Below are 115343 nucleotides of genomic sequence, written 5' to 3' on the forward strand. Positions count from 1 at the left end.
GGTTTTCTACAGATATTCAAATAGGAAAAAGAATTAAAAGTTATGAAGAAAAACTAACGGATAAAAAAATAATTAAAACAAAAAAGGAATTAGACTTTGCTCAAATTGCTTTTGAAAAATATAATGCAGTTGAGTAAAAAAAACATCTAACTCTCGCTTCAACCTGACATTGCGGACAAGCCGCAAATGCAGGTTAAGCGAATGTTATGCGGACTGGAAAGGAAAAACTATGAAACAATATAAAATTCGAGTACCATTATATTTAGAGCAGAAAAGCAATTTTAATAAACATGATTTTAGCTCTTCTGAAGATGTTGAATTTGATTATATAAATAAAGAATTCTCAATAATAGGGGATAAAGGAACGTATAACATTGAGATAAATGAAATATTTGCTAATAATAGAGACGAATGTTCTAAAATTGCGGAAGAATTATTAGTGAAAATTATAAAATTATCTTCATTGATAATTCAAAGTCAATTTCCGAATCAACATTATACACACCTAAAATTGAATTATAATATTACTCAGATTTCTTTTTTGGAAGAAAATGAAAGAGAAACATGCATCTTAACTAACAATGATGCTATTCATATAAAAGACAAGATAGAAATTCATGATACATTAACTATGCATGCTACATATAAGATAGATTTTACTCTCTATGATACCCTAGAAAAATATTTTGCCGATAAAGAATTTAAATTTGTTTTAGATGCTTATTATAGATCGCTAAGTGCTACAGATGGCGTTACAAAATATTTTAATGCGTTTTCTGCAATAGAGTTTATTGAAGCATCCTTTTTTAAAAAAATATCTATAAACAAATTAATTCCAGAAAACATCATAAATAAAATGATCAAATCTATAGAAAATGAAATAGAAACAGATGTTTTTAATAGAATAAAGGAAAGAATTAAAAATTGTCTATTGAATAGTACCAAAGAAACAAGAGCTGAGAAATTGTGTGCTATCCTAAATGAAGTATTCGAAATTTATGAAATAAAAAGTGGAGTGGTGAATAATAATATAGATATATCTTTCATAAAAAAAATAATAGATTTACGTAATTCACTGTTTCATGGAAAGAAAATAGATGAAAATTTACAAGATGAAATAAAATGTAAATCCTTAGAATTAATTTTATTATTGCAGAATATTTTAATAAACTGGAAAACTTAAAGCACCGCCTAACACCGTTTTCAAAGCCGACAACGCAGACAAGCTGCGTTGCGGTTTAAAACAATGTTAGATTGACCTGCCTTATGGCAGGCGGGTAACGGAACCAATCAAAATATTCTTTCGATTTAAAAATAAAAATAATTGCAATTAAAAGGAAATTGCAAGAAGGAAGGTTGAAAGATGAAACAAAAGAAAGCAATCAGATTACTAATCGGAATAACGATAGTAAGTGCTGCTCTTTTATTTTTTGGTTGTACGACATTAGACTTGAATAGTGTATTTTTAGGAAAAGAAGATACATCTATTAGTTGGGAAATGGTAGAACTGGAAAAAGCACCTTCTATGAATAAACTCGAAAAATTGAGTAACACATCGAAGGAAGCAAGTGCAATATACAGATATGCAGATAGAGCCCATGCAGAAGATAATAAGTGGTATAAGTTTATAGCAGCAGAAAAACCTGGTGCAGAATACTATGCATATAAAGCTGCAAATGGTAATATGTCCAAGTGGGAAGTTTATAAGAAAAAATAATAAATAATAAAGGCTTTTAAAAGAAGTTCCTGATTTTAAAAGCCAATTTGAAAATTGAAAAGTTAATTATAATAGAGATAAAAGTATGGATAAATATTTACCGTTATTTTATTATTTAAGATCTATAAAAATAATAATATTTCATTATTATTTTCAGAAATAGAAAAGATTATAAATGCAGAATTACCAATATCTGCTTATAAATATATAGAATGGTGGTCGAATGGAGAAAATAGTGGAAATTCCCAAGCTTTTTCATGGAGAGATTGTGGATGGCAAGTTGATTTTAATAATAAAAAAATATATTTTGAAAAAAAATGATAGATTTTTGTGGAAATTTGAAAAAGTATATTTTTCTAAATAAAGAAATATAGAATCTAACACCCGCTTCAACCTGACATTGCGGGCGGCCGCAAATGCAGGTTAAGCGGATGTTATGTGGGCCCGTACTGGGGCGCGAGGAGTTTAAAATGAATAAAATCGGTAAGTCATTAAAAAACTTAAATTGGAAATTATTTATTTCCCTTTTAATTATGGGATTGTGTCCTACAATTTATACAACATTAAGAGTGTTCTTTTTAGGGGCATTACCTGGAGATTGGGCATTTTCAATCGCCGGGCAGCTTTCGTGGGTAAATCTTATTTACGAAATATTAAATGAAGCAATAGTTCTTCCATTATATTTCTTTATGGGAAAATTTGTTGCAGAGAAATCTGAATATACAAACAGGATAAAAACTGGATTGATTATTTCATTTTGTGTTTATGCTGTTTGTTCTGTTTTAATTTGTTGTTTTACAAATCCTCTTTTGGCGATAATGGCTACAAGTAAAGATATTATTACAGAATCTGCTGTGTATATAAGAATAGAAAGTATTGCAAATATATTCTCTCTTCTGGCAACTTTTCTGCTCGTATGTTTGGTAACATTAGGAAAATCAAAATATGTATATATTCTCACAGGTACAAAACTTGTATTAAGTGTTATTCTTGATACATTCTTTGTTTCTACATTAAATATATCTGCAAATTTCGGTGTAAACGGAATCGGTTATAGTAATATTGTGGTAAATCTTATTCTGTTTATAGTTTCAGTTATTTTGCTCAGTAAAGAAGGTTACTTTATTTTCAGTAAGGAAAAACTTTCTTTTGAATGGGCTAAGGATTTTGTAAAAATTGGCGGTATCTCAGGAATAGAATCTTTTGTCAGAAATATTGCTTATATGCTTATGATAAGCCGTATGGTTAATATGGTAAATGAACAGGGTACTTACTGGGTTGCAAATAGTTTTATCTGGGGATGGTTGCTATTGCCGATTAATCAACTTGGAGAATTGATAAAGCAGGAAGTTAGTACAGATGAAAAGGCGATAAAAAATAATACGCTCGGATATTTTGCAGTTACAGCGATAGTTTGTCTTGTTTGGTTTATAACAATCCCCGGATGGAAAGGATTTATGGCAAATGTGCTGCAATTTTCTGATGTTGATAAATTGTATAGCCTTGTTATGGTGCTTCTTGGCTTTTATGTATTGTATGCATTGCAAAATGTATTTGATTGCGAGTTTTACGGACTTGGAAAAACAAATTATATGCTTTTTGAATCGATAGTTACCAATTCAATTTATTATGGTATAGCATTTGCTTTGTATCTTGCAGGTAAATGGACTCCGACATTGATAAGTATTGCATTGTTATTCGGTGTTGGAAATGCTTTTGACAGTATTGTTTCAGGTGGTGCTTTTACATATCTTTTGAAGAAAAAAAAGATAAACATTCTGGATGTTGAATAATGAAATTAGTATCAATATATGAACACATGGAAAAAGGTGCTTCAAAAGTACCTGTCGGTCAAAATTGTAAAATCATTTTTCGTCACTCAATCAGAGGAAAAATAGAGTCTGGAGTTGGACGAGAAGTAGCTCTTACTGACGAAGGAATTGAACTCTGTAAAAGTTTTGGAAGAAATTTACAATATGACATCGGATATGTTGCCTCAAGTACTTGTTTACGAAATATTCAAACTTGTGAAAATATCCTTTTAGGGAAAGCCCAAAATAGGAATATTGTAAAAGCTCCTAATGAAATGGAATATCCACAAACAAAAGATATATTTCTAAGCGATAAAGTTTTCAAAGAGCTAAAATTTAATAATCAAGAAATCATTTTTAAATTAAAAAAGGAAGGTTTGGAAGGTTTTAATTCAATACAGGAATCCGCAAAAATAATGCTTGATTATATGTTTTCCAATGGCAATTTAGAGAATACTGTTGATTTGTATTGTACGCATGATTTTCAAATGGCTATTCTTTATGCATATTTATTTGACTTTGCTTCGACAAGGAGAAGTATTGAAAATAATAAATGGCCAATGATGCTAGAAGGTATGATTCTTTGGGGAGAAAAAAATCATTTCTGGTGTAGTTGGAGAAATGAAATTAGGGAGTTTGTAAACACATAACACCGTTTTCAAAGCCGACAAACGGGGCAAGCCCGTTTGCGGTTCAAAAAAATGTTATGTTTACAATATAACATTTTCAATTATGTGAATTGTGACAATGTTTATAATTTTTATTAAGAGATCTAATAATGACTAATGGAAAAATAGCAGAAAAAGAAAAAAAAATGATTCAAAATTCAATTAATCACATTTTTTATAAAAGTAAATCTTTTTACATAAATAATGAAACTTTTGATGACTTTGTTTTTAATCTATCAGATAAAGAATTAGAATATGAAGGACAATTTTTACAAAGAATTAAGTGTTATATACTAAAAGAATATAGAAAGAATGATATTTGGATTTCACAATCTGCATTAGATCATATAATTTTTTATGAAATAAAAAGATCAACTCCACAAAATTTAATAAACAATATTATAAATTCAGTTTCAAAAAACAATCTTAATAAACGATCAGTTGTTTTATTTCCAATACATAGTTTTGGTATAGAAAACATGAATTATATTTATTTTACAGATAAAAGACCTTTGTTTTATACCAATGATAATTTTGCAATAATCCCTCAAACTAATAGTCTTTCAAAAACAAAAGAAATTATTAGGCAATTTTTAGATAATAATAAAATGAAATCTATTAAGTTTGATGAATCTATGATTGATCATTATTTTAAATATATAAACATGAAGTGGTTAGAACGAAATCCTTTATTAATCATCATCGAAAATTTTTCACAATATGATAGATTTGATAATTTATGGCAAATTATCGAAAAAATAGAATTTATTACAATAAAATTGTATTTTTATCATATAATAACTAATAAAAAAAATAAAAATTATACTTGGTCTACAAGTAAAGTAAATCATTGGGCGACACTAGATATAAATCATTTTTTAACATTGACTAGATGTATAAATAATCATAAAAAACTTGAAGTCAATTTGGTTCCAATATATTCCAAAGATGAATTAGTTTTTGATATTTCTTTTTTGAATATTGATATTACACTAGATTTTCATCATAAGAAAAAAAATATTTTAGATCAATCTTTTGAGTTCATTGATTTAATTCAAAAAGGGTATTTAGAGTATAAGTTATTTAATAATAATTTAGGTCAGAGATATCAAAGATTAACTGTTTCATTAAGGCATTTAAAAAAATCAATAAAATCAATTTCAATAATAGATAAAATAATAAATTTAAATACTGCTTTTGAAATTATTTATTTAGATAATTATGAATTTAATAAGAAAACTAAAATGCTTGAAATATATTGGAAATGTATTAAACAATTTAAATTATTTAAAAAAGAATATTCCGATAAAATTATGTCAGAATTAATTGATGAACGAAATAGTATAATTCATTCAGGAATAATATTAAATAGTAATATTGATTTATATGATCATTATAAAATATATGTTTATAGTATAGTGGCAATATCTAATAAAATTAAAGAAAATTCGAATATAGGTATAGGAAGTATTATTGATAAATTTTAGTAGAAACCTAATGCTCGCTTCAACCTGACATTGCGGACAAGCCGCAAATGCAGGTTAAGCGGAATGTTAGGTGTATAAGGGTAAAAATAGGATAAAATATTGGAAGAGAATGAATTAATACAAAAAGTAAAAGAATATACATATTATCTTACAGATGAATATTTGGAAGAGGTATGCAAGAACTTGTTACAAATTAAAGATATAAATCTTTTCTTCGAAAAATGTTATGAAAATGATGCTATTCATGAATGGAAAAGTCCTTGTTCATTTATTTATGATTCAGTAACTCATTCACATAAATATCGAGAATTAATATTAGAAAAATATGAAAATGATTGTATTTATAAATTTTGTGAAAAAATGCTATTTGATTATTCATATACTAGACGAAGAGAAGCATTGATTATAATCTGTGATATTTTAAATATTCATAGAATAAAATGTAAAAAACTACTGGAAGAGTATTTTTTTTTGTAATAGAAAATGATCCGCTACTTTTATATGATTATATAATGGAATTTACGTGGTTATATGCTTATGAAATTAGAATTAGGAAAAATCTCTATTCAAAAATCTTAAATCTGAATAATGAATTTGCTAATCTTACATTATTAGAATATTTAGATAGTCTAGTCGTACCTTTTTTTAGTCGAGATGGATTACTAAAATACAAAATTTTATCAAAATTAACAAGAGATAAAAGTAGATGTGTAAATTCATTTGCTGAAAAAATAAAAAAGAATATGCTTATTAAAAATTATAATAAACACGTTGAAACAAAAACATATATTCTAGGAAATGCAAAGTTAGAATTTATTAATATAATGTTTATGAATAAAACTGAAACTTATAATAAAGATGATTTTATAAATTTTTATTTGAATTATGTAAAGGAAAACACCTAACACCCGCTTCAACCTGACATTGCGGAGTAGCCGCAAATGCAGGTTAAGCGGCAGTTAGATGGACACCGCTTTCGCGGTGCAAATATTTTGTTATAAATAAGAGGTATGGTATGGAAATAAGAAATGAATCTAAGATTGAAATTATAAAACTTTTTATGATTGTATTTACAATTATTATATCATTAATTATTTTATCAAAGACATTTTTGGAAAGAAATAAAGAGAGTGAAGTAATCCAGGTAACAGGTTTGAGAACAAAAGATTTTGAATCTGATTTGATTGTATGGTCTGGTTCATTTTCACAGATTGATATTGATTTAAAAAATGCGTATGAGCGATTGCACCTTGATCAAAATAAAATAATAGACTTTCTAAAAAAGCGAAATGTGTCAAAGAATGAATATTTATTTTCAGCAGTAGTAATTGATAAGGAATATGAAACAATATATGACATGGATAAAAACCAAAAACGTCTTTTTAAGGGGTATCGCTTAATGCAAGATATAAAGATTGAATCAAACGAAGTAGAGAAAATAGAAACTATTTCACGAGAAATTACAGAGTTAATCAATATGGGGGTTGAATTCTATTCATCTAAACCACAATATTATTATACGAAACTGACTGAATTAAAAAAAGAATTAATTGAACATGCAACTGAAAATGCAAAAACTAGAGCAGAAACAATAGCGAGTAAATCAGGATTTAAACTAGGACGATTGAAGAATGCAAATATGGGTGTATTTCAAATAATAGCTAGAAATTCAAATGAAGATTATTCTTGGGCAGGAACTTTTAATACTACATCAAAACAAAAGACCGCAACAATAACAATGAAGTTACAATTTGGAATACAATAGGAATGAGCATCCAACACCCGCTTCAACCTGACATTGCGGACAAGCCGCAAACGCAGGTTAAGCGAATGTTAGAACGACGCCTATCGGCGCGAAAGGAGAAAAAATGAAAAAATATATTTTAACAATGGTACTAATCACATTCTTTTCAGTTACTTCATTTGGACAAAAAATTGAAGATTTTGAAAAAGATTTTATCAACACAACCAAAATGGAATTTACTGAAACTGACTTAAATAAAATGTTTCAGACATATTCAAATTTCCTAACACCACACAGTGACATGACGCAGCTCATGGCAAATCTACAAAATGAGCAAATAGTTGAATATCCACTGTCGAAATTTAAAGAAACTGCCGGTTACAAAAATAATATTAAAATTTTATTTAATTCAAAAAATGAAAATCAACGATTATTGTCTTATTTGGTAATTGCAGGAGCTGGCGACATAAAATTTGAAAAAGAGCTTTTAAAAAGAATCAAAACCGAAAACTCTATGGGCAATATTATTTGGGCCGGTATGGCTTTGATGCATTTAAAAACCAATCACACAACAGCTCTATTTGATTTTTTGGTAGAATACGAAAATTTTGGAGATAGTCATATGATTCCTTTATATTTTCAACTAAATAAGAATTCTCTACAAAAAACTGCTTATGATAGAATTAATAGTGAAAATATAAAAGCCAAAGTCCTAGCTGCTCAAATATTTTCGGTTACAGGTAAAAATAAAAAAACTGAAAAATTACTACTAGATGCTGTTAAAAACTGGGATTATAGTATAAAGGGTTACGCTATTTATTCAATAAAAGAACTTAGAATTGGCAACCTCAAAAGCACTTTTATTCCATTATTAAATAATACACAAACTCGAAGAATTGCAATTCAAGCCTTAGCTAATAGTCCGACAAAAGAAGATGTTGATTATCTAAAAGAGTTAATGAAAAATGAAAATCCTATTTCCGAGGATTTATTAGACGGTTTTTATAAATCAAAAAATATAGAAAATATAAAATTTTGGTTGCATTTAGTTTCTACAAAAGAGATTCCTGAAAATTATTTTTTTACTGTATCGGAACAGCCTTTATTATTTTCAGCTGAAGTTTTAAAAGATGTTCAAGAAGCATTAAGAACGACAAAACACATCGAAATTCAAAAATATCTAATTAGCGTATTGGGCGGTAGAAATGACAAAGAGTCAAAGGATATAATTTTTACCTATTTAGATAATAAAGATTCTTCAGTTAGGTATTGGACTGTAGATGCTTTGAAAGGAAGTCAATCTAGTGAAGTTTTAAATAAACTAATAGAAATGTTGGAAAGCCCAGAAAAAAGAGTTGTTTCAATTACCGACATATTGATAGAAAATAAACTAAACACGCTTCAAACTCTTTATGAAAAAATATATCAGACTGAAAAGAGTTTAGATTGGCAAAGAAGCTCGATTGAATATCTATCGAATTTTCCAAAACAAAATCATAAAACGATATTTCTGAAAATTTTAGAAAATACCAGTTCTGACTTTTCATTAAAGAGAAATGCTGCTATGGGACTGGCAAATTTAAAAGATGAAACATCAGTAGACACAATAATTAAAGTTTGCGAAAACGAACGATTAAATAGTGATTATAATGCGCGAATTTATTTAGTTGCTCTATCAAAAATAAAAGGTGAAAAGGCAAAAAAATATATTGAAACATATAAAAATAGCAAGGAGAATGTGATTCGAGAATTAGCGAATGAATTACTTGCAAATTGGAACAGCTAACACGCCCTAGCAGTGTAAATAAACAATAGCGGGCTAAGTGATAAAATTAAAAATGTTCTAACACCCGTATTAGGGCACAAGGAGACAAAAAAATGAAAAAACAATTTATAATACTAATCTCTTTGATTCTTATTTTTGAAGAAATAGTATTTGCACAGAATTCCGAGAATATGCAGGTAAATGAGACAATAACTATGGCGGATTTTTGCTCCCTTAATCTCAATGAGGAAATGAGCGTAAAAATTCAAGATGAACTTTCGCCGGAAACAATTCACAATCTGATGACAGCTTGTAACGGGGATGAAAAAGGTAAGATTGGTCATATTGATTTGGATTTGAGTAATTGTACATTTAAAAATAAAGAGTGTAATATTTTCATTACAAATCTAAAAAATGTCAGGTCTCTGATACTCCCGAAAACTACAAAAATCATCACATGCTGTCTTGCTTCAGATATGGAGACTGTAATTCTTCCCGGCGGGCTTAAACGAATAGAAAAACAAGCATTTTTCAGAACTAAGCTGAAATATATAGAAATTCCTGAATCGGTTCAGTATGTAGGTGCACTTGCATTTGGCGATATAGAAAATTTACTATACATAAAAACATTTAATAATCCGTATAAGACAAAGTGGTCTTCAATTTGGAATGAATGGAATGATGCGAAAATACTTGAAGGTGAGGCATATTTTCTTCCGAACGAAAATAATTCCAAAGAAAAATACGGTACGATTCTGTTTTCAAAATCCGATTATCATAGAGCGTTTGACACAGTTGATATGGAAATTTGTCTCGACAAAGAACCGAAGAAAAGCCAAAAAGCCGTCTTGCATTTTTATGATACTCACAACAAAAACGAACGTGCCGGTAACATAGAAATTGAAGTGAAGAAAGGTAAGAAAACAATTACGATACAGAAATATCCTGCCGCGAATTTCTTCATTTCTAAAACCGACAATTACTACACTGTTATAAATGAGTGCAGTGATTATTGGATAAAGCTCCGCTGCGAACTTGAATTCTCCGACGGTACAACTATTCCTCTGGAAGGTTTTTGTTATATTTATGAGGAACCGATTCCTGACAGCATATCATAAAAACAATCGCCTAACACGGTTTTCAAAGCCGGCAGACAGTCGAGCTGCCTGCGATTTAAAACAATCTTAGGTTGACGCTTCGCACAAGGAAGAATTATCTTGAAAAGTTTATCTTTTACCTTACCTTGTTTCTGAAACAAAATACATTTCTATAGAAAAATGCAATGACAAATAAGAAATTACTATTATTATTAATTACTACTATTTATATCATCTTTAATTTGAGTGCTGAGACAATAACCGAAGAATTTGTTAATAAAGCAAGCGGTAAAACTATTATATATAAAGGTGAGGATTATAGAGGAGAGGGAACGTTTTTCTTAAAAAATGAGGCAAAATTAATCACTATAGTAACTACTGAAATCAGATACGGTCCTATGGTTAATTGGTTTGGAAATGATATTGCTGAAATATTTATTCCGCACGGGAACCCATTTAATAGTTCGTTTCTTTTTAATACAAGAACTTTAAAGCTTAGTGATATGCTTAATAACTTAATTGCCGTATTCCCAGAACAAGATATTGTAGTCTATACGGATTTTGAAAACTTCTATTTTGCTAGGGTAAATTCACAAGAAATTTTACAAAAAATACATATAAATGGAATAGAAGGTTCATATATGGCTCTTCGACATTATTTTAATATTTTAATTCAAAATGATGTAATAAAAATTGGTGTAAAGTACGAGCCTTATACATACAAAAACCTAGAGACATATAAATATTATGATTTTAAGAAAGAATTTTAATCCTACCCCCCCCCCCCCCGCTTCAACCTGACATTTGCTTTGGCGCCGCGATACGCGTCCGCAAAGCTACAAATGCAGGTTAAGCGGAAGTTCGGCTTATATTTTAAATGAAAAAACATGAAATATGCTGGTGCCGAATCAATTAATAAGTTGGAGGAATAAGTATATGGTTTTGAGCCTATATTAAAAATTGGTAAATTGCTCCCCTTTTTATTTGTATGAAAATTGAAATGTGAGAGTCTCCTTGCAAAAATCAAATTAAATGCATATACAATAAAATATGCTCAAATAATCAATCAATTATTATAAAAATATCGATTTAAATCATAAAAACCGGAATAATGTATCAACAACATCTAATAGAATAAGTGTTTATGCAAGTATAAAACATTACTATAAATATTGACTTTAAGAAGTTCTAAATATGTCAGATGGAAATTTAAATAAAAATTTACTTGGCCTTAAACTGTTATCAAGTAAAAAGAATGCCAAGTGAATTCTTAGCTAAAACATAAAAAATCATATACATGTAGTTAAAATCCGACAAACGGTCAAACATGTTCGCCGTTAATTGTATAGTTAGTTTAATTGCCCGTATGGCAACTAAAAAATATTCAAAATGATATAAAATAAAAAGAAGTTTTGAATGGATTTTTATGTTGAAACAAAAGGTAAAATTAACTTAATGTTTCTCTTGTCTATAATGAAAAAATATATTTTAAGGAGTTATGAATGAAAAGAAAATTTACAATTGTATTACTGTTGCTGCTATTATTAGTAGTGCAAGTATTTAGTGAAAGCGGAATGAAGGTAAAAATTGATAATTATGAAATTACCGTTCCATTAGGTTGGCTGGCACAGAGAACGGATTCTTCTACCGTATTTATATTGTATTCCCCGGTTGAGGAAAATGATGATTTTCAAGAAAGCGGAAATCTAACGGTTGAAAAATTAGCGACAAATTATTCGATAAAAAGGTATTTAGAAGCGGGTCGCGAATATATAAAAACGGTATACGGTGATTTTACATTGATAGAAGAGGGGAAAAATTATCATATAATATCGGGGAATATAAACGGTATGCTTGTGCAGCAAATACAGTTTGTAGAAATGAAAGGTAATGAAGTATATGTTTTAACATTTACTTCCAATCCCGATAATTTCAAACGGTATCTTGAAATATTTAGGAGCATATATAAGAGTTTTAAGTATTAAACTTAACACGGTTTTTAAAGCGGATTGCTGGTATTCGCTCGCAACCGTTTAAAACAATGAGCTGTACTTCATCATTTAATCCAAAAATATTCAACTTATGATAAAATTGAACAATCTAATTGGAATTCAACAGAAAACAGAGTAAACATAAAACAATATAATCTTAATTATCATTCTCCTTTAACATCTAATGCAGTCGTAGCCGGAAATATGATGGTTCCGTCCTATTACTAAAATCAAAATCTCAGTAATCAATAATGGCTGCTTGCAATTAATCGGAAACAGTCTTGCTAAAACAAGTTATACATACTAAAAAAGACAAGTGGTTATCTAAATATAAAATAAATGTATAAATAGTATTAATGAATTTACGAATTATCATGCATATCAAAAACCATTTCACAAATGGTATAATTATCTGACAATAGGGCTATACCCTGTTGTCATATTAAGCGTATATTATGTGTACAACATGGAGCATCGGAAAAATGAGAAAAATGTTACTTTGTATTTCTATATTAGGATTAATAGGATATTTATTATTTGAGTCTATATTAAAAAATAAAGTTATAGGAAATTTTAAAATTCCACTTTACTTATTTATTCTTGGATTAATATTTGCACCTTACATTATTGGTTATTTTTTAGATAAAAAAAATGGCCAAACCGATAAACATGAGCCTAAATCATTTGATGATTTTCGATTTCTTATAGGATTATTTGCATACATAATAGTCTTAATTATCTTTATCATAATTTTTATTACAAAAAAATAATACTATAACTAAAAAATTAAAAGTTTTAAAAAATAATATGAGTTTATATATGGTTGAAATTATTGATGAAATTAAAATAAGTAGTATAAAAGAAAATTATAAGTTTTGGATTTTATATATTTTATTTGATTAAAAGAATAAGTAGTATTTTTCGGCAAGTCAAGCTTGCTGAAAAATAAATTGAAATAATGGGGATAATAAAAATGTTATTGAATTTTTTTTGTTTTTTGTATTATTGTTTATTTTACCGATTATATATCTAATTATTTATTTTTCAATTAAAAAAGAAATAAATAAACGGAGAATCCGTAAAGAAGAGACCCTTTTAAATTTAAAAACTCCAAAAACAAAAATAAAGACTCTTGACACTGAGAATAAAAAAATTACTTATGATTTAAAATTATTAATAATCGGATTTTTATTTTTATGTTGTATATTGTCTTTTTTTTGTTGGAAAAAAAATTGAAAATAAAATAATTTCTACCGTTCTAACAACAGCATTGGCGAATCATAATGAATATTATGGTGAAAAATATAAAATTTTAAATATTTCTATAGAAAAAACAAACTATTTAGTTGTAAATATTATTATAACTGATTTAGAGAAAAAATATGTAGAAAAACATGCTTTTAATTCTTTTGGAGTTTGGCAAGGCTGTGATATAATATATGAGATAAAATAGGAAAATACATAATGTGCACTTCGGGATTGGATATCGGAGAAAACCATCCGTCGTTTAATTGCGTAGCTATGTGTAGCCTATTCGACAATAAATGGGAGATTATGGAAATATTTGAAAATTTAGTATATACAATTTTACAATCTAAAAAAATAGATGAAATGATTAGAAATAAAAAGACTGTTTTTGTTGAAAAGAAAATTTGGAGAACGGCTTTTAATTTTCTTAATGAAGCAAAACGGCAGAACCGGGAAATGTATCTGATTATCGCTCCTGCGGAAAATACTTTTTATTTATATGCATAAATACATTATTTATTATCCGGGTAAAATAATCGACGGAATTTATGATAATAGTTTATTGGTAAAACTCGTCCTCGTATTATTCAATTATATACCGAAAGTTGTTCGCGAGTTGTCATATCAAAATGGAAAATAAATACCTGCGATTAAAAACATTGAAAGGTACAGTTTTGTAAGCGGTTTATTCAATGAGATGTATGATGAACATCCCGTCCCGAAAGCAAAGAAAAGAGTGATATAAAAAAATATTTAAACTTAATTTTATTTATGAGGCTGTTCTATGTTTAAAAACACAAGAGATGTATTAAATCAAATTTATCAACCGCTGAACGAAAAAAGAATCGAACTGAGAACTAAATTAGCAGAAGCATTTAACGGGCTAAAAATTACCGATGGATTTTATAACGGTCATTACCACCGAAATAGCGCCGGACAGTATCAAGCAGACTCATATCCCATTCCGGTAATAAGCATAATGGGATTATGCGATATTGAAATAGACTTTGACGGTATCACTGTCACAACAAAACTTTCGAAAAACCAAATCGAATCATTTAATTGGAATAATCTGCAAGATGTTTGCTTTGAAGTATATGGCGCAGAAGATTATCTAACTGACTACGGAAACAATCGGACAATCGATGATATAAAAGGTAAGGTTCTCTCAAGTATAGAAAAAGAGTTTTTTATTTCTTTTTCCTTATCTGTCGATTCAACTACCGAAAAAGTGATAAACTTGCTGAATACATTGCAGCAAAAATATTTTTACTATTAATAATATTCATATTTTCTTTTTAGATAATCCATAATAAAATACAAAAGAAGTAATAACCACAAAGGAGTTGTTTTGTGAAAGTAATATATGAAACTAATGGAAAAGGTTTCCTCGGTTGGATAGAAAATCTCCCCGGAGCCTATGTTCGAGGCAAGACAATAGAAGAGGCGCGAAGTAAATACGAAAAAGAGATTTACGAATATGGACAATGGCTGGATATGGAAGTTACTGATATCGGTAGAATTGATGAAGTCATTGTACATAGTAATTTGATGATTGAAGACGCTGATAGCAATATTATTTTTGAAACAGAGATGGAAGAATATAAAAATGAAAAAGACTTCTATTATGAATGTGAATTAGCCCTCTTGTCTGCAAAAAAAGTTGATATTATATATCGGAAATGTAAAAACAAAAATGTAATAGATAATAGTAAAGTTAGAAAGACATTTTATGGAAATGTATATTCTACAATATTCGAGCAGTATAAACATATATGCGATGTACAACAGTATTACTTAGGACAAGTCGGTTTAGAAACGGATATAGACCTTGATATAATCAAAGGAAGAAAAAATACTATTGACGAACTGATAAAAAAGTATAAGGAAGAAGGAAATAGAGTATTTAAGAATAAAGAAGAAGATTGGTCTATTCGAAAAGTAATGCGTCGCCTAATCTGGCATGATAGAATACATGCAAAAGCAATAAAAAGAATGGAAATTAATATCAGTAATAAATAAGTATAACCCTCCGCTTCAACGACTGACAAAAGCTGTCAGCCGGTTTGCGGTTTAAAACAATATTAGCCGAACACCGCTTAAGCGGTGCTATATTTTTATTTTGGAGGAATGTATGAATTGGGGAATAATCTATGGAGTTATCGGAAGCATCGTAGGAATTGGCGGAGGTATTATCGGAACATATTTAGGTATTAAAAAGACCGCCGCTAATGAAAAAAACTTTGCAATCAAATGCGCTGTCTTTTTATGGATTGGCATACTTGTATTTATCGGTTTATTGTTTGTACTTCCAAAACCATATAATTTTTTGCTATGGATTCCATACATAATCCTTTTACCTTTTATAACGGTTTTTATTAATAAAATCGGAAAAAGAGGAGCCGCATGAAAAGAACTTTACGAATAATCGGAACTTCCCATGAAGAAAACGGTTTAACAACCGTAGAAAATTTGTATAATGAAATAACAAAAATAGCCCCCGATGTTATATTTGAAGAAATTCCCGTTGATATGTTCATCGGTATTTATGAGCGGCACCTCTATCCCGATTCATTTGAAGTGCAAGCGGTAAGAAAATATATAGCGGACAGACAATGCGTAAACCATTTTCCGATTGATACTGAAAAACTGCCGCAGCTTTCAGCTTCACTTTCGTGCGGTGCTATTGATACTGCCGTTGATGAGTATATAAAACGGCAAACCAACCGCTGCTTTGCAAAAATCATAACCGAAAAACTGGAAAAACTGGATACATTGGGCTGCAAAAAAATGAATTCGGCATTTCATCGATTTTTAGAAAATCTTAAGCAGCAGGCGGTAAAACGATATCTTTTAAAACATAATAAAGAATTACATTGCCGGTATGAAATTTCATATCACTTTCATTTTGAAATACGGGAATATTTTATGTTGGAAAAAATTATATATTATCTTGAGCGATATAATAACCCGTTATTGATAATCGGTTATTCACACATACCGACGCTTACCCGAAAAATTAAAAAGGTATATAAACAAATACGGGTAAAGATAGGATAAAAAATAGGTTAGCTAAAATATAATTATTTTTTTTAGCAAACTGGCGTATTAAGCATATCGGCCGCCTTCATCGGAAAGTCTTGAATTTCATGGAAATTCCTTATCGTTTGGAAGGCACGGAAAATATAAAATTGACGGTAAAAGCAAAAAACTTCGGAATATAAGGGAAATCAGGTTTTATAAGATAAACGGAATAAAAACAGGTATATACCTTATAAAAGGCCGAGTTTTATGCGTTGCCGCCGAATTTATGCAATTATACCGAATTATAAGGATTTTTCTATTGACAACACTATATATAGTGTGATATACTCTATAAACACACTATATAAGGAAGTATAAAAGCTCAAAGCATTTTAAAAGGTGGGAGAAAAATGGAAGAGATAAAAATCAGTCAAAACGTTTTCCCTGAATGGAAATCCTTTTTGGGGACAACGGAAAAAACGGAACCGGAGATTTTAAGGTCTGTAGCTAAGCGCTCAGGCGTCATTGAGGCCTATAACCGAAAAAAAATAGAACAGGCTATAAATAAGGCAATTACAGCCGTAGAAGGTGCAGCCGATGATAAAAAGGCCGAACAGCTTACAGACAAAGTTGAAGAAAAACTGAAAGCCGTTATGCAAAGCCGTTATTCTCATTCAATACCGGCAATTGAAGAAATTCAGGATATTGTAGAAATTGTTCTGATAGAACAACAGGAAGCAAAACTTGCAAAAGCTTATATTCTTTACAGAGCCAAACGGGAAGCAGCGCGTGATGCCGAAAGACTTATGCTTAATATAAACAGCACAATGGACGGCTATCTAAGCCAATCCGATTGGCGTGTAAAAGAAAACGCCAACGTTAATTTTTCGTTAGGCGGACTTATCTTACACAATTCAGGTTCGATTACGGCTAATTATTGGCTTAAAAATATTTATACGCCTGCAATAGCGGAAGCCCACATTACGGCGGCCTTTCATATTCATGATTTATCTATGTTTTCAGGCTACTGTGCAGGCTGGTCTTTACGCCAGCTTATTCAGGAAGGTTTAGGCGGAGTTCCGGATAAAATTACTTCAAAACCGCCCAAACATTTATCGACACTTATTCAGCAAATTGTAAATTTTTTAGGTATTATGCAAAATGAATGGGCGGGCGCGCAAGCGTTCAGCTCCTTCGATACATATCTTGCGCCCTTTGTCAAAGCCGACAATATGGACGAAAAAAGCGTTAAACAATGCCTTCAAAGTTTCGTATACGGAGTAAATACTCCTAGCCGCTGGGGAAGTCAAGCGCCATTTACCAACATTACATTGGATTGGATTTGCCCTGCCGACTTATCCGATAAAAGAGCTGTCGTAGGCGGAAAACCCGTCGAATTTACTTACGGCGATTGTCAAAAAGAAATGGATATGATAAATAAACTCTTTATCGAGCTTATGCTTGAAGGAGATGCGGCAGGACGAGGTTTTCAGTATCCTATTCCGACATATAATATAACCTCCGATTTCGATTGGACAAGTGAAAACGCAAAACTTCTTTTTGAAATGACTGCCCGCTACGGTACTCCGTATTTTCAGAATTTTATAAATTCGGATTTAAACCCGGGCGACGTCCGCTCTATGTGCTGCCGTCTTCAGTTGGATAAACGCGAACTTAGAAAACGCGGAGGAGGTCTTTTCGGTTCTGACGAATTTACCGGTTCCATAGGAGTTGTTACAATAAATATGCCTCAAATAGCCTACCTTTCCAAAACCGAAAAGGATTACTTTGACAGGCTTGATTATCTTATGGAAATTGCAAAGCAAAGTTTGGAAATTAAACGTAAAGTAGTGGAAAAACTTCTTGAAGGAGGGCTTTTTCCATATACAAAAAGATATCTGCGCCATTTAAATAACCATTTTTCGACGATAGGTATTTGCGGAATGAATGAATCCTGTCTTAATTTTTTAGGTGAAGATATTACAGGTGAAAAGGGAAAGGAATTTGCCGAAAAGGTATTAACCTATATGAGAAATAAACTGGCCGATTTTCAAGAAGAAACGGGCAGCCTTTTTAACCTTGAAGCAACCCCGGCTGAAAGCACTTCATACCGTCTTGCACGGCATGATAAACAGCAGTTCCCGGATATAATCACTTCGGGAGAAGAAGAACCTTATTACACCAACTCAAGTCAACTTCCCGTTATGTATACCGCCGATGTTTTCGACGCCCTCGACCATCAGGAAAGTTTACAACGTAAATATACGGGCGGAACGGTTTTTCATATTTTCTTAGGCGAAGCGATTAAGGATTGGCAAGCCTGCCGCGACTTGGTAAAAACCGTAGCTGAAAACTACCGCATTCCTTATTTTTCAATTTCACCTACCTTTTCAATTTGTCCCATACACGGTTACCTTGAAGGGGAGCATTTTGAGTGCCCTCATTGCAAACGGGAAAAAGAAGCGGAACTTGAAAAAAGGCTGGACAAAACTTGAAAAAGAAAAAGAAGAGGTGTTAAAAAAACGCGCATAAAGAAATACGAAGGCCCGAGTTCCGGTAAACTTTATCGGTACTCGGGCTTTTTAAAATTCGGTTATCGGCAATTACCTGAAACAGTCGGAAAAATAAATTTTACAGGCATAACAAGTATTTTTATTTAACCTATATGTAAATTACCCTATAATTACCCGCAGGCGGTTTAAACCGATTTTTCTTAACGTTAAGCTCCGCTTAACGGTTGAGCTCCGCTTTAACCGTATTTACTACCAAGCCGCACGCCTCTTCTTTTTCGATTAAAACGGAATCTTTACTTTTCCGCAGTTTAAATTCTATTTTAGGAAGATTTTTTTCACCTACTACAAGGCGAATAGGAATACCTATCAAATCCATATCCTTAAACTTAACACCGGTTCTTTCTTTTCTATCATCTAGAAGAACTTCGATTCCGTTTTGTTTAAGCTCTTCGTAAAGTTCATCTGCGATTTTTTGCATTACACCTTCATATTTTACGGGAATAATTACGGCTTGAAAAGGAGCCGTACTCATAGGCCAGATAATTCCGTCTTCGTCATGGTGCTCTTCAATTATAGAAGCTAAAAGTCTATCAAGACCGATTCCGTAACAGCCCATGCACGGTCTTTGCTGCTTTCCGTTTTCGTCCAAGTAAGTCATATTCATAGACTCGGTATATTTATAACCCAGCTTAAAAATATGCCCAAGCTCATTTCCTTTTTTCGTATAAAGAGGATTGCCGCAGCAAGAACATTTATCTCCGGCTTTTACGACTCTCAAGTCGAAGGTATAAAGCGGAGTAAAATCGCGGTTAGGCTCGACATGAATGAGATGCTTATCTTTTTTTAAGCCGCCCGTTACCGCATCGTGCATAAGCATAACGCTTTCATCGGCAATTATAGGCACATTTTTTAAACCTACAGGACCTGCAAAACCTACAACGGTACCGGTAATTTTTTCCACCTCCGCATCGCTTGCAAGAATTGCGTTGGAGGCTTTTAGCGAAGATTTTAATTTTGCTTCGTTTACTTCCAAGTCGCCGCGTATACAGATTGCGGCAAAACCGATACCTTCTTTTTTCTCTTCGTTTAAAATCTCACTGTTTTCAACCGCATAAATAAGAGTTTTTATAAAAGAAGAAGGCGATGTTTTTAAAAACTCCGTAAGCTCTTCTATGGTTTTTACATCGGGAGTATCGATTTCTTTTACGGTTTCCGAAGAAGGAGCAAAAGAGCTTTCTTCAAGTTTACAAGAAGCCTTTTCTTCATTTGCGGCATAACCGCATTTTGAGCAAAGTAAAAGAGTGTCATCTCCGATGGAGGATTCCACCATAAACTCTTGCGAACCGCTTCCTCCCATCGCTCCTGAATCCGCTTTTACGGCTATTACCGAAAGCCCGCAGCGTTTAAAAATTTTAACGTAGGCTTGTTCAAATTTTAAGTATGCTTCATCTAAACTTTCTTCGCTTGTATGAAAAGAATAAGCGTCTTTCATCGTAAATTCACGGGCACGCATCAGTCCGTAACGCGGGCGTATTTCATCTCGGTATTTTGTATTTATCTGATATGCCAAAACGGGATATTGTTTATATGAAGAAAGTTCGTGTTTTAAAATTTCCGTAAAGGCTTCTTCAGCCGTAGGGCTCACTACAAGGTCTTGGTTTAATCTGTTTTTTAAACGTAAAAGTTCAGGGCCCATAGAATGCCATCTGCCCGATTCTTGCCAAAATTCTCCCGGAATCAGTACGCTGGGTTTAAATTCCAAACAGCCGATTGCATTCATTTCTTCGCGTATAATGTTTTCAACCTTTCTAAAAGATTTTAAACCTAAGGGAAGGTAAGCAAAAAGTCCGTTTGCCAAATTACGTATCATTCCTGCACGTAATAAAAGTTTATGGCTTTCCACGACAGCCTCTGCGGGAACTTCCCGCAAAGTGGGCATATACATTTGCGACATTTTCATAATTGTTATAAACTCCTTGCAACGGGGAGGGTACCTTTACGGTATCCATTATATGTTTTATATATTTTTTAAGTATAACACAAAAATCTTTTTTTGAAAATAATCTACGGCTAAAAAAATTATTATAAATCCGTTTTTTATAAAAACACAATCGAAAAACGTAAAAACTTTTTGCAAGGAAGTTAAACTCCTCACAAAAAGTTTTATAGGTAAATATCATTAAATAATATTTTATACGACTTATTCTTACCCTTTAAATAAGTGACAGGCAACAAAATGATTATCGCCTACATCTTTAATTTCAGGGGCGGTTTTACCGCATTCAGGCATGGCATAAGCGCACCTGTTGACGAATTTACAGCCTGCGGGCGTATTTATGGGAGAAGGAACCTCTCCTTCAAGTTTTATACGTTTTTTTCCGGCGTTCAATTTAGGGTCAGGTACCGGAATGGCAGACATTAAAGCCTTTGTATACGGGTGCATAGGAGAATCATAAATGCTGTTACTGTCGGCAAGTTCAACAATGGAACCCAGATACATAACCGCAATTCTGTCTGAAATATGCTTTACCATAGAAAGGTCATGGGAAATAAACATAAACGTTAAGCCCATTTCTTCTTTTAAATCATATAATAAATTTACGATTTGAGCCTGTATGGAAACGTCCAAAGCCGAAATAGGCTCATCGCATACTACAAATGAAGGTTCTACGGCAAGGGAGCGGGCAATTCCTACACGCTGCCTTTGACCGCCTGACATTTCATGCGGATAACGCAAAGCATGTTCTTTATTAAGCCCTACCCTGTCGAGAAGAGAATTAATACGTTCAAGTTTTTCGGCTTTTGAAAGCTTAAAATGAACGTCCATACCTTCCGCAATAATATCTCCTACGGTCATTCTCGGGTCCAAAGATGCATACGGATCCTGAAAGATGTATTGAGCGTTCTTTTTAAAATTAACCTTCGCTCTGCCTTTTAAGGAATGAATATTTGTTGAACCGTACATAACGGAACCGGATGTAGCCTTATACATTCCCAAAACCGTTCTGCCGCAAGTGGTTTTACCGCAGCCGGACTCTCCTACTATACCCAGAGTTTCACCCTTATAAATATCAAAACTTACATGGTCGACGGCTTTTAACAGCTTGTTTCTTCCGACTTTAAAAAACCGGCTTAAATCCCTTACTTGAATTAAAATTTCTTTATCGTTATTCATTTTTACCGCCTTTTCTTAAAGACTCCCAATTATGTTCTCCCGAAGCCTCGTGTTCCAGCCAGCACCATGAACGATGAGTTTCGCTATGGTGCGTAATTTCTGGATGCTGCATTTTGCATATTTTCATAGCATGGTCACAACGCGAAACAAACGGACAGCCCGGTAAAGGTAAAAGTAAATCGGGAGGAGTGCCGCCCAGCGAGTACAGCTTGCTTCCTTTATCGTGTACTTTCGGTATCGAATTTAAAAGAGCCCATGTATAAGGGTGTCTTGAATTATAAAAAATTTCTTCAGTCGTACCTTCTTCAACTATTTCTCCCGCATACATTACTTGGATTCTATTTGCAAAATTTGCAACAACGCCGAGGTCATGGGTTACTAAAATAATCGAAGTATTAAATTTTTGTTTGAGCTCCGAAAGTAAATCCAAAATTTGAGCTTGAATAGTTACGTCCAAAGCGGTTGTAGGTTCATCGGCCAGCAAGAGTTTGGGATTGCACGAAAGGGCTATGGCAATCATAACTCTTTGTCGCATACCGCCTGAAAGTTCATGCGGAAAGGCTTTAAACCTCTCTTGCGGATTCGGTATTTGCACGAGCTGTAAAAGTCTTATAGCTTCTTCTTTAGCTTCCTTTTTATTAAGATGCCGATGCAAGATTAAGGCCTCGGTAATTTGTTTACCTATTCTCATAGTAGGATTTAAACTGGTCATAGGGTCTTGAAATATCATACTGATATCGCTGCCCCTAAGAGCGGTTAATTCCTTCTTTTTCAGATTTATAACATCTTTTCCGTCAAAAACAATTTTTGAACCTTCTTTTATAACGGAAGAATCTTTAGGCAAGAGTCTCATCAGCGATTTTGCCGTAACCGTTTTTCCGCAGCCGGATTCGCCTACAAAGGCAAGGGTTTCTCCGGGTTTTAAATGAAAATTTACATTACGCACGGCCTTAACTTCGCCTGCATAAGTATTAAACGAAACATAAAGGTTTTTCACTTCCAATAGATTTGTATTTTCCTGCATATAAACCACCCTTATTATTTTCTTAATTTCGGATCAAGGGCGTCTCTTAATCCGTCTCCGAGTAAGGCAAAAACAAGCATAACCAGAGATATCATAAGTGTAGGAAAAATCAATTGATACGGATAAAACATCATAGTAGTTTGAGCTTCGGCACACATGATACCCCATGAAGTTGCAGGCGGAGCAAGCCCTATGCCCAAATACGACAAAAAGGCTTCTGCAAAAATAAACCCCGGAACATTAAATGTAATACTTACTATTACGATAGGCATAACATTGGGTATAAGATGCTTTACTATTATTTTCCATGCACTTACACCCAAGGTACGGGCCGCCAATATAAATTCTTGCGCCTTTACACGCAATACCTCTCCCCTTACTATACGTGCGGTACCTGTCCAACCGGTAATCGTTAAAGCCAATAAAAGGGTTTTTAAACTTCTATCCTGAAGGCGGATTTGAAAAAGAATTACCACTAATAAATAAGGCAATGCGGATAAAATTTCGATAATACGCATCATAATGGTATCGGTTCTGCCGCCTATAAAACCTGAAATGCTGCCGTATAGGATACCGATACTCGTGGAAAGCAAAGCGGCAAGAAAGCCTATTTCGAGTGATACCCTTCCGGCTACCCAAACCCTCGTAAAAATATCTCTTCCCGCACTGTCGGTTCCGAACCAATAAGTAGAATTAGGCGAAATATCTTTAAGCGAAGAATTGATTCTATTAAATTCAAATTCATTAAAATAAGGCCCGAAAATAACCATAATAACCAAAAAAGCTAAAAGAATTAATGATGCTATAGCTACAGGGTTTTTTCTAAGCCTTCTCCATACGTCCTGCCAAAAACTTATCGAAGGGCGTACAATCAATTCCGCTTCTTCTATATTTTTTGAAATAGGCACAAACATATCTTTCGTAATTTCCATAAATGCTCCCGGTATAAAAGTTTATTCAGCAAGTTTAATTCTCGGATCAACCAAGACATATAAAATATCCACAATTAATTGTGAAAGTATAAATAAAACGGCAAAAAACAATGTAGTTCCTACTATCATAGGATAATCGCGGTCGGATATGGATTTTACAAAAAAGAATCCGAGACCCGGAATAGAAAAGACTTTTTCTATAACAAAGGAACCCGTAAAAATACCTGCAATACGTCCCGCTAAAAGAGTTAAAGAAGGAGTCATAGCATTTCTAAAAACATGTTTTCGTAGAATATTAAAATGAGAAACACCCTTTGCTTCCGCTGTAAGAATATAATCCGCACTTAATACTTCCAAAACCGAGCTTCGTACATACCTTGCATAAGTTGCAATAGTTCCGAAAGATAAGGCAAGTACGGGAATAATCTTATATTTTTCGGCACTTCCCCAGCCTATCGCAGGCAAAATACCGAGTATGACGGCAAAAAAATACTGAAGCAAACTGGCTAAAACAAAGCTCGGCATGGTAACACCTAAAATAGCTATAAAAATAACCAAATAATCGGGCCATTTTCCCCTTTTTAAAGCGGCAATCATACCGGCAATAACTCCAAGAACAATACCTATAATCAAAGCCCGGCTTCCTATACTGCCGCTTACCGGAGCGTTTTTTAAAATCGTATCGGAAACTTTTAACCCCGGATAAGTAATAGACTCCCCTAAGTCTCCCTTTGTAAAAACATTTTTTAAAAAAATAAAATATTGTTCCATAACGGATTTATCCAAACCGTATTTTTTTTCGAAATTCGCCCTAACCTGAGGAGGCAAAGCTTTTTGAATGCGGGCGGTAAGAGGGTCTCCAGGAACGGAATGCATAAGATAAAAGGTTGCAGTGGCAATTATAAAAAGCGTAATAAACATATAGATAATACGCTTGGCAATATATCTTCCCATAAAGAATCCTTAAAGTAAAATTGGAATAGTTTAAATTTACCGTAATAAACCGTACCCCGTTAAAAACAGGGTACGGCCATTATGATAAGCGAAAATTACTTTCGTTCCGAAGTATCTATTTTTTGCCAACCCATCGAATCAAGCTGGTCGATGGAAAGATTTTTAACAAAACTTCTTCTGAAACTGTTGGTTTCTCTGGTAGTAAGAGGAATTACGGCAGCTTCTTCCGCAACTAAAATAACCTCCGCCCTTTTTAAAAGCTCAAAGCGCTTTTTAGGGTCCTGTTCGGATTGAGCTTTAACGATGCATTCATTAAATTCATCATTATTCCAACCGGTTTGATAAGTTTTACTTTCAGGCCATGCAGTTTCAAGGAAGTTTGAAGGGTCATTAAAATCCGCATTCCAGCCCAAAGCGGCAAGCTGATAGTTTTGAGCATCGAGTCTGTTTCTGAATTCGCCCCATTCGCTTAATGTAACTGTAGTATTAACTCCTATTTTGTCTTTCCAAGTCTGCTGATAGTATTCGCCTTCCGTTCTGGAATCCTGACTTGTACCTGAAGAAAGGAATTCGATTGTATGTTTTGAAGGGTCGGGGTCCAAGCCCAATTCTTTAAGACCTTCAATAAACAGGGCTTTTAAATCCTGATTTTTATCGATTAAATCCTTTACAGGCCCGGCTCCCACTTCATTAAATTTTTGCCCCTGTAAAAAAACGGTAGGAGGCGAAAACCAGTAAGCGGGAAGTCCCACACCCTTTCTTGCAGCCTTAATAAGGTCATCTCTATCAAGGGCGGCGGAAAGAGCTTGACGGATTTTTTTATTTTTTAAAAGCGGGTCGGAACAGTTAATAAGCATATAAACGATATCCGGTCTTATTGCCTTGCTCTTAATAAAATCGGAATTGTTTTCAAACTTTTCTCTCCATTCGGCGTCCGCAACGCTTGCAGCATCTATTTCACCGGATAAAAGAGCGCTGTAAATAGCTACGGGGTCTTGAATTACCTTATATTCCACTCTTTCAAGTTTAACGTTGGCTGCGTTCCAGAATTTAGCATTTTTTTCATAGTTTTTCGATGAATTGATTACCCAGTCGTCAAGAAGAACAAAGGGGCCGCACATGGGAGAAGTTGAAGGAGTTGTAGCGTAAGTATCGGCATATTTTTCAACCCAATCTTCTCTTTGCGGATAAAAAGCTCGGTATGTAACCATTTCCATAAAATACGGTAAAGGCGAAGCGAGTTCCAAAACCAAGGTTTTTTCATCGGGAGTGGAAACACCCAATTCCGAAACGGGTTTTTTACCTGACGCTACATCGAAACCGTTTTTTAAAGGATAAATAAAATTAGTTACCAAACTTGCCGTTTCGGGGTCCGCAGTTCTTCTTATACCGTAAGCATAATCCGCAGAAGTAACGGGTTTGTCATCCGTCCAAATCATATCCCTAAGTTTAAAGGTATAGATTAATCCGTCAGAGCTTATTGTCCAAGTTTCAGCTCCCGCAGGAACAAGCCTTCCTTCTTCGGCGTCCCAACGTACTAAGGGCTCAAGTATATTTCGTAAAACAATTGTTCCATAAAGGTCCGAGCCCCTTGAAGGGTCCAAAGTATTGGGCCAAGCGGTATTAAAGGTTTTTAAATAAACCTTTCCCATTTTCTCATCCGTGCCGCCCGAGCAGCCTGCGATGATTGAAAAAACCAGCAGCAAGGCTGCCGACAATAAAACGAGTTTTTTCATAGAAATTCTCTCCTTAACTATGCCTTTATGTGTAAAAGCTTATAAAAGCCTGAAAGGCATAGAAATATACCGTTAAAAAAACAACGGTACATTCCAATACCTTCAAGTAAAACTGTTGAGGCAAAACATAAAAGTTCGGATTTGTCAAAAGATGAGGTTGTTCGGTTAAAGAAAATAGATTTATTGGAGATATAGGGGGGGGGGGCTTGAGTGTAAGCGGACTTTATCGGAAGTGAATGTTTTGTTACGGTACTAAACCTTAAGCTCATTCCCGAAAGCCCGACAAATGTGAGAAAATTTTTACTGGGTAACACTGCTTCCCCCTAATTCCATAATGGAGGAGATTATATTATACAATAAAAAAAATGTCAATAGAAGCTTTCTTTTTTATGCCGGGCTTTACAAGTTTAAGATATTTTATAAATTAACAACCTCACCTTAAGAGAGCCGGAATACCGTTTGCAAGCTTAAAACGTATTAAACTCCTCACGAACAAAAAGAATTTAACCTGTAAATCGGAATTGTATACCCTTGACAATAAGAAGAAATGGGATTACTATCAACTTTTACGGTGCATAATAAACAATCCTCGATTGTTCACACAATCTCCGGTTGTTTATTTTATAGGAGGGTCTAAATTAAGCTCCTAAAATGGCGTCGCTTAATTTAGACTTTCGAGTTTGCCTTTAGGCAAACTTCGTTCATTGTATGCACTTTTTCAGCACCGCTTACAAAAGTGCATAATAAACAATCCTCGATTGTTCACACAATCTCCGGTTGTTTATTTTAATAGGAAGGTCTAAATTAAGCTCCTAAAATGGCGTCGCTTAATTTAGACTTTCGAGTTTGCCTTTAGGCAAACTTCGTTCATTGTATGCACTTTTTCAGCACCGCTTACAAAAGTGCATAATAAACAATCCTCGATTGTTCACACAATCTCCGGTTGTTTATTTTATAGGAGGGTCTAAATTAAGCTCCTAAAATGGCGTCGCTTAATTTAGACTTTCGAGTTTGCCTTTAGGCAAACTTCGTTCATTGTATGCACTTTTTCAGCACCGCTTACAAAAGTGCATAATAAACAATCCTCGATTGTTCACACAATCTCCGGTTGTTTATTTTAATAGGAAGAATTTATGAGGTTTACTGCAAAGCAAAAAGGTATTTTATTTTTAGTCTTATCCGCATTTTTTTTCGCTCTTATGAATTTTTTTGCAAAACTTTCAGGAGATTTACCTTCATTGCAAAAAGTATTTTTCAGAAACCTTATTGCAGCCCATGTTTCTTTTTTTGTTTTATTGCGTTCAAAAGAAAAATTTAAGTTCAACAAAAAAAATCTTCCCGTGCTGTTTATGCGAATGTTTTTCGGAACTCTCGGAGTTTTGGGAAATTTTTATGCCTTTGATAATTTGGTCTTAGCCGACGCTTCCATATTGGCAAAATTGGCACCGTTTTTCGTAATTATTTTTTCTTTTTTGTTTTTAAAAGAAAAAATAAAACCGTATCAGGCTGCGGCGGTTATTATCGCCTTTTCCGCAAGTCTTTTGGTTATAAAACCGATTTTGGGAGGCAACGCTCATATAACGGCTGCAATAATAGGAGCCGCAGGCGGAATGATGGCGGGTGCCGCTTACACTTGTGTAAGATACCTTTCGTTAAACGGGGAGCGCAGTCCGTTTATAGTCTTTTTCTTTTCCTTTTTTTCTTCCGTTTTGCTTTTACCTCTTTTTATAATCTTTTTTAAACCTATGTCAATCATACAATTGGTAATTTTACTTTTTGCAAGTCTTGCAGGAACTGCGGCTCAATTTTGCGTAACGGCGGCATATTCTTATGCACCCGCACGCTCAATTTCAATCTTTGATTATACTCAAATTATTTTTGCCGCGGTTTTAGGTTTTATTGCCTTCGGTGAACTTCCGGATATTTTAAGCTGTACGGGTTTTGCAATTATATTTGCGGTTGCAGTATTTATGTTTAAACATAAAGAAACATAAATTTAAATTTCAGCTCGGAATAATCTTTTCTTCTTCCAATTCCTTTAAAATCTTTTCATCAAGTTTTATGGAAAGATTGCGCTCCTGTGTAGGCAAAACCGTTCCCTTGGGAGCATTTTTTGCACGTCGCAGATGTTTAACCTGCGTAGTATATAAATCGGCACCGCCGTTTTTGCGGGCCTTTGAATAAAATACGGCAAGATTTCCGGCCTTAATTAAAACGGGCAACGGAACCGTTTTTTTAGGTTTTGCTTTTATAAAAACATATCCCCCCGCATAATCTCGGGTATGAAGCCATAAATCCGAGCCCTTAACAAAGTGCCTTAAAAGCTCATCGTTTTCGGCCGCCGTCCGTCCTACCAGAAGAGTCCAGCCTGAACATAAAAATTGCAATCCGGGAGCCGCTTTTTCATTTTTTTCTTTTCTTTGTAAGGGGATTTTTTCACGCTGAATTATTTTTTGCACAATATACGGATTTTCTTCTTCTTTTAACTTTAAAAGTTTTTCGGCGATAATTTTAATTTGATTTTTATAAGAAACAATATCCTGTTCAACCGCAGTAAGACCCGAAACGGCTTTTTTATATTTTTCATAATAAGAAGCTGCATTTTCTTTAGGAGTTTTTAAAGGGTCCAAATTTATATTTACTTTTAAATTATTTTTTGTATAATCTTCAAGCTCGATAAAGGTCATACCCTTTTTTAATAAGTGTAAATTTGCAAAAAGCAAATCGCCCGTATTTTTTAAAGTTTCGGCATTTAAAAACTCTTCACGCTTTTTTTCAAGTTTTAAAATCGTGTGTTTTAATTTTTCTATTTTAACTCCGTATAAATTTTCAGCTTCCGCAAAAACGGCTTCTTTTGAAATTTTAGGAGCATTGTTTATATACCAATCTTCTATTGCGGAATTAAAAGTTTTTTCTTTATCGTACTCTCTAACTTCATATTCTTTTTTTTCAGGTTTATTTTTTTCAGGTAAGATAAATTTACCTCCTGAAATTTCTCCGCGCTTGGGTCTCCTATAAAATGCGTCTATTATATTATCCTTTTCGTCCGTTAAAATAATATTTGCGGCACCGCTCCACAACCTAAGATATAAAAAATAACTTCCGGTATTTCCCGAAAGAGTAAGACGTACGATTCTGTCTTCATTAAGCTGTTCCGCCCTTGTAATTTTAGAACCCTTTATGCGGGAACGCAAAAGTTCCATAAAACGCATAGGTTTATCGAATTTAGGAATTTTGTTTTCCGTGGAGTGAAGTCTACAGCCGCCCGCTTCAAGCGAGATAAAAAGAGTAACGGCTTTTTCATCATACAGGAAAAATACCAAAGAGGTATAGGAAGGCTGAATTATTTTTTGAATAAATTTGCCTTCCAATTCCAACTCCCTTAAAATAAGGTCGATTTCTTTATTGTTTAAAGACATTAAAAAAAGCCCTTTAATACGTCGTTTACGGTATCTTTTACCCCTTTATCTATATTTTCTTCAATCAGCTGTTTTGCTTTATCGGAAGCAAGGTCTTTAATACGCTTTTCAATTTCCGCTTTTTTCGTATCAAAAATCTTTTCATAGTTTTGAATATCGTTTATTATCTTTTTTGCCTGATTTGCCGCAGAAGTAAATTTTGCAATTTCATCTTTGTAAATTTCTTTTTGCTCGTTAAGCCAGTTTTCACCCATTTTAATAAGCTCGGCTTTTATCTTTTCAACTTGCCTTGCAAATTCCTTTTTTATAGCCTGCGCGATTTGATTGTCGACATCGGTATTAACTTCAATATTAAAACTTTCTCCCTTTTTTATTGTAAGAACAAGCTTTACATTTATAGCTTTTATACCTTCAAGAATATTTTGATAAATTTCACATACAAAAGCAGGTTCAAAATCGGCAACTTTTAATGCGCTTTGCATTATGCCCATATCGGCGGTAATTACCACATCATGAGCTTTTGAAACATTAACGCCTCCCGCCGTACGTAAAATTCCTGAAAGAGAAGGAACGGCTTCTGCGGTTTGAGGAATTTCAAGCTCAAAACCTTCAAATGTAAAAAGAGTGTCTACAAGTTCATTTGAATAAGAGCGTAAATCTATTACGCCTTCGGCGGTTTCTTTCATATTCGCATGAGCGGCATTTAAGTTAATCGTAAGAGGAAGGCCGAGTTTATCGGCATCGTTGGTAATTGCTTTTACCGTTCCGCCTATTGCAAAAACTTCTTTTTCAGGATGATGGCCGGAAAGAGCAACATTTTTTATTACAAAAGAAGGAAGCGAATTTTTACCGAAGACAAAAGTCGTACCCGGCAATCTTTCCATCATTTTCGATTTTTGAGCAAGGGTAAGTTCTTTTGGCTCCTTCGGTTTTTGAGAGCTTTTAAGAAGCTCCATACCTTGAACGAAATACGGATAGTATTTTCCGAGCGTTTCAATTATAAAAGAATTTATAAGTTGAGCAACGAGCTTTTTCCCCGTGTCGGCATTTATAGATTTAATTTTTGCAGCCGTTTCTTTGATACGGTTAAAATCGCTTTTTATCGCCTCTCCGGCATTTTTGGCAAGGCGTTCCACAGTTTTTATATCCGTCTGAACATCTTTGGCAAGTTTTTCCGCAAGGTCGAAATCCGCCTTGCCTACTTCCACCGCCTGAGAAATAACCTTAATAAGTTCGTTAAGCTGATTAACGTCGTTAATTTCCTGAACGTTCAATGTCGCAAGTTTTTGGGCCATTGCAATGGTTTTTTCCGCATGTTTTTGAATTTCGTCTTTTGCAGTAAGCCATTTTTCTTTCATCGGATTTACCGAATTCATAATTTCATCTTTTACGGCAGGAATTTTAAAAGCGGCTTTTTCACGCTCTAAAATTTTTCTCGGGTCTACCTGCTCCTGTACGGCCTTTAATCCGCTGGATACCGAAATTTCGGATTTTACTTTTTCAACTTCCTTATTTATAAGGCTGACAACGGGATTGGGTTTTTTATCGGCATTTGCGGGTTTTTGTTTTTTGGGCGGAAGCGCTCCGGAGGTTGTCCTTTGCGTATTCCATGTAAAACCTTCAATAGCCATATTTTCCGCAACGAATTTTCCCCTGCTCAATTCCAAAAGGTTAAAATAAAAATCAATATTTTTAATTTCAAACAAATTGCGCATAGGCTCGTTTTTGTTCGCAACCTTATAGCCCTGTATTCTAAATCGCGTATTAAATAAATCAAAATCTACAAGGCTTACCTCGCATTTTGCTCCGAAAGCGGCCTCGGAGCCGCCTACAACAATTTTGCGGGCTAAAAAATTTCTAAAAATATAAACAAAAAACAAAACGAGAAAAACACAGGCTGCCGCTCCTAAAAAAGCAAAAAGGTTTACCCTCCCCTTCTGCCTTCCTATTTCTTTTGCAATTGCATTTATACGCTGTAATTGTTTTTTATCTTTAATGAGAGATTTATCGAATTCAAAATATTTTTTGTTTTTTTTCTTCATCGGTTTTTAAAACGAAAAAATCTTTAATAAATTCCTTATCCGCTGGGATATAAAGTTTTTTATAAATTTTACGTTTAAGAGATTTCTCCGTAAATTTCTTTTGAAAAAGTTTTTTTACCTTTTCAAGTTTTTTAGCTTCCTTTAAAGTCTTTTTTTTCTTCGCGGGTTTTATTTTTTTTGTCTTTTTCCGAAACCGCCTCTTCCGAAGCTCCGTCGGTTTTTTCCGTATCGTTGGAATGCTTAAGCAATTCTTCATTATTTAAGTTTTTATTTTCTTCCATAAGCTACATCGAATCCTTTATATCTGATATTTTAGTTAAATGGCGTAAAAGCGGAATTTTTGAAATCAAACCGGAGCCTTTTACGCCCGACATTGCAGGCTGCATATATTTACGGTATTGAGCAACTATAATTCTAATAATAACATAGCAGGGAAGATACAATACCGCCCCCCAAATTAAACCGCCTAAAACCATTGTATTCGATAATTTAAAAAGCCCTATAAACGGAGTATTTTCACACAGGATAAACACCGGGCGTAAAAACTCCAATTGTACAGCCCAAAAACCTATGCGGTTGATAAGCACGTCCATTAAAGGGGTTACAAATCCGAGTAAGATAAACGAAATAAAAAACGCACCCTTATTTATTCTTATAAAAATCGTAAAAAAGAACATAAAGGTAAACGTTAAATTATTTTTAGGCAGTATCGCCAAAAACAGCCCCAAAGCTGCCGCATGAGCAATGTCGCCGGGGTGAGCATTTGCATTAACAGATTTAAAAAAAGAAGTTACGTATTTTATCATAAAAAACGGGTTTTACCCGAAACCTCCATATCGTTTTTCAGTCTACACCATAGGAGCCTTTTTTTCAATAGGGAAAGAAAAACGGATTTTATGTCTTTGTCTTAAATAATATCGGTATCATTTAAAACTAAAATTCCGTACGGAAATTTCATTACAGCCTATCGTTACGGTACATTTTAACCTGCTTCCGAAAGTTTTTTTTCGACAGCTTCCGCATATACTTTAAGATATTTTTCCGCCGCAATATCCCAACCGAATTTTTTCTTCATACCGCGCCGCCTCATTTTCTCAATATGCTCTTTTTTATTGTACCAGGCATAAGCGGCCCAACCGACCGTATCGTAAATACTTCGCGGGCTTAAGTTGTCCAAAACAAAGCCGGTACCTTCGCCGGTTTCTTCGTTATAGTTTTCAATCGTATCGGCCAAACCGCCCGTCTTTCGTACAATCGGTAAGGTTCCGTACAACAGAGAATACATTTGATTAAGGCCGCAGGGTTCATACCTTGAAGGCATTAGAAAAAAATCGCTTCCCGCTTCAATTAAATGGCTCAATTCTTCATTATAGCCTATATAAACTTTAAAATTGGGAAGTCTGCCTGCAAGGGAAATAAGTTCTTTTTCGCACCATGCCTCTCCGGCTCCCAACACTACCATTTGTAATTTTATATCCGTGCAAATTTTAAATACAGAACCGTACATCGGTCCGAAAAGTTCGGAAATACCTTTTTGGTCTACAAGGCGGGTTATCATTCCGATAAGGGGCACGGAAGAATCCGCCTGTAAACCCAAACCTTCCTGCAACATAGTCTTATTCTTTTCTTTATTTTCAAGTGTGTTGCCGTCATACTTATAAGGGATATATTTATCGTTAGAAGGGCTCCAAATCGAAGTATCTACGCCGTTTAAAATTCCCGTCAAATCGGCTTCCCTGTACCGTAAAATCCCGTCCATTCTAAAACCGAATTCCGGACTCTTAATTTCTTCCGCATATGTAGGAGACACCGTCGTAATTTTATCCGCGGAAATTATAGCCGACTTTAAAAAGTTTATTCTGTCCCAATCTTCGAACCCGCTTGCATAAAAACAGCTCCAGTCAAGACCCGTTTCGGGAAAATTATATTTGGAATAAATTCCCTGATAGCCTATATTATGAATCGTAAAAACACTTGCAGTTTTGGAAAACTCCGAATCCTTTTCGTTAAATTTTAAAAGAGAGGGAATAAGACCTGCCGCCCAATCGTGAGCATGAATAATATCCGGTATCCACATAAGTTTTTTACAAACTTGAAATGCCGCATTTGCCAATACAGAAAAGCGCTTGGGGTTATCTTCAAAATCGGGTTCAAAAGGAGTTCCGTAAACACCCTCACGTCCGAAACTTTGCTCATGGTCTATAAAATAAACCTTTACTTTAGATTCGGGCAGCTCCGATTCGTATAAGCCTGCCCAATACTCATGTATACCTAAATGTATCGATATTGCTCCCGGAACCTGCTTTAAATTTTTTCTGTCGATTTTATAATAACGGGGCATTACAATCCTTACATCATGCCCTTTTTTTGCAAGTGCCGAAGATAAAGCCGTAACAACATCTGCAAGACCGCCTACCTTTGCGAACGGAACCAGTTCGCTTGTAACCATAAGTATTTTCATACAAGCCCTCCTGCTTACAACAATAATAACACAGTTTTATAAATTTTAAAAGAGGAAACCGCAAAATTGTAAAGTTTTTTATTTTTAAGAAAAGAATTGCGGCGAACTGGACTTGAACCAGCACACCCGTTAAGGCATCAGCACCTCAAGCTGACGTGTCTACCATTCCACCACCGCCGCAACTGAGAAAATATTATATCATAAAGCTAAAAAAATGTCAAGCGGAAATTTTCATACCGAATACGGAATGTTTATGGCTGGAAAGAGGGAATCGGGCAGCGGCTTTAAAGTCGGACCTTATAGACCTAAATAAAAAAATATAGTATAAATTTTAATATAAAATAATTTAAGGAGAAATTTATTTTATTATAAAAACAAAAGAAGAAAAATTATGAATACAACGGAGAAAATCGACTTACAAAAAATAAAGAGCGAAACGGAAAAGGCCGTTACCGAAACTCTTAAAAATTCCGGCTTAACCCAAGAAGATATTTTTGTAATAGGTTGCAGCACAAGCGAAATTTCAGGCGGAACAATAGGGAAATCTTCAAATGCGGAAATAGGGGAAATCGTAGTAAAAGCGGCTTTAGAGGTTTTAAACGATAAAGGAATTTATCTTGCTGTGCAGGCTTGTGAACATCTTAACCGCTCTCTGGTTATAAATAAAAAAGCCGCCGAAAAATACCGGCTTGAAGAAGTTTCGGTAATACCTGCGGTAAAAGCCGGAGGTGCGGCTGCAACTGCGGCATATAAGTACATAGACAATGCGGTAATGGTTGAGCATATTTCCGCAAAAGCCGGAGTCGATATAGGGGATACTGAAATAGGAATGCATGTAAAATTCGTTCAAGTCCCGATAAGATTAAACAACAACAAAATAGGAAAGGCAAGGGTTACCGCCTTAAAAAGCCGTCCCAAGCTGATAGGCGGCGAACGCAGTATATATACGCAGGTTTAAAATTTATTGCTCCGCATATTCTTCCAAAGAATCCGAAAGATGTTCTAAAATAATGCCGGCCTTTTTAAACATTTCTATAGTGTCTTCACTGTCATGATAACGTTTTTCGGCTACTACACGCACTATACCGCAATTGATTATAAGCATTGCACAAGTTCTGCATGGAGTCATCTTACAATAAAGGGTCGCTCCGTCAATGCTTATACCGCGTTTTGCAGCCTGACAAATTGCGTTTTGTTCCGCATGAACCGTACGTACGCAATGCTGCGTTACGGAACCGTCTTCATGCTGTACTTTTTTTAATTGATGCCCCACATCATCACAGTGCGGAAGCCCCGTAGGAGCCCCCACATAGCCGGTTACTAAAATCTGGTGGTCCCGCGCTATAACACAGCCTGACCTTCCGCGGTCGCAGGTTGCACGCTTTGCAATTGCACGGCAAACATCCATAAAGTACTCGTCCCATGTAGGGCGTATATATTTTGTTTTACTCATAGAATTTTCAACCATAATTCCGGATTATACGTAAAGATTCAGAGTAAGTCAACAAGGTTCAATTTACCGATTTTTAATTACTCATCAAAATCGTCATAATCCAAATCGTCATCTTCATCATAATCGAAATCATCGTCTTCATCAAAATCGTCGTCGTCGTCAAAGTCGTCATCGAAGTCATCATCATCGTCGAAATTGTCATCGAAGTCGTCGTCAAAATCGTCGAAATCTTCGTCGTCAAAATCTTCGTCATCGAAGTCATCGTCATCATAACCGTCATCTTCATCGTAAGAATCGTTAAAGATATACAAGTCATCAGACGGTTCAAATTCGGTATTATTAAACATAAAAGGCCCCTTATAGCAAGTTTTTATATATGTATAATAAATGAGAGGTTATATTTTTGTCAACTAGATAATACCGTTTTTATGAATTTTTTATCTAAAAATTCATAAAGTTTTACTTTTATCCGAATGAAAAAAAAACGCGTACAAGAGACGTTTTAAAAAAAGTATAATAATCAAAAATCTCTAAAAACATAAATTCACTTTCTAAGAGAACTTATTTATTTTTTTAAAATCTTTTCAGCTTCCTTTTTCGCAGTACTAAATTTTTTCAAATCAAACGGGTATTCTTCAATTACCTTACAGTTTTTATCGAGGATACCGGCTTCTATTTTTGCAGTTAAAATATTAAAAACCGCCTTATCTATTTTTTGTGCAAAAACTTTATCCGTCTTAATTTTATCCGAAATTACGGAAATAAGTTCATTTAATTTATTTTCGCTGCACATAATCATATCGCAGCCTGCCTGTAAGGCTGAAATTGCATTAGCTTCGGAAGATTTATTACCTCCCTTAAGTGCAGCCATTGCCAAATCGTCGGTAATAATCAGTCCCTTAAAATTAAGCTCTTCGCGCAAAATATTTTGTATACCTTTTTCCGAAAAACAAAAAGGAACGTCTTCCACAGCCGGAACGGTAACGTGTGAAATTAGGACGGCACACTTATTTTTTTCCAAAACGGTTTTAAAAGGTTCTATATATTTATCATAAAAAGTTTGTTTATCCGCTTTAATTACAGACCGCTCCTTATGCGGGTCCGTTTCGGCATTTCCCGGAAAATGTTTTACCGCCGAAATAACACCGGCTTCTTTCATTCCTTCAATACATACGGAAGAATAATTATGTACAACAGTTTTATCGTCCGAATATAAACGGTTACCGAAAAAATTTATATTTTCAGGATTCTTTACTTCAACAACGGGAGCAAGATTTATATGAAGCCCCAATAACTTAATTTGTTCTCCGGTAAACTTATAAAGCTCTTTTGCTTCACTTAAAGAATATTTTTCGGCCATTTCTTTTGCCGACGGAAGATGGGAGGCGAAGTGTTTTATCCTATAAACTCCCCCGCCCTCACAGTCTATTGCAAAAATAGGTTGAATATAATTTTTGTCTTTTGCTATTTTTTTAAAAGAATCCTTTACCGATTTAATGTAAAGAGAGGTTTTTTCAGGCGTATCGGCTAAATTAAATTTAAATAAAATAAATGCACCAGGAACGGTATTACCGAAATACTTATACATACCTTTTGTAAACTCTTTATTACCGTCAATGCTCAACATTAAAACTTGAGCCGCTTTTTCTTCCGCATTCATCTCGGCTATAAACTCATAAATCTTATCATTTTCGGAATAAAGATTTATACAAAAAATAAAAAACAAAAAACATTTTAATTTCATAAAGATATCCTATAAATCATTAAATTTTTAAAGTTATAAATCGGTACGGTTTTAAAACATCGAGTCTTTTATATAAGTTTATGATTTTGCGCCGCTTTAAAAAGTTTTGCATTCCATAAATTCTTTTGCATATATTTATCGCGTATATCGTTTTCACCTATGCTCAAAACATTTTTTTGCATCGCTTTAAACGCCTTGCTTAAGTATGCCGTTGTTTGAGGAGCGGTATCGCCGTATACTGAAGAATATAAATCATAACATAAATACAAATATAATGAAGAAAAAGAATCGTTTTGATATAAGGCATCGATTGAAGACGCTTCAAGTTCCGATAAAAATATTTGCCCGCTTTGTTTACCGCCCGCGTTTGAAAGAGCAAGTTTATAATTATAATAATTATAAAAAATATTAAACATTTTTTTACCTACGGACATTCCATAGATTTTTGCCCAAACCAAGTCTTCGGCAAAATTAAAACCGGACTTAACTTTTTGTAAATTCATAAAACTTGTTCCGTCATAATCGGAATAAAAATCCTGATAATCGGCTTCAAGTTTTTCAAAATCATTATACAATATAGGGTAAAATAAAAAGGATTCAATTAAAAATAAAAAAGCGTCATCGGTATTTTCCGAATACTTTAATAAAATTTCCTGTCCGGTTTTTATCTGTCCGCGGTAAATAAGAGAATGAGCCGCCCATACCCTGCATAACGATTCGAGGTTTTCAAAATAAAGAGACGCAAAATCACCGGCAAGATTAAACACCTCTTCAGCTTTTTGAAATTCGCCCACCTGTAAATAAATTCTTCCCTGCATAAATAAACACGGAATCTTCCACTCCTGCTCAAAATATTCGTTTACCGCATTTGAAAGTTTATCCAAAAAAGTAATAGCCTGTTTTAAATTATTTTGTAAAAAATATACTACCGCTATATTGAATAAAGCCTCACAAATAAAGCCGCTGTCGTGTGTATGCTCGGCGATATCAAGAGAATATGTAAAATACGTAAGCGCATCGGAAATTTTATTTTCGCTTAAATTAAAAAATGCCAATAAGGATAAAGCCCTATACTCGCCTGAGGAGAATTTATAATCTTGAAAAAACGTAATTGCGGTTTTTGTAAGAGAATAGGCTTTTTGAAAACTGCCTTCAATTTGGGCAATTAATGCGGTTTGATAATATTTTAAAGGTTCAAATAAAACCTGATTTTTATATTTTTTTAAATTCATTCCTTCGATTGCCGCATTGGAATAATTATGAAAAACGGAAGCTATTAAAAATTCTTGAGTACATTCAAAACTTAAGGAAGTAAAAATATTTTCGCTATCGTCATCCGCATGTAAAAACCCCGATTTATATTTATCCCATAAAAAAATTTGCAATATGTACATCAACGGATTTTTTTATATAACCTATCCTTCTTTCAATTATTTCAAGTAATCCGTAAGGTGCCGTGTAAATATTACCCGGAGCCGAAATGATTCCCGCCGAATACATCCATATATAAACATCATTAAAAAAAGTTTTACTTTTATTTAAAGAATTCAAAAAAAGATTCAGTTCATCGAAAAAAAAGTATCTTCCCGATATTAAAATTATATAAACCAATTCCAGTAAATCTTCAGGTATATTATAAATTGCAGGGACATCGGATTGCACATTTTTAATAATTGCGGATTTATCGGCTGCAAGAATTTTTTTTGCTTCATTTAAATTTTTCTCATCATCGATATTATCGACAAGGATTTGAATAGGTTCTCCGTTATTTATATAATTTACATACGCTTTTAAATATATCCCTGCATTCATTAAAAAAGCATCTACAAAATATTGCGGCATATCCTTTGCAAACCTGTGTTTTTTTAAATATAAGTATGAGCTTTTTGTAGAGAAAAAAGATTTTCTGTCAGCTTCGGAAAGTTTTAAAATTAAATTCTCATCTATGGGGTTTGCAAGAATAAAATTATATAAGGACCAAAAATAACTGTCGTTACGATGGACGATTACGGAAGGTTTATTTATATTATCACTCTCCGCTTGATAATCAATACCGTTAAAAAATTTAAAATTATTACATTCGGATAACTCGGAGTTATATGATTTAAATTCAATATATTTTGAAAGTTTGGATTCCGCCTTTTTGGAAGCGAACATTCCGTTTTCAGGTATTAAAAGTTTTTTATAGTTTAATAATAATTCCGCCAATTCCTGAAAAGAAAAATTATCATTGTAATAATCGGTAATACAACGTATTTCCGCAATTTTTTCTCCGTATACGTCAAATATTTTACTTAAATTAAATAAAAATCTTGAAACCGAGTATATGTAAGCTATGGAATCTTTTTTAAAACAAAAACCCAATCCCGTTTGGCATTTAAAAAATACTCCGCCGTTATTTGCAGCTTCATGCTTTACCGAAGCCGTAAAATTATTTACCCTGTTTAAATCGATTTTACGGAGTTGTCTTTCATAGGGCAACTCTAAAAAAACACAAAACATAATTTATTCCTTAAAATTTATACTTATCCAGTTACAGCCGTTTTATACGTTACAAGGTCGTCGATAAAATCATCTTCCGCTTTTATATTTTCTTTTTTCCATTCTTCAAGTTTTTTTTCTTTTAATTTTGAAATTGCCTTACGCTTCGATGCCGCTTCAATGTAAATTTTACGTTTTTCATCTATAATAATTTGAGCTTGTACCGACTTGTTTATAAGTTCGTCTTTTTCTTTATTTAAGCGTATAATACAGTTTTGAATCGAATGTAATTCGTCTATCGAAACCGTACTTCCGTCGAAATTAAGTTTTTGAGAATTTTGAGCATATAAACTTGCAATATTTTTTAAGGCAAGCTTTAATGAATCAAGGTATGCAATCGCATGTGCCAATTCAATTTCCGCTTTTCGTTCATAAAATTCACGCAAGTGTAAAAGTTTTTCCAACCGGAAATTAAAACGTTTCATTTCCCCTCCGCTTTAAGATGTTTTAAGAGTCAACAGCCGTTTCCCCATACAAGTTTGCGGCTTCGGAAGGCTGCACATATTTTTTTATTGCACCTCTTCCCAAAGCATCTTCACTGCATTCAAAATCGGGTATTTCTATCCCGGTAATTTCCGAAAGCTTTTTTAATGTGTCTTCCAGCTTTGCGGGGTCATTTACATCTTGAGTTAAAAAATCATAAATTAAGGGATAGTGCTCTATTGCGTCATCAATATTTGCATCGCTTCCTTTTTGATAAGCCCCTACTAAAATCATATCTTCCGATTCGGTATAAGCCGCCAAAAGATTTCTTGCTTTGGTTACGGCTTTTTTGGTATTTTCACCTGCAACCCTATTCGCCAAACGGGAAATGCTTCTTAAAACATTTATTGCAGGGTATTGACCGCGTTGGGCAAGTCGGCGTTCCAAAACGATATGCCCGTCAAGGATTCCGCGGACGGTATCGGAAATCGGCTCGTCCATATCATCTCCGTCAACAAGCACCGTATAAAAACCGGTTATCGAGCCCTTATCGGAAGTGCCGCTGCGCTCCAAGAGCTTAGGCATTGTTTCAAAAACGCTCGGCGTATAGCCCCGTGTAGCGGGAGGCTCTCCGATTGCCAAACCTATTTCACGTTGCGCGCGGGCAAAACGGGTAACGGAATCGAATAAGAGCATAACATCTTTTCCCCGGTCACGGAAATATTCGGCAATTGCAGTTGCGGTATACGCTCCTCTTATTCTCGCCAGGGGACTTTGGTCGGAGGTTGCCGTAACAATTACGGAATGCTTTAAACCTTCAGGCCCCAAATCATGTTCTATAAAATCTACGACTTCTCTTCCGCGCTCGCCTATTAACGCAATTACATTTACATCGGCATTGGTGTTCCGCGCAATCATTCCCAGTAAGGTAGATTTGCCGATACCGGAGCCTGAAAAAATTCCAAGCCGCTGCCCCCGTCCGACTGCAAGAAGACCGTCAATTGCGCGTATACCCGTAACAATCCTTTGGCGAATGGGTTTACGTTTCATAGGATCGGGGGGAGGAGCCGTTACGGGATATCTGATGTCGGAATAAGGCTCGGGTTTTCCGTCGGCGGATTGACAAAGAGAATCAACGACACGGCCCAATAAAACATTTCCTACGGGAATTGATAAAATTTCTCCCGAAGCAATTACGACATCTCCTACTTTTACGCCCTGAACGTCGGTAAAGCTCATAAGCTGAACGATATTGCCGTTTAACCCTACAACTTCGGCCTTTAAGCCCTTAGGTTTGTCATCGGTAATAATTTGGCAAAGTTCTCCTACAACGGCAACGGGCCCCTCGCTTTCAATCAGCATACCGTGCACACGCACGACCCGCCCTGTAAATTTAATCGGGTCGGTTTCGGTAACCGCATTTGTGTATTTATCGAAAATACTAATCATAAACAAAATCCGCTAGATATTTCCGGTTTTAATCTTAGTTTTAATCGGAGATATTTCCAAAATCTTTTGTTCGAGTTCGTTAAGCTGACTTGCAATTTTTGCGTCAACCGCGCCGAAATCGGTTTCGATAATACAACCGCCCTGGTCTACGGTAGAATCTTCCACAACGGTAATATTTTTTATATTTTCCGCCGTCGAGATAAAATTCTTTGTATGTTCCGTGGTCATTCCGACGTCCGCAAGATTGACGCGGATAATTACGTCTCCGCGCCCTTTTACCTTCCTCAAAGCATGTACGACATTTGAAACTACGACATTGCGCTGGTTTTCCGAAATTACCTTTACTACTTTACGCGTCATTAGCAAGACCAAATCTACAATTTGCTGTTCGGTTTCGGAAAGAATTTCCTGACGCCTATCCATTGTTTTTGTTATAATTGTTTGAAGCCTTGTTATTAAACGCTTAACTTCAAGATCTCCTTCTTTATAACCTTCTTCCCTGCCGCGGCTAAAACCTTCCTGATACCCTTCCCTGTTTACCGAAGCCTGATTGCTTTGAGCGTCGGAAATAATTGCCTTTGCGCTTGCTTCGGCTTCTGCAATAATTTTTTTAGCTTCATCTTTTGCTTTTTGAGAAACAACTTGAGCCTCATCGGTTTGCCTTTTAACTTCATCAAAGGCGGCATTTTCCGCTTCCTTAATGATCTTATCGGCGGCGGCCCGTGCTTCGGCAAACATTTGCTCTTTTTCCTTTTCCCATTCTATTTTAAAATCTTCAGCTTCCTTTTTTAAATCTTCAATAGACGGCCCTTCATACACGGGAACATCTTCAACGATTTCTTCTTCGGGTTCATTTTGAAAAGTTTTATTAAGCTGTAAAAAAACAACGTCATTCGCTTTTTTATTTACTTCAAAGCCTCTAAAAATAGTTTTAGCCATAAGCAGTCTCCGTTTTTATATCAGCTCGTCTTCTTCGGAGCGGGCAATAACAATTTCACCCTTATCTTCCAAATGACGGATAATAGACACAATCTTTTGCTGAGCTTCTTCAACATCTTTAACACGTATCGGGCCCATATATTCCATTTCTTCACGGAGCATAGCTCCCGCACGCTTACTCATATTTCTAAATATCTTATCTTGAACTTCAGCGTCAACCTGTTTAAGAGCCTTTGCCATTTCATCGTTATTAACTTCGCGTAAAACCTTACCGATTGACCTGTCGTCAAGCATAACAATGTCTTCAAATACGAACATTTTCTTCTTAATTTCTTCTGCCAAATCGGGATCTTCATCTTCAAGAGATTCTATAATGGATTTTTCGGAAGAGCGATCAACAAGGTTAAGAATTTCTACGATACTGTCTACGCCTCCGGCCGCCGTATAGTCTTCGCTTGAAATAGTGGAAAGTTTCTTTTCAAGAACGCGTTCCACTTCGCGCAAAACATCGGGAGAAGTTCTGTCCATAGTTGCAACACGCCGCGCAACATCGCTTTGAATTTCATCGGGAAGGTTTTGCAAAATTACCGAAGCCTTTTGCGGTTCAAGGTATGCAAGAATAAGAGCAATGGTTTGCGGATGTTCTTGCTGAATAAAGTTTAAAAGGTGCGCGGGGTCGGTTCTTCTTATAAAATCGAAGGGACGCACTTGCAGGGAGCTTGTAAGCCTATTGATAATTTCAATTGCTTTTTGGCTTCCGAAAGTTTTTTCCAAAACATCGCGTGCGTAATCAATACCTCCCGTGGTAATAAAGTTTTGCGCCGCCATTAAGTCTTGGAACTCTTGAAGAACGGCGTCCTTTAACTCCGCGTCTACGGTTTCCGTTCTTGCAATTTCAAAAACTATTTTTTCAACTTCATCTTCGCGCAGGCGCTCCATAATTTTTGCGGAAATTTCTCCTCCGAGGGAAACCAAAAAGATTGCCGCCTTTTGTCTTCCGGTAAGAGAGTTTATATCTTTTCCTTTTTTCGCGCTTCCTCTTTCTTTTGCAGGTGCTACAGCCATTTTATTCCTCCATCAGCCAAGTTCTAATTAAAAGAGCTACATCTTCAGGATGTTCACGCGCAATGTTAATTGCATTTTCCTGAAGCTCCAAGCGTTTACGCTCTTCAACCGTCATTGAAACATCGGCATTTGCCAATTGCGCTTCGTATAACTGCCTTTCGCGTTCAAGCTGTGCCTGACGTATAAGTTCTTCTTCACGGAGTCTTTTCCGTCTTTCAAGTTCGCGGCTGATAATTCTATATAAAATAAATATTAAAAGAACAAGGGCGACACCGGCAAGAGAAATTAAAATTATCTTTTGTCTTTGTAGCGCTTTAAAATATTCATTATCTTCAAGTTCAAATTGATTGGTTCTGTCGATTTTAATATTCGAAACCGTTACGGAATCCTTTCTGCTTATTTTAAAACCTATGGCATCCTGTACAAGTTTTGCTACTTGTTTTAAATCCGCATCGGGTATTTCGATATACTCTCTTTCAATTCTTCCGTTTGTAATTATAAAGTTTCCTTTTTCGTCTTTTTTCTTTTGCCAAGAGCCGTCAATATTTACGGAAACCGTACGTCTTCCGATTTCAGGATGAAAAATTTCACTTATTTGACTTGAGCTTACAAGTTCATTTAATTTTGAAATAGTTTGAGTCGAACGCCCTACAATATTTTTTGCATCTTTATACGACGGAGGAGTATTTCCGTCAACACCGGCAGGGCCTTCGGGATTTATTCCCGTTCCTTCGTAAATGGTATTTGCATTTTCGGAGCTTACGGTAATCGATTTTACAACTTCCGAATCATCATAAGGAGTTTCCTGATTATCTTCTTTTATAACAGTCGGCAAAAGTTTTGTAGTATTTGCGGAGCGCTCCGACATATCCATATCTATTTTAATGTTTAAATCGCGCACTCTGTCGGTACCGTAAATTTTTTGCAAAGCCGCTAAAATTTGAGCCGCATATTCTTTTTCAAGTTTTCCTATAAGCTTTTGCTGTTTTTCAATCATTGTAAGGCGGTCAAAGTCTTTTAAGCCTTCAAAATCGTTTAAAATATTTCCCGTATTATCGGCAATTGTAATATTTTCATCAAGAAGACCCGGAACTGCAAGTTTAAGGATTTTTTGAATTCCTTCGACTTTTTTTCTTTGAGTAAGGATATCGCTTCCTGGTGTAGGATAAATAATAATACTCGCCGTTACAGGGTCCTGTTCCGAAGCAAATACCGCTTTTTCGGGCATATTAACTACAACGCTTGCATCATCAATATCTTCTAAAGATTTTATATGCCGTTTAACCTCTTCGATAACGGCCCGGCGCACATCGATTTTTCTTTCAAAATCGGTACGTGTCCAGCGCTCGACATCAAAGATTGCCCAAGGGCTTGTGTTTTGCGGAATCAAATCTTCGCGGATTAAAATGGAGCGCATACGTCTTGCGGTTTGCTCATCGCTTACGGAAATAATTCCGTCCGAAGATACGGTAGGCGTTACGTTTTCTTCATTTAATCTTAAAAGAATCCTGTCGCGGGTATCTACGTCGGTTATTGCCATATCAAGAACAGGCACCGAAGTCGGTTTTGATGACCAGCGCATAAGAACAACAATCAAAACCAGAGAAAGCACCGCAACTCCGATAATGATTCCCTTTTGAACTCCCGTCCATTTTCCCCAAAGAGTTCCGAGTTTTGCCGTAAAGTTTTTTATCTTTTCGTTCATGTTTCCCCCCATGTACCGAACGTTATTTTACTCTGCTTTGCAGTGTAATTATTTTATCTCGTTGTAGTTATATCGTTCCAGCTTTTTACAAGCCTATCGATAACCGTTTGCGCCAGCTTTAACGATAAATTAGCCTGCGCCATTCCTATTGTTATATCGTGAACATCGACCGAATCGGGGTCGATAATCATTTGTTCGCTTAATTCATTCATTTTAATTTGCTTTGAATTAACATCATCAAAGGCTTTTAAAATTAACTGCTCAAAACTTGCCGCAGGTTTATTTACGGCAAGCTCAATCATATCGGTATCGGAAACCATTCGGCTTCTAAAATTATCCGTAATGACGGAACCGACTTGAGGAACTTCCAAAAGTCCCGGCACCTTATAAACATGCGCCGCATTAACTTGATTTATCATTTAAACCCTCCCCTTACCTTGCAATATCCAAGGCTTTTTGAAACATATCCTTTGCTCCTTGAACAACTGCAAGATTCGCTTCATAAGCACGCGAAGCCGAAATTAAATCCACCATTTCGGTAACAACGCTTACATTAGGATATTCCACATATCCTGCACGAGGCCCCGATTTAATTGCTCTGGGGTCTGTAGGAGCATAAACCCATCGCGATTCTGAATTATCTTTTTCTATGGAAACAACTCTGACGCCTTCTCCCACACCCCTATCAATAGATTGAGGAACAAAGGGAGTCATCCAATCAATACCGGATTTTTTTTGCTCTACAATTACACGGCTTCTTTTAAAAGCCCCGCCTTCCTGCGTTGCCGTTGTAGAAGCATTTGCAATATTGTTCGAAATAACGTCCGTTCTCAATCTTTCCGCATGCATTCCTGTTGCGGCGATATTTATACTTGTAAATAACCCCATCTTATTCTCCTTCTAAAGATAAGAGCGATACGGAAGCCAAGTCGAAAGGCTTATCGTATCTCCGTTATCTTAAAATCTATTTTAAAACCGACTGAGCCTGATTATATTGAAAGCCGGTCATCATACTCAAAAGCTGATATTGCATTTGAATTTTTAAAACGTTCATCGCTTCTTCTTCAGGATTTACGTTATTACCGTTTGCTTTTTCTTCGGTTAAATAATCCAAAACCCTTCTCGGCTCAACCGTTCTATAATCAATTACATCGTTAGACTTTATATGCAAAGGATGAGTCGTTGCAAGCTGAAAAGCTCCGTCCGCTCTTTTTTCGGAGTCAAAGGCGCGCTTTAACTCGGATTCAAAATTAACTACGGTTCTTTTAAAATTAGGCACATCCGAATTAGCCAAATTATTTGAAGTAACATTGTATCTAAGCGTATTAACGTCCATTGCCCTGTGTAAAATATCCGTTGTACGCAAAAAACTGTTTAGACCCATAAGTCCCTCCTAATCCGTTCCGTCTTTAAAATTTACCGTTTTTTAAAGACGGACCTATATCTATTTTCGGCAAATTTAAAATTTGCTTAAGTAATTGCCGATAAGCGGATTCACGTTGCCGATTACAATATGTACCTGGACAAATCCTGGTCCTGCACGATTCCTTTAAGCCTTTCATCGACATAGTCCACATCTATCTTTACGGTTTCCCCCTTCATTTCACTTGCATTAAAAGAAATATCTTCAACCAGCATTTCCATAATCGTGTGAAGTCTTCTCGCTCCTATATTTTCGTTTTTTGAATTTACATCTGCCGCTAAAAAGCTCATTCTGTCGATAGCCTCTTCGGTAAATTCGATTTTTACGTCTTCGGTTTTTAAAAGCTCCTGATATTGTCTGGTCAGGGCATTTTTAGGCTCAAGTAAGATACGTTTAAAATCTTCCGCATGAAGCGATTCCAATTCCACGCGTAAGGGAAATCGTCCTTGAAATTCCGGAATTAAATCGCTGGGCTTTGAAACGCTGAAAGCACCTGCGGCTATAAAAAGAATATGCGTCGTGTCTACCACTCCGTATTTTGTGGAAACATTTGAGCCTTCAACGATGGGAAGGATATCCCGCTGAACACCCTCACGCGAAACGTCGGGCCCGCCGCCCCTATCCGAGCGGGAAGCGACCTTATCGATTTCATCTATAAAAATAATTCCCATTTCTTCTACACGCCTTTTAGCTTCTTCACTTACCTTATCGCGGTCAACCATACGGTCAAGCTGTTCGGCCATAATAATTTCACGGGCTTCTTTTATGCTTACGTTTTTTCGCTTAGGTTTTGAACCGCCCATCATCATACTGGAAATATTGCTCATTGCATTTTCTATATCTTCCATATTGGAACCGCCTGCAAAAAATTCAAAAGGAGGCATATTTGAAGGCTGAATTGTAACTTCAACCATTTTATCTTCAAGTTTTTTTTCTCTAAGCATTATACGGAATTTTTCGCGGGTACCGCTCATATCGTTTTCTTTTTTTTCATCTTCTTCATGCACAAGCTCAACCGCCGCTTTTTTTTCAATTGCAGGCTCGCCGTCCTTACGCACCGTAATTTTTATAGGAATAACATTTTCAGCCTCGTTTGCATTGGAAGAAGTCTTTTTGCCGGAACCGGGCAAAAGTAAATCCAATAAGGATTCTTCGGTGTTTTTTTCCGCCTGTACTTTTAAGGATTCCTGCATTTCGCTTTTTACCATATTAAAGCCGACAGCCATTAAATCGCGTATCATAGATTCGACATCGCGGCCTACATAACCTACTTCCGTATATTTCGTAGCTTCCACTTTTAAAAAAGGAGCTCCCGAAAGTTTTGCAAGCCGCCTTGCAATTTCGGTTTTACCTACGCCTGTAGGTCCTATCATTAAAATATTTTTAGGCGCAATTTCATCTCTGATTTCTTCAGGCAATTGCAGCCGGCGCATTCTGTTACGCAAAGCAATTGCAACCGCCCGCTTTGCCTTATGCTGACCGATAATATATTTATCGAGTTCTTCTACAGTTTGTTTCGGTGTTAATACGTTTAAATCGATGCTCATTATATTTCCTCCATAATGATATTTCCGTTTGTATAAATACAGATTTTTCCCGCAATAGCTAAACTTTTTTCCGCAATTTCACGTGCGGAAAGTTCCGTGTTTTGCATTAAAGCCAAGGCGGAGGCATAGGCGTAATTCCCGCCAGAACCGATTGCCAAAATATTTTCTTCAGGCTCTATAACATCTCCGTTTCCTGAAATTAAAAGAGTGGTCTTTGCATCGGCAACCAAAAGGAGAGCTTGAAGGTTTTTAAGCATTTTATCGGTACGCCAATCCTTTGCAAGCTCAACCGCCGAACGGGTTAAATCGCCTGAAAATTCTTTTACCCTAACTTCAAATTTTTCCAAAAGAGTAAAAGCGTCCGCCGTAGCACCCGCAAACCCTGTAAGTATTTTACCGTCATAAATTTTTCTAACCTTTCTGGCATTTCCTTTCATAACGGTTTCACCCATTGTAACTTGCCCGTCTCCCGCCATTACGATTTTTCCGTTCTTTCTTACGGCAATTACCGTAGTACTTCTTACCTTGTTTTTCATAAAACTCCCTATAAAACAATTCTATTTTTACAACCGTCAATTTAAAATTGCCGATTACTTACGAATGCGGATGAGCTTTTTTGTAAAGCGAATGAAGCTGTTCCGCAGTAATATGAGTGTATCTTTGCGTAGTGGAAACACTTGCATGTCCTAAAAGTTCCTGCACAACTCTTATATCCGCACCGCGTGTTACAAGAGTTGAAGCAAAACTGTGCCTAAAAGCGTGAGGCGAAAGTCTTTTTAATTCGGGCGAAATTTCCACATAACGGTTAATTATATACCTTATACCGCGAATCGTAAGAGGCTTTCCCCTCTTATTTAAAAAGAGCGCATCACGTGTTTTTCCGTCTTCACCCGTTTGCACTTCGCCTTGATGTTTTTTTAATAACATTTTACGCTCTTTTAAATAAATCTTTAAATAATCTTTTGCAAAGTCCGCAAAAAAAACCTTGCGCTCTTTTTTTCCTTTTCCGAAAACTATTGCGGAAGAAAAAGAAAAATCCAAATCTTTTATATCCAACCCTGCAAGCTCCGAAACACGGCAGCCTGTAGAATAAAGAGATGCAAACAAAGCGGCGTCTCTTGCTTCCCATAAAATATTTTTGTTTTCGGGCAGGGCGCAAAACTCCTGAGCTTGAGCCGGAAACATAAACACGGGAAGTTTTAAAGGTATTTTTAAATTACGTAATCCCGTTGCAGGGTTTACCTTTGTTAAATTAAAACGTACCGCATATTTATAAAACCCGCGTAAAACGGAAAGAAGTCTGTTAATTGAAGCGGGCGCAAATTTTTTATCTCCCAATTCAGCGGCAAAAATTCTTATATCGGAAGCGGAAACTTCAAATACTTTTAAATTTAATTCTTTAAGCCACGATTTAAAAATTTGTAAATCGTTTTTATAAGAATTAATTGTCGCCTTTGTAAACTGCCTTACGCCTGCCGTATAAGTAAGATAGTCTTCAAAAATTTTATCCGCTTCTTCCATTTAAAACTTCCTATTCTTCCGACTCATTTACATCTTCTACACCTTCAACTACAGTATGAAGATAATCGCAATCGGGATTTATACAAGCCTTATAGCTTCCGTGTTTTTTATCGTATTTTTCTACCATAAACCAGCCGCACTTGGGACAAACCGCGTTAATGGGTTTAAAGTGCGAAATAAAATCGCATTTCGGAAAATTGGTGCAGCCGTAAAACTCCTTTCCCCTCCCCTTAGACTTACGCGCAATAATATCTCCGCCGCAGCCTTCTCTGGGACACTTTGCAAGCGGAATCGATTTTGTATTTTTACATTCGGGGAATCCTGTGCAGGCAAGGAAAAAGCCGAAACGCCCGAGTTTTTTAACCATCGGTTTCCCGCATTTTTCGCAAACTATATCGGTTTGTTCATCAAGGGAACCCTTAATGCTTTCAACCTTTACCATTGCATCTTCAACCTGCTCTTGAAACGTGCCGTAAAAACTTTTCATCAAATTAGGCCATTCAACCTTATTTTCTTCAACTTCATCAAGCTTGGTTTCCATACCGGCCGTAAAATTTACATCGACTATATCCGAAAAGTTTTTTACTAAAAGAGTGTTTATTATTCTTCCCAATTGAGTAGGAACGAGCTGTTTATTTGAACGGGTAACATAATATCTTTCAAGCAAAACGGAAATAATGGGGGCATAAGTAGAAGGCCGCCCTATTCCTTTTTCTTCCAACATTTTTACAATGCTTGCATCGGTATAACGTGCAGGCCCTTGAGTAAAATGCTGTTCCGGGCGAAGAGTAATTACATTTACCTTATCTCCTATTTTCATAGAAGGAAGAGTCTTTCCTTTTTCGTCTTTTGAAATTAGGGTTTTTGTAACGTTATAAAACCCCTTTTCGGTAACCGAAGTTGAAGAAGCTCGAAAAACCGCATCGCCGACTTCAATTTCATAGCTTGAAGTTTTTGTTTTTGCATTTTTCATTTGACTTGCAACAAAGCGCTCCCAAATTAAGGTATAAAGCCTTAATTGGTCCCTGTTTAAAAATTCTTTTAAGTATGCGGGCGTGTACTCAACGTATGTAGGCCGTATACCTTCATGGGCATCTTGAGCTTTTTTGCCGACCGAATATTCTATATGCTTATCGGGTAAATCCGAAGGATAGTTTTCTTCAATCCATTTACGCACCGCCGTAATTGCAACGTCCGAAATTCTTACGGAGTCGGTACGCATATATGTAATTAAACCGACACGGTTAGCTCCTACGGCTATACCTTCATAAAGCTGTTGCGCTACTTGCATGGTTTTTTTAGATGTAAATCCGATTCTATTTGCCGCGGTTTGCTGCAATGTGGAAGTCGTAAACGGAGGCCTCGGTTTAATTGTTTTTTCCGCCGTTTTAATATCTAAAATTTTTGCAGGAAGAGATTTAAGCTTTTCAATAATTTCTTTAACTTCTTTTTCGTTTTTTAATTCGGGCTTTGCATTTTTATATTTTACCAGCTGCGCTTCAAAAGATGCCTTTCCGTATTTAAAATCGGAATCAAGTGTCCAATATTCGTCCGGAATAAAATTTTCAACTTCAACCTCCCGCTCGCAAATTAAACGCAAGGCAACCGACTGAACTCTGCCGGCCGATAAACCGTTTTTTACTTTTTGCCATAAAAGAGGAGAAAGGCTGTATCCTACTAGTCTGTCCAAAACGCGTCTTGCTTTTTGAGCGTTCACCTTTCCCATATCTATATCGGCAGGATTTTTAACCGCTTCCTGTATTGCCTTAGGTGTAATTTCATTAAATACAATCCGCTTGATGGGAACGCCGCATTCACTTGAAAAAGATTCATGTAAATGAAAGGCGATGGCTTCTCCTTCACGGTCATTATCACTTGCAAGAAAAACGAATGCGGATTTCTTTACTTCTTTTTTTAATTCGCGTAAAATTTTCGCCCTGCCGTGAACGGTAATATATTCGGGCGTAAAATTATTTTGTATATCTATTGCCAATCTTGATTTGGGTAAATCTATTAAATGCCCCATAGAAGCGCGTACAACATAATCCTGTCCCAAATACTTTTCAATCGTTTTCGCCTTTGAAGGAGATTCTACGATAATAAGATATTGGGTCTTGGCTTTTTTATCTTTTACAGCCGTTTTTTTGTTTGTTGTTTTAGCGATTTTTTTTTCATCAAGCGTTTTACTCATAAAAACCTCTTTTTAACCTTTCCTTTATAATTTTAAATCAGTAAACAACGATACCTGTCTGTTGTTTTCATTCAAAGAATATTTCCAATCATTTAAAATGTCCTTTGCACTTGTTATTGCAAGAGCTCCCTGCTCCGCAAGGTTTACACAGCCCTCATTTTGAATCGAATTCAAAAGAGTCTTACAAACATAAACATCTCTGCCCTGTTCCAGAGCAAACTCTCCGGTAATCAAAGCCCCCGATTTTTTAGGAGCTTCGACAATCAGCACGGAACGCGACAGCCCTGAAATAATTCTGTTCCTTTCAGGGAATCTGAAAGCAAGAGGCTCCGTGCCGGGAGTATACTCGCTTAAAATACAGCCGCCCTCTTCCAATATTTTTGCGGCAAGTTTCTTATTGCTTTTAGGATAAATTCCTTCCGGGCCGCAAGCTAAAACCGCAACGGCACTTACTCTTTTAACCTCAGCTTCAAAACAACCGCGATGAGAATAAGTATCTATCCCGTATGCCAATCCCGAAACCACAGGAATACCCAGTTCCGCAAACTCTCTTCCCAAAGACAGAGCCTCCTGTATTCCTTCCCCGGTCGGGCGTCTTGTTCCCACCATAGCAATTGCGGGCAGCTCAGGATTCGGCAAAGTGCCGCGATAAAATATCATAAAAGGAGCGTCGGGTATTTCCCTTAAAAGAGGCGGAAAGTCTTTTTCGTTAAACGAAACGGAACTTATTCCGTACATCTCCATAATTTTTACAGCCTTTTCCGAATACCTTTGAATAAGCTCAGGCTCAAATTTTTTCGGATTTACACGTCTCCCTATAAGCTCCGAAATATCTTTTATAGAAAGTAATGAAAACTCTTCGATTCCGTCAAGTTTTTCCGATAAAAGAAGTTTTTCTCTTCCTCTCAAAAACGAACATTGAGATAAGGCTATGTTTAAAATTTCTTTATCGGATATCTTCATATATCAATTCCCGCTATTCATTCTTTCCTTTATAAGTTTTATATTGTTTTCGGCTTCGGCTTTTTTTTCCGCACTGCTTGTAAGCGAAATAACTTTTTCATACATTTCGACAGCCTTTTCATTATTGCCCGTTACATAATAAGCCCTTCCCAATAAAAGTAAATGCTGTATCGGTTTTTGCTCTCTTTCAACAACGCTTTCCAAAAGCGGAATTGCCTCGTAAGGTTTATTTAATTCAAAAAGATATAAAACCGAAAGAGCGTAAACGGCTTTTGAATATTTCGGGTCAATTTCAATAGCCCGAGTATAGGAAGACACCGCAAGAGCATAGTATCTTTTTTTCTCTATATCCGTTCCCGATAAATCAAAATCAAGCGCATTTTTTGCAACAAGACTTGCAGCCAAACCGGTTTGATAAAACAAGTTTTGATTTTCAGGATAATATTCCAAAGCGGATTGAAAACAGGTTAGGGCTTTTTTATACATTTTTTGGTCCATATACCGCGAACCCAAAATTTTATACCAAATCCCTATTCTGCCTTCCGCAATTATAATATCTTCAACCCTGCGCTCGTACTTTTTTATAGCTTCTTTTAATTCTTCTTCGGTGGTAGGACGGCTGACACCCTCTTCCAATTCCTGAAGCCTTTTTATTCTGTTATTGTAATTACAACCGGAAAAAAAAGCAAGAGAAAAAGCTGCAACAACTAAAAATAAAATTCTTTTTTTCATTATACACTCCTATTTAATTCTTTTTCCATTAAAAAATTTATTATGATACATTTCCAGCGACTTATCTTCGATGTGGGTATACACTTGTGTAGTAGAAATATCGGAATGCCCGAGAAGACACTGAACCGAACGCAAATCGGCACCTCCTGCAAGTAAATGCGTTGCATAAGAATGCCTGAGCGTATGAACCTTAGTTTTAATTCCTGCAAAATTGGAAAGCTCGTTCATTCTTTTCCAAATCCCTTTACGGGTGATACAGCCGCCGTGATTGTTTAAAAACACGGCACCGGCTGTAAGCGTATTTTCGGAATACTTAGGTTTTAATAATTTACATCTGGCTTCCGCAGAATAACGTTTAAGCCAATATTTTGCGGCGCTTCCGAAAGGTACAATACGCTCCTTATTTCCCTTTCCGGTAACCTTAATCAAATCTTCTTCAAAAAAAATATCCTCAAGTTTTAAATTAACGATTTCACTTACACGCAATCCCGCCGAATAAATAAGTTCGAACATCGCCCTGTCGCGGATGTTATTAGGCGTATCCAAAGGAATCGCCGCAAAAAGCTCATCTATTTCTTCAGGCGATAAAACCCGCGGTAAAGTTTTTTCACGACGCGGCCTATCTATACCTTCACTGGGATTATCTTTGCGCACTCCTTCAATCACTAAAAATCTAAAAAAGGAATTAAGGGCCGCTATATCTTTTGCAATCGTTTTTGCCATAATACCCGCTTCCGCTCTGGATAAAATAAACCGAATACAGTCTTCTTGTGAGGCATTTTCAATTTGAATACCTTTAAGCTCTTCCCTAAACAATTGCAAAGTGTTTATATAAGTTTGCGCCGTTGCCTTTGAATGAGATTCCGCAGAGATTAAAAATCCGTAAAATGCGCGAAGCTGTATGTTTGTCAAATTATCTTCCCTTTTTGTTTCTGTAATAAGTCGGAATATCCAAATCCGTTCCGTCTTCCGGAACCTCTACGTTAAAGCTGTATTTTTGTTCGGCAAAATCAGGTTCGGCGGCGGTTTCATACTCTTGCAAAACCGGTTCGGCCGGACGGTTTTTTTCGTTTCTGAGCCCGAGCCCGGAAATAACCGGAGGTTTGGGAGGAGCCGAATTCCCCTGTCTGTTTAAATTGGACCACTGTCCCGATGTAATAAAAGAGTTTCCCGCAGAAGTTTTTTCTTCAACGGGTGACGGAGCCGCTTCGGTAACCTTTCCGAGCTCGAAAAATTCGTTTGAAGGAAATCCAGTTGCAATCAGGGTAACGCTTACCGAATCTCCCATTGAGGGGTCTACGGTTGTACCGAAACATGTTGAAACGTCCGGGTCGGCATTAGCGGTTATAATCCCCATAATTTCCTCAACCTCATGTAAGGTTAAAGTTTCGTTGCCGCAAATATTTACCAAAAGATGTTTTGCTCCCTCTATGCGGGAATCTTCCAATAAAGGATTGTTAATCGCATTTGTCGCGGCGTCCACGGCACGGCTTTGACCGTGCCCCACTCCTACACCCATGTGAGCATTTCCCTGAGAACGCATTGCGGATTGAACATCTGCAAGGTCTACATTTACTTCACCGGGTCTGTAAATTAAATCGGAAATCCCCTGAACGGCTTGACGTAAAACATCATCTACCTTTTTAAAGGCTTCCGGAACCGGTGTTGAAGGCTCAACAAGTTTTAATAAATGCTGATTCGGAATAACAATAACCGCGTCAACGGATTCTCGCAACTTTTGGATTCCGTTTTCGGCAAGTTTCATTCTCGTTTTTCCTTCAAAATTAAAAGGTTTTGTAACAACCGCTACCGTTAATACGCCCTGCTCTTTCGCTATTTCCGCAATTATAGGAGCGGAGCCCGTTCCCGTTCCGCCGCCCATTCCGGCGGTTATAAAAAGCATATCCGAATCTTTTATAGCATTGGCAATCGCTTCCCTGTCTTCAAGAGCGGCCTTTTCACCGACTTCAGGATTTCCTCCGGCACCGAGCCCTCCCGTAAGTTTTGAACCTATAGGAAGCTTTGTAGGTGCATTGGAATAATGCAAGGCCTGCAAGTCCGTATTCGCTACAATAAAATCCACATAGCGCATATCACTTGATAACATTCTGTTTACGGCATTGGAACCGCCGCCTCCCGCTCCTATTACTTTAATTACGGCAGGAGTACCGGGTAAACCGCCGGTATAAGAACCTCCGGTCTTAGTTGATGTCATTGAATCACAATTTTCTCTTTCAAGTATTTCGTAAGACATACCCATATAATTTTCCCTCCCATGTATATTGTCTTAAACGGAATTTTTAAATTCCGACCGTATTTTTTAATATCCCGCTTTTAAAATATTTTAAAACAAATCTTTAAAAAAATCCGAAAATTTTTTAAAAACGGTTTTTGAAGTTTCTCCGCCGTTTGCGGAAACGGATTCCTCCTTATTTTGATTTTCATAAGCGTTCCATACAAGCCCCAATACGGCGGCAAATTCGGGACTTCTATATTCTCCCGTCAAACCGCCAACCGTGGCGGGAACTCCCAAGCGTACGGAAGGCATATTAAAAATTTCGCTTGCCAACTCTACAGTACCCGAAAGTAAGGCGCCGCCGCCGCAAATAACCACGGAACCGGAAAGATGCATTCCCTTAGTAAAAGAAGAAACCTTATCTTTTATAATTGCAAATATTTCGGCCATTCTGGCTTGAAATATTTCGCATATTTCCAACTTGGAAATTTCTTCAGGGCCGCGGCCTGCAACTCCGGGTAAAAGAACCTGCTCATTGGCTTCAATAAAATCGCTCCAACAACAGCCGTTAGATAATTTTATTTTTTCCGCAATATCAAAAGGAATCTTTTTTATTACCGCCAAATCATTTGTAACCTGAATTCCTCCCACCGGAATTGCAGTTGTCATCACCGGCGCCCCGTTTTGCATAACTACAATTTCAGTAGTTCCGGCTCCTATATCTATCAAAATAGAGCCCAATTCCTGTTCATCTCTTGTCATTACCGATTTTACATCTGCAAGACCGTGATGCATAAAACCGTCCACTCGTAAATTCGCACGGTTAACGCACAAAACCATATTTTTAATGGAAGTTACGGAACCTGTTATAATATGAACCTCGGCTTCAAGTCTTACGCCTATCATATTAAGAGGGTCCTTTATATCACGCTGCTTATCTACAGTATAAGATTGAGGAACCACATGAATTATTTCTCTATCAAGCGGAATAACTACCGCCTTTGCCGAATTTATTACCGACTCAATATCGTTTTTATCTATTTCGCGGTTATTTTTTCCCTTATCCCCGCCGCCTTTATAGCTTACGGGAAATACACCGCGAGAATTTAAACCTTCAATATGAGTTCCGCCCAAACCTACCACGCAATGGTCAATGTCCACACCGGACATCATTTCGGCGGATTCAACGGCATTATTTATTCCCCGAACCGTGCTTTCAATATTGGTAATAGACCCCTTACGCATTCCGGTAGATTCGGCAGAGCCTATTCCTATAATTTGGAATCCTCCGGTTTCAAGCTTTTCCGCGACAACCACCCGCGTATTTTTCGTACCTATATCTAATCCGACTATAATATCGCTACTCATTACCGCCCCCGCGTTTTTTATATATTGCATTTGAACCGCGTATATCCAATTCCGAAATATCCTTATCCAACCCAGTATCGCAAGCAACATCTATAAGAAGCAGCATATAACGGAGAGTATCTTCGGTTAAAATTTTACTTGTAATAATCGAAAAACGGGTTTTAACCGGATATATTCTTAAATCATACCCTCCGTATCTTCCCGGCTCTATTTTAATTTCCGAAACCTCATTTAACAAAACGGGCTGTTTTTTTTGCAAAAGGTCTAGTTGAACAAAAAACTCAGTAAGCCTCTTATTTATCTTCATTCCTGCACGCGGATTGTTAAAAGTCAACCCCGTAACAATGGGTAAATTACGGGTAACGGCTCCGGAGCCTATTCTAAAAACAACTCCGTCCTTATCTATTTCCATCGGAACGGTTTTTCCGTTTATTTCGGCAAAAGAAACGGCAACGGGCTGACGCTCCGCCACCTTAATTGAAATTCTGTCCGGGAATTTTTTTTCCACGGTTACGGAGGCAATCAGCGGAGAAGAAACCAGCCTTTTTGAAACTGCGGAAGAATTTATACTAAGCCACTTTACCTCTCCCGATAACCCCGAAAGCTTTTGTATTTCATACGGACTTAAATTTTCGCAGCCTGAAATTTCTATAATCGCCGCAGAGCGCGAAGGCAAAATAATCGCATAAAAAATAACCTCCACGGCCAATGCAATTACAAAAAACATAATAAGAATTTTTATAAGCAGCGGCTTAATTCCGCGTTTTTTTTCCGAACGGAAATTTTTATTTTCAAAATAAATTTCTTCGGAATATTTATCATGCTCCCAAGAGCAAAAAACATCAGCCATTTACCGAACCTCCCTTATTCACATATCCGGACGCATTTAAAATTAAACCGCATAAACAAAATGAAATCACCAAAGATGAACCGCCTGAAGAAAAAAACGGAAGAGGAATCCCCGTTGCAGGCACCAGTTTTGAAACTACGGCGCAATTTAAAAGCGACTGAATTAAAATACTTGTAGTAGCCCCGAAAGCAATGTAAGAGCCGAACCTGTCCTTACATGTAAATGCAATTTTATATCCCAATACCGCAAAAAAGATTAGAAGAAGCATATAGCATGCAACTCCTACAAAACCCATTTCTTCAGCCCAAACCACAAATATAAAATCGGAATATATTTCAGGAACGCTTGCAATTTTTCTTACACCGTTCCCAAGCCCCTGCCCGAAAAGACCTCCGCTTGTAAGAGCATTAAGCGAAGCTTGAATTTGAAAGCCGGAATTCAAGGGGTCTCTTCCCGGGTCTAAAAAAGAAAGTACACGCTCCATTCTATATTCCTTCGTTACAACCATTAAAACCAAAATCGGAATAATACAAACCAAACCTTTTAAAAACCAGCTTATAGGAACACCGGCCGCAAAAAACATTGTTGTTGCGATTATTAAAATAAAAAGCGAAGAAGAAAAATCATTACCCAAATAAACAAATAAAATAAATAAACTCGTAATAAGAAAAGGAGGAAAAATCGAAATTAAAGGGTCTTCATATTTATCATTCTTTTTATCGAAGAAATTTGCCAAAAAAAGCAAAACGGAAAATTTAACCGCTTCGGAAGGCTGAAATTTAAAACCGCCCAACTTTATCCAACGGACAGCCCCGTTGCGCATTTCTCCAAGCCCCGGAATAAAGGGTAAAATGCAAAGTAAAAAGGTAATTATAACAATTGCGGGAAGCATTTTCCTTATTTTTGAAAAATCCATAAACGTAAAAAACAGCATACCCGCCAAACCGACAACCGCATGCTTTGCCTGTTTAATAACAAAATACAATTGGTCGTCAAATATACGCTTGGCATAATGAATCGAGCCTGAATATAAGGTCGTATAACCTACACCGAATAAAAGCAGCACGGTCATTGCAAAAATAAAATCGTGTTTTTCAGGATTGATATTTTTTTTCGCTGCAATATATTTATTCATTCCCCGCCTCCGGTTTTAACACCTCTTCCAATCTCTCAAGCTCCAAGCCCCGCGAACCTTTTAATAAAACAAAATCGCCTTTATTTAAATTTTCTTTAAGCGTATTTTTTAAATTTTCAAATTCGTCCGTTTTAAATATGAACACTCTTTTATTTTTTTTATCGCAGTTTTTTAATACGAAAGCAAATTCATCTCCGAAAAAATAAATTATATCCGCTTCCGAAGATAAGACTTTTTCGGCAATCAGCTTATGACTTGCCTCCGATTCTTTACCCAATTCACGCATCGAGGCTAAAACATAATGCTTAACCCCTTCGGATTTTACCGAATTGCAAAAATCAATCGCCTCGCTCATAGAATCGGGGTTTGCATTATAACAATCAAAAAAACAGGTCGCAAGCCCGCGGATAATCTGAGATCTACCGAACAGAGGCCGCACGGCTTCCAACCCTTTTTTAATTTCACTTGCGGAAAAATTATCTTTTTCCGCCAAAGCGATACACGCCGCAGCATTGTCTATATTGTATTTTCCCGCAAGCGGGAATAAAATTTTTTCGTCTTTGTAAAATATAACGGAGCCTTCCGTTCCGTTCTCTTCTATTTTTTTTATATTGGAATTTTTATCCGCGGAATAAACATAAATCTTTCCGGCGGGAACGCTTTTTAAAAATTCCGTAAACTTACAATCGGGAACAAAGCCTATGCAATTATCCGTAAAATTTGAAAAAATTTCCTTTTTTTCCTCAGCAATTGCCTTTTTCGTGCCGAGAATACCGATATGGGCGGAACCTATGTTTGTAATAATCGCAGCGTTTGGTAAAAGAATATTTGCAAGCTCCGCAATCTCACCTTTTCTATTCATACCGAGCTCGAAAATTCCGACTTCGTGCTCCGGACGTACCGTAAAAACCGAAAGAGGTAGCCCCGTTTCCGAATTTAAATTACCCTTATTTACTGCGGTATTATATTTTAAAGAATAAATCGAAGCTAAAATTTCTTTCGTAGTAGTTTTTCCGCTTGAGCCCGTTACACCTATTTTATAAAGGCTCGGGAATTTCGTTAAATAAAATTTTGATGCCGCCTGAAGAGCATATAAATTGTTTTTTACCGTAATACAGCAAGCGTAATATTTTTTACACAATTTCTCAAGCGTAATCTTATTTTCTTCAAACCTTACATATTCGGTATCGGCAAAAAAACAAACGGCACCGTTTTTTAAAGCGTCTTCAATGTAAATATGACCGTCCTGTTTTTCTCCTCGTAAAGGAACAAAAAGAGAATTGGGCCTTACACCTCTACTGTCGATTACAACGGAGGTAAAACCGTTTACCGGCGAAAAATTAAACAAAATACTTCCGCCGGTACTTTTTACAAGCTCATCAAAAAATAAAAGAGTAAACTCACGATTTAAATTATCCGAATCAAAAGCCATGTTTCTCCTTCGAAATTTCTATACGTAAAATTTCCGCAGACCTAGCTTTCCGCATTTTTAATTCTTCCACAGCAATCCTTTCTATACGCTCAGGCTTCGATAAAATTGAAATACCGGAAATCTTTCTTTTATTTTCTTCGATTATTCTTATCTGTTCCTTATCGTAATCCTTCATTTCCCGCTCTACAGCGGAATATCTTGAAGACTGTAAAACCACAGCGAACAACAAAAGAGGAATCAACATAGTTAACACGACGGCGCTAATTTTTTTCATTTTGAACTCTCCTTACACCCGATTTTTTGAACGGCACGCAGTCTTGCACTGCGTGAAGGAGGATTATTTTTAATCTCCTCTTCCGAAGGCTCAATTCCTTTTTTAGTCAAAACAACAGCCCTGGCCCTTCCCCCACACTTACATATCGGCACATTATCGGGGCAAGTACAGTTTTTTCCCAACTCTCTAAAATATAATTTTACAATCCTGTCTTCAAGAGAATGAAAACTTATAACACCCAATTTACCTCCGGGCTCAAGAGCGGAAAACGCAAGCTCCAAAAGAGACGGAAGTCTGTTTAACTCTTCGTTTACGGCAATACGCAAGGCTTGAAAAGTCTTTGTTGCCGGGTGAAGTTTTCCGTGTCTACAGTTTTGAGGTACGGCATAATAAATACAATCGGCCAAATCTTTTGCAGTTTGAAATCTTACCTCTTCGCGCCTTAAAACTATTTTTGCCGCAATTTTACGGGAATAACGCTCTTCACCGTAATTAAAAATCAAATCCGCCAAAGCCTTAAGCCTTTTCGGAATACGTATTTACAATATCGGCGGCACTTATTTTTGAAGAAGAATTAAGACGCATATCCAACGGTTCGTCCGCAGAAAAAGAAAACCCCCTTCCCGATTCCGTATAATGAAACATTGAAATTCCCAAATCCAAAAGGATAATATCGGGTCTTTGTAAATCTTCAGGATAGTTTTTAAAAAAATCATCGGACCAGCCTAAATAAAATTTTACACGCTCTCCGAAAGGCGACAACCTTTCCTTCGCTTTTTTTTGAATTGCGGCATCGGCGTCTATTCCTACGGCATTAAGATGAGGATATGTTTTTAAAAATGCTTCCGTATGTCCGCCTTCTCCCAATGTTCCGTCTACAAAAAGATTATCGGAACCGGCAGGTTTTAAGATTTTAAGACATTCATCAAGCAATACGGACGTATGAACAATTTTCATATAAACTATAAACCGATTGTACCTAAGCCTTCGGCAGCTTCCAAAAAGCCGGACTCGCTCTCCTTCAAATAATTTTCATATTTTTTTTCGTCCCACAATTCAAAATACTTTGAAAGCCCTAAAATTATACAATCCTTTTCGAGCCCAGCATATTCCCGTAAACTCTGCGGAACCGAGAGTCTTCCGGTCTTGTCAAATTCTATTTCCTGTGCCGGCGCAATTAACCTTCTTGTAACAATACGAGACTCGGTTTTGAATAATGAAGCCTTAGCCATAATTTCGTCGGAAAGTTTTTGCCATTCTTCGGGAGTAAAAAGCCAAAGACAGCTGTCGATTCCGCGCGTTATAATAAGGCGCGCTTCGGGTAATCCTGAACGTATTTTAGCAGGAAACATAATTCTACCTTTTTCATCGAGAGTATTCTTATATTCGCCTGTCATAACGCAGTTTACCACTTTATTCCACCTTTTGCCACTTTTCGGCACTTGTTTACATTTTATCACAAAATTTAAGAATGTCAAGTATTTTTTATAAAAAAAGTGAAAAAAATACAAATTTTTTGTAAAAAAAATGCAAAATTAAGAGAAAATCGTCTGTAAATTCGATAAAAAAGAGAGAGCCGATAATTTTTTTTAACTTTTAAGTGTTTTAAATTTATTATAGGTTAATTTAAAAATAGGAGACGCTCTATACTTAAAAGTCCGTCGTTTATGACAGCCGTTTTATAATACCGTCCGTTAGAGCCTCAAGGCCGGAGACGCTCTCGGTTAAGTATAGGTGAGGTTCGATTTGCTCCAATTCCAAAAGAAGGAAATTGTCGTTTTCGTCTTTTAAGTAATCAACCCTCATATAAAGGGGAAGGCTTTCCAACTTTGAAAGTATGTTTCGGATAAAAGATTTTTCTTTTTCGGAAGTTTGTACGGAAGTTGAGGAGCCGCCGAAATGTTTATGAATTAAAAAACCGCCCTTTGCCGGAGTTTTTTTCACAGTTAATGTTATTTTTCCGTCTATGACTATTGAAGAGTGCTCGCCGAAAGTTTCAATTGAAGAAATATATTTTTGAATTAAAGGAAGTTTTCCTTTTCCGATAATATCCGAGCAAGCGGCTTTTATCTTTTCTTCTTCATCTATTGAATATCTGTAAGTATCTTTTCCGCTTGCACTGATATTCGGTTTTATAACTACTTTTTTCCATTCCGAAGGAATATTGAGGTTATTAAGGTTATCAGCCGTAACGGTAGGCGTGATTTTAATTCCGGTTGTTTGTAAATCAAGTAAATACCGCTTATCGGAATTTTTTTCAATAATGTCGAGCGGATTATATAATAATGAAGAGTTTTCTATTTTTTTCATTTGCCGCAAAAATTCGGTAAGACGGCCGTCGTAATCCCAACAGGAGCGGATTATAGCCAAGTCATATTCGGAAAAATCCGTTGAGGTATCGCTCCAAACCGTAATATCGGCAAGGTATCCCCTGTTTTGCAGCTCGTTTTGTAAAAGTAAATCGTCTTTTGTAGGCTGTTTTTTATATTCGCCGCTTACCAAGATAGCAATTTTTTTTCTTTTCATTTTTAACCCCTCCCAGTATATTCAAAGCCTATAAACTTAAAAGTATATCTAAAAAAAGACGAAGCTGCAAGCCTTTTAAATATGGATAACCTTTAAACTGTATGCTTATTAAAAACCGGCAGCGTTACGTGCTTCCGCCAACTGTTTTAAAGCTTTTATATAACAGGCCTTTCTCATAGTAACCTTATATTCTTCTTTTAAATTCCATACAAAATCAAAGGCTTTTTTAATTTTTTCACATAGGCGGTTATTTACTTCTTCTTCACTCCAATAAAAGCCCTGTAAATTTTGAACCCATTCAAAATACGAAACAATTACCCCTCCGGCATTTGCAAGTATATCCGGAACTATAATAATATCTTTATTCTGTAAAATAATATCCGCTTCCGGGCTTACAGGTCCGTTTGCGGCTTCAACTATTATAGGAGCCTTTATTTTCTCGGCATTTAATTCGGTAATTTGATTTTCCAAAGCGGCGGGAATTAAAATATCGGTTTCAAGTTCCAAAAGCTCGGCGGAAGAAATATGCTTAAAATCGCCAGTCAAAGTATCAAGCCTTTTTTTATTTTTTATATGAGCCGTAACGGCTGGAATATCGAGTCCGTTTTCATTATAAATTGCTCCCGAACTGTTGCCCGCAGCAATAATTTTAGCACCTTCTTTAAACATAAGTTCCGCCGTAACACCGCCTGCGTTTCCCAAACCCTGAATAACAACCCTCTGTCCTTTTAAAGTTTTATTTAAACGTTTTAATACTTCAATACAGGCAACCGTAACTCCGCGGCCTGTAGCTTCAGCCCTTCCGAGAGAACCGCCTAAAGCAACAGGCTTGCCCGTTATAACGGCAGGCGTAAACTCGCCGACCGCCGCACTATATGTATCGGCAATCCAAGCCATAATTTTCGCATTTGTACCCACATCGGGTGCAGGAATATCAATATGGGGGCCGATAAATTTGGCTATCCGTCTTGCATACCCGCGGGTTAATTTTTCAAGCTCGTTTTCCGAAAGTTCCGAAGGGTTCACGGATATACCGCCCTTGCCTCCTCCGTAAGGAATATCGGCAACGGCACACTTAAAAGTCATCCATGCCGAAAGAGCGCGGACTTCATCAATATCCACATCTTTATGAAACCGTATGCCGCCCTTTGCGGGGCCTCTTAAAGTAGAATGTTGAACTCTATAGCCGTTAAATACCTTTACACGGCCTGAGTCCATAACTACCGGTATGGAAACATGAAGCTCTCTTTCGGGGCTGAGCAAAGTAATATAATCGTCTTCTTTTAAACCTGCCGTTTTTGCGGCATCTTCTATAGTTAAAACGAGTTTTTCGTAAGTATTTCCCATAAAATTCCTCATTACAAAAGTTTTAAATTCTTAAGGAGCTTCCCCTTATGCATATCCAAAACCTTACGGACTTTCTTACAGTTAAAGAAAACGATTTCGGCCGCAGGTATTGAAAAGGTAAAACATAAAATTTAACCGGAAATTATGTATATTCTAAGGGTATCGGAGAATATACGTGTGAAATGCATAAGAAAACTTGACAAAATCTTATACAACAGCACAAGGAGCAATATTCCGGAAAAATATAAATGTAAACACGATAAATTCTTGCAGGTAACTCCGTATCCAGGCGGAGCACTGCACGGACAAAGACGGGCGTCTTTACCCTCATAGTCATTGGCAGGTCTTACGGCTCGGAGGTCATCGCTTGTTTCCGCCTTCCCGGGCTATATTTAAATATCCCAGTGGCAATTTTGAAAACACGCTATCTCCTTACGTCAGCCGGACTGCTCAGGACTTTCACCTGATTCCCTTTTCACCGCTTCCCTTAAGAAACGGCACCAAGACCGAAATCGCTGTAATAATACTACCCGATTATTACACCGTTGTCAACCTCCTGAATCAAATCCGCAACCGATAAACTCAAATTAAGGTACGCTTCCCCTTCCCGTTAATTTTTTTTAAACACTCTGATACGGTTATCTAAAAAATCGGAAAGAACTATTGTTTTGCCGTCGGGAGAAATATCCAAACCCGTCGGCTGGTTTCCCGCTTCTACGCTTTCAATGCGGGTAAGGGTTTCGGTATCAATAATATCCAGTCTCCCCATTACATAGCCTTTATACAAATAGCCCTTATCGGGATTATTTGGCCCTCGGCATGAAACATATAAAAACTTTCCGTCAGGCGAAAGCTGAATAGTATTGGGGTGGCTGAAAACCTTTACAGTTTTTATAAGGCTCTCGTCTTTAAGAGAATAAACTTCTATAACCGCATTAAGCATATCCGAAACATAAAGCCGTCCCTGTTTATAATCCGTAACAATATGCCTTTTTGCACCTTTCATTCCCGATTCCGAAACGGTTTTAAAAGTGTCAAGCTCTTTTTTTATAAGGCGGCAATTTGAATTCCCCGCAGCATCTTCAAACTGAGCGCAATAGATAAATTTACCGTCTTCCGAAAAAGCCATTCCGCGCGGAACCGCCTTAGTTTTAATTTTTTTTTCTTCGCTGTAAGTTTCAGTATTTATTACGCTTATATCGAAGGTTTGCCAATTACTTAAATAAACCCTGTCGGTTAATGGGTTATAAGCCATAACCTTGCTCCATTTGCCGCTCGTTTTAACTGCGGTTTTATATTCAAAGGTTGTAAGATTAAAAACATGAATTAAAGCCGTAGGCATCTGACTTATCCAAAGTTCATTTTTATTTTTTAATACAAGGGCTTCTACAAAGCCGAGTTTTTCCGCATACTCTTTAGGAGGAGAAATTCTCTTTTTTTCTCCGGTTTCGATATTGATAATATCCGCTCCGTTTCCGTCGAGAAGGGCTACGGCAACGGTATCGGAATTTACAAAGGTTACGCTTTTAGGCTGCCTTCCCGTAGGAAAAAAAGCTTTCGTATCGAATTTTGACTCTTTCCGTGATAAGATTGCAAGAGCCTTAAGTGAAAAAGGAGCTTTTAAGTCCGCCGTTTTTCCAACATCGTTTTTTAACCTTATAAGCTCATCGGTTAAATTTACCGTACGGAATCCTTTATTTTTAACTTCAATAGCGGAAGCGGAATCTTTAAGTATAAGACGCACCTTTGCAAGAGTATTATCCTTTTCCAGCACTAAGGGTTTAACCGTTTTGCCGTCAACAAAAAATTCGGTTCCCGTAAAGGGCTGAACAATTAAATCAAAATTAAATTCCGCAAAAACGGAAAAGGTAAAAAGAAAAAAAACAAAGCTCAGTTTTTTCTTTATTTTTTGCATAAACTAATTCCTTTCTCCCAATAATTGCTTTAATTCCAAAATTTCCGAAGCCATAGCGGAGCGCTGCATAGATTGATATTTTTTCGGAATCATTTCCTTACTTGTACTTTCTATTGCCGCAACCAAATTTTGTAATTCAATTTCATTAGGGTATGAGGGCGGAATAAAATCGGCTATAATTTCTTCCAAGTCCTTTTGATGTATCATTGCCCGCCCTTCTACCGTGGCGCTCATTTTCGCCCGAACTAAAATCGCTTCAATATCGGCGCCTGAAATATCGAATTTAATCTTTTTTATAATTGCGGGAAAATTGACTTCATGCGTTTTAATTTGCAGTTTACGCTGTAAGGTTATAAATAAATCCAATTTTTCGGCATCGTTTTCAGGATAAAACAAGGCAAGGTGCTCTTCCGCCCTGCCCTGTCTCTTTAAGTCTATCGGAATTAAATCCGGACGGCAAGTTATTAAAAACCAAATTATTTTGCCGCGATATTCCGTATTGCCCATAAAATTTGCAATTTGAGCAAAAACTCTGGCGGAAGTACCTGAAATATCGTTGGTTGTTCTGTTACCCAAAACTACGTCCGCTTCATCAATCATAACAGCAACCGGCGACATTGCCTTTAAAATATTTAAAACTTTTTCAAGATTCGATTCCGTAGCACCCTGCCACTGAGAGCGGAAATTTAAAAGACGCACCATCGGAATACCTATTTCACCTGCAAAGGCGGAAACTATAAAGGTCTTTCCCGTACCTATCGGGCCTGAAATTAAGTAGCCCATCGGAAGGACATCGTTTCTTGCCCTTTGCAAGGCCTTTGCGGCAAATTTAAACCGTTTTTTTACAAAATCGTGCCCCGAAACAAGGGATAAGTCGTATTCCGTATCTATAAATTCCAAAAGACCGAGGGCTTCATTACGTATTATTTCCCGTTTTCTTTTTGCCAAATGCTCAAACGTTATGGGACAATCGTCCTGATAAGATTCAGCCGCAATTTGGTGTATATTCATTAAGTTTAAACCGGATGTTAAAACGCCCATACGTTGAGCGGTTAAACTTCTTTCGGTTAAAAGAATTTCTTCCTGATTTTGAAGATATTCTAAAAATTCTATACGGGTATCGGTATCAGGCAAGGGAATACAAACCTTTATAGTGGAAGGAGCTGCCGTAAGACGCGGATTTAAATCGGTTAAATTTTCGGTCATCATTATAATTGAAATATCTTCGCGGGTAAATGAAGGCTCGTGAGACCATCTGTTTAAGGTTACAAAGCAATACCTGTCGGTTTCACTCAAGCTGCCTATATCGTCCGCAGGAATAATAGTTTCGGCATAATCGATTATAAGCACAATGCGTAAATCTTTTCCGAAGTTAAGAACAAAATAGCGTTCCAAATAAGAAAAGGCAAGACGCGGGTCGGAGGAGATAAAGTCTTCCAAAGGAACATCGGGAAAAACCCTGTGCATTTCCTCAAGATAAGCCTTATACATAGCCTCGGTACAAAAGGAAATGCCTCCCGATTTATCGTAGTAAACAATTATGTTTTTATTCCCGAAAATTACCTCCGAAATATAGTCGCGTATTTTGACGAAAAGAAAACTTCCCGCAAAACCCGCCGCCTGGTGGGGCAAAAAATCTCTTATATTTCCGTGAACAAAATAAAGGTTGGCCGTCTTTGAACAATACTTTATTGAAAGCTCTTGCGCCCAACCCGGTAATTCCTGTATATAACCGCTGTTTTCTTTTATCAGCTGTTTCCCTGCCATAACCCCTCCCGAGAGCTACATAATACAACAAAAGGGTAAAATTTTCAAGATAAAGGCATAATTCCAACGGCATCTTTTAACTTATAGAACCGTTTATATTATCTTTTAATCGTATTTTTTTTAAGGATTCCTCATCTATAGAACTATTTTCCGCTATATGCTATACTCTAATTTAATTATGGAAATTACTTTTAAAGACCTGGAACTTGACGAAATAGTTTTACAGGCAATTGAGGCAAAGGGTTTTGAAGAGCCTACGCCTATTCAAATTTTGGCAATACCGCGCCTTCTTTCGGGGGACGCAAATGTTATTGCAAAGGCAAGGACGGGGACGGGAAAAACGGCGGCTTTCGGACTTCCGCTTGTACAGGAATTGCGCTCCGATACCGGAAAGGTGAGAGCTTTAATTTTAGTGCCTACGCGGGAACTCGCAGTTCAGGTAGCTGCGGAAGTGGAATCGTTCAGAATAGAAAAATATCCGCGCATTACCGTTGTTTACGGAGGCGCTCCAATAGGACAGCAGCTGCGTAACTTAAAAAGCGGAACCGAAATAGTAGTAGGAACTCCGGGCCGTGTAATGGACCACATCGAAAGAGGTTCTCTTAAACTTGAAAACATAGAATACTTTATTTTAGATGAAGCCGACGAAATGCTCAATATGGGTTTTATAGAAGATATAGAAAATATTTTCGGCCATGCAAATCCTGAAGCCAGAGTATTGATGTTTTCCGCAACAATGCCTAAACAAATCCTTTCCATCGCTTCCGATTTTATGGGCGATTATGAAATTGTAGAAGAAGAACACAAGGAAGAAGAGGCATCTCTTACCGAGCAATTTTTTTGGCTGGTTCGCGAGGGCGATAAAACGGAAGCCCTAGTCCGTTTAATAGATACAACGCCCGACTTTTACGGTCTTGTATTTTGCCAAACAAAGGTGGACGCCGATGCCGTAGCAAAAGAACTTGATGAAAGGCATTACGAAGCGGCCGCCCTTCACGGCGACATTCCGCAAAGTCAGAGGGAAAAAATTCTCGATAAGTTTAGAGCAAAAAAAACTCGTATTTTGGTTGCAACCGATGTTGCCGCCCGAGGAATAGACATTGAAGGAATCACACACGTTGTAAACTACGCAATTCCATACGACGGCCCTACTTATACTCACCGTATAGGAAGAACGGGAAGAGCGGGTGCGGAAGGAACGGCGGTAAGTTTTATCCGTCCGAGCGAAATAAGACGCATCGAGTATTTAAGAAAACATGCACGCGGCGAGTTAAAAGAAGGAAAAATACCTTCTATAGAATCGGTAATAGAAACAAAACGGACACGTATTTTAAAAGAAACCGCGGCGCAAATCGAAAAATTATCTTTTGAAGAAAAACCGGAACAGGGATTTACGGCCTTTGCAAACAAACTTACGGAATATGCCGATTCCCAAACAGTCTTGGCATTTATCCTTCAAATGCAATACGGAAAATTTCTTTCACCGTCTCATTATAAAACAATTAAACCCGTAAAACCTGAGGGAAGAGGCGGAAAGAAAGGAAAAAAACTTGACGAGGACAGCCTAAGGCTTTATATCGGCGCGGGCAGAAGGGACGGAATTACAAAAAGACGTCTTGCCGAGCTTTTAAGTTCTCTTTTATCCATACCTGAAAGACTTGTAGACGATATAGAAGTTACCGATAAATTTTCTCTTGCAACCTTACCTAAAAATGCCGCAAATGACGCTTTGCGTCTTTGCAAAAAAAAGCGGGGGCTTCCCGATATGCATATAGACGTAAAAAGCTCCTCTTCGAATTTTTCAGATGAAAGAAAACCCGGCTTCCGCTCTAAAATGCGTAAACACGACAGCGTAAACCGTAAATCCTCATCTTCGGATTTTTCTACAGGTAAACGCAAGCATTCCGAAAAAAGGAAAAACAATAAAAGCGATACCGGCAAGGCGGAAAGATACAAAAAAAGATAAATTTTAATAAAGTAAAAAAAAGTTCCACCTTAACCTGAACGGTTAAAGTGAAACTCTATATGCGGCCTCTAAAAACTGCGGTTTTTAGAGGAGACGCAATTTTAACGGTTTAATTAAAAAACGGTTTGCTCCGAAACGGGTGTTTCAAGAGCTTTTAACGATTTTTCAACCAAAGCACGTCTTAAGCTTTTTTCATCGGCTTCATTCATTTTGGGGTCTCCGAGCGGGTGCGGAATAGCTACCGCCGGAACGATTCGGTTAGCTCCTACAGTTTTGGAAATAGGAACAACAGTTGCAATATGTACTACCGGGAGAACTCTCTCGATTTCTTTAACCATCGTTGCACCGCAACGAGTACATGTACCTCACGTAGAGGTAAGAATTACAGCCTGCACTCCGTCGTTTACTAACTTTTGAGCAATTTCTTCGGCAAATTTTTTAGAGCTTTTTACGGCAGTACCGTTACCTACAGTGGTGTAATACTTGTCGTGCAGCTTTCCGATTTTGCCTTCCTTTTCCATATCGCGTAATACGTCAACGGGAAGAACTCTGTTGGGATTGGCATTGCAATATGTCGGGTCATATCCTCCGTGAGCCGTTTCGCTGTCGGCGGAAGAAAGTTTAGCCATACCTGCAATGGAGTATTCTCCGTAGTGTGAAGCATTTGAAGCCTCAATGTGGTCCGGATTTCCCTTGGGAACAACACCGCCTGAAGTTACCAAAGCGATTTTAGCCTTGGAAATATCTTTTACGGCTGCAAAGGGAGGAACTCTGTCGAAAACGGGCATAGGATATTCGGTTACGAATTCTTCACCCTTAATTTTCTTTAAGAGCATATCAACCGCGCGTTTTGCACCGCGCTCTTCGGCAAAATAGTTTTCACGTACACCCTTAGGTAATAAACCTTCTTTTTCGGGGCAGCAGATTTTTTCACCTGTAAGCACTTTTTTTGCAATAGCTCCCATTGCGGGAACAGCTTCGCGCATACCTACCGCCGAATTCTTAGTTTTTACCGTGTACATAAAGGGTCTGAACACATCGTATCCGGGGTTTTCCTCGTACAAACCTGAAACGGCGGGAATTCCCATTTCAAAAGCGGCTTTTGCGGCATTACCGCAAGCCATTCCGTAGCGTCCGGCATTAAAACCGGGACCTGCAACTAAAAGGTCGGCCTTTGTTTCTTCAAGCACTTTTTTAACGAATTTAATACACTCTTCTTCGTGTTCGTTAAAATAGTTATCACCGCAGATAATGGTTTTTACTATTTTTCCGGCATCTCCTACAGCACCTTGGAGTCCGGCTCCGGGACCTGCCGTACCGTCGATTACTTCCGGTTTGTAGTCAGCCATGTCTTCTCCGCCCTTACCGGCAAAGAATTGGTTTAAATAATGAACAATTACTTTACTCATAGCTTAACTCCTTATATTCCTCTTGCCGTAAGATAGTGAAATCCGAGCTCATTTGTAGCACCGGTAATAACCTGAATCTCGGCTTCAATTGTTCCGTCGGCATGTAAACTTCCGTCCCAACCTCCGGCTATTACGTTTGCCTGCTTTGCATCTCCGATAACGGTTTTCATCGGAGGAAGTTTTACAACTTGATTTGCATTTCCGTTGGAAACTACGGCATTTCCTAAGGGGTGTGAATCTGCAAGAGATTGACTTGCTCCGTCCTGACCGGCATATTCGTCGGTTACAAGAACCGTTTTAATACCGAGTTCTTCGATTTTTCGGCAATTCATAATTAAGTCCGCATCGGGGTTTCCGAAACCTTCTTCGGAAACGATAACCGCATCGCAGCCTAATTGCTGAGCCATTTTTGCCGAAAGATTTGAAGAGCGTTCCTTGTCTGCAAGGGTAACGTTTTCGTTTGTAATAATTACACCCATAAAGTTAATATCTTTTCCGTGCCTTTTAAAAAGCTCGTGAATAATGGGGCTGTTCTGGTGAACATAGGTGGGGTTTTTATCGCATGCGGAAACGCAGTTACCGCTTACAATAGCACCGTCCATAACTTCCGTGGGGTACATAAATGTAGGAAGAATTTGCTTTACATCGATACCGTAGTAGTAAGTATCGTGCAGCAATCCCTGACTTTGAAGCATGTAAACATATCCTACCTTGGGAAGATTGGGATATTGCTTAGCCTGCTCTACGAAGGGAAGAGTTTCATAAGTTTCCGTAGAAGCGGGTTTTACATTGCGTGAGGCTTCACCCAAATAACGGGCTGTTTTTAAGCCCATAAGGCGCAAAGCTTTTTCTTTAACGGCGCGGGTAACATCGTCTTGAATTTTGCAGTCAACAACCAAGTTTACCGTTTTTGAAAACGGTGTGTATTCGGCGCCCGGGCCTGACATATCAATAATACCTTCCTGAAAACCTACAACGGTTCCGGTGGTAACAACAGCAGCACCCCTTAATACATGGGTTTTACCTGCTCCTACAACAGCCTCTTCGCCCGTAAAAAATCCGGGGAAGCAAACTCCTGAACCTTCCACCTTACATCTCGGTTCAAGAACATCTTTTACCGGAATGATTCTGGTGTTGTCGCCGGGTTTTGCAATATGCAATTCTACACCGGTTACAAGAGGGTCTTCTTTAATAAGAGCCTCAAGTTCAGCTTTGTTTACTTCAAGGCATGTTCCGTTAACGGCTGTTTTGTTTCCAAATTTCATGTCGTTAATGGGGATAATACCTAATTCAAGTTTCACTTTTGACCTCCTGATAATAGTCAATAGGTTGATTACTCTGTACCGCATTATATCAGGAATTCAAAATATAGTCAATGAATAAAAAAAGTGTTTTTACGTAAAACGTTTTTGTTCTTAAATTAAAATTTAAACCTTGCCGTCCGATAGGCTTAAAAAATGAGCCTTACTTTTTTTTGACGAAGCCTTTAATATTTAAAAAAAAATACTTGACACAAAAAGATTTTTTTAGTATACTCAACTTCTGTTACGGCGGTATAGCTCAGTTGGCAGAGCAAACGGCTCATATCCGTTAGGTCATAGGTTCAAGCCCTATTGCCGCTAGCTTCTTTTAAAGACACTCTATAGAGTGTCTTTTTTTTTAGTTTGTTTTATGCGGAGGATTCAAAATGGTAAAATCGGACATTTCCCTTTTAAATCTGAAAGTCTTTTCAAATAACGGAAGTATTAAAAATGAATAGTTTAGCCGAATACGCCTCTTGCGAAATAGAAGTAAAAAATTCCAAATTTTTAGCGGAAATTTTTCCCGTCAAAACCCAAGCCGAAGCGCGCACTCTTTTAAAAACACAAAAACAAAAATACAAAGACGCTTCTCATGTAGTACACGCCTTTGTACTGGGTGAAACGGCAGGAATACTCGGCTGCTCCGATGACGGAGAACCGGCGGGAACTGCGGGGAAACCGATTCTGGCAGTTTTGAGAGGGAAAAATATTACGGGAGTAATGCTTACAGTAATGAGAAGGTTCGGAGGTATTCTTTTAGGGACGGGAGGATTGGTTAAGGCTTATTCGGAAGCCGCAAAAGCCGTTTTGGAAAAAAGTAAAATTATTCCGTATATACCTAAAAACAAATTTGAGCTTTTTTGCTCTTATTCGGAATATGAAATTTTAAAACGCAGTTTCGCAGATTTTTCCGTTGAAACCGAAGACATAATATTCGGTGAAAAGATAAAAATAAAGGGAATAGTTCCAAGCGATAAAAAAAACGCCCTAACCGCATTTATTGAAAATGCGGTTAAAGGCAGTAAATCGGCCGGTTTAATCTTCCCATGAAATACTTATTGTTATAGTTTCCTGTATCGGACTTAGCTCCGAAACATCTATATCATTATTTACCGAAGATAAAGAATTACCTTTCTTTTCCCTATCTGCAAGAGTCGTTATAGCGTTTTCACCGGCACTTATAATCTTTGCGGTTTGAGGCGGAATTACCGTACCCTTATCGTCAATACTTACCGAATTCCCGGGAGCGACAAACACCGTTGTTCCAGAATCAGTAGAGTAAAGCCATTTCCCTGAAAAGCCTTCCAAGGTACCGTCCGAATAAATTCGGCCTGAAGTTCCGCGGACGGAAGCCGTTGCTACAGGGGTCCTTACTTTAAATTCGACTTTTTTTGTAGAAGCCGGCTTGATATCGGCCTTTACCGACCCCACATTTAAATAAACCTTTGACGAAACGGTTTCGGCTTTTGCGGCTATTTCTTCCACTGTAAGCCTTGTAAGAGGTTGAACAATAACGGTTGAGCCGTCAATCCTTAAAGTCAACTCCGATTTAAATGCTGTGGAAATCGTATTTCCCGCGCTTACGACATCACCTTGTTTTGCCGCAACCCAAACACCGTTTTGTTTTATTTCCGCCTTACCCTTTACCGCTATAATCTCGGCACTTACTGCCGAAAGCGGAATAAAAAAGCAAAAAATAAAAACCGCCGTTAAAATCAGTTTTTTCATATTACACCTCCAATTATTTAACCTCAGAACGAAACAGTTCCTTTTAAATCTATTTTTGAATCCACATTTTTATTCTTATCAATAAAAATCCCGGTATCAAAACCGAAAGATATATCTTCAAAAAGAGTATAGCCCAAATAAGCCGTCCATTCAAATCCCGTAAAAAACTTTTGCCCCTTTTGATGCAATCCCTTACAAAAGATTCCGAAATCGGAACCTATAAAAAGGTCATTTATCGGTTTTATACTGAAATTAAAACCGGCCTTTAACAAATCAGAATAACCTATAAACAGCATCTTCGAAGCGCTTGTTTTTGTAAAGGTGTCAAACGAAAATTTTCCGCCGGAAAACCATTGAGTCTTTCCGCCTATCTTTGCACCGTACCTGTCGAAGTAATAATTAAGCTCTCCGTTTACAAAAAAGCCGGGTTTTAAACTTTTTTCGGCGGACATAAGTCCTCCTGCCGCGGAGAGAATAAAAAATAAATTAGGCATTATCGGACCGTTTGCCGAAAGAATAAAATACGTCCTGCTTGCTCCCGCTTTTTTTGTTTCAATAAAAGAATTAACTTCAAAATCTATTGAATGGTTCTCTTTTCCGGCAGGAACATGGAATAAACCGGATATTTGGAAAAAAGAAGGAGATAATCTGTAAATATTCGTATTTTTAGTTTTATTGCGCGAATTGATTTGTACGGTATGGGCATTTAAAAGCCCGGTATATCCCAAATTAAAAAAACACGAAAAGTCCGGCTGCGTATAAGAAATAAACACTCCGTCCATTTGCTGGTCCAAAACCGTTTTTGTTATATCGGTTAAACCGTAACGCCCGAACTCGATTGACATGTTGCTTTTAGAGGTTACAGGCAGGAAAAAAGAAAATTTAAGAAGCTCAATATCAAGTATGTGCTTTAAAACGGCTTTTTCATTTTTAGGTTTTAAATCTTTTTTTAACGAAAAAAGATATGAACCTTGGACATTAAAATTAAAATTACCGCTCTTATCCATATTTTGCTTAGCCCAAACGGTTATTCCGTCATAATGGTTAAGCGTAAGAGAGGTCTTGCTGTCGGGAAGCGACGGTTTTTTAATATCAAACCCTATTCCGGTTTTCAGCAACCCGCCTCCTTCAAATGCGAAACATAAAATCGCCGTAAAAAACAGCATCAGTACGGCCGGCTTATTTTTTTTCATTTCGAATTTCTCCTTCAAAGTTATCGGCGATTTCTATTTTAGCTAAGATGTCAAAGGCTTGCGAAATAGTAATCGGTTCCGAACCTACCGCATTTTGCCTTACAATACCTTTTAATTTAAAGTAGCGCAATGCATAATGAGGGGTTTTTGTAACTCTATACCATAATCCGCCCCTTGCCCCGGCATTTTGCAAAACCAAATTGGAAAATTCGGCAAGTTTTATCGGTTCATTTGCCGAAGCGTTCTTAAACATTTTTAAATCCGAATAGCTTTTAAATGCTTCATCGTAACTTTCATTATCATTTACCTTTCCCGTTGCAGTTCCTATTAAATAGCATGCCTGCCCTTTGGAAAGAAATTCGGAATTTATAATCTCTTCCACTTTTTCAGCCGTTTGAGCAGTACATATACCGTATATGACAATAAAAAGAACCAGAGACAGGATAATTTTTTTAGCCATAAAACCTCCAAACAAAAACATTTAAATGCGGTTGTTTTTATACACTATAGCACATAAATCATAAAATAACAAGTTTATACCGAAAAAAAATATTTTTTTTCGATATGCGAAGTATATAAACTTTTAAAATATGCTTATTTTTTTGTTATTATTGCCGTATTATTGTTTTCCCTGCTTGACATTATACTGCATTATGCACTATAATGCGGTACGCTGTTATAATTAACTAACTTAAAGCGTTATATTTACGGAGGTTTTATGAGTAATAAAAAAATAAGAATTTTAAGTATTTGTCTTTTAATCTTTTTTTTCCTAATTTCTTGCGGAAAAAATACGGAAAAAATGGCGGATACGAAAACGGAGCCGGAAGAGATTGTCCTCAGACAGGAAGGCGGAGATTTCGGCTTTCCCAATCCGTTCAGGCATCAAAACAGAGGGCCGGGATTCTTTAAAATGGAATTGATTTATGACTCTCTTTTGGAAAAAGACGAAAAAGGGCTTATTCCGTGGCTTGCAAAAGACTGGAACATAAGCGAGGACGGTAAAACTTATACATTTACCCTGGTTGATAATGCAAAATGGCATGACGGAAAGCCTTTAACGGCGGAAGATATCGCCTTTTCGGTAAAATATTTTGAAAAAAATCCGCCTGTCCGAGGAGGACTTATCGTAAACGGAAAATATTTAATGGATTCCGTATCGGTAAACGGAAACAAAATAATAATTCACACAACCGATTATACACCGACAGCTTTGGAAAAAATCGGAAGTATGCGTATTATACCTAAACATATTTGGGAAAATATTGAAGACCCTGCAAAATTTTCAGGCGAGGGAGCCGCCGTAGGTTCGGGGCCTTATATGCTTGAAGAATACAGCGGCGAACAGGGAGCATACAAGTTTACGGCATTTAATGATTTTTGGGGTATGAAACCTGCGGTTTTCGCCATCGAATGGATACCGGTAAGCGATAGGGTTTCGGCATTTGAAAATAAAGAAATAGATATTGTAAATGTTTCAGCCGATTTATTAAAAAACTATGAAAATAATGAAGAATTTAAAGTAGTAAAAAATTTCGGACTTCATAATTACCGTTTTTATTTTAACTTTAATAAAGTGCCCGCCCTGCGCGATAAAGAAATACGAAAAGCCGTTGCATATGCAATAGATAAAAAAGAACTGATAGATAAACTGGAGCGGGGCTCCGGTTTGGAAGGCAATCAGGGATACCTCCCTCCTACCCATTCTATGTACAATAAAAATGTTCCTTCTTATGAATTTAATCTTGAAAAAGCAAAGGAGCTTATGAAGGGTAAAAATATTCAAATAAGCGTTTTAACGGGAGCCTCCCCTAAAGAAGTTAAAATGGCTGAATTGCTTAAAATAAGGCTTAAAGATATAGGGATTATTCTTAATGTTGTAAGCGTGGATTCCAAGGCACGCGATACTATGGTAAGAGATAAAAACTACGAAACGGCTATCATAAAATCGGGCGGAATGGGAGGCGATGCGGATATGCTGCGCGAGATTTATTCTTCCAAGGTTAAACGCCCAAATATTGCAGGTTACTCCAACGAAAAACTGGACGATTTATTATATAGACAATCCGTAGAAAAAGATGCCGAAAAAAGAAAAGCTTTAATTTATTCCGTGCAGGAAATATTGGCGGATGAAATCCCCATGCTTTTACTATACGGCGAAATCGACAACACGGTTTACCGCCCGGCAAAATACAATAAGTGGACAGTCCGTTATGACCATACAAAATTGGAACACCCGAAATTGTCTTATGTAATAAGACCATGAGAATAAAATATTTTATTTTATTCTTTATTTTAATAACCGTTCATTTCTTTCTTCCGCGTTTAACTAAGGCGGACCCCTTCGTATTTATGTCGTCGGACGGAACGGAAACTGCAAGTTACAGTGAAGAAGAAATGAATAAATACAAGGCTTATTACGGCTTGGACAAACCTTTATGGAAGCAATATATAAATTATCTTGTAAATATTGCTTCGGGAAATTTAGGTTACAGTATTTATTTTAAAGATAAAATCATAAATCTTATCTTTAAGCGGTTATTATGGACGGCAGGGATTATACTCTGTTCCCTGCTGTTCAGTTCAGTTTCGGGTATTTTCTTAGGGAGTTTGAGCGCATGGAATCAAGGAAAAAAAATAGACGATATTTTATACGGAATAATGACGGTTTTAGTGGAAGTTCCTTCTTTTTTAACGGCAAATATAATTCTTATGTTATTTACGATTTACATTAGAATTCTGCCGACATCGGGAGGAATAACTCCGTTTTTACCCGTGAGTTTTTCAGTTAAAGTTATTGCGGATATTTTAAAACATGCCGTATTGCCTTCGCTTACTTTGTCGCTTATAAAAACACCAGATTTTTATTTTGTAACAAGAAGTGCAATGCTAAGACAGATTCAAAAAAAATATACCGAAACGGCAAAAGCAAAATCTTTAAGCTCTTTTACCGTTGCAGCAAAACACTGTTTACCCAACGCATTAAATCCGATTATAACACGGGTTTTATTAAGTCTTCAAACCCTATTTAACGGTACTTTAATCGTAGAAAATGTTTTTAAGTATCCCGGTGTGGGAAAACTTATAAGAGATGCGGTATTTTATAGAGATTACACTCTGCTTCAAGGTATATTTTTTATTATTACGGTATTTATTTTATTGCTGAGCGGAGCCGGAGAAGCATTGTATACTCTTACCGATAAAAGGAAATAAAAATGAAACTTAAAAATATCCCGTATTATCTTTCATATATTTTTTTACTTGCCGTTGCAGCCTCCGCCTTTTTTCCTTATTTTTCTTTTTTAAAATCGGGAACCGTGCCCTGCGGACAAGCTCTGCTTTCTCCTTCACCGGAACATTGGTTCGGTACTGACGATTTGGGAATAGATATTTTTGCTTCGATTTGTTACGGCTCAAGGACAAGCCTTCTTTTATCGATAGGAAGCGCCTTTTTTGCAGTAATAGGCGGAAGCCTTTTGGGTATGCTTGCAGGATATGCAGGAGGCATTGCGGATACGATTATTTTAAGCGTTATAGATTTTTTTATCGGTATTCCCGACTTACTTTTAATGGTAGTTTTAGGGGCTTTTATAGGGCAGGGTTTAGGAAATATTATATTCGCAATTTCCGCGGTTTCATGGGTAATGCCCGCAAAAATTATGAGAAGCGAAATACTTAAAATAAAAAAAGAAAACTATATAAAACTTTCAAAAGCATACGGAGCGAATTTTCCGCATTTATTTTTATGGCATTTTTGGAAACCTCTTTTTTCCGTTATGCTTGTAAGTGTAATTAAAATTATGAATAAAGCAATTTTAGCGGAAGCCTCGCTGGCGTATTTGGGGCTTGGAGACCCCTTATCGAAAAGCTGGGGTATGACTATAACCCGTGCAATGGCATTTCCGAATATTTATCTTACCGATTTTTGGAAATGGTGGCTGGTTTTTCCCACAATAATTACGGTATTTACGGTATTATCCGTTGCCTTAATCGGAAAAACAATAGAACAAAAAATAGGAACGGTATATAAAAATAATGCTTGAAAAAATATTAACGGTAGAAAATTTAAGTGTAACATATTACAGCTCTTATTCAAAGCGGAGTAACGATACATATAAAAAAAGCGGAATACAAAATATAAATTTCTCTTTAACAAGGGGCGAAATATGCGGCATTATAGGAGAATCGGGCGGAGGTAAAAGCACTCTCCTTTCGGCAATTATGGGGCTTTTAGATGAAAAGGCGGACATAAGCGGAAAAATTATCTATAAAGGAAAAGAAGTTAAAAAAGAAAACATAAAAGAACTGCGTTTTAAAGAAATAGGATTGGTATTTCAAAATCAAGAAGAAAATTTAAATCCTTCTTTAACTGTAGGCACACAAATTGCGGAAATATTGTGTAAAAAAATACATGATAAAACCTTACTTAGAAATGAGCTTGACAAAATTCTTCAAGCGGTGGGTTTGGATATAAGTATAAAAGAAAAATATCCTCATGAAATTTCAGGCGGAATGAGACAGCGAATTTTTATCGCTATGGCAATTTGTTTAAACCCTCCGCTCCTTTTGATAGACGAACCTACTACAGCCTTGGACCCGTCTTCAAAAAAACAAATTTTAAATTTATTAAAAACAATACACGAAAAAAACGGAACTTCGATTTTAGCGGTTTCGCATGACCTTGAAGTAATTGAAAATCTTACTGAAAATATGATGGTGTTTTTAAACGGTTTTTTAATTGAAAAAGGTAAAACGAAAAACATATTGGAAGAAGCAAAACATCCGTATACAGCCGCATTATTACAATCAAGCACTTATTTAAACCCTTGGAAGGACCTATGGGGAATTAAGGAAACGGAAGAAAACAATACATGTCCTTTTTATAACAGATGCACTCAAAAATCGGAAGAATGTTTAACATACACTCCCGATTTACCCATACATTGTAAAGAAGGCGCCGCATGTTTTAAAAACGGAATAGAAAAAATTTTAACCGTTAAAAATATAATAAAAACTTTTTACTCGGGAAAAGAAAAAATTGAAGCCGTCAAAAACTGCTCTATAAGAGTTAGACACGGGGAGGTAGTTGCATTGCTCGGAAAATCCGGCTCCGGAAAAACAACCCTTTTACACTTGGTTGCGGGGCTTTTAAAAAAAGATTCGGGAAAAATATTTTTTTTACAAAACGAGATAGAAAAAAATAATTTGCTTTCTGAAAAGAATGCATTACAAATTATAGAACAGGATTCTTTTTCTTCAATGAATTCGAGCCTTTCCGTGCAGGAAGTCGTAGCTGAACCTTCCGTAATATTGTATAATAAACGGGTTTCGGAATGTAAAGAAACCGTAGTAAAATATTTACAGGAAACGGGTTTCGGTATAGACGAAAACCTTCTTAACAGGAAAACCGGAGAATTATCCGGAGGGCAGCGGCAAAAAATTGCCATTGCAAGAGCCTTATCTATGCAGCCGAAATTGCTTTTAGCGGACGAAATAACTTCTATGCTGGACGATTCTTCAAAAGTAAATATAATGCGCTTATTAAAACGGCTGCAATATGAAATAGGCTTTGCTATGCTTTTGGTTACCCATGATATAAACCTCGTAAAAAAAGTTGCGGATTATGTTTACTGCATGGATAACGGGGAAATAATAAAAGAAGGAAGCGTAAGAAAAATTTTCGCGCAAATTTAAATAATACGGAAGGAAAAAAGATGAATAAAACAAACCCGAACATAAACGAGCGGTCTCAGTTTAAACATTTAACGGCTTTTATTTTAATCATTTTAGCGGAATGCGAAAGAAGTCCCGCAGAAGTGAGAAAATATCTTTTAAAAGAATTCCCCGGTTTTACCAGAGATATGTCCACAATTTACCGCTGTCTCAGCAGCTTGGAAAAAGACGGCTTTGCGGAAATAAAATGGGACTTGCCTGATGACGGAGCTGCAAAAAAAATTTACCGCATTACACAAAAAGGCAGAGAATCCTTATATGAATGGAAAGAAGATATTCTTATACGTAAAAATAATTTTGAAGTATTTTTAAATAAATTTAAATCATTGACAGGAGAATAAAAATGGATATAAAAGAATTTGAAAACTGCATTGCGGAAAAAAAGCCTGCGGAAAATGCAGAAAAAGAATGGAACGGCAGAAGTAAAATTTTTTTTGAGCGTACCGAAAAAATATACGAAGAATTTTCTCAAGATTTTGTATTTAAGGTAATACGCGAAAAAAAACTTCTTAACGGGAATTCAAAAGTATTGGATATAGGCTGCGGCACGGGCAGACATTTAAAAGAATTTTCACAATATACACCGCACCTTCACGGCTTGGATATTTCTTCGGAAATGCTTGAATATGCAAAGGAAAAACTAAAAGACATTCCGCAAGCACGTTTTTTTCACGGTAATTGGCTTGATATTTTTACAAAAGAAAAAGAATACGATTTTGTATTTGCCTGCATGACCCCTGCAATTTCCTCTTCCGAACATCTTAAAAGAATGTCGTATATTTCAAAAAAATATTGTATGCTTGAAAGATTTGTTTACCAAAAAGACAATATACAGGAACAAATAGAAAAAATATTGGGAAGACCGTACATACATATTCCGCACAACAGAAAAGAATACGTGTACGGAGTTTGGAATATTTTATGGCAGCTGAATTACTATCCTGAAATATTATTTGATAACAAGGTACACACGGTAGAAAACGAAATAGATGAATATATGGAGTATTTTAACGGAACGGATAAAGAAAAAAAAGCCGTATTAAACTTTTTAAACGGAGCTGCAAAAAACGGTATTATTACAGCCTCTACACGTACGGTAAAAGCCGTTATTTTATGGGAAGTATAAGGGGAATAAGCGGGGCAATCCGTTACTTGAACGGGAAGGTTTAAATATAACTTCAGTTTTTTAATGTACTTCCTCTATTTTTGCACCGCATACTTTTAAATCTTCAATAAAAGAAGGATAAGTTACGCTTATACATTCGGTTCCGCCGATTTCCGAAAAATCCGCACCTACGGCGCAAGGTTTTTTCGGGGCAATCCCCAAGCCGGCGGCAACCGACATCATTGCAATTCTATGGTCGCCTAAGCTTAAAGGGTTTCCGCAATGTAAATTCTTTCCGCCCAGCCCTTTTATAACTAAAAAGTCTTTACCTTCCGTTATGTCGGCTCCGAATTTACCCAACTCGGAACAAACGGCGCTTACTCTGTCACATTCTTTAAAACGGCAAATACCTATATTTTTTAAAACTGTTTTGCCGTTTGCAAAACAGGCAACGGCGGACAAAGCGGGAAGTAAATCGGGCATATCCGAAATATCAAACTCACCGCCTGAAAGATTTCCGTTATGCGGAAAAACAATAAGAGATTTTTCTTCTTCGTTATACTCCATTTCCGCCCTCATTTTTTTTAAAATACCGACAATTCCCGAATCTCCCTGAACATCGTGTATATCGACATTTTTTAATTTCAGTTCGGAATCGGAAGCGATAGCTGCCGCAATCGGAAAAGCGGCCGCCGACCAATCTCCAGTAATTCTTTTTTTAAATGCTTTAACTTTTTGCCCGCCTTTAATTTGAATTTTTTTAAAATCCCGTGAAACGGTAAAATTTATTCCGCAGATTTTTAACCACTCGAGCGTCATTTTAAGATAGGGCAGCTCCCCCGCCCTTTTTAAATTTACGTTTAAATGCCCTTCTCTTAATGCGGAAGAAAATAAAAGGCCGGTTACAGGTTGGGAAAAATCTCCGGTAAGGCGGCAACTTTGATGTAAATTTAAATCTTTACCGCATATTTTAACCGGAGCCTTTTTTGCTTCCGTCGAAAAAGCATAATCTATTCCCAAGGCCTCATAAATTTCGGCAAGCGGAGAAGCCGGACGGTTACAAAGAGATGCATCTCCGGTAAAAATAAATTCAAAAGGAAGAGCCGTAAGCGCCGCACCCAAAAAGTAAAAAACCGAGCCCGAATTACCGGCATAAAGTTCAACAGGTTTATTTTTTAAGCCGGAAATAAACCCTTTTATTCCGCATGCCGGAGGAGTTACCTTTGCAAGAAATTCTTTTGAAGCGGTTTTATAAATTTTTATTTTTACTCCGAGTTTTTGTAAAACGGAAACGGCGCTTTTAACGTCTCCGCTTATTAAAATATTTTCTATCTCGGAAATATCGTCCGCAAATGAAGCTAAAATTAAGGCTCTAATCGAATGGCTTTTTGAAGGCGGGATACATATTTCGGCAGGTCCTCCGCCTTTACAGGATATAAGCTCGGATTTTTTTACGCGGACAAACATTATTTAAAATTTTTCGTTAGGATAGTTTTCATGAACATAATCCGACCATCTATGGTCTTTTGCTGCTATATGTTCCAAAAGCCATTTTCCTAAAAAATTATAAAATTCAATTCCGGCGTCCATATCTCCTGAAGCAAGAATTTTCAAGTTTTCGTTTATTTTGGAAATAAATTCTTCATGAATTTTCGCATGCTGCTCAAAAAACGGACACTTATATTTTGAAATTATTTTTTCTTCTTCACAAAAATGATACTTGGTATAATCGGAAAGCTCTTTTAAAACCTTTCCTATATTTAAGCTATATTCTTTTTGAGAGCATTTAAGTAAAGAAGCAAAGTCTTTAATAATGAGTAATAACTTTTTATGATGCAAATCTATACAAGTATAACCTACGCTTAAAGAGTCGTCCCATACATATTCATTGATTTTTTTCATATCTAATTTTATCACTTAGACAGCGGTAAAGTCAATACACCGAGAAGTTATTTTTTATAAACTTTAGGTATCGAAACTCTTTATACGATAACGAAATTAATTTTCTTTGGTTTTTAAAACCGCTAAAAACGCCGACTGCGGAAGTTCCACATCTCCTATCATCTTCATACGTTTTTTACCTTCTTTTTGTTTTTCAAGAAGTTTACGTTTACGCGTAATATCTCCGCCGTAGCACTTTGCCAAAACGTCCTTACGTAAAGCGGAAATGGTTTCACGTGCGATTATTTGACTTCCTATTGCTCCCTGAATAGGAATTTTAAATTGTTGCCGTGGAATTTCATCTTTAAGCTGCTCGCAAACGCGGCGGGCCTTATCGTAGGCTCCGGGCTTATATGCAAGCTGTGCAAGAGCATCAACGGGTTTTCCGTTTATAAGGATATCTATTTTTGCCAAATCGGTAGGGCGGGTACCTATAACCTCATAGTCGAAAGAAGCGTATCCTCGACTGATACTTTTCAGCCTATCGTAAAAATCAAAAAGAACTTCCGAAAGAGGCATCTCGTAAGTCATCTCTACGCGCTTTTCATCAAGATACGTCATATTGGTTTGTACTCCGCGTTTTTCCATACAAAGTGACATGACGTTACCCAAATACGTAGAAGGCGTAATAACAACCGCTTTTATATAAGGTTCTTCCGCGGAAGCGATTAGCCCCTCGTCGGGGTAGTCGGCGGGATTATCGCAAATTATCGTTTCGCCCGTGCGCATTGTAAGCTTATATCTTACCGAAGGCGCGGTAAAGATAACCGATTGATTGAATTCTCTTTCAAGCCTTTCTTGAACTATTTCCAAATGCAAAAGCCCTAAAAAGCCGCAGCGAAACCCGTGTCCTAGGGCCAAAGAAGAATCTTTTTCCCAAGTTAAACTTGCATCGTTTAATTTAAGTTTTTCAAAGGCCTCTCTTAATTCTTCATAATCGTTCGTATCTGTAGGATAAACCGAAGAAAAAACAACCGGTTTTACTTCTTTAAAACCTGCAAGAGGCGCCTTGCATGGAAAAGCCGCATCCGTAATTGTATCTCCGACACCTACATCGGAAACCGTTTTTATGCCCGCTATTATATAACCTACTTCTCCCGCTTGAAGAGAGTCCTGTTTAACCAAATCAAGGACAAAACAGCCTGTTTCTTCAACCTTATATTCAACTCCGGTATTCATAAAGCGTACCGTCATTCCGGGTTTGATAATTCCTTCAAAAACCCTTACGTGAACTATAATGCCGCGATACGGGTCGCAATTGCAATCGAAAATAAGGGCTTGCAGAGGATTTGAGCTTAACCCCTTTGGCGGGGGAAAGCAGTGTACTATAGACTCAAAAAGAGCATCTATATTCTCCCCTGTCTTTGCGGACACCGAAACTGCGCTTTCGGAATCAAGCCCCAAATCATGTTCTATTTGATGTTTTGCGGCGGGAATATCGGCAGCGGGTAAATCTATTTTGTTAATTACAGGAAGAATTTCCAAATCATGTTCCAAGGCCAAATACATATTTGAAAGGGTTTGAGATTCCACACCTTGAGTCGCATCTACAATTAAAATCGCTCCTTCGCAGGAAGCTATTGCACGGGAAACTTCATACGAAAAATCGACATGACCGGGAGTATCTACAAAATTTAAAACATAATCTTTTCCGTCTTTTGCAGTGTATGGAATACGCACGGCATGGCTTTTAATTGTTATACCGCGCTCTCTTTCTATATCCATATCGTCGGTCATTTGATTGCGCTGATAGCGTTCATCTATAATTTCGGTTTTTTCGATAAGTCTATCCGCAAGAGTGGATTTACCGTGGTCAATATGTGCAACAATACAAAAATTCCGTATATTTTCAGGCTTTAACATAAGCCGTTATTATAATAAAAAAATAGGCTTATGTCCATAAGTTTAAAGCATATATAATTAACCGATATTAAATCATCTCTTGATATTCGGCAAAAATTGTTTTATAGTATAAGGGTATGAATTTATTTACAGAAAAAATCAATTCCGTTCAAAAAAAATACGGAGCAAAACTTGCACAACAAGCCTTTAAATTGGGAGCTATTAAACTTTCTCCGGAAGAACCTTTTACTTGGGCTTCGGGTTACCGCATGCCGATTTATAACGATAACCGCCGTTTTTTATCCGTGCCGGAATTGAGGCTTTGCATTGCGGAAGCCTTTACGGAGCTTTTAAAAGCCGTAGATTTTAATCCCGATTGGCTTGCCGGAACGGCAACGGCAGGTATTCCTCATGCGGTTACCCTAGCCGACCTTTTAAAAAAGCCCGTTTCTTATGTACGCTCAAGCGGAAAAGACCACGGGTTAAAAAATCTGATAGAAGGTCTCGGAGCAAATGCCGATTACGGCAAAACTTCGGTACTCGTTATTGAAGATTTAATTTCTACAGGCGGAAGTTCCATAAAAGCGGTAGAGGTGGTAAGACTTGCAAACGGAACAGTTCCGTTTTGTTTCGCCATTTTTTCTTACGGTTTTGAAGAGGCGGAAAAAGCCTTTTCAGAGCTTAAACCGGCGTGTATACCCGTAACCGTTTTAGATTATAATCTTATGCTTGATGAAGCTTTAAAAGAAAATTATATAAGCGGAACGGAGAAAAAAAGTTTATCCGAATGGAGAGAAGCTCCTTTTGAGTGGGGAGAAAAGCGCGGATTTTATAAAGTTAAATAGGCTTTATAACAAACCGTATTTTATTAAAATTTTATAGAAAATTACAATATAAGGGGCTTTTAATTTATAAAAAAAATGTATTATAATTTTACAAATTAAAAGTACAATTAAGGAGGTACTTGACATGAAAGCAGAGAATAAATATACTACCCCCCCCCCCCCCCCCCCATACAATCACAGAAAAATAAAGTAAAAAAAATTATTTCCATTCAAAAAAAATTAACGCTCATTTTCGGCGGACTTGTATTTATTGTAGTAGCATCTCAGGGTGTTCTGGGTGCGTTTATAGCACGAAAAGCGGTTTTGGAAAAAATCGAAACGCATTTAAAAGATAAGGCTTCGGATACTGCCGAAATAATTGACGCTAAAGTTACGGCCTTTATAAGTTTTATAGAAGGAGTTTCCCGCTCTTCCTTATTGCGGGACTTAAATGTTTCCTATGCCGAAAAAATCGCAGCTTTAAAAAGAGAAGCGGCCTTTAACCCGAGAATAGTGGAATTTAACATAACCGATTTAAAAGGGAACTGCCATGTATTTGACGGACGCATTATTCATGTAAGCGATAGAGAATGGTATCAAACGGCTCTTTCCGGAAAAACCTTTGTTACCGAATCATATATTTCGAGAACGGATAATAAATTGATGAATACACTTGCCGTTCCTATTTACGGATTTGACAATACCATTATAGGAGTTTTATCCGCCGATACGCCTGCTACAAAACTTTCCGAAGATATAAGCCACATTACCGTAGGAAAAACGGGTAATTGTTTTATTTTAGGTTTAACCGGTAAAACAATTGCGCACCAAAACACAAATTTGGTTTTAAAAGAAGACAATTTTCAGGAAACTGCAAAAACCGATTCTTCTTTTGCTTCAATTGCAGCCTTTGCAAAAAAAGCTATGCAGGACAAAAACTCCTCAATAGGATATTATAATTTTAATAATCAAGATACTATCGCTTCTTATGCTACAATGAAAACAACGGGTTGGAAGGTTATCGTAAAAGCACCGTTAAACGAATTTATGGATACCGTGCAAATTTTGCAACAATCAATGGCAACAAGCGGAACGGTTTTTGTAATATGTACCCTTATTTTGGTATTTATAATAGCTCACAGGATAGTAGTTCCGCTGAGAAAGGTTGTTAACGGCCTTCAAACCATTGCGCAAGGAGACGGAGATTTACGCACAAGGCTTCCTTTGATAGGACGGGACGAAATTACTCTTTTATCCGATTATTTTAACCGAACAATAGAAAAAATCGGCAACTCAATTAAATCGGTAAGCGACAGCACCGATCTAATGCACAATATAGGTAGCAACCTTTCAAGCAATATGACCGAAACCGCCAGTGCGGTACAGCAAATAAATTCCAATATTGAAGGTATAAAAGAACAGGCTATAACACAGGCTGCAAGTGTTACGGAAACTGCGGCAACTATAGAGCAAATTATTAAAACAATAAAGCAGCTTGCTTCAAGTATAGAATTGCAGGGAACAAGCGTTATACGTTCCTCTTCCTCAATAGAAGAAATGGTAGCAAATATTAACTCAATATCTCAAACACTGGAAAAAAACAATGAGCTAATAAAAAATCTGTACGATAAAACCATAAAAGGAAAAGAAGGAGCCAGAACGGCTAATACGGTTGTTATGCAAATGGCCGAACAATCCGATTCTCTTTTGGAAGCGAGTCTTGTTATTCAACATATTGCAAGTCAAACCAACCTCCTTGCTATGAATGCCGCAATAGAAGCCGCTCATGCAGGAGATGCCGGAAAAGGTTTTGCGGTTGTCGCCGATGAAATAAGAAAACTTGCCGAAGAATCGAATGCGCAGGGCAAACAAATAGGAGCCGTTTTAAAAGAGTCGGCAGAAATTATAAAAAAAATGATTGCCGCAGGCAACGGAGCGGAACAGGCCTTTGATGAAGTTTACGAACTTACCCACAATATTTCAGAGCAGGAAGATTTTATTATGTCTTCAATGAAAGAACAGGCGGAAGGAAGCCGTGAGGTACTTAATGCAATAAGCGATATAAAAGCTATTACCGAAAAGGTAAAATCCGGTTCCGACGAAATGCTCGAAGGCAGTGAAGAAGTGGCACAGGAAATGAAAAAACTGGATAACCTGACCCGCATTATCACAGGCAGTATGAATGAAATGGCTTCAGGCTCCGTACAAATAAATGAAGCGGTACAGGAAGTCAATGAGCTTACTCAACAAAATAAGCAAAGTATAGAAGAACTGGTAAGCGAAGTTAAAAAATTTAAGATATAAGAGGTTTAAATCTTTTAAATAAGTTTTAACTCCTTGAAGAGCCTTAAAAACTTCCGTTTTTAAAGGCTCTTCAGCCGTACAGCGGGTTTATAAAAGCTCCTATGTAAGCAAAAAAAAAGGAGTAAAAAAAAATTATCCTTTAAAGAAAAACCAAAAATCTCCCCACAAGGCAAATAAAAATACTGCACCGATAAAAGCGAAACCTATAAACTGAATATAATATAAAATTTTTGGGCGAATTTGCCTTCTTAAAACAAATTCCGTTAAAGCGAATAAGATAAGTCCGCCGTCCAAGACGGGAACCGGCAGTAAATTCATTATAAAAAGAGAAATGGAAATTAAACTTACTATGTTAAGCACATCGGAAAGTCCTGTTAAAAAACTTTCTTTAAAGCCCTGCTCTGCGGTATCGCCTAAAATATGGGTTATTCTTAAAGGCCCTGAAACGGCTTGTTTTAAATCCACTCCTTTAAACAATAAACCGAAACTTTTAAAGGTAAGCGCAATGGTTTTATGCGTTAAAATAAAACCGTTTATAAAGCTTTTAAAAAATCCTGTTCCCGGTATATCCACCTTAACGGTTTTAATTTTTAAACCTAAATCAAATCCCTGTTCGGTTCGTATTAAATTTACCGTTTTCGTTATTTCTTCTCCGTTGCGTAAAACGGTAAATTCGGCCGTTTCCGCAAGAGATTTTTTTTAATACGGCCTCTAAATCCCGCGTATTGCGTATTTGCTCCCCGTCCGCCCTTATGATTATATCACCTTCTTTAAGACCGGCCGCTTCAGCCGCAGATGAAGGAACCGTGCCCGCCAATTCCGCAGGTACGTAAGAATAAAAGCCTATAACTCCCGCCCCTGTTTTAGGGTCGAGTTTCGGTATCAGCTTTTTTTCTAAAATTTCTCCGTTTCTTTCTATCACAAGAGTTACTTCTTCCTTGGCCTGCGGAACAATCAGTTTTACTATATCGGAAAAAGTTTCCGTTTTTTCTCCGTTTATGCTTAATATCTTATCGCCCATTTCAAGCCCTGCAAGACGCGCAGGAGAATCGTCCTTTTCGTTATAATAATAAACCGGTGCAATTTGATTCGAGGTTGTATAATATGTTGAGCCTATTGCACTTACTATAGATAAGGCTAAAATTGCACTTAAATAATTTGCAAAAGGCCCTGCAAAGGCAATTATAATCCTTTTAAAAGGGTGTACCGAATAAAGCCCTCCTTCTTCCTTGGGCATTGCCGTAAGTTTTTTTTCGATTGCTTCTCTAAAAGCGTTTTCGCCTTTCATTCCGCAATAGCCCCCCATAGGAATTGCTGAAAGCCTATATTCGGTACCGCGGAATTTTTTCTTAAAAAGAACCGGCCCCCAGCCTATCGAAAAAGTTTCTACTATAACACCTGAAAGTTTTGCGGCAATAAAATGCCCCAGTTCATGTATAAAAACCATTACACTTAAAATAAACAAACCTATTAAAATTTTTATCATAATTTAATTCCTATCCGTAATTTTTTTATCAAATTTAAATTTTTATACCGTTTATAAGTTTTAAACGATTTATGCCAACGCCGTTATATATTTTTCGGCGAGTTCTTTTGCCTTACTTTCCAAGCTATAAACTTCCGTATAAGAAGAAGGTTTCAAAGTCCAATCGGAATCCAAAACCCTCTGCACTATATAAGCCAAATCGGTAAATTTTATCTTTCCGCAAAAAAACGCCTCAACGGCTTGTTCATTTGCGGCATTAAACGCAATAGGATAAGCTGCCAGTTTTTCCGCGGCAAGAAAACCCAAATCAAGCATGGGAAAATCTTCCCGTCTGGGCGGAATAAATTCCAGCTTAAGCATTTTTTCAAAATTTAAAGGCGGCAAATACCCTATAGACATTTTTTCAAAAGAAAGCGCATTTAAAATAGGATTGCGCATATCGGGAGGCGACATTTGCGCATAAACCTCGCCGTTTAAGGTTTGCACCATTGAGTGCACTATGCTTTGAGGGTGTACCGTAACTGTAATCTTGCAGGCCGGTACTCCGAAAAGTTTTACGGCTTCAATTACTTCCAAAGCCTTGTTTGCAAGAGAAGCGGAATCTATAGTTATTTTTCCGCCCATATTCCATGTAGGGTGCTTTAGAGCGTCATTTGCCGTCATATTTTTTAATTCTTCAAAAGGGGTATTTCTAAAGGGACCGCCCGAAGCGGTTATAATAATACGGCTTATGTTTTCTTTTTTATGAGCCGCAATTAAATTAAAGACGGCGGCATGTTCGGAATCGACGGGGATTATTTTTGAGCCTGTTTCCGCAGCGTGTTCAAAAATCAACTCTCCCGCGGTAACAATCGTTTCTTTATTTGCCAAGGCCAAATCCATACCTGCATTTACAACCTCTACGGAAGCTCTTAAACCCTGTGAGCCGGCAATTCCGTTTACGGCAATATCCGCATTCGATTCTTCTATCAATTTTTTTACCGTTCCGCTTAAATCCGCTGCGGTGGAATAAAAAAAAGCATTGGGGAATTCGGTTTTTATTTTTTCCCCGAATTCAATATCCGAGTGAACGGAAAAGCCTGTAAGTTCGAATTTATCCGGGAAGGTACGTAATACGTCAAGCGTACTTTTTCCTATGGACCCGCTTGCTCCCAAAAGCAAAACTCTTTTTTTTCCGGTTTGCATTACCGCCCGCCGAATAAAAATTTAAAGGAAACGTAAAAAACGGGAGCAGCCAAAAGAAGGGAATCCAGACTGTCCAAAATTCCGCCCCTGCCGAGAATAATTTTGCCGGAATCTTTTACATCGGCGGAACGCTTTAAAATGGATTCTATCATATCGCCTAAAATTGCCGCAGAAGCGGTTAAAACCGAAAGGATAATAAGCTCGGTTAATTTGCCCCCGAATTCCTTATAAAAAATTTTATGCACCAAAAAAGCGACCGCAACGGGCCCCGCATATCCGCCTATAAAGCCCGCAATACTTTTTTTAGGACTTGCTTTTATTAAACCTCGATTATTTTTTCCGAGTATCATTCCGAAAAACCACGCTATGGAATCGCTTGCGAATGTCATAAGATAAAAGATAAGCAAAACTTTGTTGGCATTCGGAAAGACCGTCAATACGGATAAATAGATGGAAAGGCCCCACGGGTATAAAAGCATAAATATTCCGCTTGCCAAACGGGAAATACTGTTTGTAAAAGTTCCTCCGAAAGAAAATACGGCTTCCGAAATCATTATAAAAGCTATTATTATTCCGAAAGCGTCAAATAAATATTTTCCCGAAAAAAACTTCAAACCTGCAAAGTAAGAAAGTAAAATTAAAACCGAACCGAAAACACTCATTATCTTCGGAGGATAAGAATGTATTTTTTGAGATAAAATATTATAAATCTCAAAATTTGCAATAACGGCCGCACTAATTAACATTATATGATATACTAAAAAAATTATAATGCGGGAAAAAATAAATTGAAGCTAAGATAAGAGGGCCGCCTATAAAAAAGACAAGCAGCCTTTCAATCAGTTTTCTCATTTCGGTTTATATTTACTCCTTATAATTTTTACATTTTACTTTACGGAATTTTTTACTTGCGTATTTACCCGCACGCTTACGGTATCTTACAGCAGGCATTTAAATCGTCATTACGCCTTGCCGAATCTTCTATCCCGTTTTTTATATGCCTCTATTGTATCATATAAATCCTGTTCTGTCCAATCGGGCCATAACTTTTCCGAAAAAAATAATTCGGAATATGCGCTTTGCCACAATAAAAAATTACTCAGTCTTTTTTCTCCGCTTGTGCGTATAAACAAGTCTACAGGCGGGATTCCCGCAGTATCAAGTTTTTCGGAAAAAAAAGCCGTATCCAGCTTATTTAATTCTTCAACCGACAGCTTTTTTATTGCACGGATAATCTCGTCCTGCCCCCCGTAATTTATTGCAAGAACGACGGAAGTTCCGCTGAAATTCGAGGTTTTTTCCTTTACATCGGAAATTTCTTTTTGAATATCTTTCGGAAGACCTTCAATATCTCCTATATGCAAAACCCGCAAATTATTTTCCGCATAAAAATTAAATTCCGCCCTCAAGTGCCTTTTTATAAGGCCCATTAAAAAACCTACTTCCTGTTCGGTACGCTTCCAATTTTCAGTGGAAAAAATATAGAGGGTAATATAGGGAATTCCGAAAGCGGCAGCGGCTTTTACGATTTTTTTTACCGTTTTTAAACCTTCGTCATGCCCTGCCGTTCTTGGAAGTCCCCTGTTTTTTGCCCATCTGCCGTTGCCGTCCATAACAATAGCTATGTGTTTCGGATTAGAAAGCATTTAATTTTCCATTATTTCTTTTTCTTTTACTTCCAAAACCTTATTTATTTCGGCAATATAAGAATCGGTAAGTTTTTGTAAAGAATCTTCAGCCGTTTTTTGCCGGTCTTCGCCCAACTCTCCCGTTTTTTGAAGTTTTTTAAGAGCATCTATACCGTCCCGCCTTATATTGCGGATTGAAACTCTTGATTGTTCGGCAATATTTTTTGCTTTTTTTGCCAAATCCTTTCGGCGCTCTTCCGTTAAAGGCGGAATGGAAATACGGATTATTTTCCCGTCATTCGTAGGATTGACCGAAAGGTCCGCCTGCAAAACAGCCTTTTCTATTTCGGTTAAAAGAGATTTATCCCACGGCTGAATAACCACAAGTCTTGCTTCGGGAATAGATACGTTTGCAACCTGATTAAGCGGCGTAGGCTGTCCGTAACAGTTTACGCGTACCTTATCGAAAATTGCAGATGAGGCGCGCCCCGTCCTGAGCATATCAAATTCCGACTTTAAAGCCGCAACGGCTTTTTTCATCTTTTCTTCGCAATTAGATTGAACCTCGTTCATCATATTTCTCCAATGTAAATTAAAATTAAGTTAAGCGTTTTAAAAATGCCGGTTGTATACGGAAGTAAGTTGCCGGCATTTTTAAAACTTTCGGCCGAGCTTTTAAGCGTTTACACCAAGCCTGAACATAACAAGTTTGGATAAGCTCAAATTTGAACCTGCAGCCTTTCCGATTTCGGCCATTTTTTTGGAAACTGAAACCTTGTCATCTTTTACAAAGGGCTGTTCAAGGAAACAAATGTCGGATAAATGCTTATTTATTTTTCCTTTTATAATGCCTTCTTTTACGTTTTCGGGTTTATCCAAATCGGCGGTTTGCCCGCGGAAAATTTCTTCCTGTTCTTTAATATAAGCGGAATCCACATCTTCTTTTTTTACGTAAAGAGGAACAAAGGCCGCAGCATGCAGGCAGCAATCGTAAGCAAAATCCTGTACTTCTTTTTTTCCGAAAATTTCGGGCTTTTCGGCTTTTAAAACCACAATAACGCCCGTTTTTTTGTCGGAGTGAACATAACGCGAAATATACTCATCGGCTTCGGCTTTTACTAAAACAAGCCTCGTTAAATTCATATTTTCACGTACCCGAGTTGCCAAATCCAAAAGTTTATCGTTAAGGTCGGGAGTAATTTCCGAAAGGTTTTTATCAAATGCGGTTTTTGCAATATCGTTACCTACACCGATAAAATCCTCATTTTTAGCAACGAAGTCCGTTTCGCAAGTCATTTCAATCATACAGGCTTTTTTTTCGTCATTATGAATAAGGATTATGCCTTCGCTTGTAACCCTGTCCGCTCTCTTTTCCACTGCGGCAAGCCCTTTTTCTTTTAAATATTTTTCGGCTTCTTTTGCATCACCGTTACAATGCTGTAAAGCCTTTTTACATTCCATCATTCCCGCGCCCGTTTTGTCGCGCAGGGCTTTTACGTCCGATGCTTTAATTTCCATATATGCTCCTATTTTCTTCTATTTATCGTCATATAAATCTTCATCGTTTACAAGCGAATCCTCATCATCGTCATCGGCATTTTTTTCTTCATCTTCCGAAGGAGTATAATTGTTGTAATCGGTGATTTCTTCATCTCTATCCTGATACGGGTCCAAAGCGGAATCGCCTGATTCTTCATCATCTTGCAGGTCTTCAATAATTTTAAGTCCGTGTTCGTTATCGGCTTCGATTACCGCATTTGCAATTACTCCCGTAAAAAGGGAAATAGCTCTGATTGCGTCGTCATTTCCGGGAATGGGATAGTCGATACCTTCCGGATTGCAGTTCGTATCTACGACGGCAACTACAGGAATTCCGAGCGTTTTGGCTTCGCGTATGGCAATTTCTTCTTTTCTTGTGTCGATGATAAAAAGAATTCCGGGAAGGTCTTTCATTTCTTTTATACCGCCCAAGTTTTTTTCAAGTTTCGCCTTTTCGTGTATTAAGCCCGCAATTTCTTTTTTTGTAAGACTTCCGAAAGTTCCGTCAACTTCCATTTTTTCGATTTTCTTAAGACGTGCAAGACTTTTCTTAATAGTGGAAAAGTTTGTGAGCATTCCGCCGAGCCAGCGGTTATTGACATAGTACATTCCGCATCTTTCGGCTTCTTTTTGAATTGTCTGTTGAGCCTGTTTTTTCGTGCCTACGAATAACACGGATTTACCTTCGGCGGTTACTTTGCGTACCGCTTCATAAGCCGCTCTAATCGCAACAATCGTTTTTTGTAAATCAATGATATGAATTCCGTTTCTTTCCGCAAAGATAAATTTTTTCATTCGCGGATCCCAGCGTTTTACTTGATGACCGAAATGTACACCGGACTCAAGCAAATTTTTCATGGTTACTACAGCCATGTTTCTCTCCTTTGGGCTTCTTAAAAAAACTTAAAGCCCATTCCTTCTCTATTTCTCGAAGGGAAAGCCCCTTCGGATATTTACCGTAAAACGGCATGGGATTCAGTATAGCGTTTTTTGTGTAAGCCGTCAAGTGGCGGGTAATTTTAAAATCAATTACACCGCTTAAAATTTTTTATCCGAGCAGCTTTTCAAAGCATTTTAAAAGAGAGTAAACCGTTAGTTCCTTCCGGAATGCTTTTGCCTATACCGTGGGGGCGTCCGGTACTTGTGAACAGTATACCGACGCCTATCAATCCTCTAAGTGCGGGCGATAAGTTGTTTAAGGCGGGGCTTGCTAAACTGCGAATGAGCCGCGAAGTGCCAAAACTTCGCGAAGAATCGGATAACCGCAAGGGTATCCCCTGTGCGGGCAAAAGCCCCTTGACCGACCGCGACTTAACGGGTATAGTAAAAGATAGGCGTGAATATAAGCAAAATAGAACAGTTGAAAAAAGAATATGAAATCATCAGAGGCTTAGATGAAATAGCCCAAATTACTGCAACTATTTTGGATTTCCATTTAAATTTATTGAAAAACCGAGAAAATAAGGATTTGTATTACCGAATGAGAGCTTATTTTTCGGATAGACCTAAAGAGAAAATACAGGTATTTTTATTGGATAGATTAGATAAGGAACAAGATAATGTGTTAAAAGCCGATATAATACAGATATTGGGTCATATCAAATCAGCCAAAATACTGCCCTATGTAAGGGAACACATAAAATCAAAAGACGGAAATATCCGAGAACGCTGTATAATCGTATTAGGCTGGATGGGAAATAAAGATGATTTACCTATTTTAAACGAACGCTTGCAAAACGATACGGACGATGAACTGAGAGGAGAAGCAGCAACGGCAATGCGTCAGATATGGTTTGCCAAACGGGCAACCGCAGAAGATATACTGCCGTATCTGTACCGCGCTGTTGTAAAAGAGGCGGCGGAAGAAACATTATCGAGTATTATTATCGTTATTCAGGATTTACTGCAAAGAAAGTTCGGCTTGCAGGAACGTATCAACGAAGGCATTATCACGGGCGACCCCGTAAAAGCAAAGGAAAAGGTAATTAAAGCGCTGAAATTATGATAAAATAAAACTGAAATTTTACACTCGGTTATAAGGAGTGAAAGCAATGATAAAATCAACTGAAACAAGAAACATTTTTGAAAGACAGAAACGTAAATTTTATCCGCTTCAGTTTAAACGGATAAAAACACCGATACCGTTTTGGAAAATAAAAGATAATTTAAAACGGCTTATTTTAGTATTAATAGTTTTATTGGGTAGCAAAATGACGGCAGAAGAAACGGAATATTTTAATATATTTTTACAAAATGATGATGAACCTTATTATCAGGATTTTTCTATGTGCAGCGATTATCCTCCCGATATGACGGCATCTCTTCCATGGAAACACAGTTATAAAAAAATATACTATAGCTATTTATTGGGCATCTTTATTGTCAGTAAAGACGGAGAGAAATACGGGTTAGTTGATGAGAAAAACACATCGATTACGCCCTTGCGATATGATGAAATGGATTATTTTACCTATCCCGATAAAATTATATGGGCAAAAGAAAACGGTAAATGGGGCGCACTCAACTACAAAGGAGAAACTCTCATTCCCTTTGTTTATGATAATATAAAGATTCCCAATTCATCATGGTATTTCCCCGTAAGTTTATATGCGGTAGAAAGCAAAGGCAAATGGGGCTTTGTCGATAAGAATAATAAGACGGTAGTACCTTTGATATATGATGACGTGAACTCTTCTTTTAGAGGTTATCCCACTATGAATTACACTGAAGTTAAACAAGAGAATAAATGGGGCGCTATCAATAAAGAAGGAAAGCTCACCGTGCCTATAATATACAATCACCTAAGGTATAGCCGAAATAATCAATATATAGCAGAAAAGGACGGTAAAAGAGGAGTAATAAGCGTAGAAAATGAAATAATAATACCTGTAGAATACGATGCAATTTACCCTTTAAAAGATAAAGAAATTGTTTATACGGTAGTACTCGATGGACTTACAGGCTATATAGATAATAAGGGAACAGTGTTAAGTTTGCCCCGTTATAAAAAAGCTAAAGATTTTTGTAAAGGATTAGCGGAAGTAAGCGAAAACGGCAAGTGGGGAATTATCGATGAAAAAGGAAATCTATTGCTTCCTTGTAAATATAAAACCATAAAAAGATTCCTGTTCTATGACCTTATCTTTGTGTGCGAGAACAACAAATGGGGTGTTATATCCAATGAAGGAAAAGAAATCGTTCCTTGTGAGTATTACTACATAAAAGACCTTGAATACCCCGATACTACTATAAAAGCATATTCATGCGGTCAAAGTTTCGAAATAGATTTTACAGGGAAGGTATTAAAATAAGACAAAAAATAATCGCCAAAACAATATAGGTAAAACGAATATGAACGGAGTAGAACAACTTAAAAAAGAATTCGGTGTTATTGAGAAAAATAAAGATGAGGTTACGCTGATTAGACAAGTAGACGGTTTTATTGAAAAACTACTGTCTTGTAATGATAGTGACAGTTTAGATTTTCATTATTCCTTGCTTAAAAATAAAGAAAACCATTATTTATATACAAGTATAAGGAATGCTTTTAAAAAAAGAGATAAAAATATCATAGAACCCTTTTTATTAAAAAAAATTCAGGAAGAAGCAAACTCTTATTTAAAAGCCGATATAATACAGATATTGGGTCATATCAAATCAGCCAAAATACTGCCCTATGTAAGGGAACACATAAAATCAAAAGACGGAAATATCCGAGAACGCTGTATAATCGTATTAGGCTGGATGGGAAATAAAGATGATTTACCTATTTTAAACGAACGCTTGCAAAACGATACGGACGATGAACTGAGAGGAGAAGCAGCAACGGCAATGCGTCAGATATGGTTTGCCAAACGGGCAACCGCAGAAGATATACTGCCGTATCTGTACCGCGCTGTTGTAAAAGAGGCGGCGGAAGAAACATTATCGAGTATTATTATCGTTATTCAGGATTTACTGCAAAGAAAGTTCGGCTTGCAGGAACGTATCAACGAAGGCATTATCACGGGCGACCCCGTAAAAGCAAAGGAAAAGGTAATTAAAGCGCTGAAATTATGATAAAAGTTTTTTATTACGATTATGCACTTGAGCATGGCATAGATGAACCTCGAATCGTAGATTTACAGACGGCATTACAATGTTTTTACGAATTAACCGACGAGAGTGATAATTTTTTCGGACTTGTCGATGATGATGACAAGTGTATTCAGTTTATGTATTTGGATACGGACGAGTGGTTAGTTGATATTCCATGTCCTCCCGATTTTGTAAATTGGCAAAAAACAGCGGATTATGACGAATGTGTCGCCATAATAAAAGAAGTATATAAAAACAATCGTATTATACCTATTAGAGGAATGGTTAAGCAAAAAACGCTTTAAAACTCACCTCTTGTGGCAAGGATAGTAGCGGCGGCAGAAGCCGTTCCGAAGGAATGAAGCGGACAGCGTAACCGCGGAAAGCCGCCCAAAAGTAAAAGCAAAGGCAAAACTAAGTAAAGTATTGAAATTATGATAAAAAATTCATTATTATAATTATGCCTCTCGCCGGCGCGAGCTTGCAGCTCATGTCCATACTTAAATTTATAAAACTAAGGTACGAGCAAGAGGCTCGCTCCGGAGGGGTAAGATGAAAAAAATGAAGAATGAACTTATATTTAGCGTATCTGGAATGATAGCAGCATATCCAATGAAAAGTGATAAAGACGATATGATGGTAATATGTTTTAACTTATTACGCTTTTCTTATGACAATGGACTTTTAAATGTTTGTCCGTTCGATGAGAATGATGAGTTGCTTATGGATACGATTATTTATGAAGATGATTTGACTGCATTAGGAAAGCGTATTTTTAATGATTTAATGTATGATTGGCTTAATTATACGGATAAAACGGATGGAAAAATTGATAGAAAAAACAATGTAAAAATGCTGGAAAAATATTTTAATAAATTAAACGGCAATATGTAACTTGTAAACGGCAAGTCGTACAGCATAATAACCGACCATATAGGCAGACCGATACAGGCGATAGACGATAACGGCGAACTTGTATGGAGTTGCGATTACGACATATACGGCAGACTGAAAAAGCTAAAAGGAGAGCGAACTTTTATACCGTTCAGGCAAGTCGGACAAATAGAAGACGCTGAATTAGAAGGACTTTACTATAACCGGTACAGGTGGTATAATTCGGAGACAGGTTGTTACATCAGCCAAGACCCGATAGGCTTGGCGGGGAATAACCCTACATTGTACGCTTTCGTAAAAAATGTAAATACGGAAGTGGATGTGTTTGGGTTGAGAGGTCTTTGGAAGCTGACTACGGAAGGCACAAGTAAAAAACGTACAATAGGGCAACATACTTATTATCAACATAAGTCAACAGGATTATGGTGGTCTATAGATACAGCGAAACATGGCGGGTCAGCGTTTAAAGTATTTAAAGAAGGCAAAGGGGGTGTATTAGAATGGTATAGAGATGCTGACAAATATGGAGATTTCATTAATCCTAACAAAAAACATAAAGGAGCTAAAGGGAAAAAAGTATGTGGGGGGTAATGATATGATTGATAATATAAAAGATTATATTAAATTGGCAGACAGTTCCGTTATAGAAGATAATAATAAAACAAAAACCGAAGAATTATCTTCTGAACTGATATTTGAAATAATACATAACTATCCTGAAAGAAAATCATGGCTTATTCATAATAAGCACATTCCGGTTGAAATATTAAAATTACTAAGCAAAGATGAAGATACAGATGTACGATTCACTATCGCAATGAAAAATAGAAATGACAGAGATACATTTGAAATCTTAATGAAAGATACAGATTATTCAGTTAGAATGGCTGTTGTAAGAAATAAAAAACTTCCTATTGATTTGTTAGAAAAAATGACAATGGATAATGAATCTGAAATATCTGATGAAGCAATGAGAATTTTAAAGATAAGAAAAATTATTTAAAGTATGTATTATCTCCGACCATTTAGGAACACCTTTACAGGCAATAGACAGCGAAAGAAAACTATTTGGGAACGAGAACTTGATATTTACGGCAGAATCCGTAAAGAAGAAGGCGAAAAAGGTTTCTGCAATATGCTTTATCAAGATCAATACCTTGATACTGAAACCGAATTGGTATATAATTACAAGCGTTATTACAGTCAAGAGACAGGTTGTTACATCAGCCAAGACCCGATAGGCTTGGCGGGGAATAACCCTACATTGTACGCTTTCGTAAAAAATGTAAATACGGAAGTGGATGTGTTTGGGTTGGATTGTACGATTGATGATAAAAAATTACAAAAAAAATATAAGCATGCAAATGATTTTGGAATTTCTGGTCCTTATAATAAGCAAAATGCAGCTGCCTTCAAAGAAGCGATTTTGTTACACGTAAATGACCCAGACGTAATAAGAATATCTGGTACTTATAGAGGAGAGCCTGTAACTCACTATTATAATGCAAATAATGGTTTGAATGTCATTGTTGATTCTAATGACAATTTTGTTAGTGGCTGGAAATTAAGTCCAGCACAAGAAATGCACATAACAACATCTGGTAATTTAGGAGGAGGATAAATGAGTGTAGATAAATATATCAAGCTGATTACAAAGTTTATCGACAATGCTATTGACGCAAAAGAATTTGAACAGTCTTTTCTTGAAATGTTTAAAACGGAACAAGAAAAAATATCGGAAAAAGATTATCTTGTATTAGATTCTTTATTTGGAGATGTTGATATGTTTTGCTTTGACAGTGAATTGTTTGAAGAAGGAGATTTAACGGAATCGGACTTGCGTAAATCGGCCGAACAAACTCTTGAAAGATTGATAAACAATAAAGATAAAAAATGAATTTATTTAAAGACAGAAAATTACTCTATGAAGGTAGAGAATCTCAACTTTCCGAAGAAGAAATAAGACAATTATTAGGAATTAATTGTGATAAAATTGATAGTTTTATTCAATTATACCTAATATATGATGGCATTTTTTTTCCTAAGCAAGCAATGATGTTTAGACATACGTTTTATACTATCACAAAAGGAGATTGGGATAAAATAGAAATAGGTTTTTTCTTAAAATTTGATGATATAATTAAGACGAGAAAGCTCCAAATAGAAAATAATACCGGGTTAGATTATTTTACCCAAACTCATATTCCTTTTGCTGATGATGGATTCGGTAATGATATTTGGATAGAAATATCAACAGGAGTAATTAAAGTTTTTTATCATGAGTATTCAATTGAAGAAGGATTGATAACAGTAGCTCCTAATTTTGATGATTTTTGTTCTTCATTAGAAAATTGGACACTTAAATAATATACACATTAATATGATAATAACATAATAATTGTTCGTAACATTTTAACATAATTAGCGACCACTTAGGTACACCGATTTTAGCTGCCGACGAGCAAGGCAATAAAGTTTGGGAGCGGACGTTAGATATTTACGGAAGAGTCCGTAAAGAAGAAGGAGAAAAAGGCTTCTGCAATATGCTTTATCAAGGGTAATATCTTGATACTGAAACCGAATTAGTATATAATTATAAGCGTTATTACAGTCAGGAAACAGGAGCTTATATATCACAAGACCCGATAGGATTGGCGGGTGGTAATCCTACTATTTATGGGTATGTGAAAGACCCGAACAGTTGGATTGATGTGTTTGGGCTAGCCTGTTCAAGTACTCAAATGTCTAATAACAGAAAAAATGGTAAAAAAGCAGAAAACTTTATTCACGATAGGTTATTAAATAATCCTGATGTAGAAATAATAGGAAGAAATGTTACTGTATTTTTTGACAAAGCAGATGGAGGAGGTGTTCGCTATATAGATATATTGGCAAGAAATAAAAAAACAGGTAAAATTATTAACGTAGAAGTCAAAAGTGGAAAAGCTAAAAGAAGTGAAAAACAAATAAATAAAGACACTCTTATAAATCAAGGTAAGGGAATTTTTGGAGAAAATGGATTTATAAATAAAAATGATCCTTTAATTGGACAAAAAACTAATAATACAACAACAAGTGTAACTCAAGTGGAACTATGGAAACTATAATCAATAAAATTAAAAGTATATTAGATGATAAAATGCTAAAAGCAGAATTACACTTTGATAATATGTATACTGCTTATATTGGTACATTAAAAAAAGAAGCTCAACTTTCTTATGGTTATTTTTTTGATTTGAGAAAAAAGAACAGACAAGATTATTATTTATTAGATATTTCTTTATCAATACTTCAAAAAGAAATAGCTCATATAAGTAATCAAGTAAAAGTAAAATCTATAGAAAAACGTAATATTCCTGATCAATTAAAAAAAAGACTCCTTAAAAGTATCAAAAAAAGTGCTCCCATAATAGGAGGTGTTTATAATTGGAGAGAGCTTGACACCGTTTTTCAAACCACAAAGGTACAAAACTGTTACATCAATGATAGTTCAGAAATAGAAGGTTATAAAGATGAACTTATTACTCTTTTTGAAAATGGACAAAAGTGGGTACAAAAAGTAAATGATTGGAACTTTTTAGTTCAATGGAATATAAAAAATAATAATGCTCTACAAGCTTTATGTATTTTGAAGTACTTAAATAGAAAAGAAGATTTTAAACACTTAAAAGATGAGTCTATCCTTAAATATAAAGTATTGAACTTACCTATTGATGAATTAGAAAATATAGAATGGTAATGGGTAATACATCAGATGTGTTGTTCAAATCATAACTACAACATTCTCATTAGGTGATGATATAAGACCTTTTGTGCCTTCCGTTTCAAGGGCAGTACTATGATTTTGAGGTAGATTTATGTTATAATAGACACAGATATTATGATTGTAACACAGGTAGTTACATAAGCCAAGACCCGATTTCTATTGCAGGTGGGTTGAACTTATATAGTTATGTCCATGATAGTAATTTTTGGGTTGATATATTTGGGTTAAATGGAAACCCAACATTACCCTCAACTGAAATTGTTAATGAGAATGGGATAATAATAGAGCATTATTATCCCAATGACCATACACCTCCACATGTGCATGTTTATGAACAGGGAAAGAAAAATAGAGCGACAAAAATAGGAGAAAATGGCAAACCATTAAAAAATGAAAGAAACTTAACTGCGAAAGAAGCAAAAGTCGTTAGTAATAATAAGAGTAAAATTAGGAAGTCTATAAGAAAAATAAGAAAATGGCTTGGTGTACAGATACATGGTTCTGCATACACCCAAAATAAACTAAGAAGGACATCATGTAAAAGTTAATAATATGGATTATATATGGATATTTAAAGGCAGCGGGAAAACGGAGTTTCCAAGTGCTGTATTTAGCAAAAAAAGTGATGCTATAAAATGGATTTCAGAAAAAGAACTAACAGGAGTATTGACAAAATATCCTATTGATATTCCTTTATTTGAATGGGCTATAGAAAATGAATATTTTACTCCTAAAAATGAGTTGCAAAAAAATGCAAAAGTGATTGAAAATTTTAACTCTGCATATTTAGAACATTATCATTTTGAGAAAGGGAAGTAAGTAAGATAATATGACCCTTTCGGCAGGCGAATAAGCAAAAGCTACGGCAACCGCGAATTTTTGTACATTTGGGATAAAAATGTACTTTTGCATGAGATAAAAAAGGAGGGCAAACAGGAAGACGAAATAACGACGTGGGTATTTCAAGGATTTACACCTGTCGCTAAGATACAGGGCGATAAATCTTACAGCATAATATCAGACCATTTAGGCACACCTTTACAAGCCATAGATACACAAGGCAATAAAGTTTGGGAGCGAGAACTTGATATTTACGGAAAAGTTAGAAAAGAAACCGAAGAAACCGCTAACTTTGTACCGATGCTTTATCAAGGTCAATACCTTGATAACGAAACTGAATTAGCATATAATAGATTTAGATATTACGATTGTAATACAGGGACTTATATTTCACAAGACCCAATTTCTATTGCGGGTGGGCTAAATGTATATGCTTATGTTCACGATCCGAACAGTTGGGTCGATGTATTAGGGTTGAGAGGGCTTTGGAAGCTGACTACTGAAGGTACAAGTAAAAAACGCACAATAGGGCAACATACTTATTATCAACATAAGTCAACAGGATTATGGTGGTCTATAGATACAGCGAAACATGGCGGATCAGCATTTAAAGTATTTAAAGAAGGCAAAGGGGGGTATTAGAATGGTATAGAGATGCTGGCGAATATGGAGACTTCATTGATCCTAACAAAAAACATAAGGGAACTAAAGGGAAAAAAGTATGTGGGGGATAATGATATGATTGATAATATAAAAGATTATATTAAATTGGCTGACAGTTCTTTTATGGAAGATAATAATAAAACAAAAACCGAAGAATTGTCTCCTGAACTGATATCTGAAATAATACATAACTATCCTGAAAGAAAATCATGGCTTATTCATAACAAACACATTCCTGTTGAAATATTAAAATTACTTAGTAAAGATAAAGATACAGATGTGCGATTCACTATTGCAATGAAAAATAAAAATGACAGAGATACATTTGAAATCTTAATGAAAGATACGGATTATTCGGTTAGAATGGCTGTTGTGAGAAATAAAAAACTTCCTATTGATTTGTTAGAAAAAATGACAATGGATAATGAACCTGAAATATCTGAGGAAGCAATAAGGATTTTAAAAATAAGAAAAATCATTTAAAATATAGCATTATCTCCGATCATATAGGCAAACCTATACAGGCGATAGACGATAACGGCGAACTTGTATGGAGTTGCGATTACGACATATACGGCAGACTGAAAAAGCTAAAAGGAGAGCGAACTTTCATACCGTTCAGGCAAGTCGGACAGATAGAAGACGCTGAATTAGAGGGACTTTACTATAACCGGTACAGGTGGTATAATTCGGAGACAGGCTGTTACATAAGCCAAGACCCGATAGGATTGGCGGGTGGAAATCCTACGATTTACGGGTATGTGAAAGACCCGAATATACAGATTGACCCTTTAGGACTAATGTCCAAAAAGGGAAATGATGCTATAAAACAAAAAGCTCCTATAGACTTTGGGAATGGGTATAGAGGAAGAAAAGATAGCTTTAATTATAAAGGAGAATCTGATTTTGAAATACATATTTATAAAATAAAAGGAAACTCATTAGTAGAAGTTGGGGTAATAGATTCTGCTGTAAATTGGATTAACAAACATGGTCATACTTCTTCACCGGAATTACCTGCAGCAGTTATGAAAAAGGTGAAAAAACTATGTAATAAATGATTATGGCAAAGATAAAAAAGAAAAAGAATATATGGTATTTTGACGATTATTTTGAATTTCTTCATAAAAAAGAAAAAGAAATACCAGAATCGATAAAACATTTTGTATTGGATTCTAAAAGATATTTATTTAACACACAAGAAACTCTTCACGATGCTGTTTTGACCGAATTTAAATTTAATATATCAAAGAATAAAGATAAACTGCTTATAAGTTTTTTATCTCCTTACCGAGACAGGTGTTATAAATTTATGTTTAAGAATATTATAAATATCAGCTTTAAAACAGATGACAAAACATTTAAAAATAATGATCTGATTATTCATCAATTTTTATTTAAATCAAAAGAAATATATACATATGAATTTGTTTTTGCAAATGGTCAAAAAGTAACTATAGATTTCAAGCAGCTTCAAATTATTGAAATAATGAGGTGATGTATAAAAGAAGAAATATTATTGAGCAAGTTGTGTAACGGATAAGTTACAGTTACGAATGGAACGCCAACGGCAGCCTGAAAAGCGTAAAACGAGCCGACGGCAAAGAAATAAACTTTACGTATGATGCTTTCGGCAGGCGAATAAGCAAAAGCTACGGCAGCCGCGAATTTTTGTACATTTGGGATAAAAATGTACTTTTACACGAAATAAAAAAGGAGGGCAAACAGGAAGATGAAATAACAACGTGGGTGTTCGAAGGCTTTACCCCGACGGCAAAACTTGTAAACGGTAAGGCATATAGCATTATCTCCGATCATATAGGCAAACCTATACAGGCGATAGACGATAACGGCGAACTTGTATGGAGTTGCGATTACGACATATACGGCAGACTGAAAAAGCTAAAAGGAGAGCGAACTTTCATACCGTTCAGGCAAGTCGGACAGATAGAAGACGCTGAATTAGAGGGACTTTACTATAACCGGTACAGGTGGTATAATTCGGAGACAGGCTGTTACATAAGCCAAGACCCGATAGGATTGGCGGGTGGAAATCCTACGATTTACGGGTATGTTTTTGACAGTAATATAGAAGTTGATATATTAGGACTGGCAACTGTATATTTAAGAAATAATGAAATTTATGTGGGAAAAGCTAAACAAAATGCAAAGACAAGATATAAAAGTGACAAAGTAAATTCGGCTACAGATATATTTACAGATATACCTGATACAGATACGGCACAAGGAGTAGAAGATGTAGTACATGATAGATTATTATTAAATAAAGATTTAACTGATAAAGTAAAAAATATAAATAAACCCGTAAGAATAGGAGATAAGAAAGGTAGAAGGAAAGATGGTATAAAATGGTTGAAGCAGAAATACGGAGAAAATTATTTAGAAGAAATAGATAAAAAAATAAAAGACCATTATAGTGAAAATGGTAATGGTTGCAAAGCAAAATAATATCAAATATGAAAGAAGATTTAAAACTTAATTCCGTATCAGATTCGGAACTCAATAACTTGGATAAAACGATAAATAATTATGACCGAATTTATATTGAAAATTCGGCGGAAGAATTAATCTTGGATAAGGTAAATACTGTTTTGTCCAAACACGATATACCGGTTTTATTATGGATTGATGAGCATCTTAAAAATTATTCGGGTAATTTGCACATATTAAGAAGCCTTACCAATATCAAACAACTTGATATTTTTGTTGCCGCCGGAGAAATAAGTTCTCTGTCGGACATAAGCTTTATTAAAGATTTACAAGTATTGAAATTGCGGAAAAACTTTAAAAAGGGAATATCACTGAATGATTTAAAAAAGTTTTCAAGACTAAAACATTTCGAACTTGAAAACGGATTAACTTCAAAGCAGCATTCATTTATTGATGAATTGACAAGTCTTAAAACCTGTGCAGTCTTTGACTTGGATTTGGATAAAATAATCCCCAAACTTACACTTAAAATGCTTAGGATATATAGAAAACTTTTAAGTTGCGAAAAAATTATGGAAGTTTTTCCGAATCTTACCTCTTTATATTTGGAAAAATGTAAAGAAATGGATTTAAGTCATATTGGACAATTGCCTCAGATTCAGGAAGTTTGGTTAAGATATATGCCCTTAGTTTCTGCCATTCCCGAATTTATTAATCCCGGCAATATAAAATTGTTCCAAACAACTCATTTACCTAAACTGGCGGATGTTTCGGAAATATTTAAAATGAGTAATTTGGAATCCTTAATGATGACTGATTTATCATTATTAAAAGCAGATGATTTCAGCAGATTAAGTGAATTACCGAATTTAAAAATAGCTTATATAACTTTCAAAGACCCCAAAGAAAACTTAAAATTTTTTGAATTTTGCCAACGGAATAACTGGATTTACAAACAACCCGCATTAGTTAAATAGTAAAAAGGTCAATACCTTGATACCGAAACCGAATTGGTGTACAATAGATATCGCTACTACGCCCCACTCCGGCGCTAGCTTGCAGCTCGTGTCCATACTGAAATTTACAAAACTAAGGTACGAGCAAAATGCTCGCTCCGGAATGGAATGTATTGCTTTCGGCAGGATAACAGAATAGAAAAGAAAACAATAATGAATATACAAACGGAAATCAATAAAATATTAGAGGACATTATAAAAGAAAAACGGGAATTTGTGCCTTATAAACAAATTCTTCGAATTTCGGAATTGTTACTAAACTCAAACGATGATGATATGTTGGAATATCATTTTTCTTTATTGAAATTGAACATAGACGCAACTTTGTATCATCATCTTTTTGAGGATTTTGAGAAACGTCCCTTTTCGATTATAGAGCCTTTTTTATTAAAAAAAATACACGATGCACAGGATATTTTTTTACGGGGAGAAGCAATACGGTTATTAGGTTCTATCGGTTCAAATAAAATATTGCCCTATGAAAAGGAACATATTAAATCAAAAGACAAAAATATCCGTGAACGCTGTATAATTGTTTTAGGCCGGATGGGCGATAAAGATGATTTACCTCTTTTAAACGATAGGTTACAAAACGATACGGACAATGAGTTAAGAGGAGATGCAGCAACGGCAATGCGTTCTCTTTGGATGGATTAAAAAGCAACCGCAGAAGATGGCCGTATCTGTACCGAGCCGTTGTAAAAGAGACGACAGAAGAAACCTTGTCGAGTATTATCATCGTCATTCAGGATTTACTGCAAAGAAAGTTCGGCTTGCAGGAACGTATCAACGAAGGTATCATTACAGGCGACCCCGTAAAAGCAAAGGAAAAGTTAATTAAGGTGCTTAACTTATGATAAAAATTTTTTATTACGATTATGCTCTTGACCAAGGCGATAGAAGAGCCTCGCCTTGCCGATTTTATAAATCGGTAAGGCGACAAAAATAAGAGTTAAGCAATACTTGAACATTTCCCGAAAGTTGTGTAAAATATATTATATGAAAAGTACAAGAAGTCCTATTGACATAAATATGGAAATAAATATAATACCCCCCCCCCCCCCCCGAAGGAAACCGGTAAATGTTTAATTAAAAACCGTAAGCCTGACGGTAACGTACAGTCCGCTTTTAAATTTACACATTTTAAAAAAAGACTTACATTAAACGACTTAGGACTTCATATCGATAAAACCGAATTAAACTCATCGTCGAGTTTTTTTATAGTCAAGTTTTGCACACCGCACGTGCAAAACACCGCCCAAACAACACCACGGCACCCGTTAAAACAGCCTGTCTTTAAAAAGCCGCCATTTCGCACTTTATTCATTTACATCTCCAACTCGGAAAATACTCAATTTATAGCAGCGCAGCATTCGTCCTTTAGCAATACTGCGCACCTCCGTACATATAGGCCACCTTTCGACGGTATTTTCATAACCGAAGTGCAATCCCTAATCCTCAAGGGTAAAATCTGTTTCAAAAAAAATCCGGGCATGGCTGAAAAAAAGGAAAAGATTATAGGGAAAGGAAAAGCCGAACATACGGCTTTTGGAATAAATCTCTCCTTAAAAAAAGGGTGCCGTCCTTTCCCGTTAAAAAGGGACTGTTATAATGGCTAAACGATATTTAAAATAAAGTTAATAAACTTATAACCTAATTAACTGCAGGTTGTTATACTCAAGTTTAAAATAAATGCGGAAACACTTTAATTTAAATTCCGCAAAACAAACTGAACAAAAAGGAAATATAATGAAAAAACGATTTTCAATAAAAGCAAAACTGCTTACGGTTTTCGGCTTACTAATCGGAACTGCAATCTTTTCTCTCGGTATTTTATCAATGCAATTTATAAAAAAGGCCATAAGGGAAAAAATTGCCGACCACCTTATAGATAAGGCGTCCGATACCGCTGAAATCATTGACGGAAACATACATGCTTTTTTTCAATTTTTAGAAGGCATAGCACGTACCCCCGCATTAACCGATACGGAGCATTCCTACGATGAAAAAATAGCTCTTTTAAAAAAAGAAGCGGCTTTTAATCCAAAAATAAGAAGTTTGGAAATAAGCGATACCGCAGGTAACGTATATAAATCCCGAACTCAAACAATTAAAGTCGGAGACCGCGAATGGTTTAAATCGACAATAAAAGGGAAAAAATTTGTTACGGAGCCCTTTATTTCACGTTCAGACGGCAAGCTGGCAATTACCTTCGCCGTTCCTATCTATGACAATAACCGCAATATAATAGGCACTCTGGCTGCCGATGTCCCTGCCGAACAGCTTACGAACGATATATCGGATATCAAAATAGGCGAAACCGGAGACTGTTACATTATAGGTTTAACCGGAACTACTATTGCACACAAAGATTTCGATGCGGTAATGGGTCAACTTAATATGATTGAAGAAAGCAAAAAAGATTCGTCAAAGGCTTCATTGGGAACCTTTTTGGAACAGGCTTTAAAAAATAATACGGCTGAAGTCGGTTATTACAACTACGAAGGAAAAAATTATATCGCATCTTATGCAAAGATAAAAACAAGCAGCTGGACGGTTATTATTAAGGCTCCGGTTAAAGAATTTATGGGAATAATTACTTATTTACGAATACTGGCATATACACTGGGCTTTTCCGCCCTGTTTATTACGCTCGGCATTACCTTTACTACCGCCAATATGCTTGTAAAGCCGGTTTTAAATGTAGTTACCGCCTTAAAAAATATAGCTCAAGGAGAAGGAGATTTAACGGTACGTCTTCCGCTTCACGGAAACGATGAGATTACGGACCTCGCCTTATACTTCAATAATACAATTAAAAAAATAGGCGCTTCAATTAAATCCATAGAAGGCAATGCTCAAACTATGAAAGGAATAGGTTCGGATTTATCCTTAAATATGAGCGGCACCGCAAGCTCCGTAAATCAAATCAATAACAATATAAACGGCGTTAAAGAAAAAGCCGTAAGTCAGGCATTAAGCGTTACGGAAACGGCGGCTACGGTGGAACAGATTATTCGCACCATAAAACAGCTTAATAACAGTATTGAAACCCAAGCCGCTTCGGTAGCTCAATCTTCCGCTTCCGTTGAACAAATGGTTGCAAATATAGCTTCAATAAGTCAAACCTTGGAAAAAAGCGACGACGTTATTAAAGAGCTTGCGGCAGCTACCGCAGACGGTAAAGAAACTCTTTTCTCTTCAAATACCGTTACTCAAAAAATTTCGGAAGAATCGGGCTCCCTTATGGAAGCAAGCTCCGTTATTCAGCACATAGCAAGCCAGACCAATCTTTTAGCTATGAATGCGGCGATAGAAGCCGCTCATGCCGGAGAAGCGGGAAAGGGTTTTGCCGTTGTAGCCGATGAAATCAGAAAACTTGCGGAGGAATCTTCGGCTCAAGGAAAAACCATTACTTCGACATTAAAAACTCTTTCAAATGAAATCGAAACTCTTTCGGAAGCGTCAAAAACCGTAGAAGAAAAGTTCAATGCAATTTTTTCGTTGGCGGAAAACGTAAAGGATATGAGTAACCGCATTATGGACGCTATGAGGGAACAGGCAAACGGAAGTAAAGAAGTGTTAAATGCAATACGCAACATAAACGAGGTAACCGTGGAAGTAAAGGCCGGTTCCGAACAGATGCTTAAAGGTGGGGAAGGTGTAGCCGATGAGATGAATAAGCTTGATAATTTAACCCGCACTATAACAAACAGTATGAATGAAATGGCTTTTAAAGCGGTTAAGATAAATAATGCCGTACAGGAAGTAAACGAGATTACTCAAAAGAACAAGATGAGTATCGAAGCCTTAGCTCAAGAAGTAAATAAATTTAAAGTGTAAACTTTTTAAAATACGGATTTTCAAATCCTATTAATTTATTTATAAAAGAGTTTTAAAACATTAACCTTGCTTTTTTAAAAAGCTCTTGACATAAACTGGTTTATTATTTAGTATGGCTTACAATAAACTTATACAGAGTAGGTATACCGCGTTAAGTATCCGCAGATGGGACGTCGCTGCGGAGCGAAATGATTTTTCATGCGGTGGTTTACCGCTTCCGCTGTATTTATGCTAAGAATATTAAACTTTACCATCATAAAGGTATCTTTTAAAAACTTCCGTTTTTAAAAGATACCGATAAATCTTTCTTTGTAGTAAAATGTTTAAAATTACTTATCTTACTGCCGGATTATACTCGTATATTATATAGGAGATGTGAGATATGAAAAAAATTAAGTTTTTTCATCTTGCGGTTATTATACCGGTATCTATTTTAATTACCGTAATTAACCCGCTTAATCTGGATTTAAACCAAAAGATTTTGGTGTCCGCCTTGGTAATGACGACAGCCCTATGGGTTACCGAAGCCGTTCATAAAACAATAGCCTGTATTTTTTTGCTTTTTATTTTTTCGGTTTTCGGAAAAACAAAACTTTACGGCATCGTTTCTTTTGCATGGTCCGACACTATTTTGTTAGTTATTACCACAACCTTATTATCGGTAGGTATAATGAAAACGGGTATAGTCCATAAATATGCAAAAAGAATTTTTACGGGCAATTCTTTTAAAATTTTTAAATTGCTTATTTTACCGTACATATTGGGAATTGTTTTAGTTTTTTTAATTCCGCAAGCATTTGCGCGGGTAATTATTATAGGTGCCGTATTAAACGACCTTATTATAACCGCAAACGACTCGGAAAAAAAAGCAAAACAGGCAATAATATTTAACGGATTTATCGCGGTAACCGTAACATATATGTTTTTTAACAGCGGCGATATTGTTTTAAATCAGGCGGCGGTAAATTTCGCTTCCGACTTAAACCCTGAAGTAAAAGAAGCCCTTAACTTTTCAGGCTGGTTTAAACTTATGGCTCTCCCTTCAATAATTACATCATGCGTATGTTTTTTTACCGTTTATTTTATATTTTATAAAGATTTAAAGCACTTCAGCGGTTCTATGATTTCAAGTTGTAATACACGGGATAAAGAAGATTCAAAAAGTAAAGAGCTTGCATCTTTTTGTATTATGGGAGGAATAATAATATTATGGGCAACACAGAGTATACATCGCATTCCGTATTGGATACCGGCA

114 protein-coding genes, 2 tRNA genes, 4 pseudogenes and 2 riboswitches (2 of these 122 cut by a window edge) are annotated in these 115343 nt (G+C 36.5%); of the genes and pseudogenes, 59 read left to right on the forward strand and 61 right to left on the reverse strand.

The features are described from left to right. From DYQ05_RS09795 to DYQ05_RS09890, 21 genes and pseudogenes are all read left to right on the forward strand, one after another. A protein-coding gene (locus tag DYQ05_RS09795) for a hypothetical protein (RefSeq protein WP_024465783.1) crosses the window boundary here: on the forward strand, positions 1-137 show its end. 517 nt of this gene lie to the left of the window's left edge; 137 of the gene's 654 nt are visible here — the last part of the coding sequence; the start codon falls outside the window, past its left edge; its stop codon occupies positions 135-137. A gap of 92 nt (positions 138-229) precedes the next feature. Continuing rightward, positions 230-1183 (forward strand): hypothetical protein, encoded by a 954-nt coding sequence (locus tag DYQ05_RS09800; RefSeq protein WP_024465784.1) that lies wholly within the window; start codon positions 230-232, stop codon positions 1181-1183. A gap of 180 nt (positions 1184-1363) precedes the next feature. Beyond that, entirely contained in the window at positions 1364-1717 is a 354-nt protein-coding gene (locus DYQ05_RS09805) for a hypothetical protein (protein WP_024465785.1), read from the forward strand. A gap of 223 nt (positions 1718-1940) precedes the next feature. Next, on the forward strand, positions 1941-2081 hold the full coding sequence (locus DYQ05_RS09810; RefSeq protein ID WP_020965840.1) for a hypothetical protein: 141 nt from the start codon (positions 1941-1943) through the stop codon (positions 2079-2081). A 106-nt stretch (positions 2082-2187) separates the two neighbouring features. Beyond that, positions 2188-3510 (forward strand): MATE family Na+-driven efflux transporter, encoded by a 1323-nt coding sequence (locus DYQ05_RS09815; RefSeq protein WP_038096153.1) that lies wholly within the window; start codon positions 2188-2190, stop codon positions 3508-3510. Beyond that, the gene (locus tag DYQ05_RS09820; RefSeq protein WP_002678603.1) at positions 3510-4178 is read left to right on the forward strand and encodes a histidine phosphatase family protein; all 669 of its coding nucleotides are present in this window, start codon (positions 3510-3512) and stop codon (positions 4176-4178) included. Before DYQ05_RS09815 ends, DYQ05_RS09820 begins: the two co-directional genes overlap by 1 nt. Before the next feature lie 128 nt (positions 4179-4306). Further along, positions 4307-5683: a HEPN domain-containing protein gene (locus DYQ05_RS09825; RefSeq protein ID WP_020965842.1), complete on the forward strand. Its 1377-nt coding sequence runs from the start codon at positions 4307-4309 to the stop codon at positions 5681-5683. A gap of 99 nt (positions 5684-5782) precedes the next feature. Continuing rightward, positions 5783-6160: a hypothetical protein gene (locus tag DYQ05_RS14050; protein WP_243442833.1), complete on the forward strand. Its 378-nt coding sequence runs from the start codon at positions 5783-5785 to the stop codon at positions 6158-6160. Positions 6161-6195: 35 nt separating this feature from the next. Further along, positions 6196-6588, forward strand: a complete 393-nt coding sequence (locus DYQ05_RS14055) for a hypothetical protein (protein WP_225969254.1) — start codon at positions 6196-6198, stop codon at positions 6586-6588. Positions 6589-6698: 110 nt separating this feature from the next. Continuing rightward, positions 6699-7448 carry an SIMPL domain-containing protein gene (locus DYQ05_RS09835; RefSeq protein ID WP_020965844.1) on the forward strand — a complete coding sequence of 250 codons (750 nt, stop codon included), beginning with the start codon at positions 6699-6701 and terminating at the stop codon, positions 7446-7448. Between the two features lie 103 nt (positions 7449-7551). Continuing rightward, positions 7552-9213 (forward strand): HEAT repeat domain-containing protein, encoded by a 1662-nt coding sequence (locus tag DYQ05_RS09840; RefSeq protein WP_206183355.1) that lies wholly within the window; start codon positions 7552-7554, stop codon positions 9211-9213. 92 nt (positions 9214-9305) lie between these two features. Then, on the forward strand, positions 9306-10310 hold the full coding sequence (locus DYQ05_RS09845; protein WP_206183356.1) for a leucine-rich repeat protein: 1005 nt from the start codon (positions 9306-9308) through the stop codon (positions 10308-10310). A gap of 164 nt (positions 10311-10474) precedes the next feature. Beyond that, entirely contained in the window at positions 10475-11059 is a 585-nt protein-coding gene (locus DYQ05_RS09850; RefSeq protein WP_206183357.1) for a hypothetical protein, read from the forward strand. A gap of 732 nt (positions 11060-11791) precedes the next feature. Further along, on the forward strand, positions 11792-12274 hold the full coding sequence (locus DYQ05_RS09855; RefSeq protein ID WP_024465565.1) for a hypothetical protein: 483 nt from the start codon (positions 11792-11794) through the stop codon (positions 12272-12274). Positions 12275-12762: 488 nt separating this feature from the next. Next, complete coding sequence (locus DYQ05_RS09860) at positions 12763-13050, forward strand: hypothetical protein (RefSeq protein ID WP_206183358.1); 288 nt, start codon at positions 12763-12765, stop codon at positions 13048-13050. Between the two features lie 694 nt (positions 13051-13744). Further along, on the forward strand, positions 13745-14035 hold the full coding sequence (locus DYQ05_RS09865; protein ID WP_144299200.1) for a hypothetical protein: 291 nt from the start codon (positions 13745-13747) through the stop codon (positions 14033-14035). 277 nt (positions 14036-14312) lie between these two features. Next, on the forward strand, positions 14313-14807 hold the full coding sequence (locus DYQ05_RS09870) for a hypothetical protein (protein ID WP_206183359.1): 495 nt from the start codon (positions 14313-14315) through the stop codon (positions 14805-14807). 74 nt (positions 14808-14881) lie between these two features. Then, entirely contained in the window at positions 14882-15550 is a 669-nt protein-coding gene (locus DYQ05_RS09875) for a hypothetical protein (RefSeq protein WP_206183360.1), read from the forward strand. 112 nt (positions 15551-15662) lie between these two features. Further along, positions 15663-15938: a hypothetical protein gene (locus DYQ05_RS09880; protein ID WP_206183361.1), complete on the forward strand. Its 276-nt coding sequence runs from the start codon at positions 15663-15665 to the stop codon at positions 15936-15938. Next, positions 15935-16588, forward strand: coding sequence for a hypothetical protein (locus DYQ05_RS09885; protein WP_206183362.1), 654 nt, complete (start codon positions 15935-15937; stop codon positions 16586-16588). The genes DYQ05_RS09880 and DYQ05_RS09885 overlap by 4 nt, the downstream gene beginning before the upstream one ends. Before the next feature lie 374 nt (positions 16589-16962). After that, positions 16963-19084: pseudogene (locus DYQ05_RS09890) on the forward strand (ribonucleoside triphosphate reductase). Between the two features lie 198 nt (positions 19085-19282). Here the strand turns inward: DYQ05_RS09890 and DYQ05_RS09895 are convergent. The 6 genes from DYQ05_RS09895 to DYQ05_RS09920 all read right to left on the reverse strand — a co-directional run bounded on the left by DYQ05_RS09895 (position 19283) and on the right by DYQ05_RS09920 (position 26886). Next, positions 19283-21025 (reverse strand): proline--tRNA ligase, encoded by a 1743-nt coding sequence (locus tag DYQ05_RS09895; RefSeq protein WP_206183363.1) that lies wholly within the window; start codon positions 21023-21025, stop codon positions 19283-19285. A 246-nt stretch (positions 21026-21271) separates the two neighbouring features. After that, on the reverse strand, positions 21272-22240 hold the full coding sequence (locus tag DYQ05_RS09900; protein ID WP_194075533.1) for an ABC transporter ATP-binding protein: 969 nt from the start codon (positions 22238-22240) through the stop codon (positions 21272-21274). Continuing rightward, positions 22233-23264, reverse strand: coding sequence for an ABC transporter ATP-binding protein (locus tag DYQ05_RS09905; protein WP_020965860.1), 1032 nt, complete (start codon positions 23262-23264; stop codon positions 22233-22235). The genes DYQ05_RS09900 and DYQ05_RS09905 overlap by 8 nt, the downstream gene beginning before the upstream one ends. A gap of 14 nt (positions 23265-23278) precedes the next feature. Continuing rightward, complete coding sequence (locus DYQ05_RS09910) at positions 23279-24196, reverse strand: ABC transporter permease (RefSeq protein WP_020965861.1); 918 nt, start codon at positions 24194-24196, stop codon at positions 23279-23281. 21 nt (positions 24197-24217) lie between these two features. Then, a complete protein-coding gene (locus tag DYQ05_RS09915; RefSeq protein WP_020965862.1) occupies positions 24218-25150 on the reverse strand; it encodes an ABC transporter permease in 933 nt (310 codons plus the stop codon). Positions 25151-25245: 95 nt separating this feature from the next. Beyond that, on the reverse strand, positions 25246-26886 hold the full coding sequence (locus DYQ05_RS09920; protein WP_206183364.1) for a peptide ABC transporter substrate-binding protein: 1641 nt from the start codon (positions 26884-26886) through the stop codon (positions 25246-25248). Positions 26887-28019: 1133 nt separating this feature from the next. Between DYQ05_RS09920 and DYQ05_RS09925 the strand changes: the two genes are divergently transcribed. Next, entirely contained in the window at positions 28020-28880 is an 861-nt protein-coding gene (locus DYQ05_RS09925; protein WP_020965864.1) for a DMT family transporter, read from the forward strand. 9 nt (positions 28881-28889) lie between these two features. Here the strand turns inward: DYQ05_RS09925 and DYQ05_RS09930 are convergent, their stop codons facing one another. From DYQ05_RS09930 to DYQ05_RS09950, 6 genes are all read right to left on the reverse strand, one after another. After that, positions 28890-30305: an NFACT RNA binding domain-containing protein gene (locus tag DYQ05_RS09930; protein ID WP_029410515.1), complete on the reverse strand. Its 1416-nt coding sequence runs from the start codon at positions 30303-30305 to the stop codon at positions 28890-28892. Then, positions 30305-32347 (reverse strand): TIGR03545 family protein, encoded by a 2043-nt coding sequence (locus tag DYQ05_RS09935; RefSeq protein WP_252723343.1) that lies wholly within the window; start codon positions 32345-32347, stop codon positions 30305-30307. Before DYQ05_RS09935 ends, DYQ05_RS09930 begins: the two co-directional genes overlap by 1 nt. 131 nt (positions 32348-32478) lie before the next feature. Next, entirely contained in the window at positions 32479-32628 is a 150-nt protein-coding gene (locus tag DYQ05_RS14060; protein WP_252723344.1) for a hypothetical protein, read from the reverse strand. Positions 32629-32631: 3 nt separating this feature from the next. Continuing rightward, positions 32632-33153 (reverse strand): TIGR03546 family protein, encoded by a 522-nt coding sequence (locus DYQ05_RS09940; protein ID WP_020965867.1) that lies wholly within the window; start codon positions 33151-33153, stop codon positions 32632-32634. A 176-nt stretch (positions 33154-33329) separates the two neighbouring features. Beyond that, positions 33330-34808 (reverse strand): glycogen synthase GlgA, encoded by a 1479-nt coding sequence (glgA, locus tag DYQ05_RS09945; protein WP_020965868.1) that lies wholly within the window; start codon positions 34806-34808, stop codon positions 33330-33332. Positions 34809-34905: 97 nt separating this feature from the next. Next, positions 34906-34988: transfer RNA gene (locus DYQ05_RS09950), tRNA-Leu, on the reverse strand. 211 nt (positions 34989-35199) lie between these two features. Between DYQ05_RS09950 and DYQ05_RS09955 the strand changes: the two genes are divergently transcribed. Then, the gene (locus DYQ05_RS09955) at positions 35200-35766 is read left to right on the forward strand and encodes a TIGR01440 family protein (RefSeq protein ID WP_020965869.1); all 567 of its coding nucleotides are present in this window, start codon (positions 35200-35202) and stop codon (positions 35764-35766) included. Positions 35767-35769: 3 nt separating this feature from the next. Here the strand turns inward: DYQ05_RS09955 and DYQ05_RS09960 are convergent, their stop codons facing one another. From DYQ05_RS09960 to DYQ05_RS10110, 32 genes and pseudogenes are all read right to left on the reverse strand, one after another. Next, the gene (locus DYQ05_RS09960; RefSeq protein WP_038106530.1) at positions 35770-36261 is read right to left on the reverse strand and encodes a deoxycytidylate deaminase; all 492 of its coding nucleotides are present in this window, start codon (positions 36259-36261) and stop codon (positions 35770-35772) included. Positions 36262-36338: 77 nt separating this feature from the next. Continuing rightward, positions 36339-36608, reverse strand: coding sequence for a hypothetical protein (locus DYQ05_RS09965; RefSeq protein WP_020965871.1), 270 nt, complete (start codon positions 36606-36608; stop codon positions 36339-36341). A 218-nt stretch (positions 36609-36826) separates the two neighbouring features. Beyond that, complete coding sequence (locus DYQ05_RS09970) at positions 36827-38005, reverse strand: glycoside hydrolase family 3 N-terminal domain-containing protein (protein WP_206183365.1); 1179 nt, start codon at positions 38003-38005, stop codon at positions 36827-36829. A gap of 68 nt (positions 38006-38073) precedes the next feature. Next, on the reverse strand, positions 38074-39390 hold the full coding sequence (locus tag DYQ05_RS14065) for a tetratricopeptide repeat protein (protein ID WP_252723345.1): 1317 nt from the start codon (positions 39388-39390) through the stop codon (positions 38074-38076). Next, entirely contained in the window at positions 39368-40507 is a 1140-nt protein-coding gene (locus DYQ05_RS14070; RefSeq protein WP_252723346.1) for a hypothetical protein, read from the reverse strand. Before DYQ05_RS14070 ends, DYQ05_RS14065 begins: the two co-directional genes overlap by 23 nt. 23 nt (positions 40508-40530) lie before the next feature. Next, the gene (gene fliJ, locus DYQ05_RS09980; RefSeq protein ID WP_029410085.1) at positions 40531-40971 is read right to left on the reverse strand and encodes a flagellar export protein FliJ; all 441 of its coding nucleotides are present in this window, start codon (positions 40969-40971) and stop codon (positions 40531-40533) included. 22 nt (positions 40972-40993) lie between these two features. Next, positions 40994-42418, reverse strand: a complete 1425-nt coding sequence (fliI, locus tag DYQ05_RS09985) for a flagellar protein export ATPase FliI (RefSeq protein WP_206183366.1) — start codon at positions 42416-42418, stop codon at positions 40994-40996. Positions 42419-42430: 12 nt separating this feature from the next. Further along, on the reverse strand, positions 42431-43357 hold the full coding sequence (gene fliH / locus DYQ05_RS09990) for a flagellar assembly protein FliH (protein WP_206183367.1): 927 nt from the start codon (positions 43355-43357) through the stop codon (positions 42431-42433). A 15-nt stretch (positions 43358-43372) separates the two neighbouring features. Beyond that, entirely contained in the window at positions 43373-44422 is a 1050-nt protein-coding gene (gene fliG, locus DYQ05_RS09995) for a flagellar motor switch protein FliG (protein WP_020965877.1), read from the reverse strand. A 1-nt stretch (position 44423) separates the two neighbouring features. Further along, entirely contained in the window at positions 44424-46127 is a 1704-nt protein-coding gene (gene fliF / locus DYQ05_RS10000) for a flagellar basal-body MS-ring/collar protein FliF (protein ID WP_024467008.1), read from the reverse strand. 53 nt (positions 46128-46180) lie between these two features. Beyond that, positions 46181-46546: a flagellar hook-basal body complex protein FliE gene (fliE, locus tag DYQ05_RS10005; protein ID WP_020965879.1), complete on the reverse strand. Its 366-nt coding sequence runs from the start codon at positions 46544-46546 to the stop codon at positions 46181-46183. A gap of 13 nt (positions 46547-46559) precedes the next feature. Beyond that, positions 46560-47015, reverse strand: a complete 456-nt coding sequence (gene flgC / locus DYQ05_RS10010; RefSeq protein WP_206183368.1) for a flagellar basal body rod protein FlgC — start codon at positions 47013-47015, stop codon at positions 46560-46562. A gap of 76 nt (positions 47016-47091) precedes the next feature. Further along, positions 47092-47511, reverse strand: a complete 420-nt coding sequence (gene flgB / locus DYQ05_RS10015) for a flagellar basal body rod protein FlgB (RefSeq protein ID WP_029410083.1) — start codon at positions 47509-47511, stop codon at positions 47092-47094. 122 nt (positions 47512-47633) lie between these two features. Continuing rightward, positions 47634-49097 (reverse strand): ATP-dependent protease ATPase subunit HslU, encoded by a 1464-nt coding sequence (hslU, locus tag DYQ05_RS10020; protein ID WP_194075548.1) that lies wholly within the window; start codon positions 49095-49097, stop codon positions 47634-47636. After that, complete coding sequence (gene hslV / locus DYQ05_RS10025; RefSeq protein ID WP_020965883.1) at positions 49097-49633, reverse strand: ATP-dependent protease subunit HslV; 537 nt, start codon at positions 49631-49633, stop codon at positions 49097-49099. Before hslV ends, hslU begins: the two co-directional genes overlap by 1 nt. Before the next feature lie 58 nt (positions 49634-49691). Beyond that, positions 49692-50618 carry a tyrosine recombinase XerC gene (locus DYQ05_RS10030; protein ID WP_020965884.1) on the reverse strand — a complete coding sequence of 309 codons (927 nt, stop codon included), beginning with the start codon at positions 50616-50618 and terminating at the stop codon, positions 49692-49694. A gap of 10 nt (positions 50619-50628) precedes the next feature. After that, positions 50629-52809 (reverse strand): type I DNA topoisomerase, encoded by a 2181-nt coding sequence (topA, locus tag DYQ05_RS10035; protein ID WP_024468694.1) that lies wholly within the window; start codon positions 52807-52809, stop codon positions 50629-50631. Between the two features lie 24 nt (positions 52810-52833). Then, a complete protein-coding gene (dprA, locus tag DYQ05_RS10040) occupies positions 52834-53772 on the reverse strand; it encodes a DNA-processing protein DprA (RefSeq protein WP_194075550.1) in 939 nt (312 codons plus the stop codon). 3 nt (positions 53773-53775) lie between these two features. Further along, positions 53776-54504, reverse strand: a complete 729-nt coding sequence (locus tag DYQ05_RS10045; RefSeq protein WP_206183369.1) for a tetratricopeptide repeat protein — start codon at positions 54502-54504, stop codon at positions 53776-53778. 9 nt (positions 54505-54513) lie between these two features. Further along, complete coding sequence (locus DYQ05_RS10050) at positions 54514-55416, reverse strand: site-specific tyrosine recombinase (RefSeq protein WP_206183370.1); 903 nt, start codon at positions 55414-55416, stop codon at positions 54514-54516. A 1-nt stretch (position 55417) separates the two neighbouring features. Then, the gene (gene ftsZ / locus DYQ05_RS10055) at positions 55418-56719 is read right to left on the reverse strand and encodes a cell division protein FtsZ (RefSeq protein WP_051150710.1); all 1302 of its coding nucleotides are present in this window, start codon (positions 56717-56719) and stop codon (positions 55418-55420) included. Positions 56720-56848: 129 nt separating this feature from the next. After that, positions 56849-58108 (reverse strand): cell division protein FtsA, encoded by a 1260-nt coding sequence (gene ftsA / locus DYQ05_RS10060; RefSeq protein WP_024468690.1) that lies wholly within the window; start codon positions 58106-58108, stop codon positions 56849-56851. Further along, entirely contained in the window at positions 58101-58958 is an 858-nt protein-coding gene (locus DYQ05_RS10065; RefSeq protein WP_206183371.1) for a cell division protein FtsQ/DivIB, read from the reverse strand. The genes ftsA and DYQ05_RS10065 overlap by 8 nt, the downstream gene beginning before the upstream one ends. Next, the gene (ftsW, locus tag DYQ05_RS10070) at positions 58951-60093 is read right to left on the reverse strand and encodes a putative lipid II flippase FtsW (RefSeq protein WP_024467229.1); all 1143 of its coding nucleotides are present in this window, start codon (positions 60091-60093) and stop codon (positions 58951-58953) included. Before ftsW ends, DYQ05_RS10065 begins: the two co-directional genes overlap by 8 nt. Next, the gene (locus DYQ05_RS10075; RefSeq protein ID WP_024468689.1) at positions 60086-61525 is read right to left on the reverse strand and encodes a UDP-N-acetylmuramoyl-tripeptide--D-alanyl-D-alanine ligase; all 1440 of its coding nucleotides are present in this window, start codon (positions 61523-61525) and stop codon (positions 60086-60088) included. The genes ftsW and DYQ05_RS10075 overlap by 8 nt, the downstream gene beginning before the upstream one ends. Next, positions 61515-61799 carry an FtsB/FtsL family cell division protein gene (locus tag DYQ05_RS10080; RefSeq protein WP_024465222.1) on the reverse strand — a complete coding sequence of 95 codons (285 nt, stop codon included), beginning with the start codon at positions 61797-61799 and terminating at the stop codon, positions 61515-61517. Before DYQ05_RS10080 ends, DYQ05_RS10075 begins: the two co-directional genes overlap by 11 nt. After that, positions 61796-62756 (reverse strand): annotated as a pseudogene (rsmH, locus tag DYQ05_RS10085) (16S rRNA (cytosine(1402)-N(4))-methyltransferase RsmH). Before rsmH ends, DYQ05_RS10080 begins: the two are co-directional and overlap by 4 nt. A gap of 5 nt (positions 62757-62761) precedes the next feature. Next, positions 62762-63196: a division/cell wall cluster transcriptional repressor MraZ gene (gene mraZ, locus DYQ05_RS10090; RefSeq protein ID WP_024465221.1), complete on the reverse strand. Its 435-nt coding sequence runs from the start codon at positions 63194-63196 to the stop codon at positions 62762-62764. Positions 63197-63464: 268 nt separating this feature from the next. Then, on the reverse strand, positions 63465-64325 hold the full coding sequence (locus DYQ05_RS10095; RefSeq protein WP_024467226.1) for an ATP-grasp domain-containing protein: 861 nt from the start codon (positions 64323-64325) through the stop codon (positions 63465-63467). Positions 64326-64433: 108 nt separating this feature from the next. Next, positions 64434-65672: a Glu/Leu/Phe/Val family dehydrogenase gene (locus tag DYQ05_RS10100; RefSeq protein ID WP_206183372.1), complete on the reverse strand. Its 1239-nt coding sequence runs from the start codon at positions 65670-65672 to the stop codon at positions 64434-64436. Between the two features lie 321 nt (positions 65673-65993). After that, a riboswitch (cobalamin riboswitch) is annotated at positions 65994-66192 on the reverse strand. 90 nt (positions 66193-66282) lie between these two features. Beyond that, entirely contained in the window at positions 66283-67578 is a 1296-nt protein-coding gene (locus tag DYQ05_RS10105) for a YncE family protein (protein WP_024467224.1), read from the reverse strand. A 12-nt stretch (positions 67579-67590) separates the two neighbouring features. Further along, a complete protein-coding gene (locus DYQ05_RS10110) occupies positions 67591-69354 on the reverse strand; it encodes an ATP-binding protein (RefSeq protein WP_206183373.1) in 1764 nt (587 codons plus the stop codon). Positions 69355-69532: 178 nt separating this feature from the next. Between DYQ05_RS10110 and DYQ05_RS10115 the strand changes: the two genes are divergently transcribed. Beyond that, positions 69533-71320: a DEAD/DEAH box helicase gene (locus DYQ05_RS10115; RefSeq protein WP_194075560.1), complete on the forward strand. Its 1788-nt coding sequence runs from the start codon at positions 69533-69535 to the stop codon at positions 71318-71320. A 113-nt stretch (positions 71321-71433) separates the two neighbouring features. On the opposite strand, the gene grdB is transcribed toward DYQ05_RS10115, so the two are convergent. Further along, positions 71434-72729, reverse strand: coding sequence for a glycine reductase complex selenoprotein B (gene grdB, locus DYQ05_RS10125; protein WP_080653126.1), 1296 nt, complete (start codon positions 72727-72729; stop codon positions 71434-71436). 11 nt (positions 72730-72740) lie between these two features. Beyond that, entirely contained in the window at positions 72741-74030 is a 1290-nt protein-coding gene (locus DYQ05_RS10130) for a glycine/sarcosine/betaine reductase component B subunit (protein WP_024465219.1), read from the reverse strand. A gap of 248 nt (positions 74031-74278) precedes the next feature. Between DYQ05_RS10130 and DYQ05_RS10135 the strand changes: the two genes are divergently transcribed. Together DYQ05_RS10135 and DYQ05_RS10140 are read left to right on the forward strand one after the other, a co-directional pair. After that, positions 74279-74351: transfer RNA gene (locus DYQ05_RS10135), tRNA-Met, on the forward strand. Positions 74352-74480: 129 nt separating this feature from the next. Continuing rightward, positions 74481-75080 (forward strand): IMPACT family protein, encoded by a 600-nt coding sequence (locus DYQ05_RS10140; RefSeq protein WP_024467221.1) that lies wholly within the window; start codon positions 74481-74483, stop codon positions 75078-75080. Here the strand turns inward: DYQ05_RS10140 and DYQ05_RS10145 are convergent. The 3 genes from DYQ05_RS10145 to DYQ05_RS10155 are packed head-to-tail and all read right to left on the reverse strand — an operon-like array spanning position 75066 to position 77411. Next, positions 75066-75758, reverse strand: coding sequence for a FecR family protein (locus DYQ05_RS10145; RefSeq protein ID WP_024467220.1), 693 nt, complete (start codon positions 75756-75758; stop codon positions 75066-75068). The genes DYQ05_RS10140 and DYQ05_RS10145 overlap by 15 nt on opposite strands. 23 nt (positions 75759-75781) lie before the next feature. After that, positions 75782-76951, reverse strand: coding sequence for a hypothetical protein (locus DYQ05_RS10150; protein WP_020965908.1), 1170 nt, complete (start codon positions 76949-76951; stop codon positions 75782-75784). After that, on the reverse strand, positions 76938-77411 hold the full coding sequence (locus DYQ05_RS10155) for a hypothetical protein (protein WP_206183374.1): 474 nt from the start codon (positions 77409-77411) through the stop codon (positions 76938-76940). Before DYQ05_RS10155 ends, DYQ05_RS10150 begins: the two co-directional genes overlap by 14 nt. 258 nt (positions 77412-77669) lie before the next feature. Between DYQ05_RS10155 and DYQ05_RS10160 the strand changes: the two genes are divergently transcribed. Genes DYQ05_RS10160 through DYQ05_RS10185 form a run of 6 tightly spaced genes read left to right on the forward strand, consistent with a single transcriptional unit; the run spans position 77670 to position 83810 of the window. After that, positions 77670-79217, forward strand: a complete 1548-nt coding sequence (locus DYQ05_RS10160) for an ABC transporter substrate-binding protein (RefSeq protein ID WP_206183375.1) — start codon at positions 77670-77672, stop codon at positions 79215-79217. Then, complete coding sequence (locus tag DYQ05_RS10165) at positions 79214-80164, forward strand: ABC transporter permease (RefSeq protein WP_020965911.1); 951 nt, start codon at positions 79214-79216, stop codon at positions 80162-80164. Before DYQ05_RS10160 ends, DYQ05_RS10165 begins: the two co-directional genes overlap by 4 nt. 2 nt (positions 80165-80166) lie before the next feature. After that, positions 80167-80994 carry an ABC transporter permease gene (locus DYQ05_RS10170; protein ID WP_020965912.1) on the forward strand — a complete coding sequence of 276 codons (828 nt, stop codon included), beginning with the start codon at positions 80167-80169 and terminating at the stop codon, positions 80992-80994. Further along, the gene (locus tag DYQ05_RS10175) at positions 80987-82645 is read left to right on the forward strand and encodes an ABC transporter ATP-binding protein (protein WP_252723347.1); all 1659 of its coding nucleotides are present in this window, start codon (positions 80987-80989) and stop codon (positions 82643-82645) included. Before DYQ05_RS10170 ends, DYQ05_RS10175 begins: the two co-directional genes overlap by 8 nt. Positions 82646-82665: 20 nt before the next feature. Further along, a complete protein-coding gene (locus tag DYQ05_RS10180; protein WP_038106521.1) occupies positions 82666-83025 on the forward strand; it encodes a PadR family transcriptional regulator in 360 nt (119 codons plus the stop codon). A 2-nt stretch (positions 83026-83027) separates the two neighbouring features. Then, positions 83028-83810, forward strand: a complete 783-nt coding sequence (locus DYQ05_RS10185) for a class I SAM-dependent methyltransferase (RefSeq protein WP_020965915.1) — start codon at positions 83028-83030, stop codon at positions 83808-83810. 60 nt (positions 83811-83870) lie between these two features. On the opposite strand, the gene aroA is transcribed toward DYQ05_RS10185, so the two are convergent. From aroA to lepA, 3 genes are all read right to left on the reverse strand, one after another. Further along, positions 83871-85256 carry a 3-phosphoshikimate 1-carboxyvinyltransferase gene (gene aroA / locus DYQ05_RS10190; RefSeq protein WP_024468682.1) on the reverse strand — a complete coding sequence of 462 codons (1386 nt, stop codon included), beginning with the start codon at positions 85254-85256 and terminating at the stop codon, positions 83871-83873. 3 nt (positions 85257-85259) lie between these two features. Next, a complete protein-coding gene (locus DYQ05_RS10195; RefSeq protein WP_024465215.1) occupies positions 85260-85691 on the reverse strand; it encodes a bacteriohemerythrin in 432 nt (143 codons plus the stop codon). A gap of 96 nt (positions 85692-85787) precedes the next feature. Beyond that, positions 85788-87593, reverse strand: coding sequence for a translation elongation factor 4 (gene lepA, locus DYQ05_RS10200; protein ID WP_206183376.1), 1806 nt, complete (start codon positions 87591-87593; stop codon positions 85788-85790). A gap of 116 nt (positions 87594-87709) precedes the next feature. Between lepA and DYQ05_RS10205 the strand changes: the two genes are divergently transcribed. Next, a complete protein-coding gene (locus tag DYQ05_RS10205; protein WP_206183377.1) occupies positions 87710-88417 on the forward strand; it encodes an orotate phosphoribosyltransferase in 708 nt (235 codons plus the stop codon). A 168-nt stretch (positions 88418-88585) separates the two neighbouring features. Then, complete coding sequence (locus DYQ05_RS10210; RefSeq protein WP_206184137.1) at positions 88586-90700, forward strand: methyl-accepting chemotaxis protein; 2115 nt, start codon at positions 88586-88588, stop codon at positions 90698-90700. Positions 90701-90832: 132 nt separating this feature from the next. On the opposite strand, the gene DYQ05_RS14690 is transcribed toward DYQ05_RS10210, so the two are convergent. The 8 genes from DYQ05_RS14690 to rpsB form a co-directional block, all read right to left on the reverse strand. Further along, a complete protein-coding gene (locus DYQ05_RS14690; protein WP_252723348.1) occupies positions 90833-91273 on the reverse strand; it encodes a site-2 protease family protein in 441 nt (146 codons plus the stop codon). Between the two features lie 28 nt (positions 91274-91301). Then, positions 91302-92186: a site-2 protease family protein gene (locus tag DYQ05_RS10215; RefSeq protein WP_252723349.1), complete on the reverse strand. Its 885-nt coding sequence runs from the start codon at positions 92184-92186 to the stop codon at positions 91302-91304. 69 nt (positions 92187-92255) lie between these two features. Then, positions 92256-93371: a 1-deoxy-D-xylulose-5-phosphate reductoisomerase gene (dxr, locus tag DYQ05_RS10220; protein ID WP_206183378.1), complete on the reverse strand. Its 1116-nt coding sequence runs from the start codon at positions 93369-93371 to the stop codon at positions 92256-92258. Continuing rightward, on the reverse strand, positions 93371-94117 hold the full coding sequence (locus tag DYQ05_RS10225) for a phosphatidate cytidylyltransferase (protein WP_252723350.1): 747 nt from the start codon (positions 94115-94117) through the stop codon (positions 93371-93373). The genes dxr and DYQ05_RS10225 overlap by 1 nt, the downstream gene beginning before the upstream one ends. A 216-nt stretch (positions 94118-94333) precedes the next feature. Further along, positions 94334-95017 carry a polyprenyl diphosphate synthase gene (gene uppS, locus DYQ05_RS10230; protein WP_024468776.1) on the reverse strand — a complete coding sequence of 228 codons (684 nt, stop codon included), beginning with the start codon at positions 95015-95017 and terminating at the stop codon, positions 94334-94336. Further along, positions 95018-95575 carry a ribosome recycling factor gene (gene frr, locus DYQ05_RS10235; protein WP_020965925.1) on the reverse strand — a complete coding sequence of 186 codons (558 nt, stop codon included), beginning with the start codon at positions 95573-95575 and terminating at the stop codon, positions 95018-95020. A 99-nt stretch (positions 95576-95674) separates the two neighbouring features. Then, positions 95675-96517 carry a translation elongation factor Ts gene (gene tsf, locus DYQ05_RS10240; protein WP_020965926.1) on the reverse strand — a complete coding sequence of 281 codons (843 nt, stop codon included), beginning with the start codon at positions 96515-96517 and terminating at the stop codon, positions 95675-95677. A gap of 18 nt (positions 96518-96535) precedes the next feature. Then, on the reverse strand, positions 96536-97411 hold the full coding sequence (gene rpsB / locus DYQ05_RS10245; protein ID WP_020965927.1) for a 30S ribosomal protein S2: 876 nt from the start codon (positions 97409-97411) through the stop codon (positions 96536-96538). Positions 97412-97681: 270 nt separating this feature from the next. Here rpsB and DYQ05_RS10250 point away from each other — a divergent pair, with 270 nt between their 5' ends. The 23 genes and pseudogenes from DYQ05_RS10250 (at position 97682) to DYQ05_RS10370 (ending at position 111102) form a co-directional block, all read left to right on the forward strand. After that, positions 97682-97915 carry a hypothetical protein gene (locus DYQ05_RS10250; protein ID WP_206183379.1) on the forward strand — a complete coding sequence of 78 codons (234 nt, stop codon included), beginning with the start codon at positions 97682-97684 and terminating at the stop codon, positions 97913-97915. Continuing rightward, a complete protein-coding gene (locus DYQ05_RS10255) occupies positions 97875-98543 on the forward strand; it encodes a HEAT repeat domain-containing protein (RefSeq protein WP_206183380.1) in 669 nt (222 codons plus the stop codon). Before DYQ05_RS10250 ends, DYQ05_RS10255 begins: the two co-directional genes overlap by 41 nt. Before the next feature lie 46 nt (positions 98544-98589). Next, on the forward strand, positions 98590-99849 hold the full coding sequence (locus DYQ05_RS10260) for a WG repeat-containing protein (protein ID WP_024465972.1): 1260 nt from the start codon (positions 98590-98592) through the stop codon (positions 99847-99849). 40 nt (positions 99850-99889) lie between these two features. Beyond that, the gene (locus tag DYQ05_RS10265) at positions 99890-100597 is read left to right on the forward strand and encodes a HEAT repeat domain-containing protein (RefSeq protein ID WP_206183381.1); all 708 of its coding nucleotides are present in this window, start codon (positions 99890-99892) and stop codon (positions 100595-100597) included. Further along, positions 100594-100920, forward strand: coding sequence for a hypothetical protein (locus DYQ05_RS10270; protein ID WP_206183382.1), 327 nt, complete (start codon positions 100594-100596; stop codon positions 100918-100920). Before DYQ05_RS10265 ends, DYQ05_RS10270 begins: the two co-directional genes overlap by 4 nt. A gap of 307 nt (positions 100921-101227) precedes the next feature. Continuing rightward, the gene (locus DYQ05_RS10275) at positions 101228-101509 is read left to right on the forward strand and encodes a hypothetical protein (RefSeq protein WP_020965936.1); all 282 of its coding nucleotides are present in this window, start codon (positions 101228-101230) and stop codon (positions 101507-101509) included. A gap of 18 nt (positions 101510-101527) precedes the next feature. Then, positions 101528-102100: pseudogene (locus DYQ05_RS14370) on the forward strand (RHS repeat domain-containing protein); the annotation flags it as partial. Positions 102101-102104: 4 nt separating this feature from the next. Further along, entirely contained in the window at positions 102105-102512 is a 408-nt protein-coding gene (locus DYQ05_RS10285) for a HEAT repeat domain-containing protein (RefSeq protein ID WP_024466174.1), read from the forward strand. Positions 102513-102515: 3 nt separating this feature from the next. Next, positions 102516-103130, forward strand: a complete 615-nt coding sequence (locus DYQ05_RS10290) for a colicin D domain-containing protein (RefSeq protein ID WP_206183383.1) — start codon at positions 102516-102518, stop codon at positions 103128-103130. Then, entirely contained in the window at positions 103131-103406 is a 276-nt protein-coding gene (locus DYQ05_RS10295) for a colicin immunity domain-containing protein (protein WP_206183384.1), read from the forward strand. After that, positions 103403-103876, forward strand: a complete 474-nt coding sequence (locus DYQ05_RS10300; protein ID WP_206183137.1) for an SMI1/KNR4 family protein — start codon at positions 103403-103405, stop codon at positions 103874-103876. The genes DYQ05_RS10295 and DYQ05_RS10300 overlap by 4 nt, the downstream gene beginning before the upstream one ends. Positions 103877-104082: 206 nt before the next feature. Further along, positions 104083-104616: pseudogene (locus DYQ05_RS10310) on the forward strand (RHS repeat-associated core domain-containing protein); the annotation flags it as partial. Then, positions 104604-105248 carry a hypothetical protein gene (locus DYQ05_RS10315; RefSeq protein WP_020965942.1) on the forward strand — a complete coding sequence of 215 codons (645 nt, stop codon included), beginning with the start codon at positions 104604-104606 and terminating at the stop codon, positions 105246-105248. The pseudogene DYQ05_RS10310 and the gene DYQ05_RS10315, both read left to right, overlap by 13 nt. A 71-nt stretch (positions 105249-105319) precedes the next feature. Continuing rightward, positions 105320-105823 carry an RHS repeat-associated core domain-containing protein gene (locus tag DYQ05_RS14375; RefSeq protein WP_206183385.1) on the forward strand — a complete coding sequence of 168 codons (504 nt, stop codon included), beginning with the start codon at positions 105320-105322 and terminating at the stop codon, positions 105821-105823. A 4-nt stretch (positions 105824-105827) separates the two neighbouring features. Then, entirely contained in the window at positions 105828-106094 is a 267-nt protein-coding gene (locus DYQ05_RS10325; RefSeq protein WP_024465756.1) for a DUF7710 domain-containing protein, read from the forward strand. A 60-nt stretch (positions 106095-106154) separates the two neighbouring features. Then, positions 106155-106757, forward strand: coding sequence for an RHS repeat domain-containing protein (locus DYQ05_RS10330; protein WP_206183386.1), 603 nt, complete (start codon positions 106155-106157; stop codon positions 106755-106757). Between the two features lie 24 nt (positions 106758-106781). Then, on the forward strand, positions 106782-107261 hold the full coding sequence (locus tag DYQ05_RS10335; protein ID WP_225969225.1) for a HEAT repeat domain-containing protein: 480 nt from the start codon (positions 106782-106784) through the stop codon (positions 107259-107261). Positions 107262-107305: 44 nt separating this feature from the next. Further along, positions 107306-107839: an RHS repeat domain-containing protein gene (locus tag DYQ05_RS14380; RefSeq protein ID WP_493666648.1), complete on the forward strand. Its 534-nt coding sequence runs from the start codon at positions 107306-107308 to the stop codon at positions 107837-107839. 2 nt (positions 107840-107841) lie between these two features. Further along, positions 107842-108276, forward strand: coding sequence for a hypothetical protein (locus DYQ05_RS10345; RefSeq protein WP_016479499.1), 435 nt, complete (start codon positions 107842-107844; stop codon positions 108274-108276). A 41-nt stretch (positions 108277-108317) separates the two neighbouring features. Beyond that, positions 108318-109247, forward strand: coding sequence for an RHS repeat domain-containing protein (locus DYQ05_RS10355; RefSeq protein ID WP_493666649.1), 930 nt, complete (start codon positions 108318-108320; stop codon positions 109245-109247). Between the two features lie 8 nt (positions 109248-109255). Next, on the forward strand, positions 109256-110206 hold the full coding sequence (locus DYQ05_RS10360; protein ID WP_029410899.1) for a leucine-rich repeat domain-containing protein: 951 nt from the start codon (positions 109256-109258) through the stop codon (positions 110204-110206). A gap of 192 nt (positions 110207-110398) precedes the next feature. Continuing rightward, positions 110399-110902 (forward strand): HEAT repeat domain-containing protein, encoded by a 504-nt coding sequence (locus DYQ05_RS10365; protein ID WP_206183388.1) that lies wholly within the window; start codon positions 110399-110401, stop codon positions 110900-110902. Next, positions 110890-111102 carry a hypothetical protein gene (locus tag DYQ05_RS10370; protein WP_206183389.1) on the forward strand — a complete coding sequence of 71 codons (213 nt, stop codon included), beginning with the start codon at positions 110890-110892 and terminating at the stop codon, positions 111100-111102. The genes DYQ05_RS10365 and DYQ05_RS10370 overlap by 13 nt, the downstream gene beginning before the upstream one ends. Positions 111103-111422: 320 nt before the next feature. Here DYQ05_RS10370 and DYQ05_RS10375 read toward each other — a convergent pair whose 3' ends face one another. Further along, positions 111423-111572 (reverse strand): hypothetical protein, encoded by a 150-nt coding sequence (locus DYQ05_RS10375; RefSeq protein WP_020965952.1) that lies wholly within the window; start codon positions 111570-111572, stop codon positions 111423-111425. Between the two features lie 422 nt (positions 111573-111994). Here DYQ05_RS10375 and DYQ05_RS10380 point away from each other — a divergent pair, with 422 nt between their 5' ends. Together DYQ05_RS10380 and DYQ05_RS10385 are read left to right on the forward strand one after the other, a co-directional pair. Next, on the forward strand, positions 111995-114088 hold the full coding sequence (locus DYQ05_RS10380; RefSeq protein ID WP_206183390.1) for a methyl-accepting chemotaxis protein: 2094 nt from the start codon (positions 111995-111997) through the stop codon (positions 114086-114088). Between the two features lie 131 nt (positions 114089-114219). Continuing rightward, positions 114220-114313, forward strand: a riboswitch (THF riboswitch). Positions 114314-114470: 157 nt separating this feature from the next. Next, a protein-coding gene (locus DYQ05_RS10385; RefSeq protein ID WP_206183391.1) for an SLC13 family permease crosses the window boundary here: on the forward strand, positions 114471-115343 show its 5' portion. Its footprint extends 522 nt past the window's final position; the window shows 873 of its 1395 coding nt (coding positions 1-873); it begins with the start codon at positions 114471-114473; its stop codon lies beyond the right edge, outside the window.

The organism is Treponema pedis, assembly GCF_017161325.1.
GTDB classification, from domain to species: Bacteria; Spirochaetota; Spirochaetia; order Treponematales; family Treponemataceae; genus Treponema_B; species Treponema_B pedis.

What these genes read in the sequence shown, in the direction of transcription:
- aroA (WP_024468682.1), bottom strand. Translation starts at nt 85,256, where the DNA reads ATGTTTGTCCGCGTAAAAAAATCCGAGCTTATATCCTGTAAAGGCGGA.
- DYQ05_RS09815 (WP_038096153.1), top strand. Translation starts at nt 2,188, where the DNA reads ATGAATAAAATCGGTAAGTCATTAAAAAACTTAAATTGGAAATTATTT.
- fliI (WP_206183366.1), bottom strand. Translation starts at nt 42,418, where the DNA reads ATGATTAGTATTTTCGATAAATACACAAATGCGGTTACCGAAACCGAC.
- DYQ05_RS10165 (WP_020965911.1), top strand. Translation starts at nt 79,214, where the DNA reads ATGAGAATAAAATATTTTATTTTATTCTTTATTTTAATAACCGTTCAT.
- hslV (WP_020965883.1), bottom strand. Translation starts at nt 49,633, where the DNA reads ATGAAAAACAAGGTAAGAAGTACTACGGTAATTGCCGTAAGAAAGAAC.
- fliG (WP_020965877.1), bottom strand. Translation starts at nt 44,422, where the DNA reads ATGGCTGTAGCACCTGCAAAAGAAAGAGGAAGCGCGAAAAAAGGAAAA.
- fliH (WP_206183367.1), bottom strand. Translation starts at nt 43,357, where the DNA reads ATGGCTAAAACTATTTTTAGAGGCTTTGAAGTAAATAAAAAAGCGAAT.
- mraZ (WP_024465221.1), bottom strand. Translation starts at nt 63,196, where the DNA reads ATGACAGGCGAATATAAGAATACTCTCGATGAAAAAGGTAGAATTATG.
- DYQ05_RS09885 (WP_206183362.1), top strand. Translation starts at nt 15,935, where the DNA reads ATGAAAAGAACTTTACGAATAATCGGAACTTCCCATGAAGAAAACGGT.
- DYQ05_RS09930 (WP_029410515.1), bottom strand. Translation starts at nt 30,305, where the DNA reads ATGTCTTTAAACAATAAAGAAATCGACCTTATTTTAAGGGAGTTGGAA.
- DYQ05_RS10205 (WP_206183377.1), top strand. Translation starts at nt 87,710, where the DNA reads ATGAATTTATTTACAGAAAAAATCAATTCCGTTCAAAAAAAATACGGA.
- DYQ05_RS14060 (WP_252723344.1), bottom strand. Translation starts at nt 32,628, where the DNA reads ATGGAAGAAAATAAAAACTTAAATAATGAAGAATTGCTTAAGCATTCC.
- DYQ05_RS09910 (WP_020965861.1), bottom strand. Translation starts at nt 24,196, where the DNA reads ATGGAAATTACGAAAGATATGTTTGTGCCTATTTCAAAAAATATAGAA.
- DYQ05_RS10170 (WP_020965912.1), top strand. Translation starts at nt 80,167, where the DNA reads ATGAAACTTAAAAATATCCCGTATTATCTTTCATATATTTTTTTACTT.
- DYQ05_RS09825 (WP_020965842.1), top strand. Translation starts at nt 4,307, where the DNA reads ATGACTAATGGAAAAATAGCAGAAAAAGAAAAAAAAATGATTCAAAAT.
- DYQ05_RS10095 (WP_024467226.1), bottom strand. Translation starts at nt 64,325, where the DNA reads ATGAAAAGAAAAAAAATTGCTATCTTGGTAAGCGGCGAATATAAAAAA.
- DYQ05_RS10375 (WP_020965952.1), bottom strand. Translation starts at nt 111,572, where the DNA reads ATGAATAAAGTGCGAAATGGCGGCTTTTTAAAGACAGGCTGTTTTAAC.
- DYQ05_RS09955 (WP_020965869.1), top strand. Translation starts at nt 35,200, where the DNA reads ATGAATACAACGGAGAAAATCGACTTACAAAAAATAAAGAGCGAAACG.
- DYQ05_RS10030 (WP_020965884.1), bottom strand. Translation starts at nt 50,618, where the DNA reads ATGGAAGAAGCGGATAAAATTTTTGAAGACTATCTTACTTATACGGCA.
- DYQ05_RS10290 (WP_206183383.1), top strand. Translation starts at nt 102,516, where the DNA reads ATGTATTATCTCCGACCATTTAGGAACACCTTTACAGGCAATAGACAG.
- frr (WP_020965925.1), bottom strand. Translation starts at nt 95,575, where the DNA reads ATGATGAACGAGGTTCAATCTAATTGCGAAGAAAAGATGAAAAAAGCC.
- DYQ05_RS10260 (WP_024465972.1), top strand. Translation starts at nt 98,590, where the DNA reads ATGATAAAATCAACTGAAACAAGAAACATTTTTGAAAGACAGAAACGT.
- uppS (WP_024468776.1), bottom strand. Translation starts at nt 95,017, where the DNA reads ATGCTTTCTAATCCGAAACACATAGCTATTGTTATGGACGGCAACGGC.
- DYQ05_RS10110 (WP_206183373.1), bottom strand. Translation starts at nt 69,354, where the DNA reads ATGGCAGGGAAACAGCTGATAAAAGAAAACAGCGGTTATATACAGGAA.
- DYQ05_RS09860 (WP_206183358.1), top strand. Translation starts at nt 12,763, where the DNA reads ATGAGAAAAATGTTACTTTGTATTTCTATATTAGGATTAATAGGATAT.
- DYQ05_RS10215 (WP_252723349.1), bottom strand. Translation starts at nt 92,186, where the DNA reads ATGATAAAAATTTTAATAGGTTTGTTTATTTTAAGTGTAATGGTTTTT.
- fliJ (WP_029410085.1), bottom strand. Translation starts at nt 40,971, where the DNA reads ATGAAACGTTTTAATTTCCGGTTGGAAAAACTTTTACACTTGCGTGAA.
- ftsA (WP_024468690.1), bottom strand. Translation starts at nt 58,108, where the DNA reads ATGAGTAGCGATATTATAGTCGGATTAGATATAGGTACGAAAAATACG.
- DYQ05_RS10150 (WP_020965908.1), bottom strand. Translation starts at nt 76,951, where the DNA reads ATGAAAAAAAATAAGCCGGCCGTACTGATGCTGTTTTTTACGGCGATT.
- DYQ05_RS14070 (WP_252723346.1), bottom strand. Translation starts at nt 40,507, where the DNA reads ATGTTTTGTGTTTTTTTAGAGTTGCCCTATGAAAGACAACTCCGTAAA.
- DYQ05_RS10295 (WP_206183384.1), top strand. Translation starts at nt 103,131, where the DNA reads ATGAGTGTAGATAAATATATCAAGCTGATTACAAAGTTTATCGACAAT.
- topA (WP_024468694.1), bottom strand. Translation starts at nt 52,809, where the DNA reads ATGAGTAAAACGCTTGATGAAAAAAAAATCGCTAAAACAACAAACAAA.
- DYQ05_RS10335 (WP_225969225.1), top strand. Translation starts at nt 106,782, where the DNA reads ATGGAGACTTCATTGATCCTAACAAAAAACATAAGGGAACTAAAGGGA.
- DYQ05_RS09960 (WP_038106530.1), bottom strand. Translation starts at nt 36,261, where the DNA reads ATGAGTAAAACAAAATATATACGCCCTACATGGGACGAGTACTTTATG.
- DYQ05_RS10155 (WP_206183374.1), bottom strand. Translation starts at nt 77,411, where the DNA reads ATGGCTAAAAAAATTATCCTGTCTCTGGTTCTTTTTATTGTCATATAC.
- DYQ05_RS10145 (WP_024467220.1), bottom strand. Translation starts at nt 75,758, where the DNA reads ATGAAAAAACTGATTTTAACGGCGGTTTTTATTTTTTGCTTTTTTATT.
- DYQ05_RS10195 (WP_024465215.1), bottom strand. Translation starts at nt 85,691, where the DNA reads ATGAAAAAAATCAATGAATATGTATGGGACGACTCTTTAAGCGTAGGT.
- DYQ05_RS10175 (WP_252723347.1), top strand. Translation starts at nt 80,987, where the DNA reads ATGCTTGAAAAAATATTAACGGTAGAAAATTTAAGTGTAACATATTAC.
- DYQ05_RS10180 (WP_038106521.1), top strand. Translation starts at nt 82,666, where the DNA reads ATGAATAAAACAAACCCGAACATAAACGAGCGGTCTCAGTTTAAACAT.
- DYQ05_RS10075 (WP_024468689.1), bottom strand. Translation starts at nt 61,525, where the DNA reads ATGGCTTTTGATTCGGATAATTTAAATCGTGAGTTTACTCTTTTATTT.
- DYQ05_RS10185 (WP_020965915.1), top strand. Translation starts at nt 83,028, where the DNA reads ATGGATATAAAAGAATTTGAAAACTGCATTGCGGAAAAAAAGCCTGCG.
- DYQ05_RS10380 (WP_206183390.1), top strand. Translation starts at nt 111,995, where the DNA reads ATGAAAAAACGATTTTCAATAAAAGCAAAACTGCTTACGGTTTTCGGC.
- DYQ05_RS09855 (WP_024465565.1), top strand. Translation starts at nt 11,792, where the DNA reads ATGAAAAGAAAATTTACAATTGTATTACTGTTGCTGCTATTATTAGTA.
- DYQ05_RS10160 (WP_206183375.1), top strand. Translation starts at nt 77,670, where the DNA reads ATGAGTAATAAAAAAATAAGAATTTTAAGTATTTGTCTTTTAATCTTT.
- DYQ05_RS09820 (WP_002678603.1), top strand. Translation starts at nt 3,510, where the DNA reads ATGAAATTAGTATCAATATATGAACACATGGAAAAAGGTGCTTCAAAA.
- DYQ05_RS09880 (WP_206183361.1), top strand. Translation starts at nt 15,663, where the DNA reads ATGAATTGGGGAATAATCTATGGAGTTATCGGAAGCATCGTAGGAATT.
- DYQ05_RS10365 (WP_206183388.1), top strand. Translation starts at nt 110,399, where the DNA reads ATGAATATACAAACGGAAATCAATAAAATATTAGAGGACATTATAAAA.
- DYQ05_RS10275 (WP_020965936.1), top strand. Translation starts at nt 101,228, where the DNA reads ATGAAAAGTGATAAAGACGATATGATGGTAATATGTTTTAACTTATTA.
- DYQ05_RS10315 (WP_020965942.1), top strand. Translation starts at nt 104,604, where the DNA reads ATGGAAACTATAATCAATAAAATTAAAAGTATATTAGATGATAAAATG.
- DYQ05_RS09970 (WP_206183365.1), bottom strand. Translation starts at nt 38,005, where the DNA reads ATGAAATTAAAATGTTTTTTGTTTTTTATTTTTTGTATAAATCTTTAT.
- DYQ05_RS10115 (WP_194075560.1), top strand. Translation starts at nt 69,533, where the DNA reads ATGGAAATTACTTTTAAAGACCTGGAACTTGACGAAATAGTTTTACAG.
- fliE (WP_020965879.1), bottom strand. Translation starts at nt 46,546, where the DNA reads ATGATAAATCAAGTTAATGCGGCGCATGTTTATAAGGTGCCGGGACTT.
- DYQ05_RS09870 (WP_206183359.1), top strand. Translation starts at nt 14,313, where the DNA reads ATGTTTAAAAACACAAGAGATGTATTAAATCAAATTTATCAACCGCTG.
- DYQ05_RS10225 (WP_252723350.1), bottom strand. Translation starts at nt 94,117, where the DNA reads ATGTTAATTAGTGCGGCCGTTATTGCAAATTTTGAGATTTATAATATT.
- tsf (WP_020965926.1), bottom strand. Translation starts at nt 96,517, where the DNA reads ATGGAAATTAAAGCATCGGACGTAAAAGCCCTGCGCGACAAAACGGGC.
- DYQ05_RS09940 (WP_020965867.1), bottom strand. Translation starts at nt 33,153, where the DNA reads ATGATAAAATACGTAACTTCTTTTTTTAAATCTGTTAATGCAAATGCT.
- DYQ05_RS10140 (WP_024467221.1), top strand. Translation starts at nt 74,481, where the DNA reads ATGAATAGTTTAGCCGAATACGCCTCTTGCGAAATAGAAGTAAAAAAT.
- DYQ05_RS09845 (WP_206183356.1), top strand. Translation starts at nt 9,306, where the DNA reads ATGAAAAAACAATTTATAATACTAATCTCTTTGATTCTTATTTTTGAA.
- DYQ05_RS10065 (WP_206183371.1), bottom strand. Translation starts at nt 58,958, where the DNA reads ATGGCTGATGTTTTTTGCTCTTGGGAGCATGATAAATATTCCGAAGAA.
- DYQ05_RS09865 (WP_144299200.1), top strand. Translation starts at nt 13,745, where the DNA reads ATGTGCACTTCGGGATTGGATATCGGAGAAAACCATCCGTCGTTTAAT.
- ftsZ (WP_051150710.1), bottom strand. Translation starts at nt 56,719, where the DNA reads ATGACATCAACTAAGACCGGAGGTTCTTATACCGGCGGTTTACCCGGT.
- DYQ05_RS10325 (WP_024465756.1), top strand. Translation starts at nt 105,828, where the DNA reads ATGGATTATATATGGATATTTAAAGGCAGCGGGAAAACGGAGTTTCCA.
- DYQ05_RS09810 (WP_020965840.1), top strand. Translation starts at nt 1,941, where the DNA reads ATGGAGAAAATAGTGGAAATTCCCAAGCTTTTTCATGGAGAGATTGTG.
- glgA (WP_020965868.1), bottom strand. Translation starts at nt 34,808, where the DNA reads ATGAAAATACTTATGGTTACAAGCGAACTGGTTCCGTTCGCAAAGGTA.
- dxr (WP_206183378.1), bottom strand. Translation starts at nt 93,371, where the DNA reads ATGCAAACCGGAAAAAAAAGAGTTTTGCTTTTGGGAGCAAGCGGGTCC.
- DYQ05_RS10285 (WP_024466174.1), top strand. Translation starts at nt 102,105, where the DNA reads ATGATTGATAATATAAAAGATTATATTAAATTGGCAGACAGTTCCGTT.
- flgC (WP_206183368.1), bottom strand. Translation starts at nt 47,015, where the DNA reads ATGGGGTTATTTACAAGTATAAATATCGCCGCAACAGGAATGCATGCG.
- DYQ05_RS09920 (WP_206183364.1), bottom strand. Translation starts at nt 26,886, where the DNA reads ATGAAAAAACTCGTTTTATTGTCGGCAGCCTTGCTGCTGGTTTTTTCA.
- fliF (WP_024467008.1), bottom strand. Translation starts at nt 46,127, where the DNA reads ATGAACGAAAAGATAAAAAACTTTACGGCAAAACTCGGAACTCTTTGG.
- DYQ05_RS10360 (WP_029410899.1), top strand. Translation starts at nt 109,256, where the DNA reads ATGAAAGAAGATTTAAAACTTAATTCCGTATCAGATTCGGAACTCAAT.
- DYQ05_RS09850 (WP_206183357.1), top strand. Translation starts at nt 10,475, where the DNA reads ATGACAAATAAGAAATTACTATTATTATTAATTACTACTATTTATATC.
- DYQ05_RS10045 (WP_206183369.1), bottom strand. Translation starts at nt 54,504, where the DNA reads ATGAAAAAAAGAATTTTATTTTTAGTTGTTGCAGCTTTTTCTCTTGCT.
- DYQ05_RS09835 (WP_020965844.1), top strand. Translation starts at nt 6,699, where the DNA reads ATGGAAATAAGAAATGAATCTAAGATTGAAATTATAAAACTTTTTATG.
- DYQ05_RS09805 (WP_024465785.1), top strand. Translation starts at nt 1,364, where the DNA reads ATGAAACAAAAGAAAGCAATCAGATTACTAATCGGAATAACGATAGTA.
- DYQ05_RS09965 (WP_020965871.1), bottom strand. Translation starts at nt 36,608, where the DNA reads ATGTTTAATAATACCGAATTTGAACCGTCTGATGACTTGTATATCTTT.
- DYQ05_RS10265 (WP_206183381.1), top strand. Translation starts at nt 99,890, where the DNA reads ATGAACGGAGTAGAACAACTTAAAAAAGAATTCGGTGTTATTGAGAAA.
- DYQ05_RS09800 (WP_024465784.1), top strand. Translation starts at nt 230, where the DNA reads ATGAAACAATATAAAATTCGAGTACCATTATATTTAGAGCAGAAAAGC.
- DYQ05_RS10270 (WP_206183382.1), top strand. Translation starts at nt 100,594, where the DNA reads ATGATAAAAGTTTTTTATTACGATTATGCACTTGAGCATGGCATAGAT.
- DYQ05_RS09895 (WP_206183363.1), bottom strand. Translation starts at nt 21,025, where the DNA reads ATGAAAATGTCGCAAATGTATATGCCCACTTTGCGGGAAGTTCCCGCA.
- DYQ05_RS10080 (WP_024465222.1), bottom strand. Translation starts at nt 61,799, where the DNA reads ATGAAAAAAATTAGCGCCGTCGTGTTAACTATGTTGATTCCTCTTTTG.
- DYQ05_RS14055 (WP_225969254.1), top strand. Translation starts at nt 6,196, where the DNA reads ATGGAATTTACGTGGTTATATGCTTATGAAATTAGAATTAGGAAAAAT.
- DYQ05_RS09905 (WP_020965860.1), bottom strand. Translation starts at nt 23,264, where the DNA reads ATGCAGGAAAATACAAATCTATTGGAAGTGAAAAACCTTTATGTTTCG.
- DYQ05_RS09840 (WP_206183355.1), top strand. Translation starts at nt 7,552, where the DNA reads ATGAAAAAATATATTTTAACAATGGTACTAATCACATTCTTTTCAGTT.
- lepA (WP_206183376.1), bottom strand. Translation starts at nt 87,593, where the DNA reads ATGTTAAAGCCTGAAAATATACGGAATTTTTGTATTGTTGCACATATT.
- dprA (WP_194075550.1), bottom strand. Translation starts at nt 53,772, where the DNA reads ATGAAGATATCCGATAAAGAAATTTTAAACATAGCCTTATCTCAATGT.
- DYQ05_RS09935 (WP_252723343.1), bottom strand. Translation starts at nt 32,347, where the DNA reads ATGAAGAAAAAAAACAAAAAATATTTTGAATTCGATAAATCTCTCATT.
- DYQ05_RS10300 (WP_206183137.1), top strand. Translation starts at nt 103,403, where the DNA reads ATGAATTTATTTAAAGACAGAAAATTACTCTATGAAGGTAGAGAATCT.
- flgB (WP_029410083.1), bottom strand. Translation starts at nt 47,511, where the DNA reads ATGGGTCTAAACAGTTTTTTGCGTACAACGGATATTTTACACAGGGCA.
- DYQ05_RS09925 (WP_020965864.1), top strand. Translation starts at nt 28,020, where the DNA reads ATGAGGTTTACTGCAAAGCAAAAAGGTATTTTATTTTTAGTCTTATCC.
- DYQ05_RS10100 (WP_206183372.1), bottom strand. Translation starts at nt 65,672, where the DNA reads ATGGGAAATACTTACGAAAAACTCGTTTTAACTATAGAAGATGCCGCA.
- DYQ05_RS09900 (WP_194075533.1), bottom strand. Translation starts at nt 22,240, where the DNA reads ATGAATAACGATAAAGAAATTTTAATTCAAGTAAGGGATTTAAGCCGG.
- DYQ05_RS09915 (WP_020965862.1), bottom strand. Translation starts at nt 25,150, where the DNA reads ATGGGAAGATATATTGCCAAGCGTATTATCTATATGTTTATTACGCTT.
- DYQ05_RS10345 (WP_016479499.1), top strand. Translation starts at nt 107,842, where the DNA reads ATGGCAAAGATAAAAAAGAAAAAGAATATATGGTATTTTGACGATTAT.
- rpsB (WP_020965927.1), bottom strand. Translation starts at nt 97,411, where the DNA reads ATGGCTGTAGTAACCATGAAAAATTTGCTTGAGTCCGGTGTACATTTC.
- ftsW (WP_024467229.1), bottom strand. Translation starts at nt 60,093, where the DNA reads ATGAATAAATATATTGCAGCGAAAAAAAATATCAATCCTGAAAAACAC.
- hslU (WP_194075548.1), bottom strand. Translation starts at nt 49,097, where the DNA reads ATGAGCATCGATTTAAACGTATTAACACCGAAACAAACTGTAGAAGAA.